At 66.8% G+C, this 111301-nt stretch carries 105 protein-coding genes and 1 tRNA gene (2 of these 106 cut by a window edge); 55 read left to right on the forward strand and 51 right to left on the reverse strand.

Annotated elements, in window-relative coordinates; translation table 11 throughout:
- Positions 1-157, reverse strand: partial view of an LLM class flavin-dependent oxidoreductase gene (locus tag ACYQ4T_RS12570; protein ID WP_459854440.1) — the 5' portion only. Its footprint begins 1172 nt before the window's first position; 157 of the gene's 1329 nt are visible here — the first part of the coding sequence; its start codon is at positions 155-157; its stop codon lies beyond the left edge, outside the window.
- 79 nt (positions 158-236) lie between these two features.
- Here ACYQ4T_RS12570 and ACYQ4T_RS12575 point away from each other — a divergent pair, with 79 nt between their 5' ends.
- The 3 genes from ACYQ4T_RS12575 (at position 237) to ACYQ4T_RS12585 (ending at position 1328) form a co-directional block, all read left to right on the forward strand.
- Entirely contained in the window at positions 237-695 is a 459-nt protein-coding gene (locus ACYQ4T_RS12575) for a cupin domain-containing protein (protein ID WP_459854442.1), read from the forward strand.
- 85 nt (positions 696-780) lie between these two features.
- The gene (locus tag ACYQ4T_RS12580) at positions 781-963 is read left to right on the forward strand and encodes a hypothetical protein (protein ID WP_459854444.1); all 183 of its coding nucleotides are present in this window, start codon (positions 781-783) and stop codon (positions 961-963) included.
- Between the two features lie 188 nt (positions 964-1151).
- A complete protein-coding gene (locus ACYQ4T_RS12585) occupies positions 1152-1328 on the forward strand; it encodes a hypothetical protein (RefSeq protein WP_459854446.1) in 177 nt (58 codons plus the stop codon).
- Here ACYQ4T_RS12585 and ACYQ4T_RS12590 read toward each other — a convergent pair.
- The 4 genes from ACYQ4T_RS12590 to ACYQ4T_RS12605 form a co-directional block, all read right to left on the reverse strand.
- Complete coding sequence (locus ACYQ4T_RS12590; protein WP_459854448.1) at positions 1325-2689, reverse strand: C69 family dipeptidase; 1365 nt, start codon at positions 2687-2689, stop codon at positions 1325-1327. The two genes, ACYQ4T_RS12585 and ACYQ4T_RS12590, sit on opposite strands and share 4 nt — an antisense overlap.
- 158 nt (positions 2690-2847) lie before the next feature.
- Complete coding sequence (locus ACYQ4T_RS12595; RefSeq protein ID WP_459854450.1) at positions 2848-3327, reverse strand: VOC family protein; 480 nt, start codon at positions 3325-3327, stop codon at positions 2848-2850.
- A gap of 180 nt (positions 3328-3507) precedes the next feature.
- Positions 3508-4704 (reverse strand): L,D-transpeptidase family protein, encoded by a 1197-nt coding sequence (locus tag ACYQ4T_RS12600; protein WP_459854453.1) that lies wholly within the window; start codon positions 4702-4704, stop codon positions 3508-3510.
- A gap of 12 nt (positions 4705-4716) precedes the next feature.
- Positions 4717-6069 (reverse strand): trypsin-like peptidase domain-containing protein, encoded by a 1353-nt coding sequence (locus ACYQ4T_RS12605; protein WP_459854455.1) that lies wholly within the window; start codon positions 6067-6069, stop codon positions 4717-4719.
- Between the two features lie 188 nt (positions 6070-6257).
- On the opposite strand from ACYQ4T_RS12605, the gene ACYQ4T_RS12610 reads away from it, so the two are divergent.
- Positions 6258-6866 (forward strand): Spy/CpxP family protein refolding chaperone, encoded by a 609-nt coding sequence (locus ACYQ4T_RS12610; RefSeq protein ID WP_459854457.1) that lies wholly within the window; start codon positions 6258-6260, stop codon positions 6864-6866.
- 55 nt (positions 6867-6921) lie between these two features.
- On the opposite strand, the gene ACYQ4T_RS12615 is transcribed toward ACYQ4T_RS12610, so the two are convergent.
- Positions 6922-7761: a hypothetical protein gene (locus ACYQ4T_RS12615; RefSeq protein WP_459854460.1), complete on the reverse strand. Its 840-nt coding sequence runs from the start codon at positions 7759-7761 to the stop codon at positions 6922-6924.
- Between the two features lie 316 nt (positions 7762-8077).
- Here ACYQ4T_RS12615 and ACYQ4T_RS12620 point away from each other — a divergent pair, with 316 nt between their 5' ends.
- Entirely contained in the window at positions 8078-8764 is a 687-nt protein-coding gene (locus ACYQ4T_RS12620) for a helix-turn-helix domain-containing protein (protein ID WP_459854462.1), read from the forward strand.
- Positions 8765-8819: 55 nt separating this feature from the next.
- Here the strand turns inward: ACYQ4T_RS12620 and ACYQ4T_RS12625 are convergent, their stop codons facing one another.
- The 3 genes from ACYQ4T_RS12625 to ACYQ4T_RS12635 form a co-directional block, all read right to left on the reverse strand.
- Entirely contained in the window at positions 8820-9188 is a 369-nt protein-coding gene (locus ACYQ4T_RS12625) for a response regulator (RefSeq protein WP_459854464.1), read from the reverse strand.
- A gap of 111 nt (positions 9189-9299) precedes the next feature.
- The gene (gene fixJ / locus ACYQ4T_RS12630) at positions 9300-9923 is read right to left on the reverse strand and encodes a response regulator FixJ (RefSeq protein WP_459854467.1); all 624 of its coding nucleotides are present in this window, start codon (positions 9921-9923) and stop codon (positions 9300-9302) included.
- Positions 9910-11778, reverse strand: a complete 1869-nt coding sequence (locus ACYQ4T_RS12635) for a PAS domain-containing sensor histidine kinase (protein ID WP_459854469.1) — start codon at positions 11776-11778, stop codon at positions 9910-9912. Before ACYQ4T_RS12635 ends, fixJ begins: the two co-directional genes overlap by 14 nt.
- 216 nt (positions 11779-11994) lie before the next feature.
- Here ACYQ4T_RS12635 and ACYQ4T_RS12640 point away from each other — a divergent pair, with 216 nt between their 5' ends.
- Complete coding sequence (locus ACYQ4T_RS12640) at positions 11995-12375, forward strand: hypothetical protein (protein WP_459854472.1); 381 nt, start codon at positions 11995-11997, stop codon at positions 12373-12375.
- Between the two features lie 7 nt (positions 12376-12382).
- On the forward strand, positions 12383-14788 hold the full coding sequence (ppsA, locus tag ACYQ4T_RS12645) for a phosphoenolpyruvate synthase (protein WP_459854474.1): 2406 nt from the start codon (positions 12383-12385) through the stop codon (positions 14786-14788).
- 4 nt (positions 14789-14792) lie between these two features.
- Here ppsA and ACYQ4T_RS12650 read toward each other — a convergent pair whose 3' ends face one another.
- Positions 14793-15806, reverse strand: a complete 1014-nt coding sequence (locus ACYQ4T_RS12650; protein WP_459854475.1) for a zinc-dependent alcohol dehydrogenase family protein — start codon at positions 15804-15806, stop codon at positions 14793-14795.
- A gap of 203 nt (positions 15807-16009) precedes the next feature.
- On the opposite strand from ACYQ4T_RS12650, the gene ACYQ4T_RS12655 reads away from it, so the two are divergent.
- Genes ACYQ4T_RS12655 through groL (ACYQ4T_RS12665) form a run of 3 tightly spaced genes read left to right on the forward strand, consistent with a single transcriptional unit; the run spans position 16010 to position 18570 of the window.
- A complete protein-coding gene (locus ACYQ4T_RS12655) occupies positions 16010-16468 on the forward strand; it encodes a host attachment protein (RefSeq protein ID WP_459854477.1) in 459 nt (152 codons plus the stop codon).
- 17 nt (positions 16469-16485) lie between these two features.
- On the forward strand, positions 16486-16917 hold the full coding sequence (locus ACYQ4T_RS12660; protein ID WP_459854478.1) for a DUF2267 domain-containing protein: 432 nt from the start codon (positions 16486-16488) through the stop codon (positions 16915-16917).
- A gap of 24 nt (positions 16918-16941) precedes the next feature.
- Positions 16942-18570, forward strand: coding sequence for a chaperonin GroEL (gene groL, locus ACYQ4T_RS12665; protein ID WP_459854479.1), 1629 nt, complete (start codon positions 16942-16944; stop codon positions 18568-18570).
- Between the two features lie 55 nt (positions 18571-18625).
- Here the strand turns inward: groL (ACYQ4T_RS12665) and ACYQ4T_RS12670 are convergent, their stop codons facing one another.
- The gene (locus ACYQ4T_RS12670; RefSeq protein WP_459854481.1) at positions 18626-19162 is read right to left on the reverse strand and encodes an Hsp20/alpha crystallin family protein; all 537 of its coding nucleotides are present in this window, start codon (positions 19160-19162) and stop codon (positions 18626-18628) included.
- A 196-nt stretch (positions 19163-19358) separates the two neighbouring features.
- Between ACYQ4T_RS12670 and ACYQ4T_RS12675 the strand changes: the two genes are divergently transcribed.
- Complete coding sequence (locus tag ACYQ4T_RS12675) at positions 19359-19907, forward strand: nitroreductase family protein (protein WP_459854482.1); 549 nt, start codon at positions 19359-19361, stop codon at positions 19905-19907.
- Positions 19908-19911: 4 nt separating this feature from the next.
- Here ACYQ4T_RS12675 and ACYQ4T_RS12680 read toward each other — a convergent pair whose 3' ends face one another.
- Positions 19912-21291, reverse strand: a complete 1380-nt coding sequence (locus tag ACYQ4T_RS12680) for a hypothetical protein (RefSeq protein ID WP_459854483.1) — start codon at positions 21289-21291, stop codon at positions 19912-19914.
- A 175-nt stretch (positions 21292-21466) separates the two neighbouring features.
- On the opposite strand from ACYQ4T_RS12680, the gene acsA reads away from it, so the two are divergent.
- The 7 genes from acsA to ACYQ4T_RS12715 all read left to right on the forward strand — a co-directional run bounded on the left by acsA (position 21467) and on the right by ACYQ4T_RS12715 (position 27271).
- Complete coding sequence (acsA, locus tag ACYQ4T_RS12685; protein ID WP_459854485.1) at positions 21467-23227, forward strand: acetate--CoA ligase; 1761 nt, start codon at positions 21467-21469, stop codon at positions 23225-23227.
- Entirely contained in the window at positions 23224-24216 is a 993-nt protein-coding gene (pdhA, locus tag ACYQ4T_RS12690; RefSeq protein WP_459854486.1) for a pyruvate dehydrogenase (acetyl-transferring) E1 component subunit alpha, read from the forward strand. Before acsA ends, pdhA begins: the two co-directional genes overlap by 4 nt.
- Entirely contained in the window at positions 24213-25214 is a 1002-nt protein-coding gene (locus ACYQ4T_RS12695; RefSeq protein ID WP_459854488.1) for an alpha-ketoacid dehydrogenase subunit beta, read from the forward strand. Before pdhA ends, ACYQ4T_RS12695 begins: the two co-directional genes overlap by 4 nt.
- Positions 25214-26377 (forward strand): dihydrolipoamide acetyltransferase family protein, encoded by a 1164-nt coding sequence (locus tag ACYQ4T_RS12700; protein WP_459854489.1) that lies wholly within the window; start codon positions 25214-25216, stop codon positions 26375-26377. The genes ACYQ4T_RS12695 and ACYQ4T_RS12700 overlap by 1 nt, the downstream gene beginning before the upstream one ends.
- A complete protein-coding gene (locus tag ACYQ4T_RS12705) occupies positions 26374-26634 on the forward strand; it encodes an acyl carrier protein (RefSeq protein ID WP_459854491.1) in 261 nt (86 codons plus the stop codon). Before ACYQ4T_RS12700 ends, ACYQ4T_RS12705 begins: the two co-directional genes overlap by 4 nt.
- Positions 26635-26699: 65 nt before the next feature.
- Positions 26700-26963 carry a hypothetical protein gene (locus ACYQ4T_RS12710; RefSeq protein ID WP_459854494.1) on the forward strand — a complete coding sequence of 88 codons (264 nt, stop codon included), beginning with the start codon at positions 26700-26702 and terminating at the stop codon, positions 26961-26963.
- The gene (locus ACYQ4T_RS12715) at positions 26960-27271 is read left to right on the forward strand and encodes a c-type cytochrome (protein WP_459854496.1); all 312 of its coding nucleotides are present in this window, start codon (positions 26960-26962) and stop codon (positions 27269-27271) included. The genes ACYQ4T_RS12710 and ACYQ4T_RS12715 overlap by 4 nt, the downstream gene beginning before the upstream one ends.
- Here ACYQ4T_RS12715 and ACYQ4T_RS12720 read toward each other — a convergent pair.
- Positions 27258-28208, reverse strand: a complete 951-nt coding sequence (locus ACYQ4T_RS12720; protein ID WP_459854498.1) for a ribose-phosphate diphosphokinase — start codon at positions 28206-28208, stop codon at positions 27258-27260. The genes ACYQ4T_RS12715 and ACYQ4T_RS12720 overlap by 14 nt on opposite strands.
- A 127-nt stretch (positions 28209-28335) precedes the next feature.
- Between ACYQ4T_RS12720 and ACYQ4T_RS12725 the strand changes: the two genes are divergently transcribed.
- From ACYQ4T_RS12725 to ACYQ4T_RS12740, 4 genes are all read left to right on the forward strand, one after another.
- Positions 28336-29028, forward strand: a complete 693-nt coding sequence (locus ACYQ4T_RS12725; protein WP_459854500.1) for a phosphoribosyltransferase — start codon at positions 28336-28338, stop codon at positions 29026-29028.
- A complete protein-coding gene (locus ACYQ4T_RS12730) occupies positions 29021-30058 on the forward strand; it encodes a hypothetical protein (protein ID WP_459854503.1) in 1038 nt (345 codons plus the stop codon). The genes ACYQ4T_RS12725 and ACYQ4T_RS12730 overlap by 8 nt, the downstream gene beginning before the upstream one ends.
- A gap of 324 nt (positions 30059-30382) precedes the next feature.
- Positions 30383-30727 (forward strand): hypothetical protein, encoded by a 345-nt coding sequence (locus ACYQ4T_RS12735; RefSeq protein ID WP_459854505.1) that lies wholly within the window; start codon positions 30383-30385, stop codon positions 30725-30727.
- Positions 30728-30975: 248 nt separating this feature from the next.
- On the forward strand, positions 30976-31812 hold the full coding sequence (locus ACYQ4T_RS12740) for a hypothetical protein (RefSeq protein WP_459854507.1): 837 nt from the start codon (positions 30976-30978) through the stop codon (positions 31810-31812).
- Positions 31813-32133: 321 nt separating this feature from the next.
- Here the strand turns inward: ACYQ4T_RS12740 and ACYQ4T_RS12745 are convergent.
- A tRNA-Arg gene (locus tag ACYQ4T_RS12745) sits at positions 32134-32210 on the reverse strand.
- Positions 32211-32804: 594 nt separating this feature from the next.
- On the opposite strand from ACYQ4T_RS12745, the gene ACYQ4T_RS12750 reads away from it, so the two are divergent.
- The gene (locus ACYQ4T_RS12750) at positions 32805-33857 is read left to right on the forward strand and encodes a hypothetical protein (protein ID WP_459854509.1); all 1053 of its coding nucleotides are present in this window, start codon (positions 32805-32807) and stop codon (positions 33855-33857) included.
- Between the two features lie 139 nt (positions 33858-33996).
- Positions 33997-34446: a DUF4864 domain-containing protein gene (locus ACYQ4T_RS12755; RefSeq protein WP_459854511.1), complete on the forward strand. Its 450-nt coding sequence runs from the start codon at positions 33997-33999 to the stop codon at positions 34444-34446.
- Here ACYQ4T_RS12755 and ACYQ4T_RS12760 read toward each other — a convergent pair.
- Entirely contained in the window at positions 34443-36377 is a 1935-nt protein-coding gene (locus ACYQ4T_RS12760; RefSeq protein WP_459854514.1) for a potassium transporter Kup, read from the reverse strand. The genes ACYQ4T_RS12755 and ACYQ4T_RS12760 overlap by 4 nt on opposite strands.
- Before the next feature lie 254 nt (positions 36378-36631).
- Here ACYQ4T_RS12760 and gpt point away from each other — a divergent pair, with 254 nt between their 5' ends.
- The gene (gene gpt, locus ACYQ4T_RS12765; protein WP_459854516.1) at positions 36632-37150 is read left to right on the forward strand and encodes a xanthine phosphoribosyltransferase; all 519 of its coding nucleotides are present in this window, start codon (positions 36632-36634) and stop codon (positions 37148-37150) included.
- A 20-nt stretch (positions 37151-37170) separates the two neighbouring features.
- On the opposite strand, the gene panC is transcribed toward gpt, so the two are convergent.
- The 3 genes from panC to ACYQ4T_RS12780 all read right to left on the reverse strand — a co-directional run bounded on the left by panC (position 37171) and on the right by ACYQ4T_RS12780 (position 39544).
- The gene (panC, locus tag ACYQ4T_RS12770; RefSeq protein WP_459854519.1) at positions 37171-38019 is read right to left on the reverse strand and encodes a pantoate--beta-alanine ligase; all 849 of its coding nucleotides are present in this window, start codon (positions 38017-38019) and stop codon (positions 37171-37173) included.
- 13 nt (positions 38020-38032) lie between these two features.
- Positions 38033-38908 carry a 3-methyl-2-oxobutanoate hydroxymethyltransferase gene (gene panB / locus ACYQ4T_RS12775; protein ID WP_459854521.1) on the reverse strand — a complete coding sequence of 292 codons (876 nt, stop codon included), beginning with the start codon at positions 38906-38908 and terminating at the stop codon, positions 38033-38035.
- A gap of 126 nt (positions 38909-39034) precedes the next feature.
- Positions 39035-39544, reverse strand: coding sequence for an ion channel (locus tag ACYQ4T_RS12780; protein WP_459854523.1), 510 nt, complete (start codon positions 39542-39544; stop codon positions 39035-39037).
- A gap of 99 nt (positions 39545-39643) precedes the next feature.
- Here ACYQ4T_RS12780 and ggt point away from each other — a divergent pair, with 99 nt between their 5' ends.
- Positions 39644-41353, forward strand: a complete 1710-nt coding sequence (gene ggt, locus ACYQ4T_RS12785) for a gamma-glutamyltransferase (protein ID WP_459854526.1) — start codon at positions 39644-39646, stop codon at positions 41351-41353.
- Entirely contained in the window at positions 41343-42548 is a 1206-nt protein-coding gene (locus tag ACYQ4T_RS12790; protein WP_459854529.1) for a class I SAM-dependent rRNA methyltransferase, read from the forward strand. The genes ggt and ACYQ4T_RS12790 overlap by 11 nt, the downstream gene beginning before the upstream one ends.
- Positions 42549-42560: 12 nt before the next feature.
- On the opposite strand, the gene ACYQ4T_RS12795 is transcribed toward ACYQ4T_RS12790, so the two are convergent.
- From ACYQ4T_RS12795 to hppD, 4 genes are all read right to left on the reverse strand, one after another.
- On the reverse strand, positions 42561-42746 hold the full coding sequence (locus tag ACYQ4T_RS12795; protein ID WP_459854532.1) for a hypothetical protein: 186 nt from the start codon (positions 42744-42746) through the stop codon (positions 42561-42563).
- A gap of 75 nt (positions 42747-42821) precedes the next feature.
- The gene (locus tag ACYQ4T_RS12800) at positions 42822-44276 is read right to left on the reverse strand and encodes a sensor histidine kinase (protein WP_459854535.1); all 1455 of its coding nucleotides are present in this window, start codon (positions 44274-44276) and stop codon (positions 42822-42824) included.
- A gap of 260 nt (positions 44277-44536) precedes the next feature.
- On the reverse strand, positions 44537-45403 hold the full coding sequence (gene phhA, locus ACYQ4T_RS12805) for a phenylalanine 4-monooxygenase (protein WP_459854537.1): 867 nt from the start codon (positions 45401-45403) through the stop codon (positions 44537-44539).
- A gap of 17 nt (positions 45404-45420) precedes the next feature.
- Positions 45421-46536 carry a 4-hydroxyphenylpyruvate dioxygenase gene (gene hppD / locus ACYQ4T_RS12810; RefSeq protein WP_459854539.1) on the reverse strand — a complete coding sequence of 372 codons (1116 nt, stop codon included), beginning with the start codon at positions 46534-46536 and terminating at the stop codon, positions 45421-45423.
- Positions 46537-46660: 124 nt separating this feature from the next.
- On the opposite strand from hppD, the gene ACYQ4T_RS12815 reads away from it, so the two are divergent.
- The 7 genes from ACYQ4T_RS12815 (at position 46661) to argB (ending at position 51717) form a co-directional block, all read left to right on the forward strand.
- Complete coding sequence (locus ACYQ4T_RS12815) at positions 46661-47167, forward strand: Lrp/AsnC family transcriptional regulator (RefSeq protein ID WP_459854542.1); 507 nt, start codon at positions 46661-46663, stop codon at positions 47165-47167.
- A gap of 86 nt (positions 47168-47253) precedes the next feature.
- A complete protein-coding gene (gene rpmH / locus ACYQ4T_RS12820) occupies positions 47254-47388 on the forward strand; it encodes a 50S ribosomal protein L34 (protein ID WP_028099883.1) in 135 nt (44 codons plus the stop codon).
- A 6-nt stretch (positions 47389-47394) separates the two neighbouring features.
- Positions 47395-47784: a ribonuclease P protein component gene (gene rnpA / locus ACYQ4T_RS12825; RefSeq protein WP_459854545.1), complete on the forward strand. Its 390-nt coding sequence runs from the start codon at positions 47395-47397 to the stop codon at positions 47782-47784.
- Complete coding sequence (gene yidD, locus ACYQ4T_RS12830) at positions 47784-48047, forward strand: membrane protein insertion efficiency factor YidD (protein ID WP_459854548.1); 264 nt, start codon at positions 47784-47786, stop codon at positions 48045-48047. The genes rnpA and yidD overlap by 1 nt, the downstream gene beginning before the upstream one ends.
- A 29-nt stretch (positions 48048-48076) precedes the next feature.
- Complete coding sequence (gene yidC, locus ACYQ4T_RS12835; protein ID WP_459854551.1) at positions 48077-49978, forward strand: membrane protein insertase YidC; 1902 nt, start codon at positions 48077-48079, stop codon at positions 49976-49978.
- A gap of 5 nt (positions 49979-49983) precedes the next feature.
- On the forward strand, positions 49984-50610 hold the full coding sequence (gene yihA, locus ACYQ4T_RS12840; protein ID WP_459854553.1) for a ribosome biogenesis GTP-binding protein YihA/YsxC: 627 nt from the start codon (positions 49984-49986) through the stop codon (positions 50608-50610).
- Positions 50611-50820: 210 nt separating this feature from the next.
- Positions 50821-51717 carry an acetylglutamate kinase gene (argB, locus tag ACYQ4T_RS12845; RefSeq protein WP_459854556.1) on the forward strand — a complete coding sequence of 299 codons (897 nt, stop codon included), beginning with the start codon at positions 50821-50823 and terminating at the stop codon, positions 51715-51717.
- Positions 51718-51903: 186 nt separating this feature from the next.
- Here the strand turns inward: argB and ACYQ4T_RS12850 are convergent, their stop codons facing one another.
- From ACYQ4T_RS12850 to ACYQ4T_RS12860, 3 genes are all read right to left on the reverse strand, one after another.
- The gene (locus ACYQ4T_RS12850; protein ID WP_459854559.1) at positions 51904-53844 is read right to left on the reverse strand and encodes a TRAP transporter large permease; all 1941 of its coding nucleotides are present in this window, start codon (positions 53842-53844) and stop codon (positions 51904-51906) included.
- Positions 53841-54407 (reverse strand): TRAP transporter small permease subunit, encoded by a 567-nt coding sequence (locus ACYQ4T_RS12855; RefSeq protein WP_459854561.1) that lies wholly within the window; start codon positions 54405-54407, stop codon positions 53841-53843. The genes ACYQ4T_RS12850 and ACYQ4T_RS12855 overlap by 4 nt, the downstream gene beginning before the upstream one ends.
- A 136-nt stretch (positions 54408-54543) precedes the next feature.
- The gene (locus ACYQ4T_RS12860) at positions 54544-55677 is read right to left on the reverse strand and encodes a TRAP transporter substrate-binding protein (protein WP_459854563.1); all 1134 of its coding nucleotides are present in this window, start codon (positions 55675-55677) and stop codon (positions 54544-54546) included.
- Between the two features lie 231 nt (positions 55678-55908).
- On the opposite strand from ACYQ4T_RS12860, the gene ACYQ4T_RS12865 reads away from it, so the two are divergent.
- A complete protein-coding gene (locus tag ACYQ4T_RS12865) occupies positions 55909-57738 on the forward strand; it encodes a potassium/proton antiporter (RefSeq protein ID WP_459854566.1) in 1830 nt (609 codons plus the stop codon).
- Here the strand turns inward: ACYQ4T_RS12865 and ACYQ4T_RS12870 are convergent.
- Positions 57704-58981: a DUF2336 domain-containing protein gene (locus tag ACYQ4T_RS12870; RefSeq protein WP_459854569.1), complete on the reverse strand. Its 1278-nt coding sequence runs from the start codon at positions 58979-58981 to the stop codon at positions 57704-57706. The two genes, ACYQ4T_RS12865 and ACYQ4T_RS12870, sit on opposite strands and share 35 nt — an antisense overlap.
- 163 nt (positions 58982-59144) lie before the next feature.
- Between ACYQ4T_RS12870 and ACYQ4T_RS12875 the strand changes: the two genes are divergently transcribed.
- Genes ACYQ4T_RS12875 through dapE form a run of 3 tightly spaced genes read left to right on the forward strand, consistent with a single transcriptional unit; the run spans position 59145 to position 61832 of the window.
- The gene (locus ACYQ4T_RS12875) at positions 59145-59828 is read left to right on the forward strand and encodes a pyrimidine 5'-nucleotidase (RefSeq protein ID WP_459854572.1); all 684 of its coding nucleotides are present in this window, start codon (positions 59145-59147) and stop codon (positions 59826-59828) included.
- A gap of 3 nt (positions 59829-59831) precedes the next feature.
- Complete coding sequence (dapD, locus tag ACYQ4T_RS12880; RefSeq protein WP_459854574.1) at positions 59832-60686, forward strand: 2,3,4,5-tetrahydropyridine-2,6-dicarboxylate N-succinyltransferase; 855 nt, start codon at positions 59832-59834, stop codon at positions 60684-60686.
- A 3-nt stretch (positions 60687-60689) separates the two neighbouring features.
- Positions 60690-61832, forward strand: coding sequence for a succinyl-diaminopimelate desuccinylase (dapE, locus tag ACYQ4T_RS12885; protein WP_459854576.1), 1143 nt, complete (start codon positions 60690-60692; stop codon positions 61830-61832).
- On the opposite strand, the gene ACYQ4T_RS12890 is transcribed toward dapE, so the two are convergent.
- The 8 genes from ACYQ4T_RS12890 to ACYQ4T_RS12925 form a co-directional block, all read right to left on the reverse strand.
- Positions 61789-63066 carry an AI-2E family transporter gene (locus tag ACYQ4T_RS12890; RefSeq protein WP_459854579.1) on the reverse strand — a complete coding sequence of 426 codons (1278 nt, stop codon included), beginning with the start codon at positions 63064-63066 and terminating at the stop codon, positions 61789-61791. The genes dapE and ACYQ4T_RS12890 overlap by 44 nt on opposite strands.
- Before the next feature lie 19 nt (positions 63067-63085).
- Entirely contained in the window at positions 63086-63310 is a 225-nt protein-coding gene (locus ACYQ4T_RS12895) for a hypothetical protein (protein ID WP_459854581.1), read from the reverse strand.
- A 24-nt stretch (positions 63311-63334) separates the two neighbouring features.
- Entirely contained in the window at positions 63335-64465 is a 1131-nt protein-coding gene (locus ACYQ4T_RS12900; RefSeq protein WP_459854584.1) for a DNA topoisomerase IB, read from the reverse strand.
- Between the two features lie 91 nt (positions 64466-64556).
- Positions 64557-65456, reverse strand: a complete 900-nt coding sequence (locus ACYQ4T_RS12905; protein WP_459854586.1) for an ABC transporter permease — start codon at positions 65454-65456, stop codon at positions 64557-64559.
- Complete coding sequence (locus tag ACYQ4T_RS12910; RefSeq protein WP_459854588.1) at positions 65449-66531, reverse strand: ABC transporter permease; 1083 nt, start codon at positions 66529-66531, stop codon at positions 65449-65451. The genes ACYQ4T_RS12905 and ACYQ4T_RS12910 overlap by 8 nt, the downstream gene beginning before the upstream one ends.
- Complete coding sequence (locus tag ACYQ4T_RS12915; protein ID WP_459854591.1) at positions 66528-68051, reverse strand: ABC transporter ATP-binding protein; 1524 nt, start codon at positions 68049-68051, stop codon at positions 66528-66530. Before ACYQ4T_RS12915 ends, ACYQ4T_RS12910 begins: the two co-directional genes overlap by 4 nt.
- Positions 68052-68121: 70 nt before the next feature.
- Positions 68122-69159 carry a BMP family protein gene (locus tag ACYQ4T_RS12920; RefSeq protein ID WP_459854593.1) on the reverse strand — a complete coding sequence of 346 codons (1038 nt, stop codon included), beginning with the start codon at positions 69157-69159 and terminating at the stop codon, positions 68122-68124.
- A 102-nt stretch (positions 69160-69261) separates the two neighbouring features.
- Positions 69262-72024 carry a diguanylate cyclase domain-containing protein gene (locus ACYQ4T_RS12925; protein ID WP_459854596.1) on the reverse strand — a complete coding sequence of 921 codons (2763 nt, stop codon included), beginning with the start codon at positions 72022-72024 and terminating at the stop codon, positions 69262-69264.
- Positions 72025-72229: 205 nt separating this feature from the next.
- Here ACYQ4T_RS12925 and ACYQ4T_RS12930 point away from each other — a divergent pair, with 205 nt between their 5' ends.
- Positions 72230-73306, forward strand: a complete 1077-nt coding sequence (locus tag ACYQ4T_RS12930; RefSeq protein WP_459854598.1) for a patatin-like phospholipase family protein — start codon at positions 72230-72232, stop codon at positions 73304-73306.
- Between the two features lie 53 nt (positions 73307-73359).
- Here the strand turns inward: ACYQ4T_RS12930 and arfB are convergent, their stop codons facing one another.
- Positions 73360-73785, reverse strand: coding sequence for an alternative ribosome rescue aminoacyl-tRNA hydrolase ArfB (gene arfB / locus ACYQ4T_RS12935; RefSeq protein ID WP_459854600.1), 426 nt, complete (start codon positions 73783-73785; stop codon positions 73360-73362).
- A 193-nt stretch (positions 73786-73978) separates the two neighbouring features.
- On the opposite strand from arfB, the gene ACYQ4T_RS12940 reads away from it, so the two are divergent.
- The 7 genes from ACYQ4T_RS12940 (at position 73979) to groL (ACYQ4T_RS12970) (ending at position 81211) form a co-directional block, all read left to right on the forward strand.
- Positions 73979-74734 (forward strand): DUF4129 domain-containing protein, encoded by a 756-nt coding sequence (locus ACYQ4T_RS12940; RefSeq protein ID WP_459854602.1) that lies wholly within the window; start codon positions 73979-73981, stop codon positions 74732-74734.
- Positions 74735-74738: 4 nt separating this feature from the next.
- Entirely contained in the window at positions 74739-76076 is a 1338-nt protein-coding gene (locus ACYQ4T_RS12945) for a DUF4350 domain-containing protein (protein WP_459854604.1), read from the forward strand.
- The gene (locus tag ACYQ4T_RS12950; protein ID WP_459854606.1) at positions 76051-77001 is read left to right on the forward strand and encodes an AAA family ATPase; all 951 of its coding nucleotides are present in this window, start codon (positions 76051-76053) and stop codon (positions 76999-77001) included. Before ACYQ4T_RS12945 ends, ACYQ4T_RS12950 begins: the two co-directional genes overlap by 26 nt.
- Before the next feature lie 36 nt (positions 77002-77037).
- Positions 77038-78363, forward strand: coding sequence for a DUF58 domain-containing protein (locus ACYQ4T_RS12955; protein WP_459854608.1), 1326 nt, complete (start codon positions 77038-77040; stop codon positions 78361-78363).
- Positions 78364-78546: 183 nt separating this feature from the next.
- Positions 78547-79017, forward strand: a complete 471-nt coding sequence (locus tag ACYQ4T_RS12960) for an Hsp20 family protein (protein WP_459854610.1) — start codon at positions 78547-78549, stop codon at positions 79015-79017.
- A 187-nt stretch (positions 79018-79204) separates the two neighbouring features.
- Positions 79205-79519 carry a co-chaperone GroES gene (gene groES / locus ACYQ4T_RS12965; protein WP_459854612.1) on the forward strand — a complete coding sequence of 105 codons (315 nt, stop codon included), beginning with the start codon at positions 79205-79207 and terminating at the stop codon, positions 79517-79519.
- Between the two features lie 63 nt (positions 79520-79582).
- A complete protein-coding gene (gene groL / locus ACYQ4T_RS12970; RefSeq protein WP_459854614.1) occupies positions 79583-81211 on the forward strand; it encodes a chaperonin GroEL in 1629 nt (542 codons plus the stop codon).
- Positions 81212-81540: 329 nt separating this feature from the next.
- Here groL (ACYQ4T_RS12970) and ACYQ4T_RS12975 read toward each other — a convergent pair whose 3' ends face one another.
- The 12 genes from ACYQ4T_RS12975 to ACYQ4T_RS13030 form a co-directional block, all read right to left on the reverse strand.
- Complete coding sequence (locus tag ACYQ4T_RS12975) at positions 81541-83685, reverse strand: malate synthase G (protein WP_459854616.1); 2145 nt, start codon at positions 83683-83685, stop codon at positions 81541-81543.
- Positions 83686-83791: 106 nt separating this feature from the next.
- Positions 83792-85636, reverse strand: a complete 1845-nt coding sequence (locus tag ACYQ4T_RS12980) for a carbamoyltransferase family protein (protein ID WP_459854618.1) — start codon at positions 85634-85636, stop codon at positions 83792-83794.
- Positions 85546-86751, reverse strand: a complete 1206-nt coding sequence (locus ACYQ4T_RS12985) for a nucleotide disphospho-sugar-binding domain-containing protein (protein ID WP_459854620.1) — start codon at positions 86749-86751, stop codon at positions 85546-85548. The genes ACYQ4T_RS12980 and ACYQ4T_RS12985 overlap by 91 nt, the downstream gene beginning before the upstream one ends.
- A gap of 1 nt (position 86752) precedes the next feature.
- Positions 86753-88024 carry a F390 synthetase-related protein gene (locus ACYQ4T_RS12990; protein ID WP_459854622.1) on the reverse strand — a complete coding sequence of 424 codons (1272 nt, stop codon included), beginning with the start codon at positions 88022-88024 and terminating at the stop codon, positions 86753-86755.
- Positions 88021-88845 (reverse strand): MBL fold metallo-hydrolase, encoded by an 825-nt coding sequence (locus ACYQ4T_RS12995; protein WP_459854624.1) that lies wholly within the window; start codon positions 88843-88845, stop codon positions 88021-88023. The genes ACYQ4T_RS12990 and ACYQ4T_RS12995 overlap by 4 nt, the downstream gene beginning before the upstream one ends.
- On the reverse strand, positions 88838-89827 hold the full coding sequence (locus ACYQ4T_RS13000; RefSeq protein WP_459854627.1) for an NAD-dependent epimerase/dehydratase family protein: 990 nt from the start codon (positions 89825-89827) through the stop codon (positions 88838-88840). Before ACYQ4T_RS13000 ends, ACYQ4T_RS12995 begins: the two co-directional genes overlap by 8 nt.
- A gap of 2 nt (positions 89828-89829) precedes the next feature.
- A complete protein-coding gene (locus tag ACYQ4T_RS13005) occupies positions 89830-90894 on the reverse strand; it encodes a 3-oxoacyl-[acyl-carrier-protein] synthase III C-terminal domain-containing protein (protein WP_459854630.1) in 1065 nt (354 codons plus the stop codon).
- Positions 90891-91490, reverse strand: a complete 600-nt coding sequence (locus ACYQ4T_RS13010; protein WP_459854632.1) for a TetR/AcrR family transcriptional regulator — start codon at positions 91488-91490, stop codon at positions 90891-90893. Before ACYQ4T_RS13010 ends, ACYQ4T_RS13005 begins: the two co-directional genes overlap by 4 nt.
- 183 nt (positions 91491-91673) lie before the next feature.
- Positions 91674-92639, reverse strand: coding sequence for an aminotransferase class IV (locus ACYQ4T_RS13015; RefSeq protein WP_459854634.1), 966 nt, complete (start codon positions 92637-92639; stop codon positions 91674-91676).
- Positions 92636-93880: an aminotransferase class III-fold pyridoxal phosphate-dependent enzyme gene (locus tag ACYQ4T_RS13020; protein WP_459854636.1), complete on the reverse strand. Its 1245-nt coding sequence runs from the start codon at positions 93878-93880 to the stop codon at positions 92636-92638. Before ACYQ4T_RS13020 ends, ACYQ4T_RS13015 begins: the two co-directional genes overlap by 4 nt.
- 64 nt (positions 93881-93944) lie before the next feature.
- Positions 93945-95501 carry an ABC transporter substrate-binding protein gene (locus ACYQ4T_RS13025; RefSeq protein ID WP_459854638.1) on the reverse strand — a complete coding sequence of 519 codons (1557 nt, stop codon included), beginning with the start codon at positions 95499-95501 and terminating at the stop codon, positions 93945-93947.
- 103 nt (positions 95502-95604) lie between these two features.
- Positions 95605-97782 (reverse strand): alpha-ketoacid dehydrogenase subunit alpha/beta, encoded by a 2178-nt coding sequence (locus ACYQ4T_RS13030; RefSeq protein WP_459854640.1) that lies wholly within the window; start codon positions 97780-97782, stop codon positions 95605-95607.
- Between the two features lie 179 nt (positions 97783-97961).
- Here ACYQ4T_RS13030 and ACYQ4T_RS13035 point away from each other — a divergent pair, with 179 nt between their 5' ends.
- The gene (locus ACYQ4T_RS13035) at positions 97962-99101 is read left to right on the forward strand and encodes an acyl-CoA dehydrogenase family protein (RefSeq protein WP_459854642.1); all 1140 of its coding nucleotides are present in this window, start codon (positions 97962-97964) and stop codon (positions 99099-99101) included.
- An 18-nt stretch (positions 99102-99119) separates the two neighbouring features.
- Positions 99120-100391 (forward strand): four-carbon acid sugar kinase family protein, encoded by a 1272-nt coding sequence (locus tag ACYQ4T_RS13040; RefSeq protein ID WP_459854644.1) that lies wholly within the window; start codon positions 99120-99122, stop codon positions 100389-100391.
- Between the two features lie 7 nt (positions 100392-100398).
- Here the strand turns inward: ACYQ4T_RS13040 and ACYQ4T_RS13045 are convergent, their stop codons facing one another.
- Complete coding sequence (locus tag ACYQ4T_RS13045; RefSeq protein ID WP_459854646.1) at positions 100399-101649, reverse strand: acetoin dehydrogenase dihydrolipoyllysine-residue acetyltransferase subunit; 1251 nt, start codon at positions 101647-101649, stop codon at positions 100399-100401.
- Between the two features lie 25 nt (positions 101650-101674).
- Positions 101675-102514, reverse strand: coding sequence for an IclR family transcriptional regulator (locus ACYQ4T_RS13050; RefSeq protein ID WP_459854648.1), 840 nt, complete (start codon positions 102512-102514; stop codon positions 101675-101677).
- A gap of 164 nt (positions 102515-102678) precedes the next feature.
- Between ACYQ4T_RS13050 and ACYQ4T_RS13055 the strand changes: the two genes are divergently transcribed.
- From ACYQ4T_RS13055 to ACYQ4T_RS13085, 7 genes are all read left to right on the forward strand, one after another.
- Positions 102679-103692 carry an ABC transporter permease gene (locus ACYQ4T_RS13055; RefSeq protein WP_459854650.1) on the forward strand — a complete coding sequence of 338 codons (1014 nt, stop codon included), beginning with the start codon at positions 102679-102681 and terminating at the stop codon, positions 103690-103692.
- Between the two features lie 2 nt (positions 103693-103694).
- Positions 103695-104531: an ABC transporter permease gene (locus ACYQ4T_RS13060; protein ID WP_459854652.1), complete on the forward strand. Its 837-nt coding sequence runs from the start codon at positions 103695-103697 to the stop codon at positions 104529-104531.
- Positions 104528-105511: an ABC transporter ATP-binding protein gene (locus ACYQ4T_RS13065; RefSeq protein ID WP_459854654.1), complete on the forward strand. Its 984-nt coding sequence runs from the start codon at positions 104528-104530 to the stop codon at positions 105509-105511. The genes ACYQ4T_RS13060 and ACYQ4T_RS13065 overlap by 4 nt, the downstream gene beginning before the upstream one ends.
- Entirely contained in the window at positions 105508-106524 is a 1017-nt protein-coding gene (locus ACYQ4T_RS13070; RefSeq protein WP_459854656.1) for an ABC transporter ATP-binding protein, read from the forward strand. The genes ACYQ4T_RS13065 and ACYQ4T_RS13070 overlap by 4 nt, the downstream gene beginning before the upstream one ends.
- A gap of 4 nt (positions 106525-106528) precedes the next feature.
- A complete protein-coding gene (locus tag ACYQ4T_RS13075) occupies positions 106529-107785 on the forward strand; it encodes a CaiB/BaiF CoA transferase family protein (RefSeq protein ID WP_459854658.1) in 1257 nt (418 codons plus the stop codon).
- Positions 107782-109728, forward strand: a complete 1947-nt coding sequence (locus tag ACYQ4T_RS13080) for a 3-hydroxyacyl-CoA dehydrogenase NAD-binding domain-containing protein (RefSeq protein ID WP_459854660.1) — start codon at positions 107782-107784, stop codon at positions 109726-109728. The genes ACYQ4T_RS13075 and ACYQ4T_RS13080 overlap by 4 nt, the downstream gene beginning before the upstream one ends.
- Positions 109729-109796: 68 nt before the next feature.
- Entirely contained in the window at positions 109797-110615 is an 819-nt protein-coding gene (locus ACYQ4T_RS13085; RefSeq protein WP_459854662.1) for an SDR family oxidoreductase, read from the forward strand.
- Between the two features lie 79 nt (positions 110616-110694).
- Here the strand turns inward: ACYQ4T_RS13085 and ACYQ4T_RS13090 are convergent, their stop codons facing one another.
- Positions 110695-111126: a hypothetical protein gene (locus ACYQ4T_RS13090; protein WP_459854664.1), complete on the reverse strand. Its 432-nt coding sequence runs from the start codon at positions 111124-111126 to the stop codon at positions 110695-110697.
- 69 nt (positions 111127-111195) lie between these two features.
- On the reverse strand, positions 111196-111301 hold the 3' portion of the coding sequence (locus tag ACYQ4T_RS13095) for a hypothetical protein (RefSeq protein ID WP_459854666.1). Its footprint extends 80 nt past the window's final position; the window shows 106 of its 186 coding nt (coding positions 81-186); the start codon falls outside the window, past its right edge; its stop codon occupies positions 111196-111198.

Consider the following 111301-nt stretch of genomic DNA (forward strand, 5'->3'; position numbering starts at 1 on the left):
CGTCGAACTTGCCGCGCTCCAGGGTCTGGGCGAAGCGCTTCAGGTGCTGGAAATTGAAGTTGGCGTCGGTATAAGCGCCGGGATAGCGCCAGGCGGCGGTGTGGATGGTCACCGGTCGCATGAAGGCGCCGAGCCGCATCTGCCTCGGTTCGGGCATGGGTCCTCACCTCGCAATTCACGGCCAGTTTGGCGTGAAGCGCGGCAGTTGTTAAGCTCGCTGAAAATGGGAGGCGACTATGACCGATCCGAAATGGAAGCATGACGGGGTCCGGGTCATTCCGGGCAACCAGCTGGACGGCAACACGGCGCAAACGCCCGGCATGGACCGCAAGGCCGCGATCAACACCGCGCGGGTGGGGGCGCAGAAGATCTGGGCCGGCACCGTGCATATCCATCCCAATGCCAAGACCGGCGCCCATCATCATGGGCCGCTCGAAAGCGTGATCTATGTGGTGCGCGGCAAGGCCCGGATGCGCTGGGGCGAGAGCCTGGAATTCACCGCCGAAGCCGGCCCGGGCGATTTCATCTACATCCCGCCCTTCGTGCCGCACCAGGAGATCAACGGCTCCCGAGACGAGGTGCTGGAATGCGTGCTGGTCCGAAGCGACGGCGAATCGGTGGTGGTCAATGTCGACATCGAGCCGGTCGAGCAGCCCGAGAACGTGAAATGGGTGGACCCGATTCATAAGGAGTAGATGACACTGCGCGAGCCGCGCGCGGAACCGAGGGCGCGATCGGCGGTTTTTCAGGAAGCGAGCCGAACGGTCCAAGGTGTCTGAAATGATCGCCAAATCAGCCCGCCTGATGGCGGCAACAGCGGCGCTGACCCTCGTCGCCGCTTGCACGGCCCCGGCCCCCGACTGCTCGGGCATGGTCGGCAACAGCAAGAAGCAGTGCGAGCATGACTCGACGACCACGCGCAGCCCCGACAATTCCAACAATCCCGACCAGGGTGGCAGCTAGCGCCGGCCCTAGAAGAGCCGCGGTCCTGCTGTTATCGGCACAGGGAAAGCACATAGGAATGTGCTGTTTGTGGCTCGGTGCCGCTTTAGTTTGCAAATAAGCAGTCGGGTGTGCGGCGGCGCACTAACCAGACCTTAGCCGATCCCCATCTAGGATCACAGAGGGGCGAAACCCCATGGAGACCCGAGATGCGCACCGACAACGTCGTTCAGATCGCCCCCGCGCTGGCGCGCCAACGCCGCGTGATGGGCGGTATCAGCCTGCTCACCTGGGCCAGCAATTTCCCGGATGGCATCGAAGACCTCTGGGCCGGCCCGTTCGTGCCGGCGGTTTCGGGCACCGTGGTCCGGCTTCTCGTCCACTAAGCTCCGACGCTGCGCGCGGTCGGCAGGCGCGCGGCATCGACCCGCGCCAGATAGTCGCCGCGGGGATCCGGTGAGCGCGGCGCGATCGCCGCGGCCGTGCAGGCCCGGGTCAAGTCCGCGATGATGCGGCCCGCCGCATCCAGGCGCTGCGCGACATTGCCGCTCAAAGCCCGTCGCGCATCGCCGCCTTCCCTAAGCGCCCGCACCGCGGCCAGCGTGTCCGCTTCCAGAACGCCGAGGATCGCCTTGGGCGCCGCGGCCAGTCGACCGTAATCCTGCTCGATCAGGCGCTGCATCTCCTCGACCCGCCACCAGGCATCGGGCGCGTTCGAGCCCGGCTGCTGCCAATCCTCCATGACCTCGCAATTCGCCCAGAACGGCACGAAGGTCGAAAGGCAGGGGGAACCCAGGGAGAGCCAGAGGCGATAGGGCGCTTCCGCATCGCCCGCACCCGGCAGTTCCGCCACCATGCTGGCCGCGGTCTCCGAGCCGTCTGGCGCGGTCGCATGCATGCAGATGAGGCTCTCGCCGTCGGGACCGGGCCGCCAGTCGTGCAGCACGTCGCCCGCATCGTGGCTGCGCAGCACCGCGAAGACGTCCTCGAGCGCAACCTTGCCTTGCCGCTCCAGCGCCGCGAGCCGCGCTTCGGCGCAGACCAGCCGCGCCTTGCAACCCGGCAGGAAGCCGACCGCGGTATCGGCATAAGCGGCGGCGAAATCGAACGGCGCATCTGCCTTCGGGTCGAACCATCCGGAGTCGATGGCGTGCTGGATGGCGCCGGAGGAGATCCGGTCGTAATCGGCGCCGATCGAATAGACGTTGGAGATCGCCGCCCAGTCGCGCACCCGCTTCGCGGCCCAATGCCGGCCCGCGGTCTCCAGGATCCAGGCATCGGCCGCATCGGCGATGATGAAGCTGTTGTGATAGGTGGTCCGCCGTGTCGCAGACGTGCTGCCCGACTGGCCGTATCGCTCGAGCAAAGCGGTGAGCACCGCAAGACCCTCGTCGGCCGTAGCCGCGCGCTCCAGGGCGAGGCGCAGCAGATCCATGCCGAGCAGGCCCGGCTCCAGCGAGCCCGGCACCCGCGACCACACGGCTTCGTTGCCGATCGCGAGACCGCGCTCGTTTACCCCATGCTCGAAGCCCCACATCCACCAGGGGCGCGAGCCCAGGACGGCATAGGTATGCGCGACCTGCGGCAGCTCGATATAGGTGCAGCGCAGGGTGCTGCCCGGCGCGTGATCGGCCGCTTCGCTCTTCGTCAGGTATTGCGCTTCATTGGGCTCGCGGTCGGAATTCTTGGCGAGGGTGGTGCGGCCGGACTGCGCCAGGCTGCCGCGGATCACGAAGGTGTCGCACATGGGCTCTACGGGTTCTCAAGCGAACGGATCGAAGGATGGGCACCGATCCTCCCATGACTCGCGGCCCTGACTCAATGGTGCCGGGCCCTTCCTTCCTGTCGCGTATTGCTCGGCACGCATCCCCTTGCCGGGTTCGCGCGAGGGCAAAGAAGCCTCGTTCAGCCGCGCCGCGCCGCCTCGATCTTGGCGACGTCGATCTTCTTCATGTGCATCATCGCGTCGAAGGCGCGCTTGGCCTCGGCGCCGCCGGCGGCCATCGCTTCCAGCAGCACGCGCGGGGTGATCTGCCAGTTGACGCCCCACTTGTCCTTGCACCAGCCGCAGGCACTTTCCCGCCCACCGTTGTCGACGATCGCGTTCCAGTAACGGTCGGTCTCCGCCTGGTCCTCGGTCGCGATCATGAAGGAGAAGGCTTCGGTCTGCTTGAAGTAGGAGCCGCCGTTGAGGCCAACGCAGGGAATGCCGCAGACTGTGAAATCGACCGTGATCACGTCGCCCGCCTTGCCGGAAGGATAGTCGCTCGGCGCCTTGTGGATGCCGTTGACGGCGCTGTTCGGAAAGGTCGCGGCGTAGAAACGGGCGGCCGCCTCGGCGTCCTTGTCGTACCAGACGCAGATCGTGTTCTTGGCGATGGGCATGTCTTCTTCCTCTCACATGGAATCCAGGTCTGAGCCGGCCTGATCGGCCCGGTATCAGAACGTCGAACGGGGGGCTGGAAAATCGACATCGCCCCGCCGGTTAAGCCGGATTTCTGTAAGATATTGAGATAATTATAAAAATCATAAACAGAGCGCCGGTCTGCGCCCGGGGACGTCCGGCTAGCCGCGGCACCCGCCGGGACGGGCGCCCAGCCCCGCAACCTGGGCGTCCGGCTCCACCGCGCTCATGGGCAGGCTCGACGGCGGGACGAAGTCCCGGTGATAGACGTCGTCGCGGAACTGGATCGTGCCCTCCTCCATCACCCAAGCGGTGTCATAGACGATGTGCAGGGGAATCGGCGCCCGCAGGACGACGTCCTGGTTAGCACCGCCGGCGATGGCCGATTCCACCCGCGCCTCCGGCCATTGCGGATCCGGCGCCAGCAGCGCACGCGCGAGGGCGGCGGCATCGGACACGCGGACACAGCCGTGGCTGAGGAAGCGATACGCCCTGGCGAACAGGCCCGGGGCCGAGGTGTCGTGAAGATAGACACTGTACGGGTTGTCGAACACGAACTTCACGGCGCCGAGCGGATTGCGCGGGCCGGGATCCTGGACCAGCCCGCTGCCGACGATGCGAATGCCCTGCTGCGCGAAATAGCCCGGGTCGGCCTCCTGCTTCGGCCAGACTTCTCCATCGGCGATGCTGGTCGGAATGCGCCAATAAGGGTGAAACTCGATGCGATCGATCACGCTGTCCAGCGTCGGCGTCGGCCAGCTCGGCTTGCCCACCACCGCCGGGCGTTCCAAGGCCGTATGGCCGTCGATCACCAGCCGATAGGTCGCGGCGGCGATGTTGACGGCGATGTAGCGCCAGCCCCAATCGCGGTTCTGGCGCTGCAGCCGGCCGAGGTTGGCGAGCATGGTGTCCAGCCGCTGCTGTACCGGTACGTTCAACGCCGCCAGGGTCTTCGGCCCGACAACGCCGTCCGTCTGCAACCCGTGGCGCGCCTGGAAGGCCTGCACGGCCTGCTCCAGCACCGGATCGAAATCGTCGCGCTGCAGCTCGGCAGCGGCAAGGTCGTCGGTCGCGGCCAAGCGGCTGCGCAGCGCCTCGACCCTGGGGCCGCTGTCGCCGCGAGCGAGCTTCGGACCGGAAGTCAGTGTCGGCCAGCCGCCCTTCGCCGCGAGATCGCGGTAGAGCGCAATCGCGCCCTTCAGCCGCCAGATGCCGGGATCGGCCGGCAGCGTATCGCCCGTGCCGCTGGTCGTGGGAAGCGCATTGGCGGCTTCGTGGATGTCCTGAGCTGTCGCCGGCGGCACCAGCATGAGGCATGCCAGCAGGAGCATCGTGATGGGAGATTGGCGCGGAAGCATCGGTCCAGGCTCTTACGATCTGATTTCCAGCAGGAATACACTATCACCGCGCTCGACCTGAAGCAGGAGCGTACCCGCGCTGTCGCGGCCGATGGCGATGACTTCGCGGGGCGATACGACCTCGATGTCGTTGACCGCGGCGATGACATCACCCGGGCGCAAGCCGGCAAGATAGGCCTTGCTGTTCTTCTTCAACAGGGCGATCGACACGCCGGGCACGCCGCTGGCGACGACCCCGACGGATTCCAAAACCGCGCCGGCGAAGACGGTGACGTCGGCCGGGACCTCCGCCCGTTCCTTCTTCGGTGCGATCAAGATGGCGGTGTAATGGCGCTTCTTGCCGTGGCGCATGGCGACGACGGCGAGTTCCGCGCCGACCGGCATCTGGCCGAGCAGATTGCGCAGGGATCCCGCGTTGCGGATCGCAGTCCCGTTGATCTCGACCACGACGTCACCGGTCTGCAATCCGATCTCTTCGGCCGGCCAGCCCGGCAGGACATCGATGACCAGGGCGCCTTCGCTCACGCCCGCCTGCTTCGCCTCCACGGAATCGGGCGCCAGGTCGGTGGTGGAGATTCCCAGCTGGCCGCGAATGATCTTGCCGTGCGCGATCAGTTGGCCGGCCACCGCGCGCGCCATGTTGAGCGGGATGGCGAAGCCGATCCCGGTATTGCCGTTGTCCGAACCCAGCAAGGCGGTGTTGATGCCGACGAGCTCGCCCCGAAGGTTGACCAGCGCGCCGCCCGAGTTGCCCGGATTGATGGATGCGTCGGTCTGGATGAAGTTCTCGTAGCCCTCGATCCCGAGGCCGCTTCGGCCGAGCCCGCTGACGATGCCCAAAGTCACTGTCCGCTCCAGCCCGAACGGATTTCCGATCGCGACCACGTAGTCGCCAACCTGCAGCAGCTCGGAATCCCCGAACGGCAGGCTCTGCAGGTCGACGGCTGGTATCTGCACGACCGCGATATCCGTGGTGGGATCGCTGCCGATGTGCTTGGCCTGCAGTCGCTTTCCATTGCCCAGCGTCACGATGATCTCATCGGCGTCCTCAAGCAGGTGCGCATTGGTCAGGACGAAGCCCTTCGTAGCATCGAGGATTACACCCGACCCGACCGCGCTGAACTGGCGCTGCGTCGGCCGCGGTCCTTCGGGAAAGTCGAGAAAGCGCCGCAGGATCGGGCTGGAGAAGAGCGGAACCTGCTCGATGGCGGTTTGGCCGCTGACCGAGATGCTGACGACCCCCGGCATGATCTTGGCCAGCATCGGCGCCAGCGACGGCACCTGGACGTCGGCGACCCCTGCCGCCACTTCGGCGCTCGCCGCCGCGTGGAGCAGGCCTGCGACCAGCGTGAAGGCGCAAGCCATCGTCCATCCTCGCAGCCCGCGCATCATCAACCCCAACGCCATTTCAATGCACCATCGGAGGCAGCTCCGGCAGCTCTCGACGGAGATACTCTTGTTCCGTCCCGGATTGCGGGCGTTGACGAAAGTCAAAGCGGAGAGCCGGCATCCGGGGGATCGTCTGCCCATCTTGCTGTCAAAGGAGCAATGCCATGCCAACCAGGACCCTCATGGCCTGCGTCGTCGTCGCCGCTCTCGCCCTCGCGGCTCCGGCCCTCGCCCAGTCGGAACCGCAAGATCAGCCGGCAGCGCCTTCCTCTCAATGGCCCGGCCGGAACATGATGATGTGGGGCGGCGACGGGCCGAACGGCTATCGCTACGGACCGGGCATGATGGGCTTCGGCATGATGCGCGGCTGCCCGATGATGGGCGGTCCCATGATGGGCGCCACCATGATGGGCGACACCTCCGGGGACGACTATCAGCGGTCGGCGTCGGCCTGGCTGGACGGCCAGCTGGCCTATATCCATTCTGAATTGGCGATCACCGAGGCGCAGGAAACTGCCTGGCAGGGTTACGCCACAGCGATCAAAGAGCGCAGCGGACAGATGCTGTCCACCCACCAGACCATGATGAGCGCGATGTGGCAGGACAAGCTCCCCTTCGACCAGGCCTATGACCTCCACATCCAGGTCATGGAGTCGCATCTCGAAGCGACCAAAGCCACCAGAGACGCCGCGCTCAAGCTCTTCCACGCGCTGACGCCGGACCAGCAGCAGAAGGCGAATCTGGTGCTGCCGCAGTCGATGTGCATGATGTGACAGGCGACGCGGCGGTGCCGTTGCTTCGGCGGCGCCGCGGACCCCTCGCCGATCCTCAATGGGTGAGCAGGATCGGCAGGCTGCTGGCCTTGAGCGCTTCCCGGGAGGCGCCGCCGAACAAGGCTTCCTGCCACGGGGCATGCGCGAAGGCGCCCATCACCAGGAGGTCGGCGCCGGCGGTCTCCGCTTGCTCGATCAGGCGGACACCGGCGCCACGGCCGCCTTCCTTCGCATGCTCCAGGTGGTGGGCCTCGATGCCGTGCCAGGCCAGGAAGTCGATGATGGCAGCCGAGCCCGCCGACCACTCCTTGCCGATCGTGATGACGGTGACCTTTTCCGCGCGCTTCAGCAGCGGGAGGGCGGCGGAGACGGCGCGGGCCGCCTGCGGGGAGCCGTTCCAGCCGATCGCCGCGTGCTGGCCGATCTCGGCCGGCGCGGTCGAAGGTGTCAGCAGGACCGGCCTGCCGGACTTGGTCAAGGTCTCCTCGATTGCATGGGACGACGGCTCGTCGAGCACGCGGTCCGAACGGCCGAGCACGATCAGGTCGTAGAGAATGGCTTCGCGGGCGACGAGCTCGGGCGCGGAGCCCTTCTCGACGCGCCAGCTGAACGACGGCACCCTGCGGTCGCCCGCAAACGGAACCAGCCCCGCCTTCCCGGCCCGGTCGCGGAAGATCTGGCCGGCACGGCGCGCCGCGGTCTCCGATTCGGCGACCAACTGCTGAAGTGCGATGCCATCGATCGACAGGCCCAGCATCCCCGCAGTCATCGCCGATATCGCTACCGCGTCCCACATCACATGGAAGCCTTCGACGTTTGCCCCGAAGTCCTTGGCCAATCGGCAGGCGACAAAGGTCGTTGCCTGAGACGCGGAACCACCGCTGATCGCGGCCAAAATCCTGCGGTAGGTCATCGGAGCCTCGCGTTATTCGGTTCGTTCGCGGCGTGAGTGCCGCAGAATCCGGGTCGCGCCGTGACTCCGCTTTGACGGCAATCAACACCGGGACCCAAACCCATCCGGATGACTGGTGATGAAAATGATCCGGCCGCCAGGAACCGGCACGGCAAGTATTTGGAACTGCTGAAGTATATGGCGGTACGGGAAACTACCTAGGGCCGGCCCTTAGGGGAAAATCCTTAGGGTCCTAGCGGATTCTGGAGACGGCGCGCAGCTGGTACAGCTTGAGCCACCGAACAAACAGGAGGCTCTCATGCTTGCACAGAACGCGATTGCCATGGACCGCTCCGCCATCACCGCTGCCGCCGTGCTGTCGCGTCTTCCGGCGGACAGCGCCTCCGAGGACGAGCTCACGAAGGGGACGGTGCTCCACTTCGAACCGAATCAGGAGATCTATGCGGAAGGCGACGATGCCAAGGTCTTCTACCGGGTCGTCTCCGGCGTGGTGCGCACCTGCCGCTTCCTGTCGGACGGCCGGCGGCAGATCGATGCCTTTTACGGCGAAGGCGAGGTCTTCGGCTTCGACTTGGCCGAAGCGCGCAGCTTCGGGGCCGAGGCAGTGACCGACTGCACCCTCCACTGCTATCAGCAGGTCAAGCTGCCCAGCGACAAGCAGGGCGCAATGGCGGTCCCGCAGCAACTGTTCTCCTACGCGATGGGCCGCCTGGCGAAGGCGCAGGAGCATGCCATGGTCCTGAGCCGGCGGAGCGCCCTGGAGCGCGTTGCATCCTTTCTGGTCGAGTGGGCCAAGAATTCGAGCCGCAGGGACGTCGTCAGCCTGGCCATGACCCGCACCGATATCGGCGACTACCTGGGCCTCACCATCGAGACGGTCTCCCGCAGCCTTTCGCAGCTGGAACGCCAGGGCCACATCGCCCTGCCGACCGCCCGGCGCATCGAGATCAAGAACGTCGCCGCGCTCGAAGAACTCTACGCCTAGCCTGCGGCGGGTCTGAGAGGCGGACGCGGCGCGTCCGCCTTTGCCGCCTGGGGCGTCAGATTCGGCGCACCGCCCTGACGCAACGCAGCAACGCGTCATCCAGGACCGGCTTCTGCACCACAGGGAACTCCGTTAGATCGATTGTGCGGGCCAGCAGACGCTGGCTCACATGGTCCAGGATGAGAACGAGCGGCAGAATGTGACGTCGGGCCTGAAGCTCCGTCGCCACCTCCGCGCCATCATGGTCCAGCGTCCGTCCATCGATGACTGCGCAACAGCCGTTGTCGAGTTCCGGATGCTCCAGCAGCTCCCTGCCGCTGCCGCAGGTGCGCGCGTCCATTCCATCCAGCTGGATGCAAAAGCGCAGCGAATCTCTGACCGCCGAATCGCGATCGACGATGAATACGACCCAGGAGCCAGACACTGCGCTTGCGCCTTCTTACGCAAAATAGTCCGCCGCTTCGATGCGGAAACCGCTCCAGGTTAACGGTTGCCTTGGTGCAGGCTTTGATTTTGCGCAAGGCGGAGAATGCGGCTACTTGGGCGCAATCAGGCCCGCCAGAAGCGCCATTCTGACCAGTTCGGACAGGCTTCCCGCTCCCATCTTGGTCATGACGTTGGCGCGGTGGATCTCCACGGTCCGCGGGCTGATTTCGAGGTCGTAGGCGATCGTCTTGTTGGCCCGACCGGCAATCAAGCCGTCCAGCACCTGGCGTTCCCGGACCGACAATACGTTCACCTTGGCCGTGATCTGCGCGGCTTCGGACTCGCGCCTGCCCTGCTCGTTGTAACGGTTGAGCGCCGTCTGGATCGCTTTGAGCAGCACGGCGTCGTCAAAGGGCTTCTCGATGAAATCGACGGCTCCGCCTTTCATCGCTTCGACCGCCATCGGCACGTCGCCATGACCCGTCATGACGATGACGGGCAGATTGATCCCGAGCTCGGTGAGCCTGCGCTGCAGCGCGAGACCGTCGGTCCCCGGCATGCGGATGTCGGTCAGGATGCAGCCGGGCTGCAGGCCATCGACGGTTTCGAGGAAGGCGTCGCCGCTCTCGTGCACCCTGACCGGGATTCCGGAAGTTGCCAGCAGGAAGGCCAGCGCGTGGCGCACGCTCTCATCATCGTCAATGACATGGACCACGGCATTATTGACCATCATCGATCTCCTCGGGTTCGACGGTCTTCAGCGTCAGCTTGAATATGGTGCCGCCCTCCGGATTCGGCTCGACCCAGATTCGGCCGCCATGGGATTCCATGATGGTTCGCGAAATCGACAGGCCGACGCCCATCCCGTGACGCTTCGTCGTCACGAAGGGCTGGAACAACTGGTCCTTGATCTCCGCAGCGATGCCAGGTCCGGTGTCGGCCACGGCCACAACGACCGTCTCTGAATCGAAACGCTCCGTGGAAACCGCCAGGTTACGGCGCTCAAGTTCCAGCATCGCCTCGATAGCGTTCCTCATCAGGTTCAGCAGCACCTGCTGGATCTGCACCTTGTCTGCCAGCACGAACTGCACGGAGGGGTCGAACTGGAAAGTTACCCGGGCGCCGGTCTCTTTCGCACCCACGAGCGCCAAAGCACTGGCATCCTCGATCAGCTTCACCAGGTTCTCGATCTTCGGCTCGGCCTCGCCCCGGGCCACGAACTCCCGGAGCCGGCGGATGATCTGTCCGGCGCGCAGGGCCTGCTGTGCCGCGCGATCGACCGCATCGCGCACCATGGGCAATCCATCGACCGGGTTCTGATCCAGCAGGCGGCGCGCGCCGTTCAGATAGCTGGCGGCGGCCGTGAGCGGCTGATTCAGCTCGTGGGCCAGCGTCGAGGCCATCTCGCCGAGCGCGGTCAAGCGCGACATGTGAATGAGCTCGGCCTGCAGCTCCTGGAGTCGGTGCTGGGCCTCCTGCCGTTCGGTCAGGTCCCTGGCGAAGCCGGTGAAGAATCGCCGGTCGCCCACGCTCATCTCGCCAATCGAGAGTTCCATCGGAAAGGTCGAGCCGTCCTTGCGTTGCCCTACCACGATGCGGCCGATTCCGATGATCCGCCGTTCCCCGGTCGCCATGTAGCGCCGGAGATAGCCGTCGTGGCCCTCGCGATAAGGAGTCGGCATCAGGATCTTCACATTCTGGCCGGTGGCCTCCGCGGCAGTGTAGCCGAACAGGCGTTCCGCGGTGGCGCTGAATGACTGCATGATGCCCTTGGTGTCGATCACGATCATCGCGTCGGGCACGGTGTCCAGCACCGATTGCAGGTGAGCCTCGCGTTCCGCCAGCGCCTTCTCTGCGGTCTTCGCCGCCGAGACATCGCGCGCGACCTTCGACGCCCCGACCAGGCGGCCGGAAGCGTCCCACACCGGAGAGACGGTCACCGAGACGTCGATCACGGTCCCGTCCTTGCGTCTTCTCCGGGTCTCGAAATGCTCTACCCGTTCGCCTTGGCGAATGCGTTCGAGAATGCGGTCGGTCTCGCCCGCGTGATCCTCCGGCAGCAGGATCGACACCGATCTGCCGAGAACCTCTTCCGGCCCATAGCCGAATATCTGCTCCGCCCCGCGATTCCAGTCCGTGATGATCCCGTCCAGCGTCTCGCCGACAATGGCGTCATCCGACGAGGCCACGATGGCGGCCAGCCGGCTGACCGATTCCTCATGGTCCTTCCGCCGCAGAATATCAACCAGGATGCCGCGGGCCTCGCCTCCGCCGGCGGATGCCGCACCGCGGAGGCGAGCCCACCGGCCGTGGTTGGTGCTGAAGTCGATGTCGCAAGTCCAGTCGCGGTCGATCCGTTGGAAGACTGATTCGACCTCCTTCTTATGGTCCGGATGCACGACCCTGAGGAATTCGCGCAGATCCGCGTCGCCGCGGCTCAGTCCGACCAGCTGTCGCGCCCGGCCGGAAAACTGAAAGCGACGCTCCGCGGCCAGATAGCGCCATGTGCCGACCCGGCCGCCTTCAAGCGCCAGCAGCAGTCCGTCGTCGTCTTCGATCGCTGCCGAGGTCTGGTCTTGCCCGGTCACGAGAACTCCCCGATTGGCGCCGTCACCTTACTGCGCCGGCGGGGCTGGCGTCATTATTCCCTTCCTGCGCCAAACAAGCTGCCGCCCCCATGTCCGGCGTGGCGTCTTGCCGCTTTGATTGCCATCAAAGCGCATATCGAGCCCTCTGATCAATGTGACAGGCAGAATCATCGGCTCCCACCCGGCGCGTGTCGGAGCCGCCGCTGGGAGAGCCAAATGACCTGGAGCACAATCCGCATGGAACTGGCGCGGAACCCCGAGTTTCCGGAGGGGAGCCCCCACCACGGCTATCTCCTGCATGCTCCCCTCGACCGCGCCGGCCGACTTGACCTGACTTCCTACCAGTCCGATCGGCCCCGAGCCGTGGTCGAGGAGTTCTGGGGCGACAAGGATCCTAAGCGCGGCCGGCTCGTCCATCGCAATCGAAACCTGTGGTGCTTCTCCTTCGGTGAGAGCGACGAAGAGGCGATCTTCCATTTCGGCGACCATATCTTCTCGCCCGGGGAGTATCTGACCGTCCGCGATCTCTCCGGGGCCGACCTCACCTTTCGCGTGACGTCGGTAGCCCGCGACGCCAAGCCTGACAGCAAGCATTGAGAACGCCATGCCCGACTCGAAAGCACTGATCCTCTGGCTGGACCAAGTTCGCAATACCGATGTTCCCAGTGTCGGCGGCAAAAACGCCTCGCTCGGCGAAATGCTGGGCAACCTCGGGACGCTGGGCATTCGAGTACCGCCGGGATTTGCGACCACCGCCACCGCCTATCGTCGGTTCGTCGCGCATAACGGGCTTGCGAAAGTCATCGAGACCGAGCTTTCCCATGTCTCGGCGTCCGGCAAGGACGTTGCCGAGGCCGGCCAGGTCATCCGGGCCGCCTTCGTCGAGGGCGCCTGGCCGGCCGAGACCGCCGCGGCAATCCGGGACGCCTATGCCGAGCTCGGCCGGCGCTGCGGCAAGACGAACATCGCCGTCGCGGTCCGATCGAGCGCCACCGCGGAAGACCTGCCCGACGCGAGCTTCGCCGGCGCCCAGGAGACCTTTCTCAACATCAATGGCGAGGCGGCGCTGCTGGATGCTTGCCGGCGCTGCTTTGCCTCGCTCTTCACCGACCGGGCGATCATCTACCGCATGAACAAAGGGTTCGGCCATCTCGATGTCGCCCTTTCGATCGGCATCGAGCGCATGGTGCGGTCCGACCTCGGCAGTTCAGGCGTTATGTTCACGATCGACACCGAGACCGGCTTCGACAAGGTGGTGGTGATCAATGCCGCCTGGGGTCTCGGCGAGCTGGTCGTTCAGGGATCGGTCGATCCCGACGAATACGAGATCTACAAGCCGTTCCTGGCTAATCCGGACCTCTCGCCGATCATCGAACGCGCGCTGGGGCAGAAGAGCCGCAAGATGGTCTATGCCACGGGCCACCAGGCGGCCACGACCGAGGAGGTCGCGACCAGCGAGGAGGAGCGCGCGCGCTTCGTGCTTTCGGACGGCGAGATCCTCTCGCTCGCCCGCTGGGGCCAGGCGATCGAGCGCCATTACGGCCGCCCGATGGACATCGAATGGGCCAAGGACGGCGAGACCGGAGAGATGTTCATCGTCCAGGCCCGGCCGGAGACCGTCCAGTCGCACAAGGCCGCCAACACCTTGCGCCACTACACGATCCAGTCGAAAGGCGATCGCCTGCTGACCGGCCTCAGCATCGGCGACAGCGTCGCCGTGGCACCGGTTTGCGTGATCGCCGGCGCCGGCGATATCCATAAGTTCGTGGACGGGTCGATCCTGGTGACCGCGACCACGGACCCGGACTGGGTGCCGGTGATGAAGCGCGCCGCGGCGATCGTGACCGATCACGGCGGTCGGACCTCCCATGCCGCCATCGTCAGCCGCGAGCTCGGTCTTCCAGCCGTGGTCGGCACCGGCACGGCAACCGCTGCCCTGCGCAGCGGACAGACCGTCACCGTTTCCTGCGCCGAAGGGGACCAGGGATATATCTACCAGGGCGAAGCCAAGTTCACGGTGGAGGACATTGCCCTCGGCGCCATTCCCGCCACCCGGACCAAGGTCATGATCAACCTGGCCGACCCGGCCTCGGCGTCGCGCTGGTGGCGCCTGCCGAGCGACGGGGTCGGGCTGGCGCGCATGGAGTTCGTGATCGCGAACCAGATCCGGGTCCATCCGATGGCGCTGGCGCATTTCTCCGGCATCAAGGATCCCGGTGTCGCCGCCGAGATCGAAGCGCTCACGCGCGGCTATGCGGATAAATCGGAATACTTCGTCGAGAATCTCGCCCGCGCGCTGGCCAAGATCGCGGCGGTCCATTATCCGGCGCCGGTCATCGTGCGCACCAGCGACTTCAAGACCAACGAATACGCGCACCTGCTCGGCGGCGCCGGCTTCGAGACCGCCGAGGAAAACCCGATGCTGGGCTTCCGCGGCGCCAGCCGTTACTACTCCCCCCGCTATCTCGACGGCTTCGCGCTCGAGTGCCGGGCGCTCCGCCGGCTGCGCGAGAAGCTGGGCTTCCGCAACGTCATCGTGATGATTCCCTTCTGCCGCTCGCTCGCCGAGGCCGATCAGGTCCTCGGCGTCATGGCCGCGAACGGGTTGAAGCGCGGGTCGAACGGGCTGGAGGTCTACATGATGTGCGAGATACCGGCCAACGTCATCCTCGCCCGGCAATTCGCCGCGCGCTTCGACGGCTTCTCGATCGGCAGCAACGATCTCACCCAGCTGACGCTCGGCGTGGACCGGGATTCCGAGCTGCTCGCGCCGCTGTTCGACGAGCGGAACGAGGCCGTGAAGTGGATGATCGCGCATGCGATCGCCGAGGCCCATGCGGGCGGCATCAAGGTCGGGCTGTGCGGCCAGGCGCCGAGCGACCATCCCGACTTCGCGGAATTCCTGGTTTCCTGCGGCATCGATTCCATCTCGGTCGATCCGGAGCGCTTCATTCAGGTCAAGCGCCACATCGCCGCCGCGGAGAAGCAAGCGCGCGCTGCGGCTTCCTAGCCAGTCAGTCGGACGCTATCTGGAGCACCGCCGCGCCGTTCAACCGCCCCTGACGGAGGTCGGCCAGGGCGCGGTTGGCATCGGCCAAGGCATAGCCGGTCGTCGCGGTCCGGATCGGAATCGTCGGCGCCAGCGCCAGGAACTCCTCGCCGTCCTGGCGCGTCAGATTGGCAACCGAGACGATCTCGCGTTCGCCCCAGAGCAGCGCATAAGGTATGGCCGGGATATCGCTCATATGGATCCCCGCGCAGACCACGCGGCCTCCGGGCCTGACCGCCTTGAGCGCTTGCGGGACCAGCGCGCCGACCGGGGCGAAGATGACGGCCGCATCGAGGGGCGCCGGTGGCGGACCGTCGGAGGGTCCGGCCCAGGTGGCGCCGAGCTCTCGGGCGAAGGCCATCGACGCTTCGTCTCCAGGGCGGGCAAAGGCGAAGACCTCGCGCCGCTCATGCCGGGCGATCTGGATCACGATATGCGCGGCCGCACCGAAGCCATACAGCCCCAGCCGCTCCCCCGGCCCCGCCTTGCGCAAGGCGCGATAGCCGATCAGCCCGGCGCACAGCAAAGGGGCGGCTTCCGCATCGGCGTAGGCCTCGGGAATGCGGAAGCAATAGCGGCTGTCGGCATCGATGTATTCGGCATAGCCGCCGTCCCGATGCGCGCCGACGAACACCGCGGCCGGACACAGGTTCTCCCGGCCGGCGCGGCAGGCTTCGCAGGTTCCGCAGCTGCCGCCGAGCCAGGGGATGCCGACGCGATCGCCGACGCGAAAACCGTCGCAGCCCTGGCCGAGCGCGATGATCCGCCCCACCACTTCATGCCCGGGGACGATCGGATAGCGCGCCGTCGGAATCTCCCCGTCCATGACATGCAGGTCGGTCCGGCAGACGCCGCAGGCGCAGACCTTGACGAGGACCCGGCCGAAGCCGGGCGCCGCCCAGTGTCGCGTCTCGGCGACCAGCGGCGCCCCGGGCCGGGCCAGCACCATCGCAGAACCGATGACTGTGCCGAGAGTCATATGCGAACGCCTTCCGTTTCCGATGCGCAGGTCGCGCAGGCTCGCCCAGCGTAAGGAGAGACACCGATCCGTGGTTTGACTCCCATCAAACCCAGGAAGAAGCCGGTTTATTGATATCGGTCAAGGCTGTCACGCCGCTCGAGGCTCAATCTGCCGGCAGGATCTCTTAGAGACGTCAAAGCGGACCGCCAGGAGGAATTGTCATGCCACATCGCCGCCGGACTTGGATTGTGATCGCCGATGCAGCCCAGGCGAAGATCTTCGCCCAGGAAAATCCCAATGAGCGCCTGGTGGGTGTGGACCAGGGAACGTTCCACAATCCCGACACCTCGCATCATACCCGCGACCTCGGTTCCGATCGACCCTCCCGCAGCGTCGAGAGCGTCGGCAAGGCCCGGCATGCGGTCGAGCCCAAACACGATCCCCGGCGCACCGCAGCGGCCAATTTCGCCAAGGATGTCGCGCGCTTCGTCGAGCAGAAGGCGATCGACAAGTCCTACGATCGCCTGGTGGTGGTCGCCCCGCCGCATATGCTGAGCGACCTGCGCAAGGCGCTCGGGCAAAAGGCGAAGGCCTTGCTGGTCGCGGAGATCGACAAGGACCTCACGAAGATTCCCGTGCATGACCTGCCGGGGCATCTGGAATCCGCGATCCCGCTCTGAGCCGATAGGAGGCGACGATGTCATCGACCGGGCTGGCGGTGTTCGAAAGAACGCTGCATGAGACCAATCTCTGGCTGAAGGAAGTGATGGAGGAATCCGGCCTGGACAGCCGCGAGGATGCCTATGCGACGCTGAAGGCCGTCTTCCATGCGCTGCGGGATCGGCTCGGGCCGGAGAACGCCGTGCATCTCGGCGCGCAGCTTCCCATCCTGCTGCGGGGGGTGTTCTACGAGGGATGGCACCCGGCCAAGACTCCCACCTACGAGCGGCACCTGCGCGACTTCCTCGACCACCTGAGCGACCGGCTGCCGCCGCGTCTGGCGGACGAGCCGGAACTGGCCGCACGGGCGGTCTTCAACGTCATGTGGCGACGGATCGACTCCGGAGAAGTCGCCAAGGTCATCAAGATCATGCCGCACGAGCTGCGCGAGCTCTGGGCCGCCAACTGAGCCCGACCAGAAGGGAGACCGGCTATGCCTTTCACCGACGTGCAATTCGGGCGCAGCGCGCAGGAGCGCATGCTGCACGGCATCGACGTGCTCGCCGACGCGGTGAAGACCACGTTGGGCCCGCGCGCCCGAACGGTGCTGATCAAGAAGGGCTTCGGCGGTCCGCGGGTCAGCAATGACGGCGTCACTGTCGCGAAGTCGATCGAGCTCGAGGATCCGGTCGAGGCCATGGGCGCGGAAGTGGTGCGGGAAGCCGCGGTCAAGACCGGCGACCTGGTCGGCGACGGCACCACCACGGCGACCGTGCTCGCGCAGGCCATGGTCCGCGACGGCATCAAGGCGACCGCCGCCGGCTTCAACCCGATGGAGGTGAAGCGCGGGATCGATCTCGCGGTCGAAGCGGCGGTGAAGGCCATCCAGGCGCGCTCCAAGACGGTCTCGGGCCATGAGGACATCTCCCAGGTCGCCACCATTTCCGCCAACGGCGACCGCGATATCGGCGAAATGATCGCCGACGCCATGGCCAAGGTCGGGAAGGAAGGCGCCATCACCATCGAGGAGGCGAAGTCGCTGGAAACCGAGGTCGAGATCGTCGAAGGCATGCAATTCGACCGCGGCTACCTCTCGCCCTACTTCGTGACCGATCCGGAAAAGATGAGCTGTGAGCTCGATGAGCCCCTGATCCTGGTCTACGAGAAGAAGATCTCGAACCTGCAGTCCTTCATTCCGCTGCTCGAATCGGTGATCAAGAGCGGCCGGCCCTTGATGGTGGTCGCCGAGGACCTGGACGTCGAGGTCCTGACCACCCTGGTCGTGAACAAGCTGCGGGGCGGGCTGCGGATCGTCGCGGTGAAGGCGCCCGGCTTCGGCGACCGGCGCAAGGCCATGCTCGAAGACATCGCGATCCTGGTCGGCGGCCAGATGATCAGTGAGGAGCTCGGGATCAAGCTGGAAGCCGTGACCGTCGAGATGCTGGGCTCGGCGCGGCGCGTGATCGCGAACAAGGATACCTCGACGATCATCGGCGGCAAGGGCAAGCGCGCCGACATAGACGCGCGCTGCACCCAGATCCGCAAGCAGATCCAGGAAACCACCTCGGATTACGACCGCGAGAAGCTCCAGGAGCGGCTGGCGAAGCTCTCCGGCGGCGTCGCCGTGGTGCGGGTCGGCGGCGCGACCGAGCTCGAAGTGCGCGAGCGCAAGGACCGGGTCGACGACGCGATGCACGCCGCCCGGGCCGCCGCCGAGGAAGGCATCGTCGCCGGCGGCGGCATCGCCCTGCTCTACGCGGCTTCCGCCATCGACGCGGTCAATCCGGAGAACGACGACCAGCGCATGGGCCTCGACATCGTGAAGCGGAGCCTGCAGGCGCCGACCCGCACCATCGCCGAGAATGCCGGCAAGGACGGTGCCGTGATCATCAGCAAGCTGCTGGAGGAGGCCAATCCGGCGATGGGTTTCGACGCCCAGAAGGGCGTCTATGTCGACATGGTGAAGGCCGGGATCATCGATCCGACGAAGGTCATGCGGCTGGCGCTGCAGCATGCCGCATCGGTCGCCGGCCTGCTGATCACGACCAAGGTCCTGGTATCCGAGAAGCCGGAGCGCAAGCCGGCCGGCATGGGCATGCCGGGAATGGGCGACGAAATGTGAGAGAATGCCGCCCGCGCGGGGCGAAAGCGGCGCGCGGGCGGCAGCTAGGAACCGGTCAAGCCGCCTTGATCGCGATCTTCTTCTCCGGCTGCTGCGCTTCGGCCTTCTTCGGAAGCTTGACGTTCAGCACACCCTTGTTGAACACGGCCTCGATCTTGTTCGCGTCCACCGTCTCCGGAATCCGGAAGGAACGTTCGAAGGAGCCGAAGCTGCGTTCGTGCAGGTAGTAGTCCTTCTTCTTCTCCTCGGTTTCCTCTTGCTTGGTGCCCTTGATGGAGAGCGTTCCATTGCTGAGGGTCACCTCGACATGCTTCTCATCCATGCCGGGCAGGTCGGCGGTGATCTCGAAGGCCTTGTCGGTCTCGGCGATATCGACCGCCGGCGCCGAGCCGAAGCCGAGCTCGCGCCGCCAGAACGGTGCGACATCGAACGTGGCGCGCCGGAACGGGCCGCTCCAGAAATCGACATCGAAATCGTCGATCAGGCGATTCATCTCGCGGCGCAACGCTTCGAACGGATGAACGGCGGCGCGCGGAACGCCGTGTTTGCCCTTGTCCTCGGATTTGATGGGCAATTTTGTGCTTTCGGTCATCTCTGTCTCCTTCAGCTGCAGCCGGAGGCCGGCATCGGCGTCCAGCGCCGAGCCACCCGGCTGGCGCAGAGTGAACCGATGCCCACAGCCGGACTTTGACCGGAGTCAAAGGTCGGGCTGGTTCCAGCTCTTTTTTGACAGCGATCAACGTTGGCCGGCGCGTCGGGTGCCATGCTGATCGAAACGGAGGGCAACCATGGACTTGCTAGAGGGATTGCGCACGCGACGTGCCTGCCGGGAGTTCACCGACCAGGCCGTCTCCAGGCAGGACGTCGAGCGGCTCGTCGAGGCAGCCGTGTTGGCGCCGAGCGCCATGAACCGGCAACCCTGGGCGTTCGCCGCCCTCATCGGCACGCAGCGCCTGCACGAGCTCTCGACCCAGGCGCAGAAGGCCGCGCTGCAGTTCCTGCTCGCCGACTCGCCGCTGCGCAGCCACGCGCTCGATCCGCATTTCGAGCTGTTCCACGGCGCCGCCGCCCTGGTGGTCGTCTGCGCCACGGACAAGGAAAGCCAATCGACCGAGGATTGCTGCCTCGCCGCGGAGAACCTGATGCTGGCGGCGCATGCGAACGGGCTGGGATCGTGCTGGATCGGCTTCGCCCGTCCCTGGCTCTCGCAGGATGAGGTGAAGCGGCAGCTCGGGATTCCGGCCCTGCTGCATCCCGTGGCGCCGGTCGTCATCGGGCATCCGAAACTCCGCCCGGACGGTCCGGTGCGGAATCCGGCGAAGATCATCTGGATCTAGCCGTCTACTGAACCCGCCAGACGTGGATCAGCGGCTTGGCGTCGTCGCCGAACAGCTCCTGCACATAGAGTAGCTGGTTGGCGCGGTCATAGGCGACGGCGCCGATGCGTTGCCGCCGCTGCACGCCGCTGCCCACCCAGTCCACGACCGAAGGATCGGTCGCCAGCCGCAGCGCGGCGTCGATCGGCACCGCAGCATAAGGCTGCGGCGCACTCGGCTTCATCTTGCCCGCCGCGACCTTGGCGAAGTCGTTCGGGTCGTAGAAGATGAACTGCGCCTGGTAGACGCCGGCCCACCAGCCGCGGACATAATCGTGATCCGGGCATTCGGTGAGCTCGCTTTGCGGGCACAGGCTGCCGTCGGCGGCATTGCGGCAGGCGGGATACTGCCCGACCACCTCCTGGAAGACGCAGGGCTTGTCCGGCCCCGCCGGGTTGACGAAGCCATACCAGTATTTCTTGCCGATTCCCTTGGTGCCGGCGAACAGCACGGCGCTCTTGCCGGATTTGGTGGTGATCCAGGCGCCGCCGCCCCAGTCGTCCGGCATCTGGAAGTTCTTCATCGAGACCGCGGTCGATTCCGTCTCCCGCGAATTGGGATAGAGCAGCAGGGTCACGGCCTTCAGATGCGTGCCGTCGGCGGCCGGCGTCCCCTGCTTGTCCATCCAGGGGCGATAGGCGAAGAGCGACGGTCCCATGCCCGACCAGCCGCCCTCGCGGAACCGGCCGGTCGCCAGCGGCATGCCGCCGACATGCTTGTCGGCCCAGTCCTGCGGGATCTCGAACACGTATTTGGTCACGCTGTAGAAGCTGGCATCGTCGATGAACCAGGCGCCGCGGACGCTGCCGGGCGAGAGGTCGGGGTCGAACCAGGCATGGGTCGGCTTCGGGTCCTCCTCGACATGCTGGCCGAAGGTGACGTGGATCTTCGGCCCGGTCTCGGGCCGGTCGAGATAGGCCAGGCCGACCGTCGGGATTTCCTGACGCTGCACGAAGCGTCGCGCCAGCGTATCGACAAAGCCGTTCAGCAGCTTCGCGGTCTTGAGCGCCGCCAGGTCCTTCGACTTCACCGGCGCCGGGATCGCGACTTCCGCCAGCTGGTCGCCGTTCGGCACATCGCCGACGATCCGCTCATGCCCGGTCATGATCAGCGATCCGGGAAAGCCGTCGCCGCCGCCGCTCGGATCCCCCTTCGGATTGAACGCCATGCCGTTGCCGCCGTAGTCGAACATCTGCGGCCGGGGCTTGCCGGTGTCGGGCAGGCGGAAGGCGCCGAGATAAGTGAAGTCGCCGGCCTGCAGGCGCCCGCTTTCCTGGGCCAGGGCGGTGCCGATTGCGGTTGAGGCCAGAACCAGGCCGAGACCGGCCTTCAGGATCATTCGCATACGTTCATTCCCTCACGCATGGAGTCGCGATCTCGCGCCGCAGGCTAGACCCTGCGGAGGCGCGGCTGTTTGACATCGCGCAAGTGCCGGCATGTTGACAAAAGTCAAGGCCGGCCGCCGGCCGCCTCGATCAAGGTAAGCGCGTGAACCGAAGGCCTCGACCGGGACCGCGACCATGCCTTGGGACAGCATCCGAAAGGAACACCTGCAAACGGCAACCGCGCCAAACCTGCGCGATTACGCCGAGGCCTGCCGCAGCTTCAGCTGGGACGCGGCGCGCCACGCCCTGGACGGACTGCCGGACGGCGGGCTCAACATCGCCCATGAAGCGGTCGACCGGCATCTCGCCCATGGCCGGGGCGAGCGGGTCGCGCTGCGTTGGCTGAGCAAGGGCAGCGCGCGTCGCGACTTCACCTATGCGGAGCTTGCCGCTCTCACCAACCGCTTCGCCAATGTGTTGCGCAGCCTCGGCGTCGGCAAGGGCGACCGGGTGTTCGGCCTGATGGGCCGCATTCCCGAACTCTACATCGCGGCGATGGGGACGCTGAAGAACGGCAGCGTGTTCTCGCCGCTGTTCTCCGCCTTCGGACCCGAGCCGATCCGCGCCCGCATGGAACTGGGCGATGCGAAGGTCCTCGTCACCACCGAGGCGCTCTATCGCAAGAAGGTGATGGCCTGGCGGCATGAGCTGAAGTCGCTCGAGCGCATCCTGCTGACCGATGGAAACGAGGGCAGCCTGCCCGAGGGGACGCTGTCGCTGGCCGCGGCGATGACCACGGCCTCGGACCGGTTCACGATCGTCTCCACCCGGCCCGACGACATGGCGCTGCTGCATTTCACCAGCGGCACGACCGGCCGGCCGAAAGGCGCGATCCACGTGCACGACGCGGTCGTGGCGCACAACGTCACCGGCCGGCTGGCGCTCGACATCCATCCCGAGGACCGGGTCTGGTGCACCGCGGATCCCGGCTGGGTCACCGGGATGTCCTACGGAATCATCGCGCCCCTCACCAACGGCGCGACCTTGATCGTGGACGAGGCGGAGTTCGAGGCCGAGCGCTGGTACGGCACGCTGCAGGATGAACGCGTCACGGTCTGGTACACCGCGCCGACCGCGATCCGCATGATGATGAAGCTCGGCACCGAAGCGGTCCGCAAGTTCGACCTCGGCAGCTTGCGCTTCCTCGCCAGCGTCGGCGAGCCGCTCAACCCGGAAGCCGTGGTCTGGAGCCGGGAGGCCTTCGGCCGCCCCTTCCATGACAACTGGTGGCAGACCGAGACCGGCGGGATCATGATCGCCAACTTCGCCAGCATGGATATCAAGCCGGGCTCGATGGGGCGCCCGATCCCGGGAATCGACGCGGCGATCGTCGAGCGCACGGCCGGCGGCCTCGCCGTCGTCGAAAAGCCGATGGCCATGGGCGAGCTCGCCCTGCGGCCGGGCTGGCCGTCGATGTTCCGCGGCTACCTCCACGAGGATGAGCGCTATCGCAAATGCTTCGTGGACGGCTGGTATCTGACCGGCGACCTCGCGATGCGCGACGCCGACGGATATTTCTGGTTCGTCGGCCGGGCCGACGACGTCATTAAGTCCTCCGGCCACCTGATCGGCCCGTTCGAGGTCGAGAGTGCGCTGATGGAACATCCGGCGGTCGCCGAAGCCGGCGTCATCGGTAAGCCGGATCCGATGGCCGGCGAGATCGTGAAGGCCTTCGTCGCCCTGAAGAGCGGCTATGCGGCCAGCGAAGCGTTGCGCAAGGAGCTGCTCGGCCATGCGCGCAAGCGGCTGGGTCCAGCCGTGGCCCCCAAGGAGATCGACTTCCGCGCCAACCTGCCGAAGACCCGCAGCGGCAAGATCATGCGGCGGCTGCTGAAGGCGCGCGAGCTGGGACTCCCGGAGGGCGATCTTTCGACCCTGGAAAGCGACGAGCGATGACCGATCCCGCCCTGAAGCCGCACTTGACGCGCGAGCACGTCGCCGACCTGATGCGGCAGATGGTCCGCATCCGGCGCTTCGAGGAGAAATGCGCCGAGCTCTACCAGCGGGAGAAGATTCGCGGCTTTCTCCATCTCTACGTCGGCGAGGAGGCGATCGCGGTCGGCATCATGCAGGCCCTGGCGCCCGCCGACACCGTCTTCGCCACCTATCGCGAGCACGGCCACGCGCTGGCCCGCGGCATCCCGATGACCGCGCTGATGGCCGAGATGTACGGCAAGCAGCAGGGCTGCAGCCGCGGCCGCGGCGGCTCGATGCACGTGTTCGATGCGAAGACCCGGTTCTACGGCGGCAATGCCATCGTCGGCGGCGGCCTGCCCCTCGCCGTCGGCACCGCCCTCGCCGATGCCATGCAGAAGCGGCCCAACGTCACCGCCTGCTTCTTTGGCGAGGGCGCGGTCGCCGAGGGCGAGTTCCACGAAAGCATGAACCTTGCCGTGCTGTGGAACCTGCCGGTCCTGTTCGTCTGCGAGAACAACCTCTACGCTATGGGCACCGCCCTCGCGCTCTCGGAATCGGAGACCGATATCTACCGCAAGGCCGCGAGCTACAGGATGAGCGCCGAGGCGGTGGACGGAATGGACGTCGTCGCCGTCGAAGCCGCGGCCCGCAAGGCGGCGGCGGCGATCCGCGCCGGCAAGGGGCCGCAGTTCCTGGAATGCCGGACCTATCGCTTTCGCCCGCATTCGATGTTCGACGCCGAGCTCTATCGCAACAAGGCCGAGGTCGAGGACTGGAAGAAGCGCGGGCCGATCGAGCGCTTCGGCGCCTGGCTGCGCGAGAACGAGATCCTGCACGAGGCCGATTTCCAGGCCATCGAGACCGCGGTCGCGGCCGAGGTCGAGGCCGCGGTCGTTTTCGCGGAGGCCGGCACCTGGGAGCCCGAATCCGATCTCACCAGATACGTGACCCTGGAGGGCGCGGCATGAACGAGCTGGTCGCGCCGGCGCGGGTCAAGACCACCTATCGCGAGGCGGTGCGCGCGGCGATCCGCGACGCGCTCAACGCCGACCCCCGGGCCTTCCTGATGGGCGAAGACGTCGGCCGCTACGGCGGCTGCTATGCCGTCAGCAAGGGGCTGCTCGCGGAGTTCGGCCCGGAGCGCATCCGCGACACGCCGCTTTCGGAATCCGCCTTCGTCGGCGCGGGCATCGGCGCGGCGCTCAACGGCATGCGGCCGATCGTCGAGGTGATGACTGTCAATTTCAGCCTGCTGGCGCTCGACCAGATCGTCAACAACGCCGCGACGCTGCTGCACATGTCCGGCGGCCAGTTCAACGTGCCGCTGGTGATCCGCATGGCGACCGGCGCGGGGCGCCAGCTGGCGGCGCAGCATTCGCACAGCCTCGAGGGCTGGTACGCGCATGTACCCGGCCTCAAGGTGCTGGCGCCCGCCACCCTCGAGGATGCGCGCGGCATGCTGCTCGGGGCGCTCAAGGATCCCAATCCGGTCCTGATCTTCGAGCATGTGCTGCTCTACAACCTGGAAGGCGAGATCGCCGCCGACGCCGGCGCGGTCGAAATCGGCAGGGCGGCGGTCCGGCGGCCGGGCCGCGACCTGACCATCATCGCCTATGGCGGCACGGTGCAGAAGGCGATGGCCGCCGCCGAGGCGCTGGCCAAGACCGGCATCGAGGCGGAGGTGATCGACCTCCGCTCGCTGCGGCCGCTCGATCTGCCGACCGTCATTGCATCGGTCAGCCGCACCCGCCGTGCCGTCATCGTCGATGAAGGCTGGAAGACCGGCAGCCTGTCGGCGGAAGTCTCGGCCCGCATCATGGAACAGGCCTTCTGGGAGCTCGACGCGCCGGTCGCGCGGGTCTGCTCCGCCGAAGTGCCGATCCCTTATCCGCGCCATCTCGAGCAGGCGGCCCTGCCGCAGCCGGAAGCCATCGTCGCCGCCGTGCATGCGGCCATGGGGCGCTGATGGGCGCCTTCGTGATGCCCTCGCTCGGCGCCGACATGGATGCCGGCACCCTGGTCGAGTGGCTGAAGCAGCCCGGCGACCAGATCCGGCGCGGCGACGTCATCGCCGTGGTCGAGACCCAGAAGGGCGCGATCGAGATCGAGGCCTTCGAAGAAGGCACGTTCGACCGCACCCTGGTGGAGCTCGGCACCAAGGTGCCGGTCGGCACGCCGCTGGCCTTGATCCGCACGGCCGGCGGTGTCGCGCCGGCGGTTCCATCCGAGATCCAGCTGCCCAAACCCGCCGCCGCGCCGCCGCCGCAGGCACCGATCCCGCTCGCGGTGCCGAGTGGCGAAACCCGCGCCTCTCCGGCGGCAAGACGGCTCGCGGCGGAGCGCGGCCTGTCGCTCGCCGGGCTGAAGGGAACCGGTCCCGGCGGCGCGGTCATCCGGGCGGATGTCGAAGCGGCGCTGGCGCAGGGTCGCACGGCGGCCCCCGCACCGAAGCGGCAAGGCATCGATCTCGCTGAGATGCGCAAGGCCATCGCCGCGGCGATGGCGCGTTCCAAGCGCGAGATCCCGCACTACTATCTCAGCCACGCCATCGATCTTAGCGTCGCGGAGCATTGGCTGGCGGCGCTGAACGCCGGCCGCGAACCGCCGGCCCGGCTGTTGTTGGCGGCTTTGCTGCTGAAGGCGGTCGCCCTGTCGCTGCGCGATTTCCCGGAAATGAACGGCGCCTTCACCGACGGGGCGTTCCACCCCAGCAGCGCCATTCACGTCGGCACCGCGATCGCCATTCGCGGCGGGGGACTGGTCGCGCCGGCGATCCGGGACGCGGATCGCAAGACCCTGGACGATTTGATGGCGGCCTTGCGCGACCTGGTGGCGCGGACCCGGGCCGGCCGGCTGCGCAGCTCGGAGCTGTTCGACCCGACGATCACCGTCTCCAGCCTGGGCGAGCGCGGCGTCGAGAGCCTGTTCGGGATCATCTACCCGCCGCAGGTGGCCATCCTCGGCTTCGGCACCCCGGCCGCGCGGCCCTGGGCGGTTGCAGGCAAGCTCGAGGTCCGCTCCGTGATGACCGCGACCCTGGCGGCGGACCACCGTGTCAGCGACGGCCACCGCGGCGCCCTGTTCCTCCTGGATATCGACCGCCGCCTGCAGCAACCGGAGGCGCTATGAACCGAGAAGAGATCCGCAAAGCCATCCTGGAGGGCTTGAGCAACATCGCGCCGGAGACCGATCCCGCCAGCATCGGCGACCAGGCCGACGTCCGGGAGGCGCTCGACATCGATTCCATGGACTTCCTGAATTTCGTGATCGCCCTGCACCGGCAGCTGCAGATCGACATTCCCGAGGCGGATTACCCGAAGCTGCTGACCATCGGCGGCGCGACCGACTATCTGGCCGCCCGGCTGCCGGCGGTGACCCGGATTTGACCGGCGTCAAAGCGGCGACCGCCGGTTTCGGCTTGGATGGAAGAAACGCGCTGATGGAGGCGGCAATGACAGCGAACGACGAACCCCGGACGCAGCATCTCGAGCGCAAGGACATCGCGCACCTGGTCGGCGATCTCGAGGACGGCACGATCGCCGCGATTCTCGCCTGCGGGGCGACCTATGCCGAGATCGAGCAGGCCTTGAAATGGCTCGGTGGCGGTCGGGAAGAGCCGCGCCTGAACGCAGAGGGTCTCAGCCCCACCGCCGAGATGGTCTACGACATCCTCATCGCGGATCCCGCCTACGACGAGGATGGGGACGGGGAATGACGCGGCGGCTGGTGGGAATCGCTTTCGCAATTCTGCTGCCAATGGCCTCGGGCACAGCTTCGGCCGACGGCGACGCCAAGAGCGGCTTCTGGCTGGTGCGCCACTGGTGCGGCAGCTGCCATGGACTCGGCACCGGGGTCGCGAGCGACGGGGCGCCCGCGCTCGAGACCATCGCGCGGCGGCCGAACCCGGAAGGATGGATGAAGGCCTGGCTCGCCGATCCGCATCCGCCGATGCCGAACTTCAACCTCTCGCGCAGCGAGATCAACGACATCATCGCCTACCTCACGGTCCTCAGCACCCGATAGCCGCGGCCACCAGCCCCGTCGAATCAAGGACGATCAGCTTCCGGGTCAGTGGATCGTCTCCCAGCCGGAAAGGTGGGACCGTGTCGGCGACGATCAGGCTGTCGATGGCCGCGTTGCCGAGGGCGCTCCGCCAGTTTCCCGTGAACAGGCCGTGCGTTGCCGCCGCATGGATCCCCGACGCGCCGGCGGTCCGGCAAGCGGCGGCGGCGCGCGCGAGGGTCGTTCCCGAACCGATCATGTCATCGAGGATGATGACGGTCCGGCCTTGCACATCGCCGACCAGCATGCCGCCCGAGACCACTCCCCCGCTCCGACGCTTCTCGATGAACGCCGCGGCAGGCTCGCGGCCCAGCCGCTCGGCGAGCGCGCGACGAAACTCCTCGGCGCGTTTTGTACCGCCGATATCCGGGGACACGACCGTGATGGGCTTGTCTGCCGGGATCGACGAAAAGTGGTCCACGAACAGGGATTGCGCCACCAGATGCACGGTCTCGCAGCGGAAGGCATTCTGGAAGGCGGCAAGGTTGTGGACATCCACGGTCACGACGCAATCCGCGCCCACGGATTCGAAGAGGGAGGCCACGTATTTCGTGGTCACCGGATCCTGCGCCTTGGTCTGGCGGTCCTTGCGGGCGTAGCAGAGGTATGGCGCAACCACCGTGACCCGCGCGGCGCCATTCTCCTTCAGGCAGCCGACGAAGAACAGGAGCCGGCACAGCTTGTCGTTCACGCTGTCGCGCGCGTCGCCGTAGAGCGAGTGGATGACCACGGCGTTGCGGCCTCTCACCTCGGCCATCGGCCGCGCTTTGTGCTCGCCATCCTCGAAATCGCGCTCTTCGATCGGCTCGAGCGGCAGGTGCAGCCGCTCGGCGACGCGCTGGCCGTAGGCATTCGATGCGCCGAGTGCAAAGAGAGCAGGAGATCGTGTCGGCGGCATGGGCGGCATCCGGGAAATGCGATCAGGCCGGCATTTGGCGCCGAGAGGGCGGCAGCGGCCTTGACGGAAATCAAGGCGGCGGGGCGGCGGGACCTCAGACTGGCCGGGCCACGTGCGGAGCAGCAGGATGCTTTTCAAGGATCGCACCGAAGCCGGGCGCTTGCTCGCTGACCAGCTGGTTCAGCGACGGCTGACGGACCCGATCGTCCTCGCCTTGCCCCGCGGCGGTGTTCCGGTGGGCTATGAGGTCGCCGAGAGGCTGAACGCGCCGCTCGACCTCGTGCTGGTGCGGAAGATCGGCGCACCCTGGCACCGCGAGCTGGCGCTCGGTGCCATCGCCGACGGCGATCACCCCGACCTGGTGACCAACGAAGCCATCCAGGCCGAGCTGGGGGTGAGCGACGACTATCTGCAGAAGGAAGCCGCCAAGCAGCTCCAGGAAATCGAGCGCCGTCGGCGCCTCTATCTCGGCGGCCGCGCCGCCTTGGACGTCGGCGGCCGTACGGCGATCCTGGTGGATGACGGGATCGCAACCGGTGCGACGGCGCGTGCAGCGCTTCGTTCCACGCGCCGGCGCCGGCCTGAATCGATCATCCTGGCGGTTCCCGTCGCGCCGCCGGACACGCTCGATGCACTCGCCCAGGAGGCCGATCACATCCTCTGCCTGCACAAGCCCGCCTACTTCGCGGGCGTCGGCCAGTTCTACGACGACTTCGCTCAGGTCGACGATGCGACCGTCGCCGCACTGCTCGAGAAGAGGGCGAAGGCGCTGTCATCGCCCCGAGATAACGCTCGCAGGGGCGAAAGTACGCGTGGCTGACCCTGCATCGCTCGCCGCGGCGCTTGCCGGCGTTCCCGCCATCGACGAGGCGGCGAAGCTCGCCTTCCTCCGCCGGCCGTCGAGCTATGCTGACGGGACCACCACCGTCGAAGTCAAGGAAACCCACATGTCCTGGGTCTTCCTGACGCGACAGCGCGTCTACAAGCTGAAGAAGTCGGTTCGTTATGACTTCCTCGATTTCAGCACGGTCGCGCTGCGGCGGCGTTTCTGCGAGGAGGAGCTGCGCCTCAATCGCCGCCTCGCCCCCGACGTCTATCTTGGCGTTCTCCCGCTGACGGTCACGCCGCAAGGAGGCCTCAGCCTCGGCGGATCCGGCGCCGCCGTCGATTGGCTGGTGGAGATGCGCCGGTTACCCGAGAGCCGGATGCTCGACACGGTGATTCGCGATGGAAACCTGCGGCCGCAGGATATCGCCGGCGTGGCCGGGATCCTCGACGCCTTCTATGCCGCCGCGCCCCGCCTGGCGGTTTCCGGCCAGTCCTGCCGCCGCAAACTGCTCCAGGTCGTCGAAGGCAATCGCGGGGAACTGCGACGATACTGCACCCCCGCGACGGGCTTTCTCATCGATCGGATTTGCGACGCGCAGGCCCGATACATCCGAGAATGCGCAGCGCGCTTCGAGCAGCGTGCGCAAAGCGGCTGCATCCTGGAGGGGCATGGCGATCTTAGACCCGAGCATGTCTTCCTCGGGCCGCCGGTCCAGATCATCGACTGCCTCGAGTTTGAGCGCGACTTTCGCATCGGCGACATCGTGGACGACCTTGCGTCCCTCGCCCTCGAATGCGATCGACTGGGGGCATCCCAAGTCGGCCGGGCGCTGCTACGCATGCCGTCAGTCCGTGATGCCCCGGCGGACCTGATCGCCTTCTACAAATCCCATCGCGCCACGATCCGCGCCAAGCTCGCAATCTGGCATTTGAAGGACCGTCCGGTTGCCGGGGCGATCGCGTGGCGTCGCCGGGCCGCCGGCTACCTGGAGCTTGCCGAGCACGGGTTGGCGACGATGTAACCCCGCCGAGCCGACCCGATCGGCAGTTATACCTGCTACATCTCCTGCGAATTTTAGGCGCGAGATCCGCTGCGGCCCCCACGCGTCGATGCGATGGCATTAGCCACTTCAAGAGAGCGGGTGCGGAGTTTAAGAGGATTCCGGGGCGGCGGCGCATAACCGCTCTTGTTGATAAGGCCGCAAACTGCGGGACTTCGAGCTATCCAAGGCAAGCGGCTGCAGGCTCCTCGCCGAGTAGTTCGAGCTGGCGAACCCCAGCCGGCGCGTGTGTTGACTGCCCGCTACACAATCGCTGATAATCGGCAATCAGTTTCGGGGAATTCAATGAAGAAGCGCGCGCTGGTGGCCTGCATATTTTGCTCCGCATGCACAGTTACTCAGCCAGTTGTTGTCATCGAAGAGAACGGCCGCATTCTTAAGGGGACCGTTACGGCGACAATGAGCGGCGGGTCGTTTACGGTTAAAGATGGCGAGTTGACGTGCGGTGGCCACTACGACAGCCAAGACTATTCGCCGACCATATCAATGCCGGTCCTTTGCTCCGATGGCAGGCGTGGGATCGTGATTGCTACTCGCGATAACAGCGGAACGTCCGGCGCCGGCACGGTGCGCATGACTGACGGAACTGAAGCGACATTCATGTTCGGTCCGTCTGCGGCTTCTTTCTAAAGGCGCCGATGATCTATGCACAAAAGCCGCGCGCAATTGCCTAGAGTGGCCGCAATCCTATGCACTCTCCTTGGAGGATGCAGCGCAACTCACGCTCCCATCGTCGACATGACCGGCGTTGACCAAGCGACATACAACCGGGACCTGGCGGACTGCGTGAAGAACCAGCCCGCATTCGCCTTCGGCAATCCTGTGACTCGGTGCATGAAGGAAAAGGGATACACGATCCTTGTCGGCTACTAGACCCGATGATTGAACCCATCGTCATCCGGCGAGTCGCCAACGAGATGATCGAGCGTCACGGCAATCAAGCGCTTGAATGCGCAGTCCGCAAACGGCGGGATCGACTTCTATTGGCTCAATTAGCCACGTGCCTGAGAACGGAGACAATCATGCGAAAGGCAATTTGGCCATTGGCGGCGCTGATCGCTTGCACACTGTACCAGACGGCCGGAAACGCTGAAGATGCAGTCGGGGGCTGCAGTGCTACGCCGGAGAACGCGAAATACCAGCTCGAAAAGGCGTCTGGAAATTCGGCTCAGGCCCTTCAGGATTGGCTGCACTACTGCCCGAACGAAGACCTGATGATGAAATACGCCGAGGAAATTCAGAAGGCAAAGGCGGGTACGAGCGGCACATCATCGTCACCCACCAACCCGCCGGCGACGACTCCAGCGCCCGTTCCAAAGTCGAAGTCAGAGCCTTACGGCACGTTCGCGCAAAGCGGTCGCAGAACCTTCGACGACAGATCGGGCTACGAGGACTGGGATGATACGCTCATCATCCGGAAAGATGGAACCGCAGAGCTGACAACGAGGTACAAGGTAACGTATTTCGAAGAATGGAAACTTAAAGGCTGTGAGGATGGTACAAAGCACGGCATGGAGGTGATCAAGAGCAAGTTTAGAGTGACCGTGTCCACCAACACCGTCTCGCTTGTTCAACAAGGCAAGAGTGAACGACCACGCGCTGAGCCCTCCTGTTGGCAGTATGAGCTTAAGGAGCCGAGTGGCGAGCCTTGGGTCTTCAGTTGGTCAGATGGGCGTCTCAAAGACAAAGATGGAGAATACTTCCGGCAGGACTAGGCAAGAAGGTCCGCAGCGCGATAGGAGCGGTCTCAGCATCAGCGCCGCGATTTTCGCCGCGCCGCTCTCAGCCGTCCAGGCGATGCCGAATGCAGATTGCCTCGATCACCGGACACTTGCCGGTCGGGATCATGGACACCCCTCAGCATCTGTTGGGTTGCGGCCCATCCGCAGGCTGCCGCAGCGATCACCAAGCACGAAGACCCTCGCCTCGGAAATCATGCCGACATCGCATGCCCGGCGAGTGAAAGTCGGAAAGAGTCAGGTCTGAAGAAGCTTGGAAAGGTCGGAAGCAGTGACGGTCGACGTCACTGAAGAGACTGGCGCGCCCGAAGAGATTCGAACTCCTAACCTTCTGATCCGTAGTCAGATGCTCTATCCAATTGAGCTACGGGCGCGTCTTGGTGGCGGGCCGGGGAAGAGGGGGACCGCCGCTGCTGCGATCACCCCTCCTCAAGAACGGCGGGCCGGTCGCGCGGTGGCGGAACCTAAACAAACACCCCCGGCATGGCAAGTCTTAAACCCGGGGCGGATTGCCGCCCCTTTCGGCGGTCCCGGCGGAGCGAATCATTATGGGGCACCCCCCGGCCCTCTGCCGAAGCCGGGGGCGGTGAAGAAGAATGCCCGGCTGTCGCCATTTCCTCCCCTTCTGCCCCGTGTTCCCGCGGCCACGGCCGCTTGCAGAATGGACACAGTCAAAGGGAATCCAGCTTGAGGGTCATTTGGGTGCCTTATAAGATGAGATCCTGCCGTTGCGGCATGAGGGGATCGCCGGTTCGGGACATGGGATGCATTTCGCACGAACCGGCTTATGCCGGTAAAGCAGTTGATTCTTATAAGAAAAACTGCAAAGTACGGGCAAACAGGATGGGTGGGCGGCTTGTCCCGGCCGCATTAAGGGGTTCTGACAAGTCATGATGGGATTCGGGAAGCTCGCGGTCCTTGCCGCCGCCCTGGCGTTGTTGGGCGGCTGCGAAGTTGCCGATAATGCTGTGAAACCTTCGATTACCGGCACCGCGCCGGGCGGAGCCGAGGCTTCGGCCTCGACCCTTGCGCCGAATGCGCCGGTCGGGGTGATTCGCAACGCCGACGGGTCGGTCACCGTCCCGCCGCTCGACAATTCACAGCCCGACCAGCCCACCGGCACCGCGGTCGGCCAGAAGGTGACCGAGCTCAAGGCGGATCTGGCGCGACTCCAGGACACGCTGAAGTCGCAGACCGCCCGCCAGCAGGCGCTGCACGGCGACATCGAGCAGAACGCCGCCGCCTATCAGGCGATCACCGGCGCCATCGCCGGCAAGCTGCAGGTCGGCACCACGCCGGGCAACCCGGGGCTGGTCCAGGCCTGGCAGCAGGCGCAGCAGAACCTGAACGCGGTCGAGACCGATATCGGCCAGATGAACGCGCTCTCCAACGAGGTCGCGGGCAATGCCGCCTATGTCGCCTTCCTGCAGGACTCGGTGCGCGCGGCCTTCGGCGTCTCCGGCGCGGTCGATGAGGACCACCGGCAGCTGCGCCGGCTCCAGGACCAGGTCGCCCAGACCAACGTGGATGTGGACCGGCTCTTGAGCCTGATCTCCTCCGACGTCGCCCGGCAGAACGAATACCTCGCCACCGAGCGCAGCAACCTGACCGCGCTGGCCGGCGGCGTCAGCAAGGGCGATTTCTACGGCACCACGCTCGCCAGCAACACCGTCCCGGCCCCTGCCCAGCCGACCCTGCCACCGGGCGCGGGCGCGGCCACCGGGCGTCCCCTGGTGACCATCCGCTTCGACCGGCCGAACGTGAATTACGAGCAGGCGCTCTACCAGGCCGCCCGCAAGGCCCTGGAAGTCCGCCCGAATGCCGCCTTCGACGTGGTCGGCGTCGCGCCCGCCAGCGGCACCGCCGCCCAGGTGGCATTGAACGGCGACATCGCCCGCACCAACGCCGACCGGGTGGTCCGCTCGCTGCTCGGCATGGGCCTGCCGGCCGATCGGGTCAGCTCCGGCCAGACCAACGATGCCGGCATCCAGTCGAACGAGGTGCGGATCTACGTCCGCTAACCTCTTCGGCAGGCCAAACCTCCAAACGGCGCTTCCCGGGGAACCGGGAGGCGCCGTTTTCGCTTCTTGGCGGGCGGTGTGATCCGGCGCAGGATCCGCTGCGTAGAGTCATCGTCATGCTGCCGGAAGGGGGTGTCCGATGATGATCCAGTCCGCCTGCCGCGTTCTCCTGCTGGCCTTCCTGATTGCCCTGCCCGGCCGCCTTGCCGTCGCCGAGGATGCGCCATCCAGCCTGGCAGCGCCCGACCAGCAGGCGATCCGCCAAGTGATCCAGTCGCAGCTCGACGCCTTCCAGCGCGACGACGCAGCGGCCGCCTATTCCTACGCGACGCCGATGATCCGCGAGAAGTTCGGCGATGCCCGCAACTTCATGCAGATGGTGAAGCAGGGCTATACCCCGGTCTATCGCCCGCAATCGGTCGATTTCGACAAGCTGGTCGATACCGAGTACGGCCCGGACCAGATCCTGCGCCTGATCGGCCCCGACGGCCGTGCCTATACCGCGCATTACATGATGCAGAAGCAGACCGACGGGACCTGGATGATCAACGGCTGCTATCTGACGCGCGCCGAGGATCAGAACGTCTAGATTTCGACCCGCGCGCCGAGCTCGATAATGCGGCCCGCCGGCAGGCGGAAGTAGTCCGAGGCGCTGGTCTCGTTGTGCGAGAGCAGGATGAAGAGCCAGCGGCGCCAGGCGGACATCTGCGAGCGGGCATGGGCGACGATGCGCTCGCGGCCGAGGAAGAACGAGACCTGCTGCGGGTCGAGCTCGAGGCCGAAGCGCTTGGCGCCGCGCAGCGCCACCATGATGTCCGGCGTCTCGTAGAAGCCGAAGCGGCAGATCAGGCGATAGAAGCCGCGCCCGAGGTCCTTCACCGTCACCTTCTCGACGTCGGGCACCACCGGCACTTCCTCGGTGAGGATGCTGGTCAGGATCACGCGCTGATGCAGGACCTGGTTGTGCCGCATGTTGTGCAGCAGCGAGAACGGGACGCGCTGCGGATCGCCGGTCAGGAACATGCCGGTGCCGGGGACCCGCGAGAGATGCCGCTCGCTGAGCGCGGCAAGGAACTCGTCTTCCGTCAATGCGGATTGCCCCTGGCGGCGCGCCAGCAGGGCGCGGCCCGCCATCCAGGTCGAGAACACAAAGAAGATCGCCGCGCCGATCACCAGCGGGAACCAGCCGCCCGAGCCGACCTTGAGCAAGCTGGCGGTGAAGAAGGCGAGCTCGACGATGATGATGCCGCCGAAGATCAGGCCGGCCTTGGTCTTGCTCCAGCCCCAGTGCTTCTGCACCACCATGTAGCCGACGATGGTGTCGATCATCATCGTGCCGGTGACGGCGATGCCGTAGGCGCTGGCCAGGCCGCTCGAGGACTGGAAGCCGAGGATCAGCATGCAGACGCAGACCATCAGGATCCAGTTCATTTGCGGCACGTAGATCTGCCCGACCTGGTGCTCCGAGGTATGCTCGACCCAGAAGCGCGGCGAGACGCCGAGGCGCATCGCCTGCCAGACCAGCGAGAAGGCGCCGGTGATCACCGCCTGCGAGGCGATGATGGTGGCGCAGGTCGCGAGCGCGATCAGCGGATAGAGGAACCAGTCCGGCGCCAGCAGGTAGAACGGGTTCGACGCCGCGGAGGGATCGCTCAGCACCAAGGCACCCTGGCCGAAGTAGTTCAGGGTCAGCGCCGGCAGCACCAGGCTGAACCAGGAGAACTGGATCGGCTTGCGGCCGAAATGGCCGAGGTCGGCATAGAGCGCCTCGGCGCCGGTGATCGCCAGCAGCACCGAGCCCAGGACCGGAAAGGCGACGGTCGCATGCTCGATCAGGAAGCGGATGCCGTACCAGGGGTTGATCGCCAGCAGCACCTCCGGGTTGTTGACGATGCCGAAGATGCCGAGCACCGCCAAGGTGGTGAACCAGAGGCACATGATCGGGCCGAACATGTTGCCGACGATGCCGGTGCCGCGGCTCTGCACCAGAAACAGGCCGACGACGATCACCAGGGTGATCGGCACGACGTAATGCTGCAGGCCGGGCTGGGCGACCGCGATGCCTTCGACGGCGGAGAGCACCGAGATCGCCGGCGTGATCATGCCGTCGCCGATGAACAAGGCGGCGCCGATCATGCCGAGGACGAAGAGCAGCTTGCGCCGGCCCATGTTGCGCGCGCGCTGCAGGGCGAGTGCGATCAGCGCGAGCATGCCGCCCTGGCCCTGGTTGTCGGCGCGCAGGATCAGCAGCGCATACTTGCCGCTGACGATGATCATCACGCTCCAGAACACCAGCGAGAGCACCCCGAACACGGTGACCTCGTCGATCGGGATGCCGGTCGCGTGGTGGAAGCATTCGCGGAAGGTGTAGAGCGGGCTGGTGCCGATGTCGCCATAGACGACGCCGAGCGCGCCGATGGCGAGCTTCCAGGCGGCCGGCGAGATCTCGCTGCCGGGCTCGCCGGGATGCGCGTTCGCCGGGGATTGCGCCGCGCCGGACTGCGGATTGGGTTCGGTCATGGAAGCGAAGCCTGCGCCGCGATGGATGCGGCGGGAAGAATCGACTGGTCTTGGATCATGCCCTGCTCGACGTGGAGCGCCTCGCTGATTCGGCCCTTCCCCAGGACCGGATAGCGGCGCATCCTGGCATCAAGGCCGGGGCGCCGCAATGATTGAAATCGCCGGTGCCGCCGGTCAAATCGGCGTTGCCGCTGGAGAACGGTTCCGCTAATGATCGCCGCCGAACCGTTTTCATGCCCGGTGGGGGAGTTCTCATGGTCAGTCCGCAGAAGACCTTCCCGGTCTCCTGGGAAGAATTGCATCGCACCGCGAAAGCCTTGGCCTGGCGCCTGATCGCCATCGGGCCGTTCAAGGGCATCGTCGCGATCACCCGCGGCGGCCTGGTCCCCGCTGCGATCATCGCCCGCGAGCTCGACGTGCGGCTGATCGACACCGTCTGCATCACCAGCTACAGCGAGGACGAGGTCACCGGCGGCACCGCCGGCGTGCACAAGGCGGGCGAGCTGAAGCTCCTGAAAGGCGACGCCGCGAAGATGTGGGGCGACGGCGCCGGCTGGCTGATCATCGACGACCTGGTCGATACCGGCCGCACAGCCAAATATGTCCGCGAGCTGATGCCGAAGGCGCATTTCGCCACCGTCTATGCCAAGCCCGCCGGCCGGCCGCTGGTCGACACTTTCGTCACCGAGGTCAGCCAGGACACCTGGATCTACTTCCCCTGGGACATCGAGCCGCAATTCATCCAGCCGATCGCCAAGCAGCATCGCTCTTGAGCGCATAAGAGTTCTTGAAGTCACAAGACTGGCCAATTGTCGATCAGCCGCGTCCGCCCGAGATGGGCGGCGGCGAACAGCCGCGCGCCCGCGCGCGCCGCTGGCAAGGGTTGAAGCGTCTCGCCGTCGCAAAGTTCCACATAGTCGATCGGGTTGAACCCCGCCGCGCGCAGGGCCGCGCGGGCCTGCTCCAGGATCGGCGCCGCAGCGGCACCGTTCTTGAGCGCCCTCACCGCCGCTTGCAGCGCAACCGGCAGAACCGCCGCTGCGATGCGCTCCCTCTCGGTCAGATACCGGTTGCGCGAGGACATGGCGAGGCCGTCCTCATCGCGCACCGTCGGCACCGCCACGATCTCGATCGGCAGATCGAGGTCGCGGGTCAGGCGCCGGATCACCTGCAGCTGCTGGAAATCCTTCTCGCCGAAACAGGCGATGTCGGGCTGCGCCTGGTTGAAGAGCTTGGTCACCACGGTGGCGACGCCCTCGAAATGCCCGGGCCGCGCCGGGCCGTCGAGGTATTGCGTGAGGCCGGAGACCTTGACGCCGGTGGAGAAGTTCTTCGGATACATCTCGGCCACGTTCGGCGCGAAAACGAGATCCGCGCCGGTCGCCGCCAGCAGGTTGAGATCGGTCGCCTCGTCGCGCGGATAGGCGCTCAAGTCCTCGCTCGGGTTGAACTGCAGCGGATTGACGAAGATCGTCGCCACCACGAAGTCGGCATGGCGCCGCGCCATCTTCACCAGTTCGAGATGGCCCTGGTGCAGTGCGCCCATCGTCGGCACCAGGCCGATGCGCTTGCCGGCTTTGCGGTGAGGCAGGGTGGCCGCGCGCAAGGCCGCGACGCTGCGGACGACGTCGATTTTCAGCATGGGAGAAGCTTCGTCAGGCCGGCCGTTTCACGGCGCCGAAGATGTTGTCGGGCCCGGGGAAGCGCCGCGCGCGAACGTCCGCCGCGTAGCGCGAAGCCGCGGCCTCGATCTCGGAGCCCAATTCGGCATAGCGCTTCACGAAGCGCGGCTTGAACTCGGCGAAGAGGCCGAGGATGTCCTCGGAGACCAGCACCTGGCCGTCGCACGAAGCGGAGGCGCCGATGCCGATCGTGGGCACCGTCACACGCGCGGTGATCGCCTCGGCCAGTTGCTCCATCACGCCCTCGACCACGATCGAGAAGGCGCCGGCTTCGGCGATGGCGATGGCATCGGCCATCACGCTGGCGGCCTCGGAATCGCCGCGGCCCCGGGCGCGATAGCCGCCCATCGTGTTGACCGATTGCGGCATCAGGCCGATATGGCCCATCACCGGAATGCCGCGCTCGACCAGGAACTGCACGGTCGGCGCCATGGCGCGGCCGCCTTCGAGCTTCACCGCCTGGCAGCCGGTCTCCTTCATCAGGCGCGCGGCGCTGGCGAAGGCCTGCGCGGGACTTTCCTGGTAGGAGCCGAACGGCATATCGACCACGACCAGCGCCCGTTTCGAGCCGCGGCAGACCGCGGCGCCGTGCTGCGCCATCATGTCGAGCGTCACAGGGATCGTGCTGTCCAGACCGTAGAGCACCATGCCCAAGGAATCGCCGACCAGCAGCAGGTCGACATGGGGATCGAGCATGCGCGCCATCGGCGTCGTGTAGGCCGTCAAGCAGACGATCGGCTCCTGGCCCTTGCGGGCAACGAGATCGGGGACCGAGACGCGCGCCGACTTGGCGCCGCCGGTCTTGTTCGGATCGGTCTTACTGGACTCGGCTGGCCGCTGAACGCTCACCTTTCGCCTCCTAGACTTGAAGTCTACTCCCGGAGAAGACGCGGGCGGATTTTCTGCCATTCTGCTGCGGTGCACAATAGAAAAACCGAGACCCGGCCAGATCGATCCAACGGGTGCACAGATTAGCTAATACTTTGATTTATCAGATTTCTTGCGCTCGAACTCGAGCCGATCCTCGGCCCGATGGCGGCGCCGGCGCGGATGCAGGACCCAATAATGCTCGAACATGAAGTAATTGAAGGTGGCGGTCCAAGCGATCAGGACCAGTCCGATCATGGCCTCGATCCCCGCCAGCAGCCGGAGGTCGTTGGAGAGTTGCCGCGCATCGCTGAAGCCGAGGGAGGTGTAGCTCTCGGTCGAGAAGTAAAGATAGTCGAGGAAGGCACGGCGGCTTTCGTCGGCAAAACCGCTGTCGGTCTTGAGCGCCAGCACATAATAAAGCCCCGCAAACAGCCAGACCTCGATCGTATGCGCCACGAAACAGGCACAGATGCCGAAGACCACATGGGCGCGCTTCGGCACGATGGAAAGCCGCGGCAGCAGATAGTCCGCCGTCAGCCGCATGATCTCGTAGTGCACCAGGATGCAGACGACCACGAACACCGCCGCCAGCACCAACATCAGCAGGAATTCCACGCGCCCTTCCTCTCCCCGTCGAAAGCCGGTAAGACCGGGGCCGAACCGACGGCTCACAGCGCCCCAGCACGCATGATAGCTTACCTCCGACTCTGTGCATTGATCCTGATCAGCCTGCCCGGTCTCGCCGGCTGCGGCGGGGGCAGCGGGCTGCCGACGGTCGCGGCTTCCGGCCCGCGCGAGACCTTCGCCGAGCAGCAGATCGTGGCGGCGGCCCATCCGCTGGCGGTCGAGGCCGGGCGCGAGATTCTGCGCCAGGGCGGCAGCGCGATCGATGCGGCGATCGCGGTGCAGGCGGTGCTGACTTTGGTCGAGCCGCAATCCTCCGGCATCGGCGGCGGCGGCTTCCTGCTGCATTACGACGACCGCGCGAAGCTGCTGGAAAGCTATGACGGCCGCGAGACCGCGCCGGCTTCGGCCCGGCCCGACATGTTTCTCGGCGCCGACGGCGAGCCGCTGCAATTCTACGACGCCGTGGTCGGCGGACTCTCGGTCGGCGTGCCGGGCGTGCTCCGGATGCTCGAGCAGGCGCATCAGGAGCACGGCAAGCTGCCCTGGGCGCAGCTGTTCGCGCCGGCAATCAAGCTCGCCGAAGAGGGTTTCCCTGTCTCGCCGCGGCTCGCGGAATCGATCGCCGCGGACGACTATCTCGGCAAGATGCCGGTGAGCGCGCGCTATTTCTACGACGCCGACGGCAAGCCGCTGGCGGCCGGCGCGCAGCTCCGCAATCCCGCGCTGGCCGAGGTGCTGCGCGCGATCGCTGACGGCGGCGCCGATGCCTTCTATTCCGGAAAGATCGCGCAGGACATCGTCGCGACCGTCAACCACGCCCAACCGCGCGCCGGCGGCATGACGCTCGCCGATCTCGCCGGCTATCGACCGATGAAGCGCGCGGTGCCCTGCGGCACCTACCGGGTCTACAAGGTCTGCGGCATGGGCCCACCCTCCTCCGGCGGCATCACGGTGCTGCAGATCCTCGGCATGCTCCGGCGTTTCGACATGGGAAGCGAAGATCCGCTCTCGGTCGCGGCGGCGCATCGCTTCGCCGAAGCCAGTCGCCTCGCCTATGCCGATCGCGACCGCTTTCTCGGTGACCCGGATTTCGTGAAGATGCCCCTGCTCGGCATGATCGACCCGGACTATCTCGCCGAGCGGTCTGAGCTCATCCACGACGACCGGGCCTCGCCCAACGCGCTGCCGGGCAATCCGCCGGGCGACGCCACAATCGGCGCCAGCCAGCACCAGTTCGAGCCGATGTCGACCAGCCACATGGTGATCGTCGATCGCGACGGGAACATCGTGACCTTCACCACGACGGTGGAGAATGCCTTCGGTTCGCGGCTGATGGTGGACGGCTTCATCCTCAACAACCAGCTGACCGACTTCTCCTTCCGCCCGAGCATCGACGGCCGCCCGGTCGCGAACCGCGTCGCCGCCGGCAAGCGGCCGCGCAGCTCGATGGCACCGGTGATCGTGTTCGACCGCGCGACCGGCGCCCCGGTCTATGCCCTGGGCTCGCCGGGCGGGGCCAACATCATCGACTATGTGGCGGAGGCGCTGGTCGCCCTGCTCGACTGGAATCTCTCGCCGGCGGAGGCGGCGGCCTTGCCGCATGTGATCAACCGCAACGGCCCGACCTTGCTCGAAGAAGGCCGCGGCCTTGAATCCCTCGGTGCCGCGCTCACGGCAATGGGCGATACGGTGAAGTTTCAGCCGATCGACAGCGGCCTCAATATCGTGGCCCTGGGCGAGAACGGCATGGTGGGGGCAAGCGATCCCCGCCGCGAAGGAGTGGCACTTGGCGACTGAGACAGCTTTCGACACCAGACCCCGGGTCGCGATGCGGCCAGGCGCGGAGAAGCGCGTGGCCGGCGGCCATCCCTGGGCCTATTCCAACGAGATCGAGATGAACGAGGCGGCGAAAGCTTTGCCGGCGGGCGAGCTCGTCACGCTGATGCGCGCCGACGGCCGCAGCCTCGGTGCGGCGATGTTCAACCCGCATTCGCTGATCGCCGCCCGCGTCCTGGATCGCGATCCCACCGCCGAGATCAACCAGCGCTTCTTCGAGAAGCGGCTGCAGCGCGCGCTCAAGCTGCGCGAGCGCCTGGTCGCGACTCCCTACTACCGGCTGATCCACGCGGAGGCCGACGGCCTGCCGGGCGTGGTGGTCGATCGCTTCGGCGACACGGTCGTGGTCGAGGTGAACAGCGCCGGCATGGACCGGCTCTCGGAAGCGCTCGCCGCCGCGATCGACGCGGTGCTGAAGCCGGCCACCATCCTGATCCGCGGCGAGGGCAACGCCCGCAAGATGGAAGGGCTCCAGCCGATGAGCCGCTTCGCCAAGGGCGGGCTCGAAGGCGCCATCGAATTGCAGGAGAACGGCGTCCGCTTCCTCGCCGATCCGGCGGGCGGGCAGAAGACCGGCTGGTTCTACGACCAGCGCGACAACCGCGCGCTGATGGCGCGGTTTGCGAACGGCGGCACTTTCCTCGACTGCTACGCCTATACCGGCGGCTTCGGCATCCAGGCGGCCGCGGCGGGCGCCACCCAGGTGCTGGCGATCGACCGTTCGGAACCGGCGCTCGATCTCCTGAAGCGCGCGGCCGCGCTGAACGGCGTCGACAACCGCGTCACCGTGCAGCGCGGCGAGGCCTTCGAAGCCTTGGAGCAGCTGATTGCAGCGAAGAAGCGCTTCGGCGTGGTCTCGGCCGATCCGCCGGCCTTCGTGAAGTCGCGCAAGGATCTCAATGTCGGCAGCAAGGCCTATCGCAAGCTGGCGCGGCTCGCGGCCCAGACGGTGGAGCCGGGCGGGCTGCTGTTCATCGCCTCATGCTCGCACAACATGCCGGCGGCGGATTTCGCCGCCCAGGTCGCGCGCGGCATCCATGAAGGCGGAAGGTCGGCAAAGCAGCTCTATGCGACCGGCGCCGCGCCGGATCACCCGGTACATCCCTTCCTGCCGGAATCCGCCTATCTGAAGGCGCTCATCCTGCAGGTGGAGTAGCGAAACGCGGCGTCAGTGCGCCGCGTTGTCGTGCTTCACCAGGCTGATGCGATAGAAGATCAGGCCGATCAGGAAGGCGAAGACGGCGAGCGCGCCATATTCGCCGACGCCCTCGGCGCGCGCCGCCACGAACAGCGAGATCAAGGCGAACAGCGCCAGCAGGCCGCCGATCAGGAATTCTTGGATCTTGGCATCCATATCGATACACCCCTCATGGAATTCCCGAGAACCTAAGCAGGAACGCCCCGAAAGGCAACCGGCCGCGCTTCGAACCTAAGAGCGATCCGGCAGCTCGATCGCGAATCTTGCGCCGTGGCCGCCGCTTTCGGCCAGGCGGAGGTCGCCGCCCTGGACCCGGATCAGCTCACGGGCGATGGCCAATCCCAGGCCGGTGCCGCCGGCCCGGGCCGAGCCGCGGAACGGGCGGAACAGGTTCTCCACCGCCTTCGGGGGTAGGCCCGGCCCGTCATCCACGACCTCGATCTCGATCCGGTTGTCGCGGCGCGCGGCGCGGATGGTGACGCGGCTGGCCCCCATCTGCAGCGCGTTTTCCCCGAGATTGCGGATGACGCGGAACAGCTGGCCGCGATCGGCGGTGATCGCGAAGCCTTCCGCCATTTCGGTCTCCAGCGCCTTGCCCTCGGAGAGATGGCGCACCAGGCTTTCCTTCACCTCGAGGCAGAGCTCGTCCAGCGGAAAGCGGGTGAGCTCCGGCCGCGGCGGACCCTCGCGGGTGAAATTGAGGATGTCGGAGCAGAGATCGACCGCGCGGTCGAGCGCCTTCTCCAGCGCCGGCACCGCCTTGCGCACGTCGGGATCGCCGCTGCCGCTCAGACGATCGGCGACCAGGCGCGCGGTCGAGAGGATACCGCGGAGATCATGATTGATCTTGTTGACCGCGGTGCCGAGCGCCGCCAGGCGCTCCTTCTGCCCGAGCGCGCGGCGCACCTCGGATCGCATCAGTTCGAACTCGCGCTCGGCGATGCCGATCTCGTCGCTGCGCCGGGACGGCGGCCCCTCGGGCGCCATCTCCGGATCGCCGCGGAAGCGCACCATCTCCGCCGTCATGCGCTGCATCGGCCGGATGATGAAGAGCTGCAGCGCCAGGAATATGAGGGTCGCGGTGATGAGCGAGATCACGATCGAGAGCCCCAGCACCCGCCAGGAATAGGCCACCATCGCTTCGTGCAGCGGGCCTTCGTCGAGCACGACCTCGATCAGCGTGTCGGGGCCGCGCGGCGAATGGCCCATCACGCGGAGCAGCCGGTTGTCGGTATGGCTCAGCGTGTCGAAGGCGCTGGCAATCAAGTTGACCGGGCCGCGGTTGTCGAGATCGATGGTCTCGTCGATCACCAGCTGCGCCGCGGTGGCACCGCGCAGCATGAGGTTCTTGCCGTCCGGCGTGTGCAGGGCGACGAGCCGGGCGCCGGCATGCTGCAACAGGGTCAATTCCAATTGCGGGTCGATCATGTAGTCGGGCGTCGCCTCGAGCGCCAAGGTCGCAAGATGGCCGCTGGCCAGCTTCTCGGTCAGCCAGTCGAGCCGGAAGCGCGCGATCGAGGGTGCGTAGATCAGGATCTCGCTCAGCATCACGAAGACCACGGTCAACGCCAGCACACGGGCCGAAAGTCCGCGGCCGAAGCTCGGCAGCTGGATCCGGTCGCCGCCCACCCCGGGTGGCGGCTGGCTGGCCCGGTCTTCGGTCCTGAGGTCGCGGCGGCTCATCATATGGTCCCGAAGAAGCGGATTTCCGGCACAGGCGTCAAGTTGCGTCGCGCCGACCGACGCCATCCGCAGCAAGGCGCGGCGGTCGCATCGGGTTCCGGCAAGGGCATTCTGGCTGTCGAGATGGGGAGAGGCAGGCCGCAATTCACCAGCGGGAGTCTAACCGGCGAACCCGCCCGCGCCAGTCCCCAATGTTAACCTGTTGATGATTTGTTCTGTGATCGCCCGCACAGGCGCGCCGACCAAGCCCGTTTCGAGATCGATCAGGCGGCAGCGGCGCGGCGCTGCTTCCAGCTGCCGTCGCCCAAGGTGATGACCCGGTCGCCGGCGGCGATCCGGTCCGGCGCGATCTCCGGCAGGCGCTGCGTGAGCTCGTAGAGCGGCGCGAAATCGCGACGCGTCGCCTCGAACAGCTCGTCGAAACTGTCGAGCACGAAATAGGTCTCCTGGAAATCGTCGATCCTGTAACTGGTGCGCATCACCCGCTTCAGGTCGAAACGGAGGCGGTTCGGGCTCCTGTCCTCGATCGAGAATTTGGTCTCGGCCGCCGAGGAGAGCATGCCGGCGCCGTAAGCCTTGAGCCCGCTGCCGGTCCGGATCAGGCCGAACTCGACCATGTACCAGTAGAGGCGGACCAGGATCTTCGATGTGCCGAGCTTCTCTGCCTCGGCACCCTTCTCGCCATAAAGCTGCATGTAATCGGCGAAGACCGGGTTGAACAGCAGCGGCACATGGCCGAAGAAGTCGTGGAAGATGTCGGGCTCGACCAGGTAATCGATCTCGTCGGCCTTGCGGATCCAGTTGGTGACCGGAAACTGCCGGCGCGCCAGGTGGCCGAAGAAGTCGGTCTCCGGAATGAGGCCCGGCACGGCCACCAGCCGCCAGCCGGTCGCACGGGAAAGCCGCGCCGAGGCGATCTCGAGATCCGGGATGCCGTCGCCGGCGTCGAGCGCCGTGGTGCCGTCGATGAATTCCTGCGCCGCATAGCGCTGCAGCAGCTTCGCCTGCCGCGCATAGAGCATGCGCCAGCGCGCATGCTCCGCCTCGGTGTAGCGCGCCCAGTCCTGCGAGATCGTGTAATCGGTCGCCATGTGCGAATAGTCACCGCGCAGATTCGGATAAGAGTCCATGTGCGACCTCCTTCGGCTCAGGCGGCGTTGTCGGTCAGGACGCCGCGACGCACCTGGTCGCGTTCAATCGACTCAAAAAGCGCCCGAAAGTTCCCTTCGCCGAAGCCCTCGTCGCCCTTCCGCTGGATGATTTCGAAGAAGATCGGGCCGACCATGGTCTCGGTGAAGATTTGCAGCAGCAACCCGCCGCTCTGGCCGTCATGGGTGGGCGAGCCGTCCAGCAGCAGGCCGAGCCCCTTCAACTGCTCGACGTCCTCGCCGTGGTTCGGCAGGCGCTGGTCCAGCATCTCGTAGTAGGTGGCGGGCGGCGGCGTCATGAGCGCGACGCCGTTGGCGCGGAGCTGGGCGACGGTCGCGTAGATGTCGTCGGTCGAGAGCGCGATATGCTGGATGCCCTCGCCCTTGTATTCGCGCAGGTATTCCTCGATCTGCGACTTGTCGTCAGCGCTCTCGTTGATCGGGATGCGGATATTGCCGTCGGGGCTGGTCATCGCCCGGCTCTTCAGGCCGGTCAGCTTGCCCTCGATGTCGAAGTAGCGGATTTCGCGGAAGTTGAAGAGCCGCTCGTAGAACTCCGCCCAGAAATCCATCCTGCCGCGATAGACGTTGTTGGTGAGGTGATCGACGATCTTCAGGCCGGCGCCGCTCGGGTTGCGCTCGACGTCAGGCAGCGGGCGGAAGTCGATGTCATAGATCGAGCCTTCCCCGCCGAAGCGATCGATGAAGAAGATACGGCTGCCGCCGATGCCCTCGACCGCCGGCAATGTCACTTCCATCGGCCCGGCCTCGGAGAGCAGCACCTTGGCACCCAAGGCCTGGGCCCGGCGCAAGGCGGCCGGCGCGTCATCGACCCGGATGCCGATCGCACAGACGCTGGGGCCATGCGCCGCGGCGAAAGCGCCGGCGAAGCCGTCCTTCTCGGCATTGAGGATGAAATTGACGTCGCCCTGGCGGTAGAGCGTCACCGGCTTGGAGCGGTGCTGGGCGATGGGCTGAAAGCCGAGCAGGCGGAAGGTGCGGTCCAGGGTCGCGGGGTCAGGCCCGGTGAACTCGACGAACTCGAATCCGCGGGTTCCCATCGGATTGAGATCGGACATCGCCGTCTTGGTATTCGCGAAATCAGCCTGACCCATCGCTTCCTCCCAGAACGCACGCCTGAAACCTGAATATAGTGCGAATAATGTGCATGTTTCGTGCGATCTGGGCTCAGACTCCTCCGAAATTGCGGGTTTCTTGCATTTCCGCTATTCTCGATGCATGGATCATGCTGCCGATCTCGACCCCTACGACTTGCGCATCCTGGAGGCGCTCCAGCATGACGGGCGGCTCTCCAATGTGGACCTGGGGCAGAAGGTCAATCTCTCCGCCTCGCAGGTTTCCCGGCGGGTCAGCCGGCTGGTCGAGGACGGCTATATCCGGCGCTTCCAGGCGGTGCTGGACCCGCTGAAGATCGGCATCGGCCTCACCGCTTATTGCCTGATCACCCTGAAGATCCACAGCGAGGGCGGCATGGGCGATTTTCATCGCCGGGTCAAAGCCTTGCCGGAAATACTCGAATGCCAGGCACTGACCGGGGAGGCCGATTACCTGCTGAAGATCGCGGTCCCCGACCTGAAGGCTTTTTCGGACTTCCTCAGCGAGAACCTGATGCGGGCTCCGGAAGTGGCGGGAATCCGCTCTTCCATCGTGCTCGACAGCATCAAATCCGGGAATGAATATGCCATCCCGGAACCGGCCAGACCCCACACCGGCCGCGGCCATTAGCGGCCCAGGTTGATTGACTTGGGGGGTCGGTTTCTCTATACACCCCGCGAAATCCCAAATTGCTGAATTTCGTGGAGTTTTGTGTCGTGAAGCGCACCTATCAGCCGTCCAAGCTGGTCCGCAAGCGTCGCCATGGTTTCCGGTCCCGGATGGAGACCGTCGGCGGCCGCAAAGTCCTGTCCTCGCGCCGTGCCAAGGGCCGCAAGCGCCTCAGCGCTTAAGACCTGGTGGGCAAGGATGAGCGCCCGAAGGTTTCATCCGTCGGCCGCCTGAAGCGGCGCGCCGATTTTCTGCGCGTGGCCGCGCTCCGGCGCAAATGGGCCGCTCCCGGCCTGATCCTGCAGGCCGCACCCCAGCCCGAAACAGACGAGACCGGCGAAGCCACCATTCGCGTCGGCTTCACCGCCAGCCGCAAGGTCGGCAATGCGGTGAAGCGCAACCGCGCGCGCCGGCGCTTGAAGGCGCTGGCCGCAGAGATGATCGCGAGCGGTGCCAATCCCGGCCTCGACCTGGTGCTGATCGCGCGCCCCGCGACCGTCGATCGCCCGTTCGACGACTTGCGCCGCGATCTCCAGCAGAGCCTCAACCGCACCAAAGCCGCACGAAAGACGCATTGATGCTCGCCTGGATCGCCATCGTTCCGGTGCGCGCCTATCAGTGGTTCATCTCGCCGCTGCTGCCGCCGAGCTGCCGCTTCGCGCCGACCTGCTCCGCCTATGCGATCGAGGCGTTGCAGCGGCACGGCCTGATCCGCGGTGCCTACCTGACGACGCGACGCCTGCTGCGCTGCCATCCCTGGGGCGGCAGTGGCTACGATCCGGTCCCGGGTCACGAAGATTCCGAGCACCATCACCAAATTGCGGTCGCCGATCCGCGCTGATCGCTGCAACCAGACAAGATCGAGAAGAAATGGACTCCGCCCGGCCGATCATGGACAAGAAAAATCTCATCATCACGATCGTCCTCTCCGCGATCATCATGATCGGCTGGCAGTATTTCTATGAGATGCCGCGGCTGAAGGAACACCAGGCCCAGCAGCAGGCGCAACAGCAGGCGGCCGAACAGCAGGCGCAGCAGCAGCCGGCCCAGACGCAGGCGGCGCCCAGCGCGGCCCCGAGTGCCGCACCGAGCACCGGCGCGACCGCGCCGACCAAGACCCGCGAAGAGGCCCTGGCCCAGAGCCCGCGCGTCGCCATCGACACGCCGAAGCTGCACGGCTCGATCGCCCTCAAAGGCGGCCGGCTCGATGACCTGGTGCTGAAGGACTATACCGAGACCGTCGACCCGAAGAGCCCGCAGGTCGTGCTCTTGAGCCCGACCGGTGGCCCCGAGGCGCAGTTCGCCGAAGCCGGCTTCACCTCGGCCGATCCCAATGTGAAGCTGCCGGCCTTCGACACCGTCTGGCAGGCCGCCGGCGACACGCTCTCGGTCGATCATCCGGTGACGCTGACCTGGGACAACGGTGCCGGCCTCATCTTCAAGCGCACCTTCTCGGTCGATCAGAACTATCTCTTCACCATCGAGCAGGCGGTCGAGAACAAGGGATCGGCCCCGGTTTCCGTTGTCCCCTATTCCCGCGTGGTCGAGTTCGGCCTGCCCAAGGACTACGCGGCGCTCGGCATCCGCGAGGGCCTGATCGGCGTGCTGGACGGGGCACTCCAGGGTGGCGGCGTCTTCACCAACCCCTGGGACTATTCCCACGCGCATTCCCACGCGGTGGACAACCCGGGCGAGGCCGGCATCTACAAGATGGAGAGCCAGGGCGGCTGGATCGGCATCACCAGCAAATACTGGCTGGTGGCGGCGATCATCCCGAACGACGCCAAGGTCGGCGCCCGCGCCTTCTACGACCCGAAGCAGGATTCCTTCCAGGGCGACTTCACCGGCACGGCTCAGACCGTGGCGCCCGGCGCCACCGCGACCTTCAGCAACCAGATCTTCGCCGGCGCCAAGGTGCTGCACGTGCTGGCCGACTATCGCGACCGGCTGGGCATTCCGCTGCTCGACCGCTCGATCGACTTCGGCCTGTTCTGGTTCGTGGCCAAGCCGCTCTTTATCGTGCTCGACTACATCTACAGCTTCCTGAAGGTGCTGGGCCCGGTCGGCAACTTCGGCATCGCCATCCTTTGCCTCACCGTGCTGGTGCGCGCCTGCCTGTTCCCGCTGGCGAACAAGTCCTACGCCTCGATGAACAAGATGAAGCTGCTCCAGCCGAAGATGGCTGAGCTCAAGGAGAAGTTCGGCGAAGACAAGCAGCGGATGAACGTCGAGATGATGGCGCTCTATAAGCGCGAGAAGGTGAATCCCGCCGCCGGCTGCCTGCCGATCCTGATCCAGTTCCCGGTCTTCCTCGCGCTCTACAAGGTGCTGTCGGTCACGATCGAAATGCGGCATGCACATTTCTTCGGCTGGATCCGCGATCTCTCGGCGCCGGACCCGACCTCGATCCTCAATCTCTTCGGCCTGCTGCCCTGGCATCCGGCCGACTTCATCCACATCCCGGTGATCGGCGGCATTCTTGCCTTCGTCTCGATCGGCGTCTGGCCAATCATCATGGGCTTCACCATGTGGGCGCAGATGCGGATGAACCCCACGCCGCCGGATCCCGTGCAGGCGCGCATGTTCGCGCTGATGCCCTTCATCTTCACCTTCATGCTGGCGCACAACACCGTCGGCCTGGTGATCTATTGGGCCTGGAACAACACGCTCTCGATCGCCCAGCAGCGCTACATCATGCGCAAGCTGGACAAGGCGAACAAAGCCCGGGACGCGAAGAGCGTGGACAAGCCGGCCGAGTCGAAGAAGGGCTGATCGGGTTGGCCAAAACGGCGACCGATCCGACCTGGCTGTTCGCGCAGGAATGCCGCTTCATCGCCGGCACTATGACGGTCGAGGCCCTGCCGCCGCCGGGTCCGGTCGAGATCGCCTTCGCCGGCCGCTCCAATGTCGGTAAGTCGAGCCTGATCAACGCCCTCACCAACCGCAACAGCCTGGCGCGCATCTCGCGCACGCCCGGCCGCACCCAGCAGATCAACTTCTTCGATCTCGCCGGGCGGCTGGTCCTGGTCGATCTCCCCGGCCACGGTTACGCCAAGGTCGGCCGCGCCGTGGTGCAGGAGTGGTCGAAACTGATCTCGGCCTACCTCAAGGGTCGGCCCAACCTCGTTCGCCTGCTTTTGCTGATCGACAGCCGCGTCGGCTTCAAGGAGCCTGACTTGAAGCTGATGGATCTCCTCGACAAGGCGGCCCTGTCCTATCAGATCATCATGACCAAGGCCGACGAGATGAAGCCCGACGAGCTCGAGATCGCCCGCGCCCGTCTCGCCATCCAGCTCGAGCGCCGGCCGGCCGCGCATCCCGAGATCATCGTCACCAGCAGCCGCAGCAAGGCCGGCATCGACCAGCTCCGCGCCGAGCTGGCCGCGGTGGTCGATCGCTCCTGACATTATGGAATCGTCATGCCCGGGCTTGACCCGGGCATCTGTCTCCGATTGGCGCAAGATTGCCGGCCCCGTCCGCGAATGCGGACATTTGTCCGCCGGGCCCGGCAATGACGGTTTGGTGGCAGGATTGACTCTTGATTTCCCGGGCGACTGACCGCAACGTCAGCCCCGCCTTTTCCCGCCACAGCATCGGATCGGACGCCGCCGCAGATGTCGCAGTCCCCCATCAACTTCACCGACACCAAATACTGGCTGAAGACCGCCCAGACGCTGACCGACGCCCTGCCCTATATGCAGAAATATTCGGGCAAGCGCTTCGTCATCAAATATGGCGGCCATGCCATGGTCGATCCGGAACTGGCCCGCGTCTTCGCCCGCGACATCGTATTGTTGCGCCAGGTCGGCATCCTGCCGGTGGTGGTGCATGGCGGCGGCCCGCAGATCGGCGACATGCTGAAGCGGCTGAACATCCAATCGACCTTCATCGACGGGCTCAGGGTCACCGACGCCCCAACCATGGAAGTGGTCGAGATGGTGCTGGCCGGCAGCCTGAACAAGCAGATCGTGGCGGCGATCAACGCCGCCGGCGGCCACGCGGTCGGCCTCTCGGGCAAGGATGACAATCTGCTGATGGCCAAGCCCGCCAAGATGATGAAGGACGGCAAGCCGGTCGACCTTGGCCTGGTCGGCGAACCGGACCGGGTTAATCCGACGATCCTCAACGGCCTGGAGCAGGACGGCATCATCCCGGTGATCGCCCCGGTCGGCTTCGGCCCCAACCGCCAGACCTACAACATCAACGCCGACACCGCGGCCGGCGCGATCGCCTGCGCGATCGGCGCCCAGCGCCTCTTGATGATGACCGACGTGCCGGGCGTGCTCGACAAGTCGGGCAAGATGATCCCGCAGCTCACCTCCGGCGAGGTCCGCGCCCTGACCGCCGACGGCACCATCTCCGGCGGCATGATCCCCAAGCTCGAGACCTGCCTGATGGCGGTCGAGGGCGGGGTCGAGGCCGCGGTCGTGCTCGACGGCCGCGTGCCCCATGCGATGCTGCTGGAAATCTTCACCCCGCAGGGCGTCGGCACCTTGGTGACGCGGGGCTGATGGCCTTCTTGGCTCTCCTGCTGAGCCAAGTATCAAATCATTGCCGCTGCAACCTACCCCCCACCCCAACCCGCCCCCGATTCGGGGGCGGGGGTTTATCAAGCTCTCTTTCGCAGCAGCTTCTTCATAGAGTCCCTCCCCCGAATCGGGGGGAGGCCAGGTGGGGGGGTGCGCAACGCCGCCGCCTCAATCATACAAGATGTGCGGCAGCCACAACCCGATCTCGGGGAAGACATAGAGCAGGAACATCGCCAGGACCTGGATCAGCATGAAGGGCATCATGCCGGTGAAGATCTGGTTCAGGGTCACGTGCGGCGGCGAGACGCCCTTCAGATAGAAGGCGGCCATCGCGACCGGCGGCGAGAGGAAGGCGGTCTGCAGGTTCAAGGCGACCATCAACCCGAAGAACAGCGGGTCGATGTCGAAATGTTCCAGCAAGGGAATGAAGATCGGCATGAAGATCACGATGATCTCGGTCCATTCCAGCGGCCAGCCCAGGATGAAGATGATCACCTGGGAAAGCAGCATGAACTGGAGCGGCGTCAGCTCCATGCCGAGCACCCAATGCTCGATCAGTTCCTGCCCGCCCAGGAGCGCGAAGGCCGCCGAGAAGATCGAGGAGCCGACGAACAGCCAGCAGACCATCGCCGAGGTCTTGGCGGTCAGGTAGACCGATTCCGTGAGCACCCGCCGGTTCAGCTGCCGATAGAGCGCCGCCAGCAGCACGCCGCCCAGCGCGCCGATCGCCGCCGCCTCGGTCGGCGTCGCGAAGCCGAACACGATCGAGCCCAGCACCGCCAGGATCAGCACGCTCAGCGGGACGAAGGACTGCAGCAGCAACCGGTAGACCTGGTAGCGCTGGAAATTTAGGATCGCATAGAACACCGCGAGGCCTGCCAAGCCGACCCCGAGCACCCACCAGAAGGCCGCCGGCACCGGCGTCGCTTCCGCCGCCGCAGCCGCGGGTGCCTCGCCCGACGGCGCGGGATTGGCGGGCGCTGCCGGCGGCTCCGCGCCGGGCGGCTCGCTCAAGCCCCCGGATTCCTGCGGCGGCTCGGCGAGGCCGCCTTCGTCCACCGGCGGTTCTTCCAATCCGCCGGCCATCGGCGGCTCCGCCAGCCCGCCGCTCTCGAAGCCGCTGCCGGTCGCCGCCGTGCCGATCTCCTGCAAGCCGTTATCCGCGGCCTCGACTGGCGCGGTGACGCCGCGATAGATGAGGCCCATCAGCAGCGCGAAGGTCGCGACCGGCATGATCATCAGCGCGACTTCGGCGAAGGCGCGCGGCCGCGCGACCGTAGCCGATCCACCGAAAGCCGAGGCGATGAGCGCCATCGGCGCCCAGGGCCGGCGCTGCTCCCCGGAGATCGCCGCCAGCACCGGCGAGAGTTTCACCACGCGCTCGGCCTTCGGCAGCGGCGGCGCCAGGCTCGGTTTGAGCCAGGAGAGGACGATGACCGCGCCAATATAGAGGCCGGTCAGCATCAGCCCGGGGAAGAAGGCGCCGGCGTAGAGTTGCACCACCGAGACGCCGGCGGTCGCGCCGTAGACGATCAGCAGCACCGAAGGCGGGATCAGGATGCCGAGGCAGCCGCCGGCGGTGATGACGCCGGCGGAAAGGCGGATGTCGTAGCGCGACTTCAGCATCGCCGGGAGGGCGAGCAGGCCCATCAAGGTCACCACCGCGCCGACGATCCCGGTCGCGGTGGCGAAGATCGCGCAAGTGACCAGGGTCGCGACCGCAAGGCTGCCCGGCAGCCAGGCGGTGGCAAGATGCAGGCTGGTGAACAGCTTCTCGATGAGATTCGCGCGCTCGACCAGATAGCCCATGAAGACGAACAGCGGCACCGAGATCAGGACGTCGTTGGTCATCACCCCATAGGTCCGCTGCACCATCAGCTCGAGCGAGAGCTCGGTGTTGAAGTCGAAGGCGAACCAGGTGAACAGCATCCCCATGCCCATCAAGGTGAAGGCGGTGGGAAAGCCCAGCATGATGGTGACGACGACCAAAGCCAGCATCAGCAGCCCGAGATGGCCGCGGGTCATCTCGGACGGCGCCGGCAGGATATAGGCGGTCCCGGCCAGGATGATCGCCATCAGGATGAGGCCGAACCAGAGCTCCTTTCTCACGGCTTCGGCCCGTCATTCGCCACGCCCTCTTCGGTGACGTATTGGTCGAGCGCGGCGATGTCCTTGTCGCTGACATGCACCATCTCCTTCAGCTTGTCGACATCGACCTCCTCGACGTCGCTGGAGCGGCGCGGCCACTTGCCGGTCTGCAGGCAGCGGATGCAGCGCACGATCTCGACCACGCCCTGCAGCAGCAGCAGGGCGCCCGCGACCGGGATCACGAACTTGAAGGGATAGACCGGCGGGCCGTCGGCCGAGATCGAGGAATGCTCGTTGATCGCCCAGGATTCCTCGGCGAAGAACCAGCCGGCCCAGACCATCGCCACGATGCCGGGGATGAAGAACACGACATAGAGAATGAGGTCGATCGAGGCCTGCAGCCGCGCCGGGAAGAAGCCGTACAGCACGTCGCCGCGCACATGGCCGGCATGCGCCAGGGTATAGGCACCCGCCATCATGAACAGTAGGCCGTAGAACATGGCCGAGACGTCGAACACCCAGGCATGGGGCGCGTGGAGCGCGTAGCGCGAGAACACCTCGTAGCTGATCATCAAGGTGAGCACGACGATCGCCCAGGCGCAGGCGCGCCCGGACCAGGTGCTGAGCCCATCGATGAAATCGAGCGCCTTACCCAGCCGCCATCCCCTTGATCAATCCCGGGCCCGGCTTCGCGCGGACCCGGGGTCTCGATCTCCGCCGTCAGCCTTCGGCGAAGAAGTGGTTATACGCCATGCGCATGCTGACCAGAGTGTCGCCTTGCCACTTGCCGGCGCGTTGCGCGTAGGCCTTCTGGGATTCCAGGACCTTCTTGAACATCGCATTCTCGGCCGACTTCTTCTCGATGATCTTGCTCCAGGCATCGAGCTGCGCCTTCAAAACCGCGTCCGGCGTCTTGTAGAACTTGATGCCGTCGGCCTTCAGCGCCTCGTAGTCCTTGGAATAGCGGTCGATCGCCTTCCAGGACATGTCGGCCGAGGATGCGGTCGCCGCCTGGGTGATGATCGAGCGAAGGTCTTCCGGCAAGGCGTCGTATTTCGCCTTGTTGAACAGGATCTCGAACTGCTCCGAACACTGGTGGAAGCTCTGCAGCATGCAGATCTTCGAGACATCCGGGAAGCCCAGCACCTTGTCCGAGGAGGCGTTGTTGAACTCGGCGGCGTCGAGCAGGCCGCGGTCCATCGCCGGCACGATCTCGGCCCCCGGCAGCGCGTTCACCGCGGCGCCCAAAGCCGTGAAGATGTCGATCGAGAGGCCGACGGTGCGGAACTTCAGGCCTTGCAGATCCTCGGCCTTGGCGACCGGCTTCTTGAACCAGCCCAGAGGCTGGGTCGGCATCGGCCCATAGAGGAACGAGACCACGTTCATGTTGAGGTTGGAGTAGATCTCCTGCTGCAGCTCCTTGCCGCCGCCGTAGTAATGCCAGGAGAGCAGCATGTTGGGATCCATGCCGAAGGCCGGCCCCGAGCCCCAGAGCGCCAGGGCGTTTTCCTTGCCGTACCAGTAGGCGACGACGCCGTGGCCGCCGTCCAGCGTGCCCTTGTTGACGGCATCCAGCAGGTCGAAGGCCTTCACCACCGAGCCCGAAGGCAGCACCTCGATCTTCAGCCGCCCGCCCGACATGCTGTTGACCTTGGCGGCGAAGTCCTGGGCGTATTCGTGGAAGATGTCCTTGGCCGGCCAAGTGCTCTGCCACTTCATGCTGATCGGATCCTGCGCCCGCGCCACTTGCGGCGCGGCCAGGGCGGCGGCGCCGCCGATGCCCGCCGTGGCGGCGGTGCGCAGGAATTTACGACGTGACGGATCCGATGGACGCTTGGTTTCGCGCTTCTTCATGGTTTCCCTCCCACTGCTGTCTGATTGCTAGATGCGGCTCACTCCCGACTGAAGATATGTTCCTGACATCAGACACTAAATCAGCGCCGCCATGCGGTCGAGTGCAATCCCGTGGCCGCGCTCTACGACCAAGGTAGTAAGCGCCTCACCAATTCCCGGATTGGGCGAAAGGCTTGCGACGACGGCGCCGGTCTGCCATTCACGGGTGTCAGGGGGTGATCCGCAGGGGCCATGGAACTCGTCAATCAGTTCATCTTCATCGGCGCCTTGCTCATCCTGCTGAGCATTCTCGCGGGCATGGTTTCGTCGCGCCTGGGCGCCCCCTTGCTGCTGGTCTTCCTGCTGCTCGGCATGCTGGCCGGCGAGGACGGTGTGCTCGGCATCGCCTTCGCCGACTATCGCTCCACCTTCGCGGTCGGCTCTATCGCGCTCGCCATCATCCTGTTCGAGGGCGGGCTCCGGACCCCGCGCGACGTGGTCCGGCTGGTGTTCTGGCCGGCCTTCAGCCTGGCCACCCTGGGCGTGCTGCTTTCCGCCTTCGCCATCGCCGGGCTGGCGCATCTCTTCATGGGCCTGTCCCCGCTGGAAGGCGTACTCCTGGGCTCGGTGCTGGCTTCGACCGATGCGGCCGCGGTCTTCATGCTGCTCCACGGCAAGGGCTCGGCGGTCAATGCCCGCGTCGGCGGCACGCTCGAGCTGGAATCCGGCATGAACGACCCGATGGCGGTGTTCCTGACCCTGGTCTGCGTCGAACTGCTGCTGAACCCGGCGCTCTCCCCCGGCTGGTACGCGCTGGAGGAACTGGCGATCGGCTTCATCGGCGGCGGGATCATTGGTCTCGCCGGCGGCTTTGCGCTGCGCTGGCTGGTCGAGCGGCTGAACCTCACCGCGGCGCTCTACCCGATCCTGATCGTGGCCGGCGTGCTGCTGATCTTCGGCGGCGCCAACCTGCTTCATGCCAGCGGCTTCCTCGCGGTCTACATCGCCGGCATCGTGCTGGCCCGTGCGCCCTACCGCGCGCAGCAGGTGATTGCCCGCTTCCTCGACGGGCTGGCCTGGCTGTCGCAGATCGCCATGTTCCTGCTGCTCGGCCTGCTGGTGACGCCGTCGCGGCTGATTGCCGACCTGCCCTACGGCATCGCCATCGCGCTGGCCATGATCCTGATCGCCCGGCCGGGGTCGGTCGCCATTGCCCTGCTGCCCTTTCGCTTCAGCTGGCCGGAGCGCGGCTTCATTGCCTGGGTGGGCCTGCGCGGCGCGGTGCCGATCTTTCTGGCCTCGATCCCGATCCTGGCCGGCGTGCCCGACTCCCAGCGCTATTTCAACATCGCCTTCGTCGTGGTGCTGGTCTCGCTGCTGATCCAGGGCTGGACGGTGCAGCGCGCCGCGCGCTTCCTCGGCCTGACCGTGCCGGAGGACGATGCCGGCCATGATCCACTCGATCTCGGTCTCGGCCCCAAGGCGGGGCGCGAGCTGGCCGGCTTCCGGGTCAAGCCGGGTGCGCGCGCCTTGCGCCACAACTACGGCGGCCTGGGCCTGCCGGCCGACGCCCAGGTCCTGGCCGCGATCCGCGAGGAGAAGCCGATCGAGGGCTTCCGCGACGTCAGGCCGGAGGTCGGCGACTACGTGATCGCCATCCTGCCGCCGGTCGAGATCGCCGCCGCCCAGCGCCTCTTCGCCGAGCACAAAGTGGCCGAGGTCGAACCCGAGGGCTTCGGCGAGTTCATGCTGTCCGGCGAAGGCGCGGCGGACGAGCTTGCCGTGGTCTACGGCCTCGATCTCGGCGAGCATCGCAGCGGCGAGACCCTCGCCGACTTCATGCACGAGCGCCTGGGCAAGATCGCCGTGGTCGGTGACCGGGTTCGCCTGGGCGAGGTCGAGCTGGTGGTGCGTTCGGTCAAGGAGGGCCGGGTCCGCACGGTCGGCCTGGAGCTCGAGGACCAACGCGAGAAGCTGCCGGCGCGCAAGGCGGCGCGGCGGTTCCGGCGGCGGGCGGCGGTGTGGTCGGTCAGGACCTTGCGGGCGATCAGGCAGAAGCGCGGCGGGCGCCCGGACGCTTAGCCGCGTCGGCCGGGGCCAGCGACAGCTCCAGCTGCCATTCCATGTCGGAGTCGCTCAGCGGATAGCCGTCGTTCTTCGGCTGCAGCACCTGGTCGGCGGCGACGCCGCCGGGCCCGGCCTGCAAGGCCACGGCCAGATCCATCGAATACTGCGCCTTCCAGGCGAGCGCGGTGATCGCCTTGGCGCTGGCCGAGGCGAGGATCCGCCGCACCACGGGAGGGGCCAGACCGCTGTCGCGCGCGAGCGCGGCGCGGACCGCGGCGAACTGCTCGCCCGCGATGGCGGCCTTGATCGCGGCCTCGCCGACCGGCGCGTCGGCGACGGCATCATCCTCCTGGGTCTCGTCCGCGCCTTCAGGCGCCGCCGCGACGGGTTCCGCCGGCGGTTCCTCGGCGGGGCGCCTCTGTTCCTCCGCGACAATCGCCGCCACGGTTTCCGGATCGGCGTCCTTGCGCTTCTTCAACACCGAGAGCAGCGCCTTGGAGACGAAGGCGGCCAGCCGCCGCATCATGCCGCCGGAGAGTTTCGGCCGCTCGACCAGCGGCCCGTGCCAGGCGCCGAAGCCCGGGGCGACGTCGAGGATCCGCTCCATCGTCGCGGGATCGATCTCGGCATTGTGGTTCTTCAGGAGCGCGGTCACCGCCAGCACGCCGTCGGGCGCGGACAAGGCGGTCGAGACCAGGGCATCGGCCAAGGGCGTGCCGAGGCGGCGGCGCCGGGCGATCGCTTCGAGCGCGCCCTGGATCGGCTTCGAGCGGATGATCTCGATGAGCTCGGCATCGGTCAGCAGCGGCGACGATTCCAGGATCGGCCCGGCCACCCGGATCTCGGCGTCGCGGGCGAGCTTTTGGATCACCTCCAGCGGCGCGTCCTTGGTGTGGCGGAGGGATTCGGCGATCACCTGCCGGATCCGCGCGGTCCGGTCGGCCGCCAGGATCCCGATCACTTCGAGGGTGAGCTCGCGGATATGCGCCCGCTCCTCGCCGGAGAGATTGGGAGCCAGGCGGCCGATCTTATGCGCCAGGCGCTCGCGCACGCCGACGTCCTTGTCCTTGGCCAGGACCAGGTCGGCCTGGCGCGGCGTGGCGCTGTTGGCGGCGATGCCGGCGCGGACCTCGGGTGCCGCATCCTCGGCCAGGAAATAGAGGATCTCCGGCTGGACGTCGGACCGCTCGGCGAGACGCCGCCGCGTCTCCGGGTCGGCATCCGCCGCCAGCGTCCGGGCTTTGCTGTAGTCGATCATCAAGTCTCACGCCTGGCGGAATGACGGGTTGGGACCAGTTTCCCCGCAATCCCCTTAACGTCGCGTTAGCACTACCCGCCCCGGCCGAATTGTGCCGTTGCGCCCCGGCCGACCCGCCCGTAATGTCCCCGGCCACCTTGGTTTTTCTCGAGAATCCTGGACCATGCCGCAGGTCGATCTTTCCCATGTCGAGTTTTGGATATTCGACCTCGACAACACCCTCTACCCTGCCCAGTGCCGGCTGTTCGACCAGGTCGAGCGGCGAATCGGACTTTATATTGAGCAGTTGCTGAATCTCGACCGGGAGGCCGCGCGCGCCTTGCAGAAGCAGTATTTCCGGGAGCACAGCACGACCCTGAAGGGCCTGATGGTGAACCACGGGGTCGATCCCGCGCATTTCCTGGATTTCGTGCACCAGATCGACGTCAGCGGCGTCACCGCCGACACCGCGCTCGACCGCGCGCTCGACGCCCTGCCGGGAAAGAAGCTGATCTACACCAACGGCTCGGTCGCTCATGCCCAGAACGTCATGGAGAAGGTCGGCATCAGCCGGCATTTCCCCGACATCTTCGACATCGCAGCCGGCAACTACGACCCGAAGCCGAGCGCCGCGAGCTTCGACCGGCTGATCGAGACCCATGGCATCGTGCCGGAGCGCGCCGCGTTCCTCGACGACATGCCGCGCAACCTCAAACCCGCCGCCGATCTCGGCATGACCACGGTGCTGATCTCGACCCACAGCGAATGGGCGCAGCCGGCCGGCGACGAGGATTACATCCACCACACGACCGACAAGCTGGCCGACTGGCTGGCCGCCCTCAACATCACAAAGAAGACGGGAAGCTGAAGCATGGATATCGGGGGATTGCAGGCGGCGATCGACGCCGGCTGGGAGAACCGCACCAAGATCAACGCCCAGACCAAAGGCGAGACGCGCGACGCGGTCGACACCGCGCTGGAGCTCCTCGACCGCGGCGCCGTGCGCGTGGCGGAGAAGAAAGAGGGCAAGTGGGAGACCAACCAGTGGCTGAAGAAAGCCGTGCTGCTCTCCTTCCGCCTGAATGATTCCGAGCTCATTCCCGGCGGCGGCGACTTCCCGGAAGGCCGCTCCGCCTGGTTCGACAAGGTGCCCTCGAAATTCGCCGGCTGGGGCCAGAACCGCTTCGTCGAAGCGGGCTTCCGCGCCGTGCCGAACTGCGTGGTGCGCAAGAGCGCCTATATCGCCCCCGGCGTCGTCCTGATGCCGAGCTTCGTCAATGTCGGCGCCTATGTCGATTCCGGCACCATGGTCGATACCTGGGTGACGATCGGCTCCTGCGCCCAGATCGGCAAGAACTGCCACATCTCCGGCGGCGTCGGCATCGGCGGCGTGCTGGAGCCGCTGCAGGCCGGCCCGGTCATCATCGGCGACAACTGCTTCGTCGGCGCCCGCTCCGAGGTGGTCGAGGGCGTGGTGGTCGAGGACGGCGCCGTCATCTCGATGGGCGTCTTCATCGGCCAGACCACCAAGATCGTCGACCGCGCCACCGGCGAGGTCTTCTACGGCCGCGTCCCGGCCTATTCGGTGGTGGTCTCCGGCTCGCTGCCGGGCAAGCCGCTGCCGAACGGCGAGCCAGGGCCCAGCCTCTATTGCGCGGTGATCGTGAAGCGGGTCGATGAGAAGACCCGCTCCAAGACCTCGATCAACGAATTGCTGCGCGACTAAATCATGATCGACCCGGTCGCCCTCGCCGCCGAGCTGATCCGCCGCCCGAGCGTGACCCCGCAGGACGCGGGCGCGCTCGGCGTGCTGGAAAGCGCGCTGAAACCGCTCGGCTTCGAATGCCACCGGCTGAAATTCGACGACCCCGCCGGCCCGCCGGTCGAGAACCTGTTCGCCAAGAAGGCGATCGGCACCGGCAGGCATTTCTGCTTTGCCGGCCATACCGACGTCGTGCCGCCCGGACCGCGCGAGAACTGGGCGCAGGACCCCTTCTCCGGCACGGTCGCCGACGGCCGGCTTTACGGCCGGGGGGCCGCCGACATGAAGGGCGCCATCGCCGCCTTCGCCGCGGCGAGCGACCGCTTCCTGGCGAAGCGGGAATTCGGTTTCCAGGGCGCGATCTCGCTGCTCATCACCGGCGACGAAGAGGGTGTCGCGGTCAACGGCACCAAGCCGGTGCTGGAATGGATGCAGAAGAAGGGCGAGAAGCTCGATGCCTGCCTGGTCGGCGAACCGACCAACCCGACCGTGCTGGGCGAGATGGCGAAGATCGGCCGGCGCGGCAGCATGACCGGCCGGCTCACCGTCTACGGCATCCAGGGCCACGTCGCCTATCCGCATCTCGCCGAGAACGCGGTGCACCGCCTGGGCCGGATGATCGCGCTGCTGACCGAGCCCCTGGACAAGGGCACCGAGCATTTCCCGGCCTCGACCCTGCAATTCACCACGGTCGATGTCGGCAACCCGACCACCAACGTCATTCCGGCCGAGGCGCGCGCCACCTTCAATGTGCGCTTCAACGACACCTGGAACCCGAAGAGCCTGGAGACCGAAATCCGCCAGCGCCTGTCGCTGGGCGGCGCCCGCTACGAGCTCAAGGTCGAATGTTCGGGCGGCGCCTTCGTGACGCCGCCGGGCCCGCTGGCCGAGATGCTTTCCAACGCGGTGCAGGAGATCACCGGGCGCAAACCGGAATTGTCCACCACCGGCGGCACCTCGGACGCGCGCTTCATCAAGGACTATTGCCCGGTGATCGAGTTCGGCTTGACCGGCGAGACCATGCACAAGATCGACGAGAACGTCGCCACCGCCGACATCGAGAAGCTCAGTCGGGTTTATGAGCGGGTGCTGGAGCGCTTCTTCGCGTAAGCCGCGCCACGTAGCGCGCCGCCGCCCCTTCTTCCTCGCCCTCCAGGAAGTGGCCGAAGGCCATCAGCGGCTTGATCCGGTCGCAGATGATCTTGACGATCGCCAGCATCGGCACCGCGAGCACCGCGCCCGGCACGCCCCACATCCAGTACCAGAAGACGATCGAGATGATCACGGCCACCGGGTTCATGGTGAAGCGCCGCGCCAGCAGGGCGGGCGTCACCAGCTCGCCCTCGATCATATGGATCAACAGGTATAGGCCGGCCGGCAGCAGCGACAGCCCCAGCGTCGGGAAGTGCATGAAGCCGGCCAGGATCAGCAGGCCCATGCCGGTGATCGGGCCGATGATCGGCACGAAATTGAGGATGAAGGCGAGCGCCCCCCAGAGCATCGGATCGCCGACGCCGCAGAGCCAGACCGCCAGCCCGACGGCGATGCCGACGATCGCGTTCATGCTGATGATGGTGAGCAGGTAGACCGAGATGTCGGCTTCGACCTGCTGCGAGATCTCGACCGCGCGGCGCTTGTGCTCGAAATTCGGCAGGATCTCGACGCCGCGCCGCAGGAAGGTGTCGCCCGACAGCATCAGGAAGAAGAGAATGATGCCGGTGGTGAGCAGGCCCTCGATCGCCGCGCGCGTCCCGCTGAAGATGAAGCCAAACACGCCGATCTTCTCGATGGCGACCGGGTTCTCGCCGTTGCCGCCGCCGGCCACCTCCTGCGCCTTGGCGAGGAAGGCCTGCAGATCGCTGATCGGCCCCTGCAGGAAGCGCAGCCGCTCTTCCAGCCGCGGCAGGCCCTGGGTGATCGCCTCCGCCAGGGAGGCCGCCGGCATCGAGAGCAGGAAGCCGAGCGCGACCAGCACGGCGGCGAGCACCAGCATCGCCGCCACCGCGCCGACGGCCCGCGGCATCTTCCACCGACCCAGCATCCGGACCAGCGGCTGCAGCATCATCTTCAGCACGACGGCCATGACGAAGGGCACGATGACCGCCTGCGCGAAAAAGCAGGCAACCAGGACCGCCAGCGCGAACAACCCGCCGAGATAGATCGTCTTCGGGTCGGTCGGCAGCGGCTTCTCGGCGTTCGCGAAGGCCTCAGCCGTCGTTTCCGGCTTCTTCTCCTCCACTTCGGGCACGCACTCGGCCGGCAGGTTCACCGGCACGCTGCGCGGCCCGTCAGTCTCGGGGACAAGCGGATCGATAGGAAGCGATGATGCCGCGCTTTGGGCCATCGCACGCGGCTCCGCTCGGTCAGGCGCGGCGCCGGCGCGACATGAACACCAGCGCGCCGCCGGCGATCACCGCGATGACGCCGGCGATGTCGGGCACGCGGACCGAATGCTCCTTCTCCGCGGTCGCGACGATCGGGCCGACCTCGAGCACCTTCTCCTCGGTGGTGTAGCTGAAGCGCGGAATCACCAGCCCGGCAATGCCGAGGACGATCAGAATGACGCCGACGATAGCGAGCGGTTTCATGCAGACTCTCCCGTTGTAAAATGCCTACGCCGCCTTGCGCGGCGCGAGCGATGCCTTGAGCTTGTCGGTCCCAACCCGCCCCGATAGGGACAACTTCAGCCGCCGCTCCAGCAGCGCGAGCACGGCAGCCTCCTCGGGCCTCAATCCCTGCAGCTTGCGGGAGAGCTCGTGGTGGATCTTGTCCTTGATGTTGATGGCGAGATCCCCGGCCAGATAACCGTTGATGATCTCGGGGTGGATGTAGCATTTGCGGCAGATCGTGACGGTATTGCCGAGCCGGGTCGCCACGCTCTCGATCGCGGCCTTCAGGTTCCGCTTGGCCTTGGCCTGGCTATCGATCTCGCTGAATTCCTGCAGCGCCACCGCCGCCAGCACCGTCCCGGCCCAGGTACGGAAATCCTTGGCGGTGATGTCTTTACCGGCGATCTCGCGCAGGTAGGCGTTGACGTCCGACGAGGTGACGCCCTGCCGCTGGCCCTCGGCGTCGAGATACTGGAACAGCTGCTGGCCGGGAAGCTCCTGGCAGGTGCGCACGATCTTCGCGACCCGGCGGTCGTTGACCTGCAGGCGCCAGGTCTTGCCGCTCTTGCCGAGGAACTGGAAGCGGAGCGCCGAGCCCTCGATCCTCACATGCGGGTTCTTCAACGTGGTGAGGCCATAGCTCTTGTTCTGCTTGGCATATTCGCCGTTGCCGACGCGGATCAGCGTGGTCTCCAGGAGATGCACGATGGTGGCGAGCACGCATTCGCGGCTCAAATCCTTGCGCGCCATATGCTCCGCCACGGTCGCGCGGAGCTTCGGCAGCACCGCGGCGAAGTCGAGCATATGCTCGTACTTGCCGTCCTCGCGGATGGCACGGAAATCGGCGTGATAGCGGTATTGCTTGCGACCGCGGGCATCGCGGCCGGTCGCCTGGATGTGACCTTCCGCGTCGGGGCAGATCCAGACTTCGGTCCAGGCCGGCGGCACCGCCAGGGCCCGGATCCGCTTCAGGGTCTTCGGGTCCTTGACCGGCTTGCCGTCCGCGTCGAGATAGCGAAAGCCCTTGCCTGCGCCCTTGCGGCGGATGCCCGGCTGCTCGTCGCTGGCATAGCGCAGCCCGGCGGACTTCGCCGCCTGCCGCGCTTCGACCACCAGGGGAGAGGACCCGTCCATGGGGGAAGCAAACCGCTGCCCCCATGAAGGTTCCCCACCGATTCGGAGGGAAGTTCCAGACTTTCAGCGAACGCAGGCGCTTAAGCGGCCTTCAGCGCTCTTCCTTGCGGAAGGGAATGAGCAGGGCGGCGGGCGCATGGGCGTTGCGCGAGACCAGGGCCATGGCGAGGATCGTCATCACGAAAGGCAGCATCAGGAAGATCTCGTAGGGAATCTGCAGCACGTTGTGCGCCTGCAATCTGAGTTGCAGGGCCTCGATCATCGCGAACAGCACCACGCCGCCGGCACAGCGCCAGGGCATCCACTGCCCGAACACCACCAGAGCAATACAGACCCAGCCCCGGCCCGAGATGACGCCGAAGGTGAAGGCGTTGAATTGCGACAGCGTGAGGAAGGCGCCGCCCACGCCCATCAGCGCACCCGAAATCACCAGGGCCTGGATCCGCATCGACCAGACGCTGACGCCGGCGGTATCCGCCGCCCGCGGATTCTCGCCGACCGTCCTGAGGTTCAAGCCCCAGCGCGTCTTATGCAAAGCCCACCAGGTCACCGGCACCGACAGGAGTGCGAGATAGGTAAGCGCCGTCTGGTCGAACAGCACCGGTTGAAAGGCCACGACGCTGGGCGGGATCGCCGGCTGGCCGAAGATCATGCGGTAGAAGAAGAAGGCGAGGCCGCTCGCCAGCAAGGTGGTACCGATGCCGGAGACGTGCTGGCTGACGCCCAGCACCACGGTCAGGAGCGCCATCAGCAGGCCGACCAGCGCCCCGGTCGCCAGCGCCGCGCCGACGCCGAGCCAGAGGCTGCCGCTGAAATAGGCCGCGGTGAATCCGGTCATCGCGCCCAGCAGCATCGTTCCCTCGATGCCTAGGTTGAGCACGCCGGAGCGCTCGGCATAGAGCTCGCCCATGGTGGCGAGCAGCAGCGGCGTCGCGATCCGCAGCAAGGCCGCGAGGAAGCCGAGATCGATCATGGAAGCGAAACTATCCATGCGCCACCCCCGGCTTGGTTCCTGGGCGCACGATCCGAAACCGATAGAGCGTGAACAGCCGCCCCGCCACCATGGTCAGCAGGGCGACGCCCTGGATCACGTCGGCGAGATAGACCGGCACCCCGGTCTCCCGCGACATCGCATCGGCGCCGTTCATGATAATGGCGAAGAACAAGGCGGCCGGGATCACGCCCAGCGGCTTCAGGTCGGCCAAGGTCGCGATCACGATCCCCGCATAGCCGTAACCCGAGGAAACATCCGACACGACCTGGTAGCGGATACCGCCGACCTCGCCCGCCCCGGCGAGGCCCGCCAGCGCGCCGGAGATCGCGGCGGCGCCCAGCATGACGCCGCCGACCGAGAAGCCGGCATAGGCGGCGGCTTGTGGGTTGGCGCCGACCGCCTTGATCGCGAAGCCGGTGGTGGTGCGCTCCATCAACCACCAGACGATGATGACGGCGACGATCGAGACTGCGACGCCCATATGCAGACTGTCGCCAACCAGGATGGGAAACTGCGCCGCCTCGCGAATGACCGGCGAGTTGGGATAGTTGCTGACCGGGTCCTTCCACGGCCCTTCCAGGAGGGCCATCAGCCCGTAGAGCATGATCGAATTGGCGAGCAGGGTGGTGACCACGTCATCGACCTTGAGCCGCACCTTGAGCAAGGCCGGGATCAGCGCCCAGAGCGCGCCCGCCGCCATCGCGCCCAGCAGCATCGCCGGGATCAAGGTCCATTCCGGCAGGAATTCGCGCTGGCCGATGAAGGCCGCCGCCATCGCCCCGGCGATCAGCTGGCCCTCGGCGCCGATGTTCCAGAACTTGGCCCGAAAGGCCACCGCAACCGCCAGCCCGGTCCAGATCAGCGGCGAGGCCTTCACCAAGGTGTCCTGCACGTCGTAGAGCGTCTGGAAGGTGGAGAGGAAAAGGAAGGAATAGGCCTCGAGCACGGGGGCGCCCGCCATCGCCACCAGCAGGCTGCAGAGCAGCAGCGCCAATACCACCGCGCCGATCGGCAGGGTGATCTGTATCCAGACCGGCGTTTCAGTGCGGCGTTCCAGGCGGACGCGGATCATGGCCTCTCTTCCCCCTGCACTTCCATGACCCCGGCCATCAGCAGGCCGACGCGCTCGACCGTCGCCGCCTCGATCGGTAGATCGGCCATCACCCTTCCGGCATAGAGCACCGCGATCCGGTCGGAGAGCGCGAACAGCTCCTCCAGGTCCTCGCTGATCAGCAGCACACCGCCGTTCCTGGCGCGGAGATCGAGCAGCTGCCGGTGAACGAACTCGGTCGCGCCGATGTCGATGCCCCGGGTCGGCTGCGCCGCCACCAGCAGCTTCGGCTGCATGGCGAGCTCGCGCGCCAGCAAGGCCTTCTGCAGGTTGCCGCCGCTCAGCGCGCCGGTGCGCGCCTCGGGGCCGGAGGTACGGATGTCGAAGGCCTCGATCTGGCTCGCGGCGAAGCGGCGGATCGCGCCGCGATCGAGGATGCCGTTGCGGCTGAATGGTGCCCGGGTGATCCAGGGCAAGGCCATGCTCTCTTCCAGCGGCAGGCTGGAGATCATGCCGGTGCTCAAGCGGTCCTCCGGCACGCGGCCGACCTTGAGCGCCTGCATCCGCCGCGGGCTGGGATCCAGCACCAGCTCGCCGCCGACCGCAATCGTGCCGGAGACCGGCGGCAGCACGCCGGCCACCAGGTCGGCCAGCTCGCGCTGCCCGTTGCCGGAGACGCCGGCAATGCCGAGGATCTCGCCCGCCCGGATCTCCAGCGTCACGTCCTTCAAGGCGACCCGGCCCTTGCCGCCGGTCGTCACATGCGTGAGCTCGAGCAGCGCCGGACCCGGCATCGCCTTCGGCTTTTGCGGCGGGTCGAGTTCGCGCCCGCACATCAGCCGCGCCAGCTCGGCTTTCGACAGGCTGCCGTCGTTCGTCCGCTCCGCCACCAGCGCGCCGTGCCGCATCACCGCAATCTTGTTGGTGAGCTCCAGCACTTCGCCCAATTTATGGCTGATGAAGATGACGCCGATCCCTTTCGTCGTCATCGCCTTCAAGGCGCGAAACAGGCCTTGCGCCTCGCGCGGCGTCAGGGTCGCGGTCGGTTCGTCGAGGATCAGGATGCGCGCCCCGCGGATCAGCGCCTTGGCGATCTCGACCCGCTGCTGCTCGCCGATCGAAAGCCGCGCCACCGACGCATTGGGATCGAGGTGAAGATGGAAATCCCGGTCCAGCGCCTCGAGCTCGGCGATCACCTTGCGCTTGGTGAGCGCGCCGGAGCGGCCGGGCCGCCCGACCAGCAGGTTCTCCAGTACCGTATGCTTCGGCACCAGGTGGAAATGCTGGTGCACCATGCCGATCCCGAGCTGCAGCGCATCGGCGGAATCCGCGATCGCGACGTCCTTGCCGTCGATCGCGATTGATCCGGCATCGGCCGCATAGGTGCCGAACAGGATGTTCATCAAGGTGGTCTTGCCCGCTCCGTTCTCGCCGAGCAGGCCGAGGATATCGCCCGCGGCCAGCGTGAGGTCGACGCCATGGCAAGCCGCCACCGCGCCGAAACTCTTGGAAATGCCGTGCATGCTGAGAAGAGGGGTCAAGCGACACCAACGAGAGTCCCCTCCCCCGAGATCGGGGGAGGGGAAAATGAAAAGCGTGTCGGCGAGGGAGTTAGTCCGACGGCGGCGTGTTCTCGTCCACGTTGACGCGGAAGCTGCCGTCGAGGATCGCCGCCTGCTTGTCCGCGACCAGCTTCTTCACGTCGGCCGGCAGCTTCGCATCCCAGCCGTGGAACGGCGCGAGATAGGAGCCGTGCTTGGCCATCAGCGAAAAAGCACCGAAGTCGGAGGCGGTGTAGGCGCCGGCCTGCACCTGCTTCACCGCTGCCTGCACCGTCGGCCACATGTCCCAGATCGGCCCGGTAATCACGGTGTCGGGCGCCAGCTCCGACTGGTCGGACATGTTGGAGATGGCGAGGATGCCCTTCTCCTTCGCCGCCTCGATCACGCCGAAGCGCTCGGCGTAGATCACGTCGACGCCGGCGGCGATCTGCGCCAGGGCCGCTTCCTTGGCCTTGGGCGGATCGAAGAATGAGCCGATGAAGGTGGTCTTGCGCTTGACGTTCGGGTTCGCCTCCCGGGCGCCCTGGTAGAAGGCGTTGGTCAGCCGTGCGACTTCCGGGATGTCCATGGCGGCGACGGTGCCGACCACGTTGGTCTTGGTCATCTTCCCGGCGATCAGGCCGCAGAGATAGGCGGGCTCGTGGATCCAGTTGTCGAACACGCTGAAATTGGGATCGACCGGGCCGGAGCCCGAGCCGAACACGAAGGCGACCTCTGGGAACTGCTTGGCGACCTTGCGCGCCACTTCCTCCGCGGCGAAGGCGTCGCCCATGATCAGCTGGGTGCCGCCGCGGGCATATTGCCGGAGCACGCGCTCGTAGTCGGAGGATTCGACATGCTCCGACCACTTGTAGTCGATGCCGAGCTTCTCCTTGGCCTGCATCAGCGCCACATGGATCTGGTGCACCCAGGGCTCCTCGACCGGCGTCGCGAATACCGCCGCAACCTTCAGCCCCTCCGCCGCCCTGGCCCTGCCGCCGAACGCCGTCAGCGCCGCCGCCGATGCGACGCCAGCCAAAGCCTGGCGCCGCGTCAGTCTGGAAAACTGCGCGCGCGAAATCTCGATCCGGGTTTCCGGTTTCTTCATCTGGCCTCTCCTGTCACAAGGCCGGCGGCGGGCCCGCCGGTCCGATGATGTCCCGAACGCCCCCACGGGGAGTCATCGGCGGGCATCACTTGGGGTGAAAGCTTACGAGCGGGGAAAATCTTTGTCCATACGGTCAAGGTTCTCCACAGGCGCGCCGCGTGGCGCCGCCGGCATGCGGCGGAGCGCATAGCGATCGCGCCCGGCGCCCTTGGCTTCGTAGAGCGCCAAGTCCGCCTCCTTCAGCATCGCCAGGATGGACGCCGACTGGCCGGGCGGAATGACGGCGATGCCGATGCTGGTGGAGATCGCGAACTCCTGCGCCCCGATCCGCACCGGCAGGCGCACCCGTTCCAGCAGCGATTGCGCGACGCGCTTCGCCACGTCCTCGGCCTCGGGCGCGGAGATCAGGATCACGAACTCGTCGCCGCCCTGGCGCGCGACCCGGTCCGAGGCGCGCACCACGCTGCGGATCCGCTCGGCGAAGGCCTTCAGCAGCTCGTCGCCGATGTCGTGGCCGAGCGTGTCGTTGATCTGCTTGAAGCGGTCAATGTCGAGGTAGAGCACCGCGCCGCCGCTCTCGCCGGCCTGCCAGCGCTGGGCCAGCTCCTCCATCGCCTCGGTCATGCCGCGGCGGTTCAACAGCCCGGTCAGCGAATCGGTATGCACTTCGAGGCTCAGCGCCAGTTCGCGCTTGTGGCTCTCGGTGATGTCCCAGGCGATCGCGTAGAAGCCGTCGACCTTGCCGTCGGCATCATGGCTCGGGATATAGCGCTGCTCGACAAAATGCGTGGCGCCCCGGGCGATCATCGGCCGGACGAAGGCGACCTCGTCGCCGGCCAGCGCGCGGTCGATCTGCGGCTTCACCACCTGGTAGATTTCCGGTTCGACCACGTCGTTGATCTTCTGGCCGACCAGGCTGTCCGGGTCGACGCCGAACATGTCGCGGTACTCCTTGTTGCAGTAGCGGTAGCGCTCGTCCTTGCCGACATAGGAAACCAGCGCCGGCACCGCGTCGGTAATCGCCCGCATCACACTGGAGGTGCGCTCGAGCTCCTGATGCGCGCGTTCGGTCGCCGCCTGCGCCGCCATCAGGTCTTCCAGCAGCTTCGCCAGCTCGCGCTCGCGCTGCTTCTGCTGGGTGATATCGGTGCGGATGCTGACGAAATCGCCGCCATCGGTGCGGCGATGACTGACCAGCACCCAGCGGCCGTTGGTGAAGGCACCTTCGCCGAAATAGGGCTCGCTGCTCTTGAAGCGCGTCATCCACTGCTTGACGAAGGCCTCGACCTCGGCGCTGGACGAGACCCCCGGATACTCGCCGCGCTTGGCCCCATAGCGCAGGATCTGCTCCAGCGAATTCCCCGGCAGGAAGGCCGAGGCGCTGGCCGGATAGAGTTCGAGCATGCGCTGGTTGACGAGGCGAAGCGTAAGGTCGCCGTCGAGCAGCATGAAGCCCTCGGGGATATTCTCGATCGCGTCCCGCAGCCGGGCCTCGGCCAGCTTCAGCGCGGTGATGTCGGTCCAGACCCCGACATAGCCGCCGTCGGCGGTGCGCCGCTCGATCACGCGCATCCAGCGCCCGTCGTTCCACTGGATCTCGACCGGCGTCGGCGGCGGGTTGCGGTGCACCTCCATCCGCCACTTGATCCAGTTCTCGCGGTCCAGCTCCGCGGCGACCGCGGACAGCTTGCCATAGGCGAAGGCCCGGGTCAGTTCCTCGAAAGTGTGGCCGATCGGGTTGCCGAATTCCGCCTCCTGCTCGGCGCTCATGAAGCCGGCGTTGTAGATCAGCAGCCGGTCTTCGAAATCGAACAGCGCGAAGCCGTTCTCCATCGCGTCGATCGCTTCCTTGAAGCGCCGCTCGTTACGGGCAATGGTGTTCTGCAGGACGCGTTCGGTGCTGACGTCGCGATAGACGGCGACGCCGCCATGGTCGTGGCCGCGGTCGTCGATCAGCGGCCGGCCGACCGCGGAGAGCGGGCGCGGGCCGGCCGGCGCGTCGAGGAACACGATCTCCGCCACCGTGCTGGGAATCCCGGCAACCGCCCGCACCAGCGGCAGCTCTTCCAGCGGAAACGGCGTGCCGTCGCCCTTGGCGGTGCGGGCGTAACCGACCAGGTCGCGCTTTCCGCCTTCCGTCACCGCGATGCCGGTCAGCTGCTGCGCGGCCGGATTGGAGAGCACGATCTCACCCTTGTGGTTGGCGACGACGACGGCATCGCCGATCGAGCGGAAGATGGTCTGAAACAAGGCTGCCTGCTCGCGCAGCTCGGCCTGCAGCCTGGCGTGGTCGTCCTCGTTCTGCAGCGCAAGGCCCAGGATCATCGTGCCCAAGGGCGAGACCAGCACCAGGGGGACCAGCAACGCCAGCAGCGACTGCTCCGATCCCGCGGGATTGAGCAGCGCAAAGCTCAAGGCGCCGGCGAAGACGACGGCGAGCCCCAGCGCCAGCAGGGACCAGAGGTTGATACGGAAGCCAAGCCGTGCCTTGAGCGCCATGTAGAGGAAGCCCAGCGCCACGGCGGCGACTGCCGCGACGCTACCGGCCAGCGCGCCCTGGCCGCCCAGCCACAGTCGGTAGAGAACCGTGATCGCCAGCGTGATCCCGGCCGCGATCGGGCCGCCGAACAGCACGACCAGGGAGGTCATGATGTTGCGGCCGTCGACATAGACTCCCGGCATCACCTCGATCCGGAGCGAAATGGCGAGCACGGCGCCGACGCCGAACACGATCCCGATCGCGACCGGACGCCAGCGCGCAGGCAGGAAGGCGCCCCGCGTCACGGTCGCATAGCCTCCGACCACGAGCGCGAATAGGCTCACGTTCTGCACGAGATCGAGAGTGACGGCGCTGAGAGAGACCATCTGCCTATCCGAAGCCCCAAACCGAATCAGGCTAGGAAATCAGGGTTAACGCCCGCTTAATTCAGGCCATAAGTCACAGGAAAACAAGCCTGATCCTATCGCCAGCCGAAAAAAGCCCAGCCGTCGCCGGCCGCACATCATCCTTTACGCAATGGTAACGCCGGGCGGCGACAATAGAGGCCTTTCACGATCCGCAGGTTACCGCTTGGACGGACTGAGCCCCACCGCGCCGCATCAGCCGCAGGACCACGCACCGCGCGCGTCGCGTCCGGGGGTGAAGCATATCAGCCTCGCGCTGCAGGGCGGCGGCTCGCACGGCGCCTTCACCTGGGGCGTCATGCACCGGCTGATGAGCGAGCCCCGGATCTATATCGACGGCATCAGCGGCACCAGTGCGGGCGCCATGAACGCCGCGGTTTTTGTCGACGGCTTCCTCAAGGGCAAGCGTCAGGGCGCCATCGATGCGCTGGAGGCGTTCTGGGACCGCGTCGCCGAGCTCTGCCCGATCCCGCGCACTTTCCCGCGCGGCATTCCCGGCATGTCCGAGGGCTGGGCGGTGGACGGCGACCCGACCTTCATGATGGTCGACTTCATGACCCGGCTGTGGTCGCCCAAGCAGTTCAACCCGATGAAGCTCAATCCTCTGGGCGACATCCTCGAGGACCTGGTCGATTTCGAGAACCTCAGGGCGCATCCGGAGGTGAAGCTCTTCGTCACCGCCTCCAACGTCCGCAGCTGCAAGTCGCGGCTGTTCCGCACGCCGGAGATCACCGCGAAGACGCTGCTCGCCTCGGCCTGCCTGCCGCTGCTGTTCGAGGCTGTCGAGATCGAGGGCGAGTTCTATTGGGACGGCGGCTATCTCGGCAATCCCGCGATCTATCCCTTGATCAACGAATGCATGAGCAGCGACGTCGTCATCGTCCAGATCAACCCGATGAACCGGCCGGACGTGCCCGAGACCGCGCGCGACATCCTCAACCGCATCAATGAGATGACCTTCAACGCCAGCCTCGTGCGCGAGATGGCCGGCATCACCGCGATCACCCGGCTGGTGGAGAGCGGCAAACTGAACGACGACCGCTACGTCGCGGTCCGCTTCCACGAGATCGGCGCCGAGATCGAGCTGGCCGAGATGGGTGCCCTCTCCAAGATGAACACCGAGCGCGCCTTCCTCGAGCACCTGCACCGCCTGGGCTACGAGACCGCCGACCGCTGGCTCACCGAGAATTTCGACCGCATCGGCTGGGAAAGCACCCTCGACGTCGGCGCAAGGTTCGGGTGATATCCTGAAACCGTCATCGCCGGGCTTGACCCGGCGATCTCGCGCCGATTGCTTCAGTCGTCGAACCGCGGCTTCGAGCCGCGCAGCTTCTTCACCCCCGACCGCTTCGACTTGCCCTCGAGCCGCCGCTCCTTGGCGCCCTTGCCCGGCTTGGTCTTGATCCGCCGCTTCGGCTGGAACGCCGCCTTCTTCAGCAGCTCGACCAGCCGGTCGACCGCGTCCTTGCGGTTGGCCTCCTGGGTACGGAAGCGCTCGGCGGTCAGCACGATGACGCCGTCCTTCGTCATCTTCGTTCCGGCGATCTCCTGGAGCCGGGACTTCACCCGCTCCGGCAGCGAGGGCGAGTGCTTCGCGTCGAAGCGGAGCTGCACCGCGCTCGAGACCTTGTTGACGTTCTGCCCGCCGGCGCCGCTCGCGCGGATGAAGCTCTCCTCGATCTCGTCCTCGCGGATGGAAATTGTGGCGGTGACCGGAATCATGATCGGCTCGTGTTGTGAAATCGTGGCGGCGGCGCGACTCGCGGATATCCGCGCAGGCCGCGGGCCGAGATACTAGGTCGGCGCCCGACCTATTCCTAGTGTACCATTCCTGGTGGCATCGCCGCGCGAAACATGGTTGGATCGCGCGGCCGCCCTCGCGTGAGCATGGGGCCGCGCGGCTGAGCTTGTGTCGATGGCATTGAAGTCTGGGTCCTCGTTTCCGAACCGCATTCCCGCCGGCTGGCGGCTCATCTGGTTCGGCGCGCTCGCGGCGGCGCTGCTGACCACGGCGGCGCCGGCGCCGGCCGAGGACGCGCAGCAGGCCGTCGAGTCCGCGGTCGAGGGCGACCAGATCCAGCGCAACCGCCCGCTGGCCGAGCGCGCCCGGGACTCGATCGGCGAGATCGAGAAGCAGCCCGACATCCAGCACAGCCCGCCGGTGCCGCAGCCCGAGGAGCCGCCGTCGCGCCTGTCGCTCGATCTTTCCTGGCTGCCCTACATCATCCTGGCGGTGATCGCCGTGGCACTGCTCTTCGTGCTGGCGCGCTATGCCGGACAGCGCTTCGCCGCCCGCAACACCGCCGCCGCCAAGACCGCGGCGCCGGTCGCCACCTCGAGCGTGCTCGCGGCGCCGGAGCCGGAGCGCGACCATACCTTCGACGAGGTCGACGCCCTGGCGGAGTCCGGCGCCTTCACCGAGGCGGTGCATCGCCTGCTGCTGCTGGTGCAGGAGCGCCTGCGGAGCCGCATCGAGCACGGCATCCAGGCCTCGCTGACCAGCCGCGAGATCCTGCGACGCGCCCGGCTCTCCGCCGAAGGCAACACTGCCTTCGCCACCCTGGTAGCCGCCGTTGAGGTCAGCCTGTTCGGCATGCGCGCCGCCAATGCCGCCACCTACGCACTCTGCCGCGAGAACTCGCGGCGCGTGCTGGCCGCCGCCGCGGAGTGAGCGCATGACCGCCCTCCCCGCCACCGCCGCCAAACGCCCCAGCTTGCGCGGCAGCTCGGCCGGACCCTTTCCATTGATCACCCTGATCCTGGTGATCGTCATCGGCGTCGGCGCCTTCGCGACCGCGACCTATCTCGAGATGTTCGGCGACGGCGGCGGCGAGCCCCGCAGCAACCAGCACAACGTCTTTTCGCGCTCGGCGATCGGCCATCGCGCCTTTGCCGCGGCCCTGCGCAACCTCGACATCCCGGTCCAGGTCAGCCGCTTTCGCAGCCTCGAGCGGGCCGGCTCGGGCGGCCTGCTGCTGGTGATCGAGCCGGATTACAGCGCCGAGGCGAAGCCGCAGATCGCAAAGCTGCGCGACCAGCCACACGCCTTGCTGGTGCTGCCCAAATGGGACGGCTTCACCGACAACAAGAAGCCGATCTGGGTCGGCAAGATGCAGCTGCTGGACGAGGACACGCCGAAATCCGTGCTGCGCGCCGTAGTCCCCGATGCCGTCATCCAGCGCGATACCGGCACGGCGGAAATCGATGCGCCGCATTTCGGCGGCAGCATCTCTCTCAGCGATCCGCAATACATCGTCGCCGGCGCGGAGCCGATCGACCCGATCCTGACCAATGCCGGCAAGATCCTGCTCGGCGCGGTGCGGAGCCGGACCGGCACGCTCTGGATCCTGAGCGACCCCGATCTGCTGTCAAATGCCGGTATCGACGAGATGGACAACGGTGTGGTCGCGATCTCGGTGGTCGATGCGCTGCTGCCCAAGGGCGGCACCGTCATCATCGACGAGACTTTGCACGGCTTCGAGCAGCGGCCGAACCTGATGCGCACGCTGCTGAACCCGCCCTTCCTGCCGATCCTGGTCGCGATCATCGTCACCGCCTTTGTGCTGGCCTGGGCCGGGATCGCCCGTTTCGGCGCGCCGCTGGCCGAGACCGAAGGCCTCGCCGCCGGCAAGCTCACCTTGGTCAAGAGCGCCGCCAAGCTGCTGCAATTCGGCACCAGCGCGGGCAACCTGCTGCAGAGCTATCGGCGCCTGGCCCTCGCCGATGTCATGAACGAATTGCACGGGCCCAACGGCCTCGACGAGACGGCGCAAGCGGCCTGGCTCGATCGCGCCGCCGCGCATCGCGGCCTGGATATCCGCGTCAGCCCGACGCTCGAGCGGATCTCGGCCCATCAATCCGGGCGCATCGACGCCACCCGCGCCTTGCGCTTCGCCCACGAACTCTATCGCTGGAAACAGGAGATTGTGCATGGAACCGTCGTCGTCCCCCGGGGGAGACGCAGCGTCCCCGCAAGCGGCGTCGCCGTTGACGGAACTCAGGGCCGCCGCTGACCGGCTGCGCGCCGAGGTGGCGAAGGCGGTCGTCGGCCAGGACGACGCGCTCGACCTCTTGCTGGTCGCACTTTTCTCCGACGGCCATATCCTCCTGGAAGGCGCGCCGGGTACGGCGAAGACCCTGCTGGTCCGCGCCTTCGCCGCGGCGATGAACTTGAAATTCGGCCGCATCCAGTTCACCCCGGACCTGATGCCGGGCGACGTCATCGGTACCAATCTCTTCAACTTCCAGAGCAACACCTTCCAGTTGGTGAAGGGCCCGATCTTCACCCAGGTGCTGCTGGCCGACGAGATCAACCGCACGCCGCCGAAGACCCAGGCGGCTTTGCTGCAGGCGATGCAGGAACGCCAGGTGACGATCGACAACACCACCCACGATCTCGGCGCCGGCTTCATGGTGATCGCGACCCAGAATCCGATCGAGCAGCAGGGCACCTATCCCTTGCCCGAGGCCCAGCTCGACCGCTTCCTGTTCAAGCATCTGATCGGCTATCCCGCCCGCGAGGAAGAGCTCGCCATCGTCACCCGGCACGGGAGTCACGGCGCGATGCCGAAGCTGGAGATGCTCGGCATCCAGCCGGTCTTCGATCTCGCCGCCCTGGAGCAGGCCCGCCGGGCGATCGAGGGCGTGCGGGTCTCCGCCGAGATCGTCGCCTATATCGTCGATCTCATCCGCGCCACCCGCGAGCATCCCTCCCTGCAATACGGCGCCTCGCCGCGCGCCGCCAGCATGCTGGCCATGGCGGCGCGCGCCTTCGCGGCGCTGCAGGGCCGCGACTATGTGATCCCCGACGACGTGAAGCATCTCGCGACCCCGGTGCTGCGGCATCGCGTCGTGCTCTCGCCGGGCGCCGAGATCGAGGGCCTCACCTTCGACCAGATCATCGGCCAGATCATCACCGCCACGCCGGCGCCGCGATGAGAATTGGGATGAGATTGAGACGGTGAGGGTGAAACCGTGATCCTGCCGACCGGCCGCGGCGTCGCCTTCGTGGCGGCAGCGCCTCTGCTGGCGCTGCTGCTGGCGGCGCTCGCGCCGCAGCTCTGGCTGCTCGGCCCCGCCTATCTCGGCGTGGTCATCCTGGCGCTCGGCGGCGACTTCCTGCTGGCGATGCCGCGCCGGCGGCTCGGCGTCGCCTTCGCCCCCCCGGAGATGCTCTTCGTCGGCGAGACCGCCCTGGCGACGCTCGATCTCACCCCCGGCGGCGGCCGGATCCCGCGCGTGATCGAGGCGACGATCGATCACGGCCCGACGGTCGAGATGCCGGCGCTGTTGCAGGTTCCCCTCGACGGCACGCAGACCATCCGCACCGAGATTCCGCTGCTGCCGCGCCGCCGCGGCACGGTTCCGCTCACCATGCTCTGGCTGCGCTGGACCGGGCCTTATGGCCTGATCCGGATCCAAGTGAAGCAGCCGCTCGAAGCCCAGCTCAAGGTCGTGCCGAACATCCGTGCCGTGCGCGCCGCGGCGATCGCGCTGATGCGCCAGGACGCGAGCTTCGGCATCAAGGACCAGCGGCAGCTGGGCGACGGCTCTGAGTTCGACGCACTGCGCGACTACCAGCCCGGTCTCGACCGCCGCTCGATCGACTGGAAGCATTCGGCGCGCCACCGCCGCCTGGTCTCGAAGGAGTTCCGCAGCGAGCGCAACCACCAGATCATCCTGGCGCTGGACACCGGCCACCTGATGCGCGAGCCGATCGGCGGCATTCCGCGCCTGGATCACGCGATCAACGCGGCGCTGCTGCTGAGCTATGCCTCATTGAAGGGCGGCGACCGCGTCGGCCTGTTCGGCTTCGACGCCCGGGTGCGCCTGCGCGCCGAGCCGCTCGGCGGCGTCGATCGCTTCCCACGGCTGCAGCGCATGACCGCCGAGCTCGACTACGCGGCCGAGGAGACCAACTTCACCCTCGGCCTCACGCTGCTGTCACAGCAGCTGCAACGCCGCTCGCTGATCGTGCTGTTCACCGATTTCGTCGATACCGTGACCGCCGAGCTGATGGTGGAGAACCTGGGCCGCCTCTCCGGCCGGCACCTGGTGCTGTTCGTCACCCTGCAGGACCCCGAGTTCCGCGCGCTGGTCGATGCCGCACCGGATTCCATCCCCGGCTCGATGGAAGCGGTCGCCCGCTCGGTGGTCGCCGACGAGCTCCGCAAGGAGCGCCTGGTGGTGTTCGAAAAGCTGAGGCGGCTGGGCGTGCAATGCCTGGAGGCCCCCCACAACCGCGTCGGCACCGACCTCATCAACCGCTACCTCGCCATCAAGCAGCGCGAGATGATCTGAGGCGCGCCGTCGGTACGGCTCCGCGCGCCCGCACGCCCTCTTGACGCCGGCAGCGGCTCTCCTAAATCGATCCTGCCGATGCCCATGCGGGGTCGGCGGTTCCGAGAGGCGCACTTCATGCCCCGTCGCGGCGATGCCGTGCGCGTCTTTTCACATCCGTGTTGCTCATTGGAGGATATGGACATGAGAACGACTTTTGATTTCAGCCCCTTGTTCCGCTCGACGGTGGGGTTCGACCGCATCCTTGATCTGCTCGACAACGCCACGCGGCTGACGCAAATCGACAACTGGCCGGCCTACGACATCGAGAAGGTCGGCGATGACGACTACCGGATTACCCTTGCCGTCGCCGGCTTCGGCGAGAGCGACCTCAGCATCACCCAGGAGCCCAACCTCCTGGTCGTGAGCGGTAGCAAGTCTACCGGCGAGAACCAGCAGTTCCTCTATCGTGGGCTGGCGGGACGCGCGTTCCAGCGACGATTCGAGCTGGCGGACCATGTGCGCGTCGCAGGCGCCAGCCTGGAGAATGGGCTGCTGATGATCGATCTGAAGCGCGAGGTGCCGGAAGAGATGAAGCCGCGCAAGATCGCCATCGGCAAGTCACTGTCCGGGACTGAGACCAGGCAGATCGCTTCCGACAAAAAAGCCGCCTGACGCGTGCTCCGGCGCCGGATCACATGGTCCGGTGCCGGCTGTCCGATAAAGTCCGCCGGCGCGCCGCGGCTGAAAAATTCTGGCGACACCCTCTTGAACTTCGAATTCGCCCGCCTAGCTCGATCTTTCGCAGGCCCCGCCAGGGCCGGGGCCATATGACATTGCTGATCTGACCAAGGAGGACTGCATGCATTTCCGCCCGCTGCACGACCGTGTCGTCGTGCGCCGCATCGATGCCGAGACGAAGACTTCCGGCGGCATCATCATCCCGGACACGGCAAAGGAAAAGCCACAGGAGGGCGAGATCGTCGCCGCTGGTTCCGGCGCCCGGAACGAGAAGGGCGAACTCGTGCCGCTCGCGGTGAAGGCCGGTGACCGCGTCCTGTTCGGAAAATGGTCCGGGACCGAGGTGAAGATCGATGGCGAGGAACTGCTGATCATGAAGGAGAGCGACATCCTCGGCATCCTTGACAAGGCCGGGACCCTGAAGAGAGCGGCCTGACGGACGACGTTCGAGTCGCACCGCCTTATTTGGAAACAATCTGCTGGAAGGAGGTACTAAGCCATGGCTGCCAAGGAAGTGAAGTTCTCGTCAGACGCACGCGAAAAGATGCTGCGCGGCGTGGACACGCTTGCGAACGCGGTCAAAGTGACCCTTGGACCGAAGGGGCGCAATGTCGTCATCGATAAATCCTTCGGAGCTCCCCGCATCACCAAGGACGGGGTAACGGTCGCCAAGGAAATCGAGCTCGAGGACAAGTTCGAGAATATGGGCGCGCAGATGGTGCGCGAGGTCGCGTCCAAGACCAATGACCTTGCCGGTGACGGTACCACCACCGCCACAGTCCTGGCGCAGGCGATCGTCAAGGAAGGCGCCAGGGCGGTCGCCGCCGGAATGAATCCCATGGACTTGAAGCGCGGCATCGATATCGCCGTGGATGCCGTGGTGAAGGATCTCACCAAGAACGCCAAGAAGGTAACCGCGAACACCGAGATCGCCCAGGTGGCCACCATCTCCGCGAACGGCGACAGCGAAATCGGCCGTTTCCTCGCCGACGCCATGCAGAAAGTCGGGAACGAGGGCGTGATCACGGTCGAGGAGGCGAAGGGCCTCGAGACCGAGCTGGAGGTCGTCGAAGGGATGCAATTCGACCGCGGCTACATCTCTCCGTATTTCGTGACCGATACCGAGAAGATGCGGGTCGAGCTGGAGGATCCCTATCTCCTCATCCACGAGAAGAAGCTGGGCAGCTTGCAGGTCATGCTGCCGCTGCTCGAATCCGTGGTACAGGCCGGCAAGCCGTTGGTCATCATCAGCGAGGATGTCGAAGGCGAGGCGTTGGCGACGCTGGTGGTCAACAAGCTGCGCGGCGGCCTCAAGGTCGCTGCGGTCAAGGCGCCGGGCTTCGGCGACCGCCGCAAGGCCATGCTGGAGGATATTGCGATCTTGACCGGTGGCACGGTCATCTCCGAGGACCTCGGCATTAAGCTGGAGAACGTCACGATCGACATGCTGGGGCGCGCCAAGAAGGTCGCGATTGACAAGGAGAACACCACCATCGTCGACGGCGCCGGCAAGAAGAGCGACATCGAGGCGCGCACCGCGCAGATCCGCCGCCAGATCGACGAGACGACCTCCGACTACGACCGGGAGAAGCTGCAGGAACGCCTCGCCAAGCTGGCGGGCGGCGTCGCGATCATTCGCGTCGGCGGCGCCACCGAGGTCGAAGTCAAGGAGCGCAAGGACCGCGTCGATGACGCCATGCACGCGACCCGGGCGGCGGTCGAGGAAGGCATTCTTCCCGGCGGCGGCGTGGCGCTCTTGCGCGCCCTGAAGGCACTCCAGGGGCTGAACCCGGAGAATGCCGACCAGAAGGCCGGCGTGGACATCGTGCGGCGCGCGATCCAGGCTCCGGCGCGGCAGATCGTCCAGAACGCCGGCGAGGACGGATCGCTCGTGGTCGGCAAGCTCCTGGAAAAGGAAAGCTACAACTGGGGCTTCAATGCCGCCACTGGCGAGTACCAGGATCTGGTCAGCGCCGGGGTGATCGATCCTGCCAAGGTGGTTCGAACCGCACTTCAGGACGCCGCCTCGGTGGCCTCACTTCTGATCACCACGGAGGCATTGGTGGCCGAAAAGCCTAAGAAGGAGTCCGCTGCCGCCCTCTCGGCCGCCGGCGGCGCGGACTTCTGAGGCTCCGCGGGGACCCGCAGACGGGCCGCCGGGTCCCCGCGACACCATGCATTCTCTCAACCTGCTGCCCCTAGGAGGACGCGGCAATGATGGTCCAAACCAACCAAACGCCCCAGTCTTTGTGGCGGGAGCGCGCCAATCAGTGGCTGAACGTCTCGCACACCGAGGCGCCGGCCATTTCCCTCGACCAACCCGACGATGATCACGATCCGGATCCGCCGCCCGCGGCCCCAAGCATGCGGCCGTGGCCGCGGGTCGTTCCAGGACTTTAACTTCCTGGCTCTCAGCGCAGATTCGGCTGAGCCAAACGAACGGATCCCGTCGTCTTCTCAGTTCCCCGCCTTCACCCGCAGCCGCGCGGCGTGGAGCAGCGGTTCGGTATAGCCGTTGGGCTGCTCCCGTCCCTTGAACACGAGATCGCAGGCCGCCTGGAACGCCGCCGAGAGATCGAAGTCGGGCGCCATCGGCCGGTAATGCGGGTCGCCTTCATTCTGCCGGTCGACCACCGCCGCCATCCGTTTCATGACATCCAAGACCTGGTCCTTGCTGCAGATGCCGTGATGCAGCCAGTTGGCGATATGCTGCGAGGAGATCCGCAGCGTCGCGCGGTCCTCCATCAGGCCGACATTGTTGATGTCGGGAACCTTGGAGCAGCCGATGCCCTGGTCGATCCAGCGCACCACATAGCCGAGGATGCCCTGGGCGTTGTTCTCGACCTCGCGCAGGATCTGCGCCTCGCTCCATTTTCGGAAGGAGGCGACCGGCACGTCCAGGACCGCATCTACATGCGCGCGGCGCCCGCCGGAAGCGAGCTTGGCCTGCACGGCGAAGACGTCGACCTTGTGGTAATGCAGCGCGTGCAGGGTCGCCGCGGTCGGTGAGGGCACCCAGGCGCAGTTGGCGCCGGCCTTGGGATGCTCGATCTTCTGCTCCAGCATCGCTGCCATCAGGTCGGGTGCCGCCCACATCCCCTTGCCGATCTGCGCCTTGCCGGAAAGCCCGCATTCCAGGCCGATATCGACATTGAGATTCTCGTAGGCCGTGATCCAGCCCTTGCGCTTGATGAAATCCTTGCGCGAGAACGGCCCCGCCTCCATCGAGGTGTGGATCTCGTCGCCGGTGCGGTCGAGAAAGCCGGTATTGATGAAGGCGATGCGGTGCTTCGCCGCGCGGATGCATTCTTTCAGGTTGACCGAGGTGCGGCGCTCCTCGTCCATCACGCCGAGCTTCACCGTGTATTGCTTGAGGCCGAGGATGCGCTCGACCTGGGTGAAGGTCTCGTCGGCGAAGGCGACCTCCTCCGGCCCGTGCATCTTAGGCTTCACCACATAGACCGAGCCGGCGGTGGAATTGCGCAGCGCGTCGTCGCCGCTCCTCCTGAGGTCATGAAGTGCGATCAGCGTGGTGATCATCGCATCCATCAGGCCCTCGGGGATCTCATTCCCCCGGGAGTCGCGGATCGCCGGCGTCGTCATCAGGTGCCCGACATTGCGCACCAGCATCAGGGCGCGTCCCTTCAGCTTGAGGGGGGCGCCGCCGTCGGGCCGGGTGAAGCTGCGGTCCGGGTTGAGCCGCCGCGTGAAGCTCTTGTCGCCTTTTGCGACCTCGGTCGCGAGGTCGCCCTTCATCAGCCCGAGCCAGTTACGGTAGGCGAGAACCTTATCTTCCGCATCGACGCAGGCAACCGAATCCTCGCAATCCATGATCGCGGAGATGGCGCTCTCGATCACCACGTCGGCGAGCAGCGCCTGGTCGCGGCTGCCGATCGGATGGGCGCGGTCGAAAACCAGCTCGACATGCAGGCCGTTGTTCTTGAGCAGGACCGAATCCGGCGCCTTGGGATTGCCGCGATAGCCCACGAATTTCCCCGGCTGCAGCAGCGGCTGATCGTCCACCAGCAAGGCGCCGTCCTTGACCGTGTAGCGGCGGACGTCGGCGTGGCTGGTGCCTTCGATCGGAAAGGCCTCGTCCAGGAAGACCCGCGTGCGGGCCACGACCCGGGCGCCGCGCCCGCGATCATAGCCGCCGGCCGGCAACGGCAGGCCCATGACGTCGGTCCCGTAGAAGCAATCATAGAGGCTGCCCCAGCGGGCATTGGCGGCATTCAGCGCGTAGCGGGCATTGGTGATCGGCACGACCAGCTGCGGCCCGGCGATGGCGGCGATCTCGGGATCGATGCCCGCGGTCTCGATCTTGAAGTCAGGGCCTTCCGGCAGCAGGTAGCCGATCTCGGACAGGAACGCCTTCTGCGCGGCGACGCTCGCATCGGCATGCGCTTTCCACCAGGCATCGATCTCGGCCTGCAGCCGGTCGCGCTTTTCCAGCAGCGCCCGGTTCTTCGGCGCGAGCTCCCGGATCAAATCCGCGAAGCCGCGCCAGAAGTCGTCCGGTTTGATACCGGTATCAGGCAGGGCCTCGCGCAGGATGAAATCGTCGAGGCGCTGGTCGACCTTGAGCCCGTGGCGTTCGATCATCTTGTCTCCCGGATCCGGCGGATTTGCGAGGAGCAACAAAGCGCAAGATGCGGGCGAGGTCAAACACCGGGGGCGGCGCCTCCCGGCTGCCGTCTGGCAACGGCCTTCACGGATGTCCGCGTCGCGCCGGCGCCGTGCTGGAAGGCTTTCGAAACGCGAGATCGTCCAGCACCAATAGATCGATGTCGGACGTGAGAAAGACGCCGACCGCATCTTCGACCTCATGGACCATGGGACGGCCCATCACGTTGAAGCTCGTGTTCAGCAAGATCGGCAGACCGGTCTTGTCGCGGAATGCGGAAATCAGCGCATGGAAGAACGGATTGCTCCGTTCGGTCACGCTCTGCAGCCGGCCGGTGTTGTCCACGTGGTTGACGCCGGGTGGCGCCCGTTCGGGCAGCCATTTCAGGGTACGCTCCATGTAAGGGGCGTAGGAATAGTCCTGGAAATAGTCGCTGCCGCATTCATGCAGCACGCTCGGCGCGAAGGGACGAAACTCCTCGCGGAACTTCACCGCGGCGTTGATCCGGTCGCGGATGCCGGGCGAGCGCGGGTCAGCCAGGATCGAGCGGGCGCCGAGCGCGCGCGGCCCGAACTCGGCGCGGCCCCGCACCAGCCCGACGATGGCGCCGCCCGCCAACTCACCCGCGACGAAATCCACCAGCTCACCCGGGGTCACGGCCGTGAGACAGGGCCGGAGGCCGAACTGCGTCAGCCGCTCGAGCGTCGCAGGGGCGAGTTCCGATCCGAGATAGGGCGTGGAGAACCGCGGCGGCATCTGGCCGGGATGGGCCGACTGCCAGCCCAGCAGCGCCGCGCCGATGGAATTCCCGTCGTCGCCGGGCGCCATGGGAACATGCAGCCTGCGGAACGGCGTGGCGGCCAGGATCTTGCCGTTCGCGCTGGAATTCAGCGCGCAACCGCCGGAGAGGACAAGGTTGTCGCCGCCCCACTGGCCATGGGCCTGGGCGAGAAAATCGAACAGCACATCTTCGAACACCTTCTGCGCCGTGAAGGCCAGGTTCGCATTCGCCATCGGGCCGCGGCGGCGCATCGGCATGAGCCTTTCCATCATCGCGGCGTAGCTGCGCGCAAACGACAGGCGGTTGTCGCCGACCTTCAGCGCGGCCCGCATGATCCGGTAGAGTTCCTCGTCCAGAACGCCGTAGGCGGCGAGCCCCATCAGTTTCCATTCTTCGCCGGCCTCGGGGTCGAAGCCGGCCGCAAAGGTGACTTGGCTGAAGAAATGGCCGAGGCTGGCCAGGTTTGCGACCGAGGGCCGATCGAGCCGGGTCAGTCGTCCGTCCTGGAAGCGATAGACCGCGCTGCTGCCGCCTTCTCCCATCCCGTCCATGATCACGCAAAGCGCATCATCGAACGGACTCGAGAAGCAGGCCGTCATGGCGTGGCAAAGGTGGTGATTCCACGCCTGTTTCCTGAAACGCTGGCGGAAACCCCGCTGTTCCCGCAGCCGCAATTCCAGGTTCAGAAGCAGGTCGGCCTGGGATGACGGCGCGCGATAGAGCGCATGCCGCAGTATCCAAGCCCGCCAGAGCTCCGCCTCCCGATCGCGCGGGCCCAGGCGTTCCAGCGCGGCGATCGCGGTCCGGCTGAGCCGCGCCAGCATGGGCGCGGCGCCGAGCGCCTTGCGTGACCAGGTAAGATTGGCGTCGATCGGGGCGTCGCCGGCATAGCGATCGAGGATCGGCTCGATCAGGCCGAAGGCGTCGGGCGGGGCATGCCAGCCGCGCTTGTTCTTGAGCGCGCGCTCATTGGCCTGCGCGAAGACGACAATGCCCCGGTCGTCGACCACGGCGATCGAGGGATCGTGCTGCGAACATGAGAATCCCAGATAGGCCGTCACGGCCTGGTCTCCAGCGCAGCCAGAATGAGCGCCACGCCACGCTGTGCACCCCCGGCCTCGGCAAGCAGGGCCTCGACCTTCGCCCAAGGGCAGGCCAGCGCCTGCACCCGCTTCAGCGCCGTTGCGATCGCGTGCGCGTCCAATTCACGCCCGCGCGGCAGTCGCAGGCCGATTCCCAGCGCCTCCAGTCGACTGGCGAGCACCTTCTGATCCGAGATGGTGGGAATGAAGAGCGCGGGCTTGCGGAAGCGGGCCGTCTCCCATGTCGTCGCCATCCCGGCATGGTGAATGACGATTTCGGCCCCCGCGATCAGCACCTCCGGTTCCGGAACGCGTTCGATCACCCGGGCCCATCGCCCCGGATGCGCATCCTCGAGCGAGCCGGCGAGCGCGCGAAGCTGCGCGAGATCCACCTTGCTGCCGCAGAGCGCGACCACCGACAGTCCCGCAAGAAACGCCCCCCGGATCGCCGCCGCGAAGCGCTCCGTCCGGCCGTTCGAGAGCGTCCCGAAAGTGATGAGAGCATAGCCCGGCGGAAAGGGCGGCGGATCGAGCGGGTGGCGCTCGCCGACGCCCGGGCCGATGTAGAAGCGCGGAACGTCGCCCTCGGGTTGACCGACCTGGATTTGCCTGGGGCTGAAAACCAGCTCCTGCAGGGGCGGCGCAAGCCGGCTCCAGGAATTCTCCAGGCCATAGGCCTCGCGGAGCGAGACGGAGAATTTCGTTCTGATCATCGCATTCAGCAGCGCGGGTGCTCCCCAAAGGACGTCTCCGGCGAGCTTTCTCATGCCGTCCTCCCGGCGCATCTGCCGTTCCGCCTCCCGGTTGAGCACGATGGTCGGAATGGTGTGGATGCGGGGGACGCCAAGGTCCGTCCCGATGCAGCTCCCCCAGAGCGCCATGAAGTCCTGCAGGATCAGGCGCGGGGACAAGGCCGCGACATCCGGCAGCAGCGCCGGATAAATCTTGTGATTGGCGCGGATGAGATCGGCACCCATCCGGACCGGGTTGAAGTCCGGGGCTTCTATATCATAGGCAACATGCGGATACGCTCTGAACTCGGCACCCGTGGCGCGGATCGCCGGCTCGAACGCCGCATGCCCGAAGCAGACGACCCGCTGTCCTTCGGCGATCAATCCGCCCAAGAGCGGCAGCATCGGCTTGAGATGCCCCATCGCGGGCGTCGTGAAGGCGACGATCATGCTAGTTCCACGCCCGGCGCACGCGCCGGAGCTTGCGTTCCATGGGCGACTCCCAGCCGCGCTTCAGCGTGATGTCGACTTCGGCCGCGCCGGCCCGTTCCAGGGCTGTCCTCAAGGACGCCGCTGCCGCCGCCGCGGCATCCGGTGCCAAGCCGCGGTCCAGGACCAGATCGACGGCCCGCGCTCCGGTCTGGATGACCCGGAAGTCCTGGATCCTCCGATCGGCGTCAACCACGGCATTGCGGATCACGTCCGGCGTTACCAGGACCAGGTCCGCGCCACCGCGGGCGCTGAGGTGGAACACATCGTCCTGGCGTCCCTCCACCGCCGCGACCGCCTGGAGCGGGGAACCGCAGCGGCAGGCCGCCTCGCTCAGCCGCAGGAGATCGTTCATCCGATAGCGCGCCATGATCTGCGTGCGGCGGGTGAAGTCGGTGACGATGGGCGTTGCCAGACCCGGCGCGCCATCGACCGGCGCCCATTCGAAGGCGACCACGTCTTCGGCCAGATGCAACACGCCTTCCGCGCAGCCGACGCCGAACAGGCCTTCGGTCGCCATGTAGATCTCGCGCACCCGGGCTTCGAAGGCGGATTCGATGACCGCGCGGTCCAGCGGATCAAGCATCTCGGCGCCGGAGAAGACGCGCTTGGGGTGAAGGCCGCCGGCTTCCGCCAAGGCACGCAGCACCTTGGGCGGCGCGATGAGGGTATCGGGGGCATAGGCGCAGAGGTCGGCGCGCCAGCGATCCACGCCTTGCCCGAGATCGAAGAACCGGATCGTCAGCCGCCCGATCGCGGTCGCCGCGGCATAGAGCTGGCTGGTGCCGGGCAGGATCATGGCGACCCGATGTCGGACGAAGGGAAAATCCGGCAGGGTCTTGGCCAGCATCACGCCCAGCCAGGTGAATCGCTCCGCCTCGCTGATCACGAAGAGGCCACGGTTGCCGCTGGTGCCGGTGCTCTGCCCGATCATGAGCCCGCCGGCATGCGACTCGTTTCTATCCAGGGCCGCGCGAACCTGTTGCCCGGTCACGCCCTTGGTATTCAGCCGATCGAAATTGGCGAGCAGCGTGGCCTTGTCGATGATGGGAAGTTGATCCAGCCGCGAAGCGTCAAGTCCCGCATAGAAGGGAACCCTGCCGACGGCCCGGTTGAGGAAGCGATCGAGCTGGCGATCCCGCCAGGCGATCACATCGGCGCGGGTCCGCAGCCGATGCATCAGGCGCTTGGTGCGCCAGAAGGCGATGGCCGCATGCAGGACCGCCGGGCTCATGCCGGTCCCTGGCGCCGGCAATGGGCCGGCCGTATCGCGAGGTCCGGCATGGCCTGCTGCAGTCGATGGAGGTTGCCGAGCGTCCGCCGGTAGGTGCCGGTCTCGCCCAGCATCGCGGTCACCAGCCGCGGCGGCGGCCGGAGACCGGCGATTGCATCCTGCGACCATGCGGCATCGGCGACGACGAACAGCGCGCCCTGCGGCGTCTCGGGAAGATAAAGGCCGATCTGTCCGGTCGAATGACCCGGCAGATCCACAATGAGCGCCGCACCGTCGCCGAAAAGATCGCGCGCCGGGCCGAAGCCGGCGAGCGCGGGTGGCAGCGGCGCGGGTGCGAATGCATCGGTGAAGCAGATGCGATCGTCGGCATCCGGCGGCATCAGCCCGGGCAGAAGACCCTGGAGCAGCCCGCCGAGTCCGCGCGCCCGGGTCATCGCCCTATAGCCGCTGCGATGGGCGACGATCCGGGCTGTCGGGAAGTCGCGAAGGCCGGCGATGTGATCGGCATGGAAATGCGAGAGGACCACCGTCCCGATCTCGGACGCGCGGACGCCCATCCGTTCGACCTGGTCGCAGGCGCGATCCGCGGCTTGGAAGTGCGGCGGCATCAACTTGGCGTAAAGCAGGTTCGGGAACGAAGCCGTCTCTTTGCGGAAATGGTCGCTGTAGCCGGTATCGAACAGCACATGTCCGAAGCGGCTATGCCGCAGGTACAGGAAGCCGGCCGGAAACCGGCAGGGCTTCCAGCTGCCGCCCCGGATCGACATGAATTCCGGATGGAGGCAGAAGCCGGCCGAGAGCAGGCGCACATCCTCAAGCATGGGCGGCCTTCCATGCGGAAAGGGTGTGCTCGATGCCATCCCGCAGCGTCACGCGCGGGGCCCAGCCAAGCTCGCTTTTCGCGCGCTCGATCGAGAGCGTCTGGCTGCGGCCCAGCACGCCGACCGTGTAGCGGGTCAGCACCGGCTCCGGGCGCGAAGGACGGAGATTTGCCGCGACTTCCAGCGCCATGGCTGCGGCATAGGCGAGGGGAAAGCGGATCGGCATCAGCCGCGTCTTCAAGCCGAGGCCATCCACGACCGCGCGCATGAGCTCGGCGACCTGGATCGGCTCGCCGTTGCTGATATTGTAGGCACGGCCGCGGATGGGATCCGGATGGAGGGCGGCGGCGATCAAGGCGTCGGCGACATTGTCCACGTAGCTCATGTCGAGCAGGGCCCTCCCGCCGTCGATCAGCGGAATCCGGCCCCGCGCCGCCGCCCGGAGCAGCCGCGGCATTAAGGCCGTGTCGTTGGCGCCGAAGATCGCCCGCGGCCGGATGATCGCCGCATCGAGGCCGAGTTCCGCCGCTTCGCGCACCAGGCGCTCGGCAATGAGCTTGCTCTCCGCATAGGCGTTGACCGGGCGCGCGGCGGGAGCGGCATCGGAATCGATGTCATAGCGGTCGGTGAAGTCGAAGTAGATGCTGGGCGACGAAACGAAGACGAAGCGGCTTCCGGCGCTCCGCGCCGCCTGGATCAGGGCCGCGGTCGGCCCGACATTCGCGCGCATGAATTCTTCGCGCCGGCCCCAGGCCGAGGAAAGGCCGCCGGCATGAATGATGACGCGGTGGTCGGCGGCGAGCGTTTGGACAGCCGACCCGTCGGTCAGGTCGGCGGGCATGAAAGTCACTCCATCCGCCGCAAGCGCGGCGCCTTTTTCAAGGTCGCGTCCGCTGCCGGTGACGGCATGTCCCGCTGCTGCGAGCCGGCGCGCGGTCGCACCGCCCAGACAACCGGTGGCCCCGGTGACGAGGATCTTCATCGCTAGAGCCGGATGACCGCGCCGCCCAGCGTGATGCCGGCGGCCGTCCCGATCAGCAGGATGAGGTCCCCCTTCCGGGCACGCCCGGAAGCCAGGGCATGGTCGAGCATGCTCGGAATAGAGGCAGATACCTGGTTGCCCCGCTCGGCCAGGAGATCGATCAGCTTCGCCGCCGGTACGCCGAGGCGGCGGCGCATCAGATGCAGCGCATGGGCGCTCGCCTGGTGCGGAATGACGAGATCGATGTCGTCGAGCGTGACACCGGCGGCCCCCAGCAGGCGCTCGAGGAATCCCGGCATGTACCGTGCCGAGACGCGATAGGCGAGCGGGCCGTCCATCTCGAACCAGGTGGCGTCGAGGAAGATCTTGAGATCGCCGTGCGGGCTCAGCCCCGTCCCGCCGGCGCGCAAGGTGCAAGCTTCGGCGCCCTCGCTGTAGGTCTCCATGCGCAGCGCCACCACGCCCTGCCCCGGCCGTTCGCCCGGCTTGAGAACCGCCGCGGCGGCGCCGTCGCCGAACATGGCCTTGATCTCCGGATCGCCGAGCCGGGTTCCCTGGCTCGGCATGTCGGCGGCGGTCACCAGGATCGTGCGATACCGGCCCGCGGTGATGAGCGCGCCGGCGAGATCGAGCGCCGCCAGGAAGCTCAGGCAGGTCGCGTTCACGTCGAAGGCCGGGATGCCGGAAGTCGGCAATCCGAGCGCCCGCTGGATCAGCACCGCGCTGGTCGGGATCGGCTGATGCGCCAGCGCTGCGGCAGCGATGATGCAATCCAGGTCCTGGGCGGCGATGCCGGCGCGGGCGATGGCCTGGCTCGCCGCCGCGGCAGCCATGTCGATCACCGTTTCATGCTGGACGACGTGGCGCGAACGAACCCCCGAAGCCTTCTCCGACCAGCCCAGCGGCTTGCCCACCAGAGTGTCGAATGTCGCGGCGTCGAGCACCCGGGCCGGCAGATAGCTGCCCGTGCCGGCGATGGCGATCGGGTGAACAACCCCTTGGCTCCCGATCAGGAACTCGGTTTTGCCGCCCGCAAGATGACGCGCGACCGATTGCACGACGCTCATCGTTGATCACCCAATTTTGTTTCCGATCGCTCGATCAGTGCCAGGCCGCGCGCGACGATCTCCGGCACGTACTTGGTCATCGGCCCATCGAGAGTCCCGTAGATCAGCGCCAGCGCCGGCTGGATGATGGCGCCGATCAGCATCGCCGCCGAAAGCGTCGCATTCTGCGGCGGGATCTCCCCGGCGGCGATCGCGTCGACGATCAAGCGGCGGAAGCTCGAAGCCGGGCTCTCCGGCAGCGCCTTGGGGATGCTGGGAAGCGCGGTGTGCTGCGCCAGCAGCAGGAAGCGATAGAGCGTCGGATCGGAATCGTAGAGCGAGGCCATGAAGGCGACCATCGCGGCGAGTTTGGCGGCGACACCACCCGCGGTTTCGCCGCGGATCCGATCGAGCTCGCTGCCGAACCGGAAGTAGTGATCCTCGAACAGCTCCCGGACCAGGTCTTCTTTCGAGGCGTAATGGCGATAGATGGTGCCCTCGGCGACACCGGCCATCGCGGCGAGCTCCCGGGTCGTCGTTTCCGCAATGCCCTTCTGCACGAACAGGTTGAGAGCAGCGGCACGAAGCCTCTCTCGGGTGGGGCTGGCCTGATCCATCTGCCTCGGTCATAAGTGAGTACTCACTCACATATATTATCGTTTATTAGCTGTGTCAAGAAGCGAGCTAGTGGATTGACTAAAAAGACTTTATTGGATGAGGCGCCGAATACGGCGCTGCCGCCCGCTAGGGGCGGGACATCGCTGCCTGAGCGCGCGGTCTACCCGGCGCTCGCCGCGGACTCAGTAGTAGTTGATGCCGAAGCTGAGCTTCGGGTCGTAATGCGCGTCCCAATAGGCTTTCCACAGCGTCTTGGTCGTGGGGCCGACTTCGCCGTTGCCGACGGGCTTGCCATCCAGCTCGGTGACCGGCATGACGCCGCCGGCGGTGGTCACGAAGAAGAGCTCGTCGCAGCTATAGGCAAGCCCGACCGGCACGTCGTCGAGATGGACCTTGAGCCCGAGGCCCGCCGCCAGCTCGAGGACCGTCTTGCGCGTGACGCCCTCGAGCACGCCCTTGCGCGGGGTGAAGAGCGTGCTGTCCTTCACCAGGATCACGTTGAAGCCGGAGCCCTCGGTGATGTTGGTGTCGCCGTCGGTCAGGATCGGATACATGGCGCCGCGGTCGCGCGCCTCCAGGATGCCGCGCGTGAAGTCGCCCCATTGCAGGTTCTTCACCTGGGGATCGATCGCGCCGGGCGGGACCCGGCGCACCGTCCGCGCAATGATCGCGGAAGCGCCCTTCTTCTGCCGCTCCTCGTCCATCACCCAGAGAAAGGGCGTCACCATCAGGTAGCAGAAGTTCTCGCATTCCTCCGGCGCGTACTGGCGGATGTAGCGCAGGCCGCGGGTGACGATCATCATCACATAGGCGTCGCGGATGCCGCTCATGGCGACCATCTCGACCAGGCGGTCGCGCATCTCGGCGCGGCTGATCGGGCTGCGCAGCCGCAGGCGCCGGCAGCTCTCCTCGAACCGGTCGAGATGGTCGTCGAGCCGGAAATAGCGGCCGTCCCAGACCGCGGGAACGTCGTAGGTGAGGTCGGAATGCAGGAAGCCCTGGTCGAGGATCGGAATCCGCGCCTCTTGGATCGGCACATACTGGCCTTCGACGAAGGCGAGGCCTTGCGCGAGCGGGTTCTTGCTGGCCTTCAGCTCGCTCAGCCGGCGGCGATACGCGACGAAGATATGGTCGGTGTAATCGGTCATGGCTGGGTCAATCCTGCCTTGGCGATGTCGGCGAAGGCCCGGTCGGCGGCCTCCATGGCGCGATCGATGTCCGATGCCTGATGCGCCGCGCAGAAGAACATGTTGTGCCGCGGGTGCAGGTAGATACCGTGCCGGAGCGCGGCGGCGCAGAATGCGTTGCCAAGCGCCAGCTCCTTGTCGCCCTCGAACAGGACCATCGGCATCTGCACCGGTCCGGTCTGCCGCAGTCGGTATCCATGCCGCGCCGCCGCCTGCTGCAAGCCGTCGCGGAAACGCTGCCCCATCGCCGCAATCTGCGCGAGGGCGTCGCTCTCCCGCAGGAGCCGCACGGTGACCTTGGCCGCGGCCATCGCCGCCGCGCCGTACCAGAACGAGCCGGTGGTGAAGATCTTCGCCGCACCTTCCAGCATCCGCGCATTTCCGGCGATGCTGGCCAGCGGCCAGCCGTTCGCGATCGACTTCGAATAGGCGGCGAGGTCCGGCTTGATGCCGTAGGGCGCCCAGCTGCCGCGCACGTCGAGCCGGAAGCCCGCCCGCACGTCGTCCTGGATCAGCGCCGCGCCGCTGCGGTCGCAGGCCTTGCGGGCGGCGGCGAGGAAAGCCTGCTCCGGCAGCTCCTGGTCGCGCTGGATGTCGTGCCGGAACGAGGTCAGCAGGATGGCGGCGAGATCGTCTCCCGCCTCGGCCACCGCAGCCTCCAGGCTGGCCGCGTCGTTGTAGTCGAACTGGATGAGATGCGCGCGGTCCTCGGTCGTGACGCCGACCGTCGAGGGCGAGCACCAGGGCACCGCGCCATGATAGGAGCCGCGCGCGACCAGCACCTTGCGGCGCCCGGTGGCGGCGCGGGCGATGGTGACGCTGACCGTCGTCGCGTCGGTGCCGTTCTTCTGGAACAGCACCCAGTCCGCATGGTCGATGGTGTCGACCATGAGCTCCGCCAGCTCCACCATCACTTCGGTGGGTCCGTTGCCGATGTCGGCGCGCTGCATCTGTGCCAGCGCCGCCTGGTCCACTTCGGGATGCTTGTAGCCGAGGACATTCGGTCCCCAGGCGCACATGAAGTCGATGTATTCGTTGCCGTCGGCGTCCCAGACCCGGCAGCCCTCGGAGCGCGAGAAGAACTGCGGATAGCCCGGGCCGATGCCGCGCGTCGCCATATGCCCCCAGACGCCGTTGGGGACGACGCGGCGGGCACGTTGCAGCAGTTCGGTATCCTTGCTGTTGGGCAGGTCGCGGCTCATGCGGTCATCCTCGTTCCAAAAAAACGCCGGGCGGGATCGCTCCCGCCCGGCTGCACCCGATCGCTCAATACTTGATCTCGGCCAGCGGCAGGTTGCAGCAGGCGCTGTAGCGCACGCCGGTCACCTTGTCGCCATAGGCCAGGATCATTTCCGGGCTCACCATCGGGATGATGATCCGGTCCTGCGCCATCATCTCGCCGGCCTCGAACCAGAGCTTGTTGGCCTCTTCCGGAGTCGGCGCCGCGAGCGCGGCATTGCGAACCGCCTGGATCTTGGTGTTGACGATCGAGGGATCGTTCGCCGCGCCGGCACGCTTCGCCCAGACGGAACCCTCGGCCAGGCCGAAGTAATCGACATAGCCGGAAGCGCCGTAGAAATCAGGCGCGAAGAACACGGCGGTGAGCGGCGTGCCGTCGCCGTTCACCTTCTCACGCCAGTTGGCGAAAGGAACCGGGGTCAGCTCGACCTTGATGCCGACCTTGCTCAGATCCTGCTGGATCTTCTGCATCATGACCGAGAGGTCCACGCCGTAGACATTCATGCCCGGATAGGTGGATTCCAGCGTGAAGCCGTCGGCATAGCCGGCTTTCGCCAGCAGTTCCTTCGCCTTGTCGGGATCGTATTTCGGGATCTCGTGGCCGTCGCCGCCCGGGAAGCCCAAGGGAATCGCCGCCGCCATGGGCTTGCCGGCGCCGCCGAGGGTCACGTCGATCAGGCCCTGGCGATCGATCGCCAGCGAGATCGCTTCACGAACCTCCGGGCTGAGCTTGACCTGGAGACCTTTCGCGCCGGGCGAGAGCGCGATGTAGAGGAAGTTGAACGAGGTCACCCGCTCGACCTTCACGTTCGACCCTTCGAGCGACTTCGCCGTGTCGGGATCGATCTGCATCGCGATATCGGCCGAGCCCGACTGCAGCAGCTGCGCCTGGGCCACGGCATCCTTCACCTGGCGGAAGACGACCGCCGGTACCAGCGCCTTGGTGCCCCAGTAGGCGTCGTTGCGCTTCAGCCGCAGCTCGGCGTTGGGCTCGTATTTCTCCAGGACGAAGGTGCCGCTGCCGGCGGAATTCGCCAGCAGCCACTCTTCCGCCTTGTCCTTCTCCGCCGCGGTGGCATCGGCCACGCCGCCGTGCTCGGCGACGAGGTCGCTGTTCAGGATCGCCATGTTCGGCGCGGCGACCATCTGCGGAAACTCGGAATTTGCGATGCTGAGCTTCACCACGACGGTATGCGCATCCGGCGCCTCGACCGAGGTGATCGAATCGGTGAAGAAGGCCGCATTGCCCTTGAGGTTCTTCAGCCGCTCGAAGCTCCACTTCACGTCCTTCGCCTCGACCGGGGAGCCGTCGGCGAACTTGGCCGCTGCGTTGAGCTTGAAGGTGAACTCCGTCATTTCCTTGTTGGCGGTCCAGCTTTCCGCCAGCAGCGGGACGGTCTTCATATCCTTGTCCAGCGTGGTCAGCTGCTCATAGACCGCCGAATCATAGATCTGGCAGGTGTCGCACCAGGCGCGCGACGGATCGAGCGAGTTGAAGTCCATGTCGCGGGCGATGACCAGCGGCCGGTCCTGCGCCTGGGCGGCAAAGTTCGCGGCGCCGATCACGGCCGCGGTGGCGACCATCGATAGCAAGGCCGCGCGCCGGGAAGCGCGAAGCCATTGTGAGGTTACTCCCGTTCGCATTGCTCTCTCCTGTGGTGTTTGAAGGGACGCGGCCGGCATTGCTTCAGCCTGTTTCCGCGAGGGTTGATAATGCCGCTCTCACGTCGTCGGCATTGGCGAGCGCGGCCTTGTTGAGCACGGCCGATACCGTGGGCGCCGAAAGACTGCCGGCGACGCGCAGGATCTCGTAGTCGAGAAAGTCGAAGAAACGCCTCTGGATCTCGTCGGCCCAGCGCGCGCCGAGCGATTGTCCGCGCGCGGTCTGCTCGGCGATCAGCACCCGGCCGGTCCTGGCGATCGAGTCGCCGATCAGGTCCCAGTCCATGCCGAAGTGATCGAGGTTGCGGACGTCGATGATCTCGGCATCGATCCCGCCCTCCTCCGCCGCCTTCAGCGCATTGTGGACCATGACCGAGGTCGCCAGCACGGTGCAGGCGGAACCCGGCCGCACGATGCGGGCCGAGCCGAAAGGTATGCAGAAGTCGCGGTCCTCCTTCGGGACCTCGAACTCGCGCTGATAGAGCTCGGTATGCTCCAGGATCAGCACCGGATCGTTGCAGCGCAGGGCGCTGTTCATCATGCCGATATAGTCGAAGGCGGTGGTCGGCGAGAAGATGCGCCAGCCGGGAAACATCGCGAACAGGCCGGACGGATCGGCGGAATGCTGCGAGCCATAGCCGGTATGCGGCGAGACGCGGCAGCGCAGGACGATGGGAACCGGGAATCCGTCGCCGAACATATGGCGGACCTTGCCGACGCCGTTGCCGATCTGGTCGGCGGCGACCAGGCAGAAGTCGCCGAACATGATCTCCACGATCGGGCGCAGCCCGTTCAGTGCCGCGCCGAGCGCCACGCCGGTGAAGCCGTTCTCCGAGATCGGCATCGCCAGCACGCGATCCGGCCACTTTTCGAGGGCGCCCTTGGTGAAGCCGCTGACCCCGCCCTTCATCTGGTGCACGTCCTCGCCCATGACGACGATGGTCGGGTCGCGCTCCATGTTGGCGGCGATCGCATCGGAAGCCGCCGTGATGAACTTGATCTTCTCGGTCGGCCCGTTCCGCATCGCCTCGTGCGACAGCAGGCGCGCATCGGCCAGCTCGGAGAGGTCGCCGAGGATGCCGCGATCGACGTCGGCCGGGTCGGGCCAGAGCGCCTGCGGAATGCGGAGGGCGTTGCCGCCCGGGACCGGCTCCGTCAAACGCGCGGCGGCGCCGGCCACGCGCGCGGTGACGGTCTGGTCGATGCGCGCAAGTTCGTCCTCGCCGGCAATGCCGAAACCGGTCAGCCGCGCCCGCGCCAGCGCGATCGGATCCCGGGCCCGCCACTCCGCCTCTTCCTCGGCGCTGCGATAGCCGAAGTCGCTGCCGGCGCGACTGCCGCTCTGGTGGAAGAAGCGGTAGCAGAGCGTCTCGACCACGACCGGCCCGTCTTCCTCCTCGATGATCCGGCGGGCTTCCTTCATCGCGCGGTGGACGGCGACTACGTCCATGCCGTCGCATTCGATCGAGGGAATGCCGAGCATGGCGCCGCGCGCGGTCTGCCTGGTCTCGCGCGTCACGTCGTTGATCCGGGTCGCGACGCCGTAGAGGTTGTTCTCGATGAAGAAGATGACCGGAACGCTCTGCGACGCGGCGATGTTCATGGCCTCGTAGCTGGCGCCGGCTTGCGCGGCGCCGTCGCCGAAGAACGTGACCGAGATCCGCTTGCGGCCGAGCATCTTGTCGGCCAGCGCATAGCCGACGGCATGCGGCGGGTTGCCGCCGACGATCGCCGAGGTGCCGACGATGCCCGCATCCGCATAGCGCATGTGCATCGAGCCGCCGCGGCCGCCGCAATAGCCCGGCGTCAGCCCCATGATCTCGCCCATGAAGCGATGGATGGCGTCGTCCATCTCGGGCGTGAAGGCATCGCCGCGAATGTCGAAGCCGGCGGGCAGCACGGCGCCGATCAGCTTGGTCAGCACCTGGTGGTGAGCGCGATGCGTGCCGTTGATCTTGTCGTTGCCGCCGAGCACGGACATCGCGCCGACCGCGCCGGCCTCCTGGCCGATGCTCGCATGCGCGGGGCCATGGATCAGACCGGCCTTCTCGAGCTCGAGCAGCTTCTCCTCGAAGCGCCGGATGAGCATCATCTGGCCGTACCAGTTGACCAGGTCGCGCGCGTCTTCCGACTGCCAGTCCTTCGGTTCCAGCTCCAGCCGGAACCAGGGAGCTGACGGAGAAAGCGGCATCTGTCGCGCCATCCGGACCTCGCCTGTCGAACTTCTACGACGCAAGCTCGATCTGCGCCGCTCGATGCCGTGTCTCGGCATTTCTCGTTTGTGGAATTAAATTCCGTTTTCTATTGCGGCTCACATTAAGCCGTGTCAGCCTTGCCTCGCAATAGAAATTTTGGCGCGAACCGGCGCTGAGGAGAGACCCTTTGATCCGAGATCAGGAAGTCCTCGACGGCCTGCAGGACACGGTCCGTCGCTTCGTGCGCGGGCGCTTGATTCCGGCCGAGGCGCAGGTCGAGAACGACAACGAGATCCCGGCGGAACTGATCGAGGAGATGCGGCGGCTCGGCCTGTTCGGAATGTCGATCCCCGAGGCCTATGGCGGCCTCGGTCTGACCATGGAAGAAGAGGTCATGATCGCGCTGGAGCTCGGCTATACCTCGCCCGCCTTCCGCTCGGTCATCGGCACCAATAACGGGATTGGTTCGCAAGGCATCATCGTCGACGGTACGCCGGCGCAGAAGGACTACTGGCTGCCGCGCATGGCGCGCGGCGCGGTGATCGGTTCCTTTGCGCTGACCGAGCCGGATTGCGGCTCCGATGCCGGTGCGATCGCCACCAGGGCCGAGCGCGACGGCGATCACTACGTCCTCAACGGCACCAAGCGCTACATCACCAACGCCCCGGTGGCCGATGTCTTCACCCTGATGGCGCGGACCGGCGGGCCTGGGCCGGGCGGCATCAGCGCCTTTCTCGTCCCCCGCGACAGCCCCGGTCTCAGTCTCGGCCCGGTGGACCAGAAGATGGGACAGCGCGGCACCCGCACCTGCGACGTGATCCTGCAGGACTGCCGCGTGCCCGCGGATGCGGTGATCGGCGGGCAGGAAGGTCTGGGCTTCAAGACGGCGATGAAGGTGCTCAACCGCGGCCGCCTGCATATCGCAGCGGTTTGCGTCGGCGCTGCGCAGCGCCTCTGCGACGAATCCGTCGGCTTTGCCCGCAACCGGGTGCAGTTCGGCAAGCCGATCGCGGAGCACCAGCTGGTCCAGGCGATGCTGGCCGACAGCGCGGCCGAGACCTTCGCCGGACGCTGCATGGTGATCGAGGCGGCGCGCCGCTTCGATGCCGGCCGGCGCATCGTGCAGGAGGCGGCCAGCGCCAAGCTGTTCTGCTCCGAGATGGTGGGCCGCGTGGCCGACCGCGCGGTGCAGATCCATGGCGGGGCCGGCTACATGCAGGCCTATGCGGTGGAGCATTTCTATCGCGACGTCCGCCTGTTCCGGCTCTACGAGGGAACCTCGCAGATCCAGCAGATCATCATCGCCCGCGAACTGACCGCGGCGTAGCGCAGGCCGGACCGAGCCATGGCAGAAAGACTGGGGATCATCGGCGACGACTTCACCGGCGCGATGCTGATCGCGGGAGAGCTCGAGGCCGCCGGAGTCCCCTGCCCGATCCTGTTCACGCCCGCGGCCATGACGCCGGGCGAGACCGCGCCGGTGCTGATGCTGGCGACCCGGGCGCGGGTCACCCCGCGCGCCGAGGCCCGGAAGATCCTGGCGGATGCCGCCGCCGCCTTCGCCGCGGCCGGCTACGCCAGGCTCGCCTATAAGGCCTGCGCCTCCTTCGACTCCACCGAATCCGGGAACATCGGCACGGCCGCCGACTTCCTCGCGGCGCGCGCCGGCACCAACGCAATCCTGAGCGCCGGCGCCCCGCGCTACAACGTCACGGTGTTCGAAGGGCACCTCTTCTATCGCGGCGCGCTGGTTTCGGACTCGATCAAACGCTTCGATCCGCTGACGCCGATGACGGATCCCAACTTGCCGCGCTTCCTCTCGCATCAGACCGAGCGGCCGATCGCCTTGCTGCCACACAGCAAGCTCATCGCCGGCATCGACCTCGCGCGGCAGGCATTGGCGGAAGCACGCGCCCAGCACCAAGGACATGTCCTGGCGGATACCGCCGACGACAATGACGTCGCGATCGCCGTGCAGCTCGCCATCGAGACCGGCGCGCCGGTGGTGGCGAGCGATCCCATGATCTTCGCCTACGCCCGGCAGCTGGCGGGCGTAGGAGACGCGGCGTCGGCCGCAGCGCCGGCGATGGTCGATGGTCCGGCCGCCGTGCTGGTCGGCAGCGTCGGGCCGGTGGCCCTCGGCCATCTGGCGCGTTTCGAGCAGGCGCACCCGGTGCTCCGGCTGGACCTGCAGGACCCGCGCGCGGAAGAGCAGCAGGTCGCCGACGCGCTCGCTTGGGCGGATGCGCATCTCGGCCGGACGGCATTCGCCGTCACCACGGCCGCCGGCGCGGAGGGTGTGGACCGCGCGCAGGCTGCGTTCGGCGTGCTCGGTGCCGCGCGGAAGGCAGAAGCACTGCTGGCCGCCATCGCCCATCGGCTTTATGCCAAGGGCGCGAAGCGCATCGTGGTGGCCGGCGGCGAGACTTCCGGCGCGGTGGTGGCCGCACTCGGTCTCGCTCGGGCCCGGGCATTGCCGGCCGGAGCGCTCGGCGGCGGTTTCTGCATTGCCGAAGGGCCGTCCGGGCCGGTTGCGCTCTATCTGAAGTCGGGCAAGCTCGGCGCCGCGGACATTCTGGAACGCGCCCTCGATTTCATGACCGCGAACGCCGCCTAGACCGCGCTCACGCGCTGCGGATCAATTCCGCCAGGATGCGCATCGCCAGCCTCGGTCTTTCCAGATGGGGCATATGTCCGCACTGCTCGATCGCATGCAGCGCGACATTGCCCGGCAGATCGCGCGCCAGCGCGAAGGGCAGGATACGGTCCGCCTTGCCGAAGACGACCCGGACCGGAATTTCCAGCCCGGCAAGGTCTCTGCGGATCGAGAAGGTCGGCGTGCCGTCCGGGAAATAGCGTGCGGCGAATGCGCGTTGCGCCTCGATCAACCCGGCATCCCGCCGGCTTTCCGCGGCGGCCCGCAGGAACGCCTCCGAAATCACCGCCGGATCGGCAACCAGCTCCAACAGCCATGGCTTCAGGCTGGCGGCTTCGCGGGCGCGCAGCATGCCCTCGACGAAGGCCGTGTTCATCTCCGGTCCGAGTCCGGCCGGCGCGAACAAGGCGAGCGCACGCACATCCAGCGCACCGCGCGCCGCGATCCGCACGGCGACGGCGCTGCCGAAGGAATGCCCCGCCAGCACGGCCGGCCCCGCCACCTCCGCCGCGATCGCCGCCTCGACCTGCGCGGCCAGCGCATCGAAGTCGGCAGGGACCTCGCGCGGCGAGCGACCGTGTCCGGGAAGGTCCACGGCCAGCACCGGCGCATCGACCGGACCGCCCGCCAGCATCCCGCGCCAATTGTTGATGTCGGCGGAGAAGCCATGCAGCAGCACGATCGGCTTGCCCTGCCCTTGCCGCAGCCACTGCGCATGGAGCGATGCAAGCGACGTCGATATCGCGGGTCTTGCCTTCGCCTGGCCGAGCCGTGCCAGAACGTCGACCCGCTGCACGCGCCCGCGCGGACCGGTGCCCGGAATTCCCGTGAGATCGATGCCGTGCTCGGAAGCGAGACGGCGCGCCAGCGGCGTCGGATTGGGATCGCGCCTTGGTCGGCCGGCGGCCGCAACGGCGGCCGGCTTCGGCTCCGGGCGCGCCGGCGTTGCATCCTGCTGAGGGCGCTTCGCCGCCGGCGTTTCGCCCTGCGCGAAGATCAGCGCGACGGAATCGCCCACATCGACCTCGTGGTCGGCCGCCGTCATCTGTCCGATCACGCCGTCGGCCGGCGCCTCGACCTCCACCGCCGCCTTGTCGTCTTCGATCTCGAACAGGATCTGGCCCCGGCGGACCTTGTCGCCCTCGGCGACCATCCAGCGGGCGATCTTCCCGCTCGCCCGCTCCAGGCTGACTTTGGGATAGAGAACGTGCGAGGGCATGTCTGTTCCTTCTCGGCTCACCGGCTCAGTCGGGGCGCTTGCGCGGCGCCGGTTCCGGATCCGCCTTGCCGTTGAGCCGCGCGTGCATGCGCTTCACCAGCGCGACCAGGCTCGGGCCGACTTCCTTGAGGCACTTCTCGCGCGGCAGGATGTCGACGATGCCGCCGCAGGTCAGCGCCACGAGCTGGGAGCCGTCGGTGGGACGGAACGCCACCCCGACCGCGTTGATGTAGCTGTACCAGACCCCGAAGCTGGCGACGAAGCCGCGCTTGGAATATTGCGCGATCGCGTCGTTCACGTGTTCCTGGATCATCTTCGCCTTGCCGGGCTCCAGCTTGAGCATCTGCTCGAGCAAGGCATCGCGCCGCTCGGGCAACATTTCCGCGATATAGGCGAGGCCCATCGCGGTCCGCCAGATCGGCAGCCGCGAGCCGACGTTGAGGCGCAACGACACCGGGCTCATCGACCGGCAATTCGCCAGGTAGACCATCTCGACGCCGTCGCGAGTCCCCAGCGCCGCCGCCGCGCCGGTGTCATCCGCCAGTTCCTGCATCAGCGGCCGCGCGATGTGCACCACCGGACTCGAACTCAGCGCCGAGTAGCCCAGCGACACCGTGGCCGGCCCGATGCTGTAGCGGCCGAGCGATTCGTCATAGGTCAGGTAGCCGAGGCCGACCAGCGTGTAGGTGAGCCGGGAGATCGTCGCCTTGGGCAGCCCGGTGCGTTCGATGAAATCCTGGTTCCCCAGCGAGGCGTCGTCCGCGGTGAACGCGCGCAGGATGCGAAGCCCGCGGGTCAACGCTGCCGAGAAACTGCCCTCATCCGCGCCCGCCCGGTCGTCGGCGGCTTTCGTGCGCTTTCTCAAGATTTGTCCCTTTGCTTCGCTCCCGCGCCAGCCTGCAGAAAAATGGAATTTAATTTCAATAACGTTGACGGGCGGGAGGCGTGTTGTCAATATCGATCCAACAGCCTTGCCGCAATGATGCCTTCACCCAGCCAGTCGAGCCACAGCGCAGGAAGGACGGCCGTTTGACTCGATACATCTTGCGCCGCCTGGTCGCGATGCCTTTCCTGGTGCTCGGAATCGTCACGCTTGCATTCCTGCTGACGACCATCACCAAGGGCGATCCGCTGACCGCGATCGTCTCCGATCGGCAGATGAATAATCCGGAAGTGGTCGCCGCCGCGAAGGCGCGCTGGGGCCTGGATCGCAGCCTGCCGGAGCGCTACGTGATCTACGTCGGCAACCTGCTCTCGGGTGACATGGGCACTTCGTTCATCACCCGGCGGCCGGTCTCGCAAGACATCCTCTATCGGCTGCCGGCGACACTCGAACTGGTCATCGCCGCGATGCTGGTCGGCTCGACCATCGGCATCGCGCTGGGCGTGCTCGCCGCTTACTATCGCAACACCGCGACCGACCACTTCGCGCGATTCTTCGCCCTGTTCGGCTCGTCGCTGCCGGTGTTCTGGATCGGCCTCGCCTTGCTCTTCGTCTTCTCGGTGAAGCTCGGGGTGCTGCCGGGGCCGGGGCGCATGGACGCGCGCCTCGCGCAGCCAAGCGAGATCACCGGCTTCCTCACCATCGATGCATTGCTCGCCGGCGACCTCCGGGTCCTGATCGACGCGCTGTGGCACCTGGTCCTGCCCGCCTTCGTGCTCGGCTGGGCGGTCGCCGGCACGATTTCCCGCCTGGTGCGCGCCAACATGCTGGAGGTTCTGGGCCGCGAGTTCATCCTGACCGCGCGCGCCAAGGGAGCGGGCGAGCTGCGCGTCGTGCTCCGGCACGCGCTCCGCAACACGCTGGTCCCGACCCTGACCGTGATCGGCTATTCCTTCGCCTACCTGCTCACCGGCGCGGTCCTCACCGAAACCATCTTCTCCTGGCCGGGGATGGGATCCTACGCCGTCTCCGCGGCGCGCGGCCTGGATTTTCCGGCGATCATCGGAGTCACCATCGTCGGCGGCGTCGTCTTCCTGATCACCAATCTCATCACCGACATCGCCTATGTCGTCGCCAACCCGCGCGTGAGGCTGGGCTAGGCATGGCGTTGTCCGCGACACTGCCGCTGCGCCGCGCGAGCTGGATCTCCTGGCCGCTCGCCATCGGCATTCTGGTGGTCCTGTTCTGGCTGGCCGCGACCTTGCTGGCGCCGGTCTTAAGCCCCTTCGATCCGATGGACATGGTGGCCAAGCGCCTGCAGGCGCCGAGCTGGAAGCACTGGCTCGGCACCGACGCGCTCGGTCGGGACGTGCTCTCGCGGACCCTCTACGGCGCCCGCCATTCGCTGCCGATCGCCGTCGTGGTCGTCGGTGTCGCGGTTTCGGTCGGCGCCTTCCTGGGCGCGATCGCCGGCTATCTCGGCGGCTGGGCGGATGCGGCGATCATGCGGCTGGTCGACATCACGCTCTCCTTCCCGCCGATGCTGCTGGCCATGGCGGTCGCGGCCTCGCTGGGGCCCGGCCTCGGCAATGCCACCATCGCCATGGTGATCGTCTGGTGGCCGGTCTATGCACGGCTGATGCGCGCGCAGGTGCTCGAGGTGCGCGAGCGCGAGCATGTCGAGGCCGCGGTCGCCGCCGGCGCCAGCCGGCCGCGCATCCTGCTGAAGCACATCCTGCCGCTGTGCTGGACCCCGGTCCTGATCAGCGCCACCATGGATCTCGGCCAGGTCATCCTGCTGGCCGCCTCGCTCAGCTTCATCGGCCTCGGCGCCACGCCACCGACGCCGGAATGGGGCTCGATGATCTCCGAGGGTGCCGCGCAATTCTATTCCTGGTGGGTCGCCTTCGGCCCCGGCATGGCGATCCTCACCATCGTGCTCGGCTTCAACTTCATCGGCGACGCACTGCACGACCACTTCGACCCGAGGTCGAAATGACCGCGCCGCTGTTCGAGGTCCGCGATCTCCGCGTCTCGTTCGAGCGCGCCGGCGTCGCGCTCGAGGCGGTGCGCGGCATCAGCCTGACGGTCAACCCCGGCGAGGTGGTCGGGCTGGTCGGCGAATCCGGCTCCGGCAAGTCGGTCGGCATGCTGGCGGCGCTCGGCCTGCAGCCCGACACCGCCCGGGTGCAAGGCTCGGTCAGGTTCAAGGGCCGCGAGCTGGTCGGGCTGCCGCGCAGACAAATGCGGGAGCTGCGCGGTTCGCGGATCGCCATGATCTTCCAGGACCCGCTCTCCTCGCTCAACCCGGTGATGACCGTCGGCGCGCAGATCGCCGAGGCGCTGCGCCTGCACAATGCCGCGCTGACCCGCAGGCAGGCCTTCGACCGCGCCGGCGAGTTGCTGTCGCTGGTCGCGATCCCTCAGCCCGACCGCCGCCTGCATCAATATCCGCACGAATTCTCCGGCGGCATGCGCCAGCGCGTGATGATCGCCATGGCGGTCGCCAACGATCCGGACGTGCTGATCGCCGACGAGCCCACCACCGCGCTCGACGTGACCGTGCAGGCGCAGATCATGGAGGTGCTGGAGGCGCTTCAGGCGCGCCTCGATCTCGGCATCATCCTCATTACCCATGACCTCGGCGTGCTCGCCGGACATGCCGACCGGGTCGCCGTGATGTATGCCGGCGAGATCGTCGAACAGGCGGGCATCGACGAGATCTTCGCCAACCCCAGCCATCCCTACACGCGCGGCCTGATCGAATCGATCCCCGACATGGCGGTCGAGCGCGCGCGCCTGTTCTCGATCGAGGGCACCCCGCCGCCGCTGGGCTTGTTGCCGGGCGGCTGTGCCTTTCATCCGCGCTGCCCGCAGGGCCAGCCGATCTGCACCGCCGCCGCGCCGCCGAACCGCGGCAATGCGATTCACAGCGCGGCCTGCCATTTCGCCGCGCTGCCGGGCGAGGATCGGGCATGACCCAGCCGATCCTCTCCGTTCGCAATCTGGTGAAGCGCTTTCCGGTCAAGGGCGGGCTCATCCTCGAGCGCACCGTGGGTCATGTCGATGCCGTCGCCGGTGTCTCCTTCGATGTGCGGCCCGGCGAGACCCTGGGACTGGTGGGCGAGTCCGGCTGCGGCAAGTCCACGCTCGGCCGCTGCATCCTGCGCCTGCTCGAGCCGACCTCGGGGCAGACCCTGTTCCGCGGCCGCGACATCAACACCGTGTCGCCGCCGGAGATGCGCGCGCTGCGCAAGCAGATCCAGCTGGTGTTCCAGGACCCCTACGCCTCGCTGCATCCCAGGATGCGGGTCGCGGAGAACATCGCCGAGCCGCTGCGGATCAGCGATCTCCCGGACCAGGCCCGCCGCGACCGGGTCGACGAAATGCTGGCGGTCGTGCGGCTCAACCCGGAGCACGGCAAGCGCTATCCGCACGAGCTTTCCGGCGGCCAGCGCCAGCGCGTCGTGATCGCCCGCGCGCTCGCGCTGCAGCCCGAGCTGCTGGTGCTCGACGAGCCGGTCTCCGCGCTCGATGTCTCGGTTCAGGCCGGCGTCCTCAATCTCCTGAAGGACATCCAGGCGAAGTTCGGAACCGCCTTCGTCTTCATCGCGCACGACCTTTCCGTGGTCCAGCACCTTTCGGACCGGGTCGCCGTCATGTATCTCGGCAAGATCGTGGAGATCGCCGACAAGCGGCGGCTCTATCGCGCGCCCATGCATCCCTATACCCAGGCACTGATGTCCGCGGTGCCGCTGGCGGATCCGAAGCGGGAGCGCACACGCCGGCGCATCGTGCTCAAAGGCGAGGTCCCCAGCCCGATCAATCCGCCGTCGGGCTGCCGCTTCCGCACGCGTTGCCCGCTCGCCCAGCCGATCTGCGCCGAGCAGGAGCCCAAGCTGGAGGAGAAGGCCGCGGGACATGCCGTCGCCTGCCATTTCGCCAATGCGATCGAGACCGGCCTGGCCGGCACAAGAGATTCCTGGGAGTAGACGGATGAGCCATCAGGACCTGCCGCTCAAGGGAATACGCGTGCTCGACCTCTCCCGGGTCCTGGCCGGCCCTTGGGCGACGATGAGCCTCGGCGATCTCGGCGCCGAGGTCTGGAAGATCGAGAACACCAAGGGCGGCGACGACACCCGCGCCTGGTCGGTGCCGAACTACAAGGGCGTCAGCACCTATTTCCTCTGCACCAACCGCGGCAAGCAGAGCCTGGCGATCGACCTCAAGTCAAAGGAAGGCCGGCAGATCGTGCTCGACCTCGCCCGGCAGGCCGACGTGGTGGTCGAGAATTTCCGGCCCGGCACCTGCGACCGGCTCGGCATCGGCTTCGAGGCGCTGCGCAAGATCAATCCCGGCATCATCTTCTGCTCGATCTCCGGCTACGGGCAGAAGGGACCGGAGCGGGATCGCCCCGGCTACGATTTCGTCATGCAGGCCGAAAGCGGCCTGATGTCCATCACCGGCGAGAAGGACGGCCCGCCGAGCCGGCTCGGCGTCGCCTTCACCGACGTCGTTGCCGGCATGATCGCGACCCAGTCGATCCTGGCCGCGCTCTATCAGCGGCGCGACACCGGCCAAGGCCAGTATATCGACGTAGCACTCCTGGATTCCGCGCTGAACCTGCTGATCAACATCGGCACCGGCTATCTCAATGCCGGGGTCCAACCCGAGCGCTACGGCAACGCGCACCCGACCGTGGTGCCCTACCAGCTGTTCGAGACGTCGGACGGCACCTTTGCGCTGGCCTGCGGCAACGACCGCATGTTCATCGATTTCTGCGAACAGGTCATCGCGCGGCCGGAGCTGCCGAACGACCCGCGCTTCAAGAACTCGCACCAGCGCGCGCTCAACCGCGAGGCCTTGCTGCCGATGCTGGCCGAGATCCTGCGCCGGGATACCTCCGCGCATTGGCTCGATGCCTGCAACCGCGCCGGCGTGCCCGCGGGGCCGGTGAAGAACGTCGCCGAGGCCTTGCAGAGCCCGAGCGTGGTGGAGCGCGGCTTGATCCAGCGCCTGGAGCATCCCAGCCTCGGCCCGGTCTCCCTGATCCGGCCGGCCCATGGCCTCGCGGCGCAAGCCGCGCACAAGCCGAAGGCGCCGCCGCTGCTCGGCGAGGACACCCGCGCCACGCTCCGCGCGGTGCTCGGCTACAGCGACGCGCAGATCGACGAACTCGCCGGCAAGGGGGCGATCGCCTGCCATGCGGGCGGCCCGATCGCGCCCGCCAAGAGCTCGGACGCCCTGGCATGAGCATCGTTGCGGTTTCCCGCGACGGCGCCGTCGCCGTCGTGACCATCGACAATCCGCCGGTGAATGCGATCAACGCCGCGGTCCGCGTCCGGCTGCTCGCGCTGGCCGACAGCTGCGATGCCGATCCGGGGATCGCCGCGGTCATCCTCACCGGCGCCGGAAAGCTCTTCGTCGGCGGTGCCGACATCGCCGAGTTCGACCGCCCGGTCGAAGGCCCGACCCTGCCCGACGTCATCGCCCGGATCGAGCGGGCGCAAAAGCCTTGGGTCGCCGCGATCCATGGCGTCGCCTTCGGCGGCGGCCTGGAGATTACGCTCGGCTGTCGTTATCGGGTCGCCGCATCCGGCACCAAGCTCGGCCTGCCCGAAGTCAATCTCGGCATCATCCCCGGCGCGGGCGGCACCCAGCGTCTCCCGCGCCTGATCGGCATTGCCGCGGCGATTCCCGTCGCCGCGGAGATGAAGACACTGACGGCTTCCGAAGCGCAGGCGCTCGGGCTGGTCGACGCGGTGATCGACGGCGATCTCGTGGCCGCCGCCGCCGCCTTCGCGCGCGCGAGGGCCGCGGAGCCGCTGCCGCCGCTCGCCGTCGAGCGGCCGCTTCCCGCCGCGCCCGATGCGCTCTGGGCCGAAGCCGGGCAGCGGATCGGGAAGGCGGCTAAGGGCAATATCGCGCCGCTCAAGGCCCTGGAATCGATCCGCTACGGCGCCGAACACGGGGTATCGGAAGGACTGCGGAACGAACGCGCCCTGTTCCTGTATTTGCGGGGCTCGCCGGAGGCCGCCGCGCTGCGCTCCCTCTTCTTCGCCGAGCGCGCGGCACCGCGACCCGCCGATCTCAAGGGGATCGCCGCGCTCCCCCTGCGAAAGGTGGGGGTCGTCGGTGGCGGCACCATGGGCGTCGGCATCGCCGCGGCGCTGCGCGATGCGGATCTTCCGGTCATCCTGGTGGAACGCGACACCGAGAGTCGCGATCGCGCCCGGATGGCACTGAAGGCGGTCTTCGACGCCGCCCAGCAGCGGGGCAGGCTGACCGCCGAAGCGGCGGCGGCGCGGCTGGCCGGAACGCGCTTCAGCACCGACTTCGCCGATCTCCGCGATTGCGATCTCGTGATCGAAGCGGTGTTCGAGGATCTCGCCGTGAAGCGCGAGGTGTTTCGCCGGCTGGCCGTTGCTTGCCGGGCCGATGCGATTCTTGCCACCAACACCTCCTACCTCGACCCGCGCCAGCTCGCCGAGGACCTGCCGAATCCCGAGCGGCTGATCGGCCTGCATTTCTTCAGCCCGGCCCAGGTGATGAAACTGCTCGAGATCATCCCGACGCCGCAGACCCGGCCCGAAGTGCTCGCGACCGCTTTCGCGCTCGCGCAGCAGCTCGGAAAAATCCCGGTGCGCTCCGGAATCTGCGACGGCTTCATCGGCAACCGCATCCTGCGCCGCTACCGCGGCGCGGCCGAGTCATTGCTGCGCGCCGGCGTCGCGATCGAAGCGATCGACGGCGCGATGCGCGCCTACGGCCTGGCCATGGGACCCTTCGAAGTGCAGGACCTCTCCGGCCTCGACATTTCCTACATGCATCGGGAAGCCGCCCGGGCGCGCGGCGAGGCCGTGCCCGAAAGCCCCGGCGACATCCTGGTGCGCGCCGGGCGCAAGGGACAGAAGACCGGCGGCGGCTGGTACGACTACCAGCCGGGCGACCGCACGCCGCGGGTCTCGCCCGAGACCGCGAGGCTGCTGGCGCCGCTGGTCGCCGGAAAGCGCGAGATGACTCCGGCCGAGATCGCCGACTGCCTGATCGACGCCATGGCGGCCGAGGGCCAGGCGATCCTCGATGAAGGCATCGCCGCCCAGGCCAGCGACATCGATCTCGTCGAGGTGCACGGCTACGGCTTCCCGCGCTGGCGCGGCGGCCCGATGTTCCAGCGCACCCGCCGGCAATCCTGAGCCCGCAAGGAGACCACGATGGCGATCAAGTTCCACACCCGCCCCGTGACGCGCAAAGGCTGAGCGCGATGCGGCGGAGCGAATCTCGGACCGTCCTCATCACCGGCGGCGCCAGCGGGATCGGCAAGGCGACGGCGCTGCTGCTGGCGTCGCAGGGATGCAAGGTCGCGATCGCCGACATCGACAAGGGCGGCGCGCAGGCCGTCGCGAAGGAATGCGGCGCGGCGGCCTTTGCCGTTTCCCTCGACATCCGCTCGGAGCGGCAATGGAACCGGGCGCTCGATCTCGCCTGGAAGCGGTTCGGGCAGCTCGACGTGCTGATCAACAACGCCGCCGTGGTCCATACCGGCTATGCCCGCGATATTCCGGTGGCGTTGCACGCCGATACGATGAACACGAATTTCATCGGCCCGCTGACCGGAATGATGACCGCCTTGCCCAGGTTCAAGCGGCAGGGGCACGGGCATCTGGTCACCATCGCCAGCATGGTCTCCTTCCTGCCCTTCCCCGGCCTCTCGTCTTACGCGGCGGCCAAGCACGCGCTGCGCGCCTTCCACCTCGCCCTGGCGCTCGAAGAACGCGAATCGGGACTCGACTTCACCATCGTCTATCCGTCCGCCACGGAGACGCCCATGCTGGAGAAGGAGGCCGAGAACGACGCGACCCGGATGGCCTTTGCCGGAAACGCGGTCGAGCCCGAGGTCATCGCGGCCGTGATCGGCGAGGCGATCGCCGGGAAGAAGCTGGAAGCCTATTACCCGCCGGAACGGGGCAAGGTGGTCCGGCGGGTCGGCGTGAGCGTCAAGGCGCTGCGAGAGATGGCGGAGCGCAACGAGATCGTCGGCGCCGAGAAGCTCCGTGCGCGCCGCAAGGTCAGACGACATTAGGAGGCCGGGCCATCCGTGAGCGAAAGCCGGCCGGGTGTTGCGCCCGGCCGGCCTGTCGCTGCGGGACGGCTTGGCGCGACTACTTGGGTGTCGGCGCCGGCCGCAGGCCGCCGTTGTCGTCGTTCGCATCGTGATCGGCCGGATCGTCGGCGCCATGGCCGCCGCGCTGGCCGCCGTTATCGTCGTTCGCGTCGTGATCAGCCGGATCGTCGGCGCCATGGCCGCCGCGCTGGCCGCCCTTGTCGTCGTTCGCATCGTGGCCGGCGGAATCGTCGGCGCCATGCCCGCCGCTGCCATGCCCGCTGCTGCCGCCGGAGCCGCTGCCGCCGTGGCCGCTGCCGCCGCCGTGGTCGCCGCCGTCATGGCCGCCTTCGCCGCCATGGCCGCTGTCGGCGCGCGCGATCTCACCCAGCGGCAGGGCGGTCAACCCCACGCCCGCTGTCAAAATCGACAGCGCGGTGAAGGCGATCCGGGCTAGGGGCAGTGCTGTTCTTGGACTGGCGATCGTCATCTGGAATCTCCCATTGATGGTAGAGTGCGAGCAAAGCGGGTTCGGACGCGTCCTCGCCCGCTGCGCCTGTCAGCGATGGCCGGACGGGTCGTCCTTGCCGTGCCCGCCGCCGCCTCCGCCGCGGTCGTCGCCGGCATCGTGTCCGGCCGGATCATCGGCGCCGTGCCGCGCGTAG

The sequence above is a fragment of the Dongia sp. agr-C8 genome (assembly GCF_054658695.1).

What these genes read in the sequence shown, in the direction of transcription:
- ACYQ4T_RS12575 (WP_459854442.1), top strand. Translation starts at nt 237, where the DNA reads ATGACCGATCCGAAATGGAAGCATGACGGGGTCCGGGTCATTCCGGGC.
- ACYQ4T_RS12580 (WP_459854444.1), top strand. Translation starts at nt 781, where the DNA reads ATGATCGCCAAATCAGCCCGCCTGATGGCGGCAACAGCGGCGCTGACC.
- ACYQ4T_RS12585 (WP_459854446.1), top strand. Translation starts at nt 1,152, where the DNA reads ATGCGCACCGACAACGTCGTTCAGATCGCCCCCGCGCTGGCGCGCCAA.
- ACYQ4T_RS12590 (WP_459854448.1), bottom strand. Translation starts at nt 2,689, where the DNA reads ATGTGCGACACCTTCGTGATCCGCGGCAGCCTGGCGCAGTCCGGCCGC.
- ACYQ4T_RS12595 (WP_459854450.1), bottom strand. Translation starts at nt 3,327, where the DNA reads ATGCCCATCGCCAAGAACACGATCTGCGTCTGGTACGACAAGGACGCC.
- ACYQ4T_RS12600 (WP_459854453.1), bottom strand. Translation starts at nt 4,704, where the DNA reads ATGCTTCCGCGCCAATCTCCCATCACGATGCTCCTGCTGGCATGCCTC.
- ACYQ4T_RS12605 (WP_459854455.1), bottom strand. Translation starts at nt 6,069, where the DNA reads ATGGCTTGCGCCTTCACGCTGGTCGCAGGCCTGCTCCACGCGGCGGCG.
- ACYQ4T_RS12610 (WP_459854457.1), top strand. Translation starts at nt 6,258, where the DNA reads ATGCCAACCAGGACCCTCATGGCCTGCGTCGTCGTCGCCGCTCTCGCC.
- ACYQ4T_RS12620 (WP_459854462.1), top strand. Translation starts at nt 8,078, where the DNA reads ATGCTTGCACAGAACGCGATTGCCATGGACCGCTCCGCCATCACCGCT.
- fixJ (WP_459854467.1), bottom strand. Translation starts at nt 9,923, where the DNA reads ATGATGGTCAATAATGCCGTGGTCCATGTCATTGACGATGATGAGAGC.
- ACYQ4T_RS12640 (WP_459854472.1), top strand. Translation starts at nt 11,995, where the DNA reads ATGACCTGGAGCACAATCCGCATGGAACTGGCGCGGAACCCCGAGTTT.
- ppsA (WP_459854474.1), top strand. Translation starts at nt 12,383, where the DNA reads ATGCCCGACTCGAAAGCACTGATCCTCTGGCTGGACCAAGTTCGCAAT.
- ACYQ4T_RS12650 (WP_459854475.1), bottom strand. Translation starts at nt 15,806, where the DNA reads ATGACTCTCGGCACAGTCATCGGTTCTGCGATGGTGCTGGCCCGGCCC.
- ACYQ4T_RS12655 (WP_459854477.1), top strand. Translation starts at nt 16,010, where the DNA reads ATGCCACATCGCCGCCGGACTTGGATTGTGATCGCCGATGCAGCCCAG.
- ACYQ4T_RS12660 (WP_459854478.1), top strand. Translation starts at nt 16,486, where the DNA reads ATGTCATCGACCGGGCTGGCGGTGTTCGAAAGAACGCTGCATGAGACC.
- groL (WP_459854479.1), top strand. Translation starts at nt 16,942, where the DNA reads ATGCCTTTCACCGACGTGCAATTCGGGCGCAGCGCGCAGGAGCGCATG.
- ACYQ4T_RS12670 (WP_459854481.1), bottom strand. Translation starts at nt 19,162, where the DNA reads ATGACCGAAAGCACAAAATTGCCCATCAAATCCGAGGACAAGGGCAAA.
- ACYQ4T_RS12675 (WP_459854482.1), top strand. Translation starts at nt 19,359, where the DNA reads ATGGACTTGCTAGAGGGATTGCGCACGCGACGTGCCTGCCGGGAGTTC.
- ACYQ4T_RS12680 (WP_459854483.1), bottom strand. Translation starts at nt 21,291, where the DNA reads ATGCGAATGATCCTGAAGGCCGGTCTCGGCCTGGTTCTGGCCTCAACC.
- acsA (WP_459854485.1), top strand. Translation starts at nt 21,467, where the DNA reads ATGCCTTGGGACAGCATCCGAAAGGAACACCTGCAAACGGCAACCGCG.
- pdhA (WP_459854486.1), top strand. Translation starts at nt 23,224, where the DNA reads ATGACCGATCCCGCCCTGAAGCCGCACTTGACGCGCGAGCACGTCGCC.
- ACYQ4T_RS12695 (WP_459854488.1), top strand. Translation starts at nt 24,213, where the DNA reads ATGAACGAGCTGGTCGCGCCGGCGCGGGTCAAGACCACCTATCGCGAG.
- ACYQ4T_RS12700 (WP_459854489.1), top strand. Translation starts at nt 25,214, where the DNA reads ATGGGCGCCTTCGTGATGCCCTCGCTCGGCGCCGACATGGATGCCGGC.
- ACYQ4T_RS12705 (WP_459854491.1), top strand. Translation starts at nt 26,374, where the DNA reads ATGAACCGAGAAGAGATCCGCAAAGCCATCCTGGAGGGCTTGAGCAAC.
- ACYQ4T_RS12710 (WP_459854494.1), top strand. Translation starts at nt 26,700, where the DNA reads ATGACAGCGAACGACGAACCCCGGACGCAGCATCTCGAGCGCAAGGAC.
- ACYQ4T_RS12715 (WP_459854496.1), top strand. Translation starts at nt 26,960, where the DNA reads ATGACGCGGCGGCTGGTGGGAATCGCTTTCGCAATTCTGCTGCCAATG.
- ACYQ4T_RS12720 (WP_459854498.1), bottom strand. Translation starts at nt 28,208, where the DNA reads ATGCCGCCGACACGATCTCCTGCTCTCTTTGCACTCGGCGCATCGAAT.
- ACYQ4T_RS12725 (WP_459854500.1), top strand. Translation starts at nt 28,336, where the DNA reads ATGCTTTTCAAGGATCGCACCGAAGCCGGGCGCTTGCTCGCTGACCAG.
- ACYQ4T_RS12735 (WP_459854505.1), top strand. Translation starts at nt 30,383, where the DNA reads ATGAAGAAGCGCGCGCTGGTGGCCTGCATATTTTGCTCCGCATGCACA.
- ACYQ4T_RS12740 (WP_459854507.1), top strand. Translation starts at nt 30,976, where the DNA reads ATGATTGAACCCATCGTCATCCGGCGAGTCGCCAACGAGATGATCGAG.
- ACYQ4T_RS12755 (WP_459854511.1), top strand. Translation starts at nt 33,997, where the DNA reads ATGATGATCCAGTCCGCCTGCCGCGTTCTCCTGCTGGCCTTCCTGATT.
- ACYQ4T_RS12760 (WP_459854514.1), bottom strand. Translation starts at nt 36,377, where the DNA reads ATGACCGAACCCAATCCGCAGTCCGGCGCGGCGCAATCCCCGGCGAAC.
- gpt (WP_459854516.1), top strand. Translation starts at nt 36,632, where the DNA reads ATGGTCAGTCCGCAGAAGACCTTCCCGGTCTCCTGGGAAGAATTGCAT.
- panC (WP_459854519.1), bottom strand. Translation starts at nt 38,019, where the DNA reads ATGCTGAAAATCGACGTCGTCCGCAGCGTCGCGGCCTTGCGCGCGGCC.
- ACYQ4T_RS12795 (WP_459854532.1), bottom strand. Translation starts at nt 42,746, where the DNA reads ATGGATGCCAAGATCCAAGAATTCCTGATCGGCGGCCTGCTGGCGCTG.
- ACYQ4T_RS12800 (WP_459854535.1), bottom strand. Translation starts at nt 44,276, where the DNA reads ATGATGAGCCGCCGCGACCTCAGGACCGAAGACCGGGCCAGCCAGCCG.
- phhA (WP_459854537.1), bottom strand. Translation starts at nt 45,403, where the DNA reads ATGGACTCTTATCCGAATCTGCGCGGTGACTATTCGCACATGGCGACC.
- hppD (WP_459854539.1), bottom strand. Translation starts at nt 46,536, where the DNA reads ATGGGTCAGGCTGATTTCGCGAATACCAAGACGGCGATGTCCGATCTC.
- ACYQ4T_RS12815 (WP_459854542.1), top strand. Translation starts at nt 46,661, where the DNA reads ATGGATCATGCTGCCGATCTCGACCCCTACGACTTGCGCATCCTGGAG.
- yidD (WP_459854548.1), top strand. Translation starts at nt 47,784, where the DNA reads ATGCTCGCCTGGATCGCCATCGTTCCGGTGCGCGCCTATCAGTGGTTC.
- yidC (WP_459854551.1), top strand. Translation starts at nt 48,077, where the DNA reads ATGGACTCCGCCCGGCCGATCATGGACAAGAAAAATCTCATCATCACG.
- argB (WP_459854556.1), top strand. Translation starts at nt 50,821, where the DNA reads ATGTCGCAGTCCCCCATCAACTTCACCGACACCAAATACTGGCTGAAG.
- ACYQ4T_RS12860 (WP_459854563.1), bottom strand. Translation starts at nt 55,677, where the DNA reads ATGAAGAAGCGCGAAACCAAGCGTCCATCGGATCCGTCACGTCGTAAA.
- ACYQ4T_RS12865 (WP_459854566.1), top strand. Translation starts at nt 55,909, where the DNA reads ATGGAACTCGTCAATCAGTTCATCTTCATCGGCGCCTTGCTCATCCTG.
- ACYQ4T_RS12870 (WP_459854569.1), bottom strand. Translation starts at nt 58,981, where the DNA reads ATGATCGACTACAGCAAAGCCCGGACGCTGGCGGCGGATGCCGACCCG.
- ACYQ4T_RS12875 (WP_459854572.1), top strand. Translation starts at nt 59,145, where the DNA reads ATGCCGCAGGTCGATCTTTCCCATGTCGAGTTTTGGATATTCGACCTC.
- dapD (WP_459854574.1), top strand. Translation starts at nt 59,832, where the DNA reads ATGGATATCGGGGGATTGCAGGCGGCGATCGACGCCGGCTGGGAGAAC.
- dapE (WP_459854576.1), top strand. Translation starts at nt 60,690, where the DNA reads ATGATCGACCCGGTCGCCCTCGCCGCCGAGCTGATCCGCCGCCCGAGC.
- ACYQ4T_RS12890 (WP_459854579.1), bottom strand. Translation starts at nt 63,066, where the DNA reads ATGGCCCAAAGCGCGGCATCATCGCTTCCTATCGATCCGCTTGTCCCC.
- ACYQ4T_RS12895 (WP_459854581.1), bottom strand. Translation starts at nt 63,310, where the DNA reads ATGAAACCGCTCGCTATCGTCGGCGTCATTCTGATCGTCCTCGGCATT.
- ACYQ4T_RS12900 (WP_459854584.1), bottom strand. Translation starts at nt 64,465, where the DNA reads ATGGACGGGTCCTCTCCCCTGGTGGTCGAAGCGCGGCAGGCGGCGAAG.
- ACYQ4T_RS12905 (WP_459854586.1), bottom strand. Translation starts at nt 65,456, where the DNA reads ATGGATAGTTTCGCTTCCATGATCGATCTCGGCTTCCTCGCGGCCTTG.
- ACYQ4T_RS12910 (WP_459854588.1), bottom strand. Translation starts at nt 66,531, where the DNA reads ATGATCCGCGTCCGCCTGGAACGCCGCACTGAAACGCCGGTCTGGATA.
- ACYQ4T_RS12920 (WP_459854593.1), bottom strand. Translation starts at nt 69,159, where the DNA reads ATGAAGAAACCGGAAACCCGGATCGAGATTTCGCGCGCGCAGTTTTCC.
- ACYQ4T_RS12925 (WP_459854596.1), bottom strand. Translation starts at nt 72,024, where the DNA reads ATGGTCTCTCTCAGCGCCGTCACTCTCGATCTCGTGCAGAACGTGAGC.
- arfB (WP_459854600.1), bottom strand. Translation starts at nt 73,785, where the DNA reads ATGATTCCGGTCACCGCCACAATTTCCATCCGCGAGGACGAGATCGAG.
- ACYQ4T_RS12940 (WP_459854602.1), top strand. Translation starts at nt 73,979, where the DNA reads ATGGCATTGAAGTCTGGGTCCTCGTTTCCGAACCGCATTCCCGCCGGC.
- ACYQ4T_RS12945 (WP_459854604.1), top strand. Translation starts at nt 74,739, where the DNA reads ATGACCGCCCTCCCCGCCACCGCCGCCAAACGCCCCAGCTTGCGCGGC.
- ACYQ4T_RS12960 (WP_459854610.1), top strand. Translation starts at nt 78,547, where the DNA reads ATGAGAACGACTTTTGATTTCAGCCCCTTGTTCCGCTCGACGGTGGGG.
- groES (WP_459854612.1), top strand. Translation starts at nt 79,205, where the DNA reads ATGCATTTCCGCCCGCTGCACGACCGTGTCGTCGTGCGCCGCATCGAT.
- groL (WP_459854614.1), top strand. Translation starts at nt 79,583, where the DNA reads ATGGCTGCCAAGGAAGTGAAGTTCTCGTCAGACGCACGCGAAAAGATG.
- ACYQ4T_RS12975 (WP_459854616.1), bottom strand. Translation starts at nt 83,685, where the DNA reads ATGATCGAACGCCACGGGCTCAAGGTCGACCAGCGCCTCGACGATTTC.
- ACYQ4T_RS12985 (WP_459854620.1), bottom strand. Translation starts at nt 86,751, where the DNA reads ATGATCGTCGCCTTCACGACGCCCGCGATGGGGCATCTCAAGCCGATG.
- ACYQ4T_RS12990 (WP_459854622.1), bottom strand. Translation starts at nt 88,024, where the DNA reads ATGAGCCCGGCGGTCCTGCATGCGGCCATCGCCTTCTGGCGCACCAAG.
- ACYQ4T_RS12995 (WP_459854624.1), bottom strand. Translation starts at nt 88,845, where the DNA reads ATGCTTGAGGATGTGCGCCTGCTCTCGGCCGGCTTCTGCCTCCATCCG.
- ACYQ4T_RS13000 (WP_459854627.1), bottom strand. Translation starts at nt 89,827, where the DNA reads ATGAAGATCCTCGTCACCGGGGCCACCGGTTGTCTGGGCGGTGCGACC.
- ACYQ4T_RS13005 (WP_459854630.1), bottom strand. Translation starts at nt 90,894, where the DNA reads ATGAGCGTCGTGCAATCGGTCGCGCGTCATCTTGCGGGCGGCAAAACC.
- ACYQ4T_RS13010 (WP_459854632.1), bottom strand. Translation starts at nt 91,490, where the DNA reads ATGGATCAGGCCAGCCCCACCCGAGAGAGGCTTCGTGCCGCTGCTCTC.
- ACYQ4T_RS13015 (WP_459854634.1), bottom strand. Translation starts at nt 92,639, where the DNA reads ATGACCGATTACACCGACCATATCTTCGTCGCGTATCGCCGCCGGCTG.
- ACYQ4T_RS13020 (WP_459854636.1), bottom strand. Translation starts at nt 93,880, where the DNA reads ATGAGCCGCGACCTGCCCAACAGCAAGGATACCGAACTGCTGCAACGT.
- ACYQ4T_RS13025 (WP_459854638.1), bottom strand. Translation starts at nt 95,501, where the DNA reads ATGGTCGCCACCGCGGCCGTGATCGGCGCCGCGAACTTTGCCGCCCAG.
- ACYQ4T_RS13030 (WP_459854640.1), bottom strand. Translation starts at nt 97,782, where the DNA reads ATGGCGCGACAGATGCCGCTTTCTCCGTCAGCTCCCTGGTTCCGGCTG.
- ACYQ4T_RS13040 (WP_459854644.1), top strand. Translation starts at nt 99,120, where the DNA reads ATGGCAGAAAGACTGGGGATCATCGGCGACGACTTCACCGGCGCGATG.
- ACYQ4T_RS13045 (WP_459854646.1), bottom strand. Translation starts at nt 101,649, where the DNA reads ATGCCCTCGCACGTTCTCTATCCCAAAGTCAGCCTGGAGCGGGCGAGC.
- ACYQ4T_RS13060 (WP_459854652.1), top strand. Translation starts at nt 103,695, where the DNA reads ATGGCGTTGTCCGCGACACTGCCGCTGCGCCGCGCGAGCTGGATCTCC.
- ACYQ4T_RS13065 (WP_459854654.1), top strand. Translation starts at nt 104,528, where the DNA reads ATGACCGCGCCGCTGTTCGAGGTCCGCGATCTCCGCGTCTCGTTCGAG.
- ACYQ4T_RS13070 (WP_459854656.1), top strand. Translation starts at nt 105,508, where the DNA reads ATGACCCAGCCGATCCTCTCCGTTCGCAATCTGGTGAAGCGCTTTCCG.
- ACYQ4T_RS13075 (WP_459854658.1), top strand. Translation starts at nt 106,529, where the DNA reads ATGAGCCATCAGGACCTGCCGCTCAAGGGAATACGCGTGCTCGACCTC.
- ACYQ4T_RS13080 (WP_459854660.1), top strand. Translation starts at nt 107,782, where the DNA reads ATGAGCATCGTTGCGGTTTCCCGCGACGGCGCCGTCGCCGTCGTGACC.
- ACYQ4T_RS13085 (WP_459854662.1), top strand. Translation starts at nt 109,797, where the DNA reads ATGCGGCGGAGCGAATCTCGGACCGTCCTCATCACCGGCGGCGCCAGC.
- ACYQ4T_RS13090 (WP_459854664.1), bottom strand. Translation starts at nt 111,126, where the DNA reads ATGACGATCGCCAGTCCAAGAACAGCACTGCCCCTAGCCCGGATCGCC.